113 protein-coding genes and 2 pseudogenes (2 of these 115 only partly in view) are annotated in these 113,312 nt (G+C 67.5%); 35 read left to right on the top strand and 80 right to left on the bottom strand.

Going from position 1 to position 113,312, the window contains the following annotated elements; translation table 11 throughout:
• On the bottom strand, positions 1-42 hold the 5' portion of the coding sequence (locus JOF56_RS30225) for an LVIVD repeat-containing protein (protein ID WP_307855319.1). It extends 1,335 nt beyond the left edge of the window; 42 of the gene's 1,377 nt are visible here — the first part of the coding sequence; the start codon lies at positions 40-42; its stop codon lies beyond the left edge, outside the window.
• Between the two features lie 81 nt (positions 43-123).
• On the opposite strand from JOF56_RS30225, the gene JOF56_RS30220 reads away from it, so the two are divergent.
• From JOF56_RS30220 to JOF56_RS30205, 4 genes are read left to right on the top strand one after another with little or no spacing between them, the layout of a single operon-like run.
• Positions 124-1,470 carry an ABC transporter substrate-binding protein gene (locus tag JOF56_RS30220; RefSeq protein WP_209642871.1) on the top strand — a complete coding sequence of 449 codons (1,347 nt, stop codon included), beginning with the start codon at positions 124-126 and terminating at the stop codon, positions 1,468-1,470.
• A gap of 9 nt (positions 1,471-1,479) precedes the next feature.
• Positions 1,480-2,814, top strand: a complete 1,335-nt coding sequence (locus JOF56_RS30215; protein WP_209642870.1) for a peptide ABC transporter substrate-binding protein — start codon at positions 1,480-1,482, stop codon at positions 2,812-2,814.
• Positions 2,815-2,859: 45 nt separating this feature from the next.
• Positions 2,860-3,450: a TetR/AcrR family transcriptional regulator gene (locus JOF56_RS30210; RefSeq protein ID WP_209642869.1), complete on the top strand. Its 591-nt coding sequence runs from the start codon at positions 2,860-2,862 to the stop codon at positions 3,448-3,450.
• The gene (locus JOF56_RS30205; protein WP_209642868.1) at positions 3,447-4,193 is read left to right on the top strand and encodes a thioesterase II family protein; all 747 of its coding nucleotides are present in this window, start codon (positions 3,447-3,449) and stop codon (positions 4,191-4,193) included. The genes JOF56_RS30210 and JOF56_RS30205 overlap by 4 nt, the downstream gene beginning before the upstream one ends.
• On the opposite strand, the gene JOF56_RS30200 is transcribed toward JOF56_RS30205, so the two are convergent.
• The gene (locus JOF56_RS30200; protein ID WP_245378456.1) at positions 4,178-4,675 is read right to left on the bottom strand and encodes a hypothetical protein; all 498 of its coding nucleotides are present in this window, start codon (positions 4,673-4,675) and stop codon (positions 4,178-4,180) included. The genes JOF56_RS30205 and JOF56_RS30200 overlap by 16 nt on opposite strands.
• A gap of 417 nt (positions 4,676-5,092) precedes the next feature.
• Between JOF56_RS30200 and JOF56_RS30195 the strand changes: the two genes are divergently transcribed.
• Both JOF56_RS30195 and JOF56_RS30190 read left to right on the top strand, forming a co-directional pair.
• Positions 5,093-6,181: a helix-turn-helix domain-containing protein gene (locus JOF56_RS30195; RefSeq protein WP_209642866.1), complete on the top strand. Its 1,089-nt coding sequence runs from the start codon at positions 5,093-5,095 to the stop codon at positions 6,179-6,181.
• Positions 6,178-7,308 carry a hypothetical protein gene (locus JOF56_RS30190; RefSeq protein ID WP_209642865.1) on the top strand — a complete coding sequence of 377 codons (1,131 nt, stop codon included), beginning with the start codon at positions 6,178-6,180 and terminating at the stop codon, positions 7,306-7,308. The genes JOF56_RS30195 and JOF56_RS30190 overlap by 4 nt, the downstream gene beginning before the upstream one ends.
• Here JOF56_RS30190 and JOF56_RS30185 read toward each other — a convergent pair.
• A complete protein-coding gene (locus JOF56_RS30185) occupies positions 7,280-7,792 on the bottom strand; it encodes a GNAT family N-acetyltransferase (protein ID WP_209642864.1) in 513 nt (170 codons plus the stop codon). The two genes, JOF56_RS30190 and JOF56_RS30185, sit on opposite strands and share 29 nt — an antisense overlap.
• 78 nt (positions 7,793-7,870) lie before the next feature.
• Here JOF56_RS30185 and JOF56_RS30180 point away from each other — a divergent pair, with 78 nt between their 5' ends.
• Positions 7,871-8,938, top strand: a complete 1,068-nt coding sequence (locus tag JOF56_RS30180; protein ID WP_209642863.1) for a GDSL-type esterase/lipase family protein — start codon at positions 7,871-7,873, stop codon at positions 8,936-8,938.
• Here the strand turns inward: JOF56_RS30180 and JOF56_RS30175 are convergent.
• From JOF56_RS30175 to JOF56_RS30160, 4 genes are all read right to left on the bottom strand, one after another.
• Entirely contained in the window at positions 8,925-10,265 is a 1,341-nt protein-coding gene (locus JOF56_RS30175) for a nucleobase:cation symporter-2 family protein (protein ID WP_307855318.1), read from the bottom strand. The two genes, JOF56_RS30180 and JOF56_RS30175, sit on opposite strands and share 14 nt — an antisense overlap.
• Positions 10,266-10,336: 71 nt before the next feature.
• Positions 10,337-10,786 carry an Lrp/AsnC family transcriptional regulator gene (locus tag JOF56_RS30170; protein ID WP_209642862.1) on the bottom strand — a complete coding sequence of 150 codons (450 nt, stop codon included), beginning with the start codon at positions 10,784-10,786 and terminating at the stop codon, positions 10,337-10,339.
• The gene (locus JOF56_RS30165) at positions 10,783-11,910 is read right to left on the bottom strand and encodes a M24 family metallopeptidase (RefSeq protein ID WP_209642861.1); all 1,128 of its coding nucleotides are present in this window, start codon (positions 11,908-11,910) and stop codon (positions 10,783-10,785) included. The genes JOF56_RS30170 and JOF56_RS30165 overlap by 4 nt, the downstream gene beginning before the upstream one ends.
• 10 nt (positions 11,911-11,920) lie before the next feature.
• Positions 11,921-13,159, bottom strand: a complete 1,239-nt coding sequence (locus JOF56_RS30160) for an MFS transporter (RefSeq protein WP_209642860.1) — start codon at positions 13,157-13,159, stop codon at positions 11,921-11,923.
• 143 nt (positions 13,160-13,302) lie between these two features.
• Between JOF56_RS30160 and araD the strand changes: the two genes are divergently transcribed.
• The gene (gene araD, locus JOF56_RS30155) at positions 13,303-15,015 is read left to right on the top strand and encodes an L-arabinonate dehydratase (protein WP_209642859.1); all 1,713 of its coding nucleotides are present in this window, start codon (positions 13,303-13,305) and stop codon (positions 15,013-15,015) included.
• A gap of 243 nt (positions 15,016-15,258) precedes the next feature.
• On the opposite strand, the gene JOF56_RS30150 is transcribed toward araD, so the two are convergent.
• Entirely contained in the window at positions 15,259-16,173 is a 915-nt protein-coding gene (locus JOF56_RS30150) for a dihydrodipicolinate synthase family protein (protein WP_209642858.1), read from the bottom strand.
• 155 nt (positions 16,174-16,328) lie between these two features.
• Between JOF56_RS30150 and JOF56_RS30145 the strand changes: the two genes are divergently transcribed.
• Both JOF56_RS30145 and JOF56_RS30140 read left to right on the top strand, forming a co-directional pair.
• Positions 16,329-17,318 carry a LacI family DNA-binding transcriptional regulator gene (locus tag JOF56_RS30145; protein WP_209642857.1) on the top strand — a complete coding sequence of 330 codons (990 nt, stop codon included), beginning with the start codon at positions 16,329-16,331 and terminating at the stop codon, positions 17,316-17,318.
• Between the two features lie 9 nt (positions 17,319-17,327).
• Entirely contained in the window at positions 17,328-18,263 is a 936-nt protein-coding gene (locus JOF56_RS30140) for a 5'-3' exonuclease (protein ID WP_209642856.1), read from the top strand.
• 42 nt (positions 18,264-18,305) lie between these two features.
• On the opposite strand, the gene JOF56_RS30135 is transcribed toward JOF56_RS30140, so the two are convergent.
• A complete protein-coding gene (locus tag JOF56_RS30135) occupies positions 18,306-19,469 on the bottom strand; it encodes an IS630 family transposase (RefSeq protein ID WP_245378153.1) in 1,164 nt (387 codons plus the stop codon).
• A gap of 69 nt (positions 19,470-19,538) precedes the next feature.
• Here JOF56_RS30135 and JOF56_RS30130 point away from each other — a divergent pair, with 69 nt between their 5' ends.
• The gene (locus tag JOF56_RS30130) at positions 19,539-19,862 is read left to right on the top strand and encodes a hypothetical protein (RefSeq protein WP_245378152.1); all 324 of its coding nucleotides are present in this window, start codon (positions 19,539-19,541) and stop codon (positions 19,860-19,862) included.
• Between the two features lie 39 nt (positions 19,863-19,901).
• On the opposite strand, the gene JOF56_RS30125 is transcribed toward JOF56_RS30130, so the two are convergent.
• From JOF56_RS30125 to JOF56_RS30085, 9 genes are all read right to left on the bottom strand, one after another.
• On the bottom strand, positions 19,902-20,708 hold the full coding sequence (locus JOF56_RS30125; RefSeq protein WP_209642855.1) for an SAM-dependent methyltransferase: 807 nt from the start codon (positions 20,706-20,708) through the stop codon (positions 19,902-19,904).
• Between the two features lie 107 nt (positions 20,709-20,815).
• Complete coding sequence (locus JOF56_RS30120; protein WP_209642854.1) at positions 20,816-22,030, bottom strand: GNAT family N-acetyltransferase; 1,215 nt, start codon at positions 22,028-22,030, stop codon at positions 20,816-20,818.
• 55 nt (positions 22,031-22,085) lie between these two features.
• Positions 22,086-22,808: a DUF4333 domain-containing protein gene (locus tag JOF56_RS30115; protein WP_209642853.1), complete on the bottom strand. Its 723-nt coding sequence runs from the start codon at positions 22,806-22,808 to the stop codon at positions 22,086-22,088.
• Between the two features lie 109 nt (positions 22,809-22,917).
• Complete coding sequence (locus JOF56_RS30110; protein WP_209642852.1) at positions 22,918-25,674, bottom strand: DEAD/DEAH box helicase; 2,757 nt, start codon at positions 25,672-25,674, stop codon at positions 22,918-22,920.
• 45 nt (positions 25,675-25,719) lie between these two features.
• Entirely contained in the window at positions 25,720-26,613 is an 894-nt protein-coding gene (locus JOF56_RS30105; protein WP_209642851.1) for a diacylglycerol/lipid kinase family protein, read from the bottom strand.
• Positions 26,613-27,503 (bottom strand): twin-arginine translocase subunit TatC, encoded by an 891-nt coding sequence (gene tatC, locus JOF56_RS30100; RefSeq protein WP_209642850.1) that lies wholly within the window; start codon positions 27,501-27,503, stop codon positions 26,613-26,615. The genes JOF56_RS30105 and tatC overlap by 1 nt, the downstream gene beginning before the upstream one ends.
• A gap of 93 nt (positions 27,504-27,596) precedes the next feature.
• Complete coding sequence (gene tatA, locus JOF56_RS30095) at positions 27,597-27,989, bottom strand: Sec-independent protein translocase subunit TatA (RefSeq protein WP_209642849.1); 393 nt, start codon at positions 27,987-27,989, stop codon at positions 27,597-27,599.
• 48 nt (positions 27,990-28,037) lie between these two features.
• Positions 28,038-28,265, bottom strand: coding sequence for a bacteriophage holin (locus JOF56_RS59630; protein ID WP_209642848.1), 228 nt, complete (start codon positions 28,263-28,265; stop codon positions 28,038-28,040).
• 161 nt (positions 28,266-28,426) lie between these two features.
• Entirely contained in the window at positions 28,427-29,818 is a 1,392-nt protein-coding gene (locus tag JOF56_RS30085) for an IS1380 family transposase (RefSeq protein WP_209642552.1), read from the bottom strand.
• A 302-nt stretch (positions 29,819-30,120) separates the two neighbouring features.
• On the opposite strand from JOF56_RS30085, the gene JOF56_RS30080 reads away from it, so the two are divergent.
• A complete protein-coding gene (locus JOF56_RS30080; protein ID WP_209642847.1) occupies positions 30,121-30,483 on the top strand; it encodes a hypothetical protein in 363 nt (120 codons plus the stop codon).
• On the opposite strand, the gene JOF56_RS30075 is transcribed toward JOF56_RS30080, so the two are convergent.
• The 3 genes from JOF56_RS30075 to JOF56_RS30065 all read right to left on the bottom strand — a co-directional run bounded on the left by JOF56_RS30075 (position 30,470) and on the right by JOF56_RS30065 (position 33,425).
• Positions 30,470-31,291, bottom strand: coding sequence for an AfsR/SARP family transcriptional regulator (locus JOF56_RS30075; protein WP_209642846.1), 822 nt, complete (start codon positions 31,289-31,291; stop codon positions 30,470-30,472). The genes JOF56_RS30080 and JOF56_RS30075 overlap by 14 nt on opposite strands.
• Before the next feature lie 203 nt (positions 31,292-31,494).
• A complete protein-coding gene (locus tag JOF56_RS30070) occupies positions 31,495-32,454 on the bottom strand; it encodes a helix-turn-helix transcriptional regulator (protein WP_209642845.1) in 960 nt (319 codons plus the stop codon).
• Positions 32,451-33,425, bottom strand: a complete 975-nt coding sequence (locus tag JOF56_RS30065; RefSeq protein WP_209642844.1) for a helix-turn-helix transcriptional regulator — start codon at positions 33,423-33,425, stop codon at positions 32,451-32,453. The genes JOF56_RS30070 and JOF56_RS30065 overlap by 4 nt, the downstream gene beginning before the upstream one ends.
• A gap of 158 nt (positions 33,426-33,583) precedes the next feature.
• On the opposite strand from JOF56_RS30065, the gene JOF56_RS30060 reads away from it, so the two are divergent.
• Entirely contained in the window at positions 33,584-33,778 is a 195-nt protein-coding gene (locus JOF56_RS30060) for a hypothetical protein (protein ID WP_209642843.1), read from the top strand.
• A gap of 81 nt (positions 33,779-33,859) precedes the next feature.
• Here JOF56_RS30060 and pafA read toward each other — a convergent pair whose 3' ends face one another.
• Positions 33,860-35,218: a Pup--protein ligase gene (gene pafA / locus JOF56_RS30055; RefSeq protein WP_209642842.1), complete on the bottom strand. Its 1,359-nt coding sequence runs from the start codon at positions 35,216-35,218 to the stop codon at positions 33,860-33,862.
• Positions 35,219-35,328: 110 nt separating this feature from the next.
• Here pafA and JOF56_RS30050 point away from each other — a divergent pair, with 110 nt between their 5' ends.
• The gene (locus JOF56_RS30050; protein ID WP_209642841.1) at positions 35,329-36,795 is read left to right on the top strand and encodes a bifunctional phosphatase PAP2/diacylglycerol kinase family protein; all 1,467 of its coding nucleotides are present in this window, start codon (positions 35,329-35,331) and stop codon (positions 36,793-36,795) included.
• Here JOF56_RS30050 and eccCb read toward each other — a convergent pair.
• The 9 genes from eccCb to arc all read right to left on the bottom strand — a co-directional run bounded on the left by eccCb (position 36,786) and on the right by arc (position 48,893).
• Positions 36,786-41,207, bottom strand: coding sequence for a type VII secretion protein EccCb (gene eccCb, locus JOF56_RS30045; protein WP_209642840.1), 4,422 nt, complete (start codon positions 41,205-41,207; stop codon positions 36,786-36,788). The two genes, JOF56_RS30050 and eccCb, sit on opposite strands and share 10 nt — an antisense overlap.
• On the bottom strand, positions 41,188-41,568 hold the full coding sequence (locus tag JOF56_RS30040) for an effector-associated constant component EACC1 (RefSeq protein WP_372448276.1): 381 nt from the start codon (positions 41,566-41,568) through the stop codon (positions 41,188-41,190). Before JOF56_RS30040 ends, eccCb begins: the two co-directional genes overlap by 20 nt.
• A 100-nt stretch (positions 41,569-41,668) precedes the next feature.
• Positions 41,669-42,439, bottom strand: a complete 771-nt coding sequence (prcA, locus tag JOF56_RS30035) for a proteasome subunit alpha (protein WP_209642838.1) — start codon at positions 42,437-42,439, stop codon at positions 41,669-41,671.
• A gap of 36 nt (positions 42,440-42,475) precedes the next feature.
• On the bottom strand, positions 42,476-43,333 hold the full coding sequence (gene prcB, locus JOF56_RS30030) for a proteasome subunit beta (RefSeq protein WP_209642837.1): 858 nt from the start codon (positions 43,331-43,333) through the stop codon (positions 42,476-42,478).
• Between the two features lie 41 nt (positions 43,334-43,374).
• Positions 43,375-43,569, bottom strand: a complete 195-nt coding sequence (locus JOF56_RS30025) for a ubiquitin-like protein Pup (protein WP_209642836.1) — start codon at positions 43,567-43,569, stop codon at positions 43,375-43,377.
• Positions 43,570-43,663: 94 nt separating this feature from the next.
• Positions 43,664-45,172, bottom strand: coding sequence for a depupylase/deamidase Dop (gene dop, locus JOF56_RS30020; protein WP_209642835.1), 1,509 nt, complete (start codon positions 45,170-45,172; stop codon positions 43,664-43,666).
• A gap of 9 nt (positions 45,173-45,181) precedes the next feature.
• On the bottom strand, positions 45,182-45,859 hold the full coding sequence (locus JOF56_RS30015; RefSeq protein ID WP_209642834.1) for a hypothetical protein: 678 nt from the start codon (positions 45,857-45,859) through the stop codon (positions 45,182-45,184).
• Positions 45,860-46,123: 264 nt separating this feature from the next.
• On the bottom strand, positions 46,124-47,029 hold the full coding sequence (locus JOF56_RS30010; RefSeq protein WP_209642833.1) for an aldo/keto reductase: 906 nt from the start codon (positions 47,027-47,029) through the stop codon (positions 46,124-46,126).
• A gap of 58 nt (positions 47,030-47,087) precedes the next feature.
• Positions 47,088-48,893 (bottom strand): proteasome ATPase, encoded by a 1,806-nt coding sequence (arc, locus tag JOF56_RS30005; RefSeq protein WP_209642832.1) that lies wholly within the window; start codon positions 48,891-48,893, stop codon positions 47,088-47,090.
• 253 nt (positions 48,894-49,146) lie between these two features.
• Here arc and JOF56_RS30000 point away from each other — a divergent pair, with 253 nt between their 5' ends.
• The 5 genes from JOF56_RS30000 to JOF56_RS29980 all read left to right on the top strand — a co-directional run bounded on the left by JOF56_RS30000 (position 49,147) and on the right by JOF56_RS29980 (position 52,485).
• Positions 49,147-49,914 carry a hypothetical protein gene (locus JOF56_RS30000; protein ID WP_209642831.1) on the top strand — a complete coding sequence of 256 codons (768 nt, stop codon included), beginning with the start codon at positions 49,147-49,149 and terminating at the stop codon, positions 49,912-49,914.
• Between the two features lie 198 nt (positions 49,915-50,112).
• Positions 50,113-50,802, top strand: a complete 690-nt coding sequence (locus JOF56_RS29995) for a flagellar basal body-associated FliL family protein (protein ID WP_209642830.1) — start codon at positions 50,113-50,115, stop codon at positions 50,800-50,802.
• Positions 50,803-50,823: 21 nt separating this feature from the next.
• Positions 50,824-51,306 carry a hypothetical protein gene (locus tag JOF56_RS29990; RefSeq protein ID WP_209642829.1) on the top strand — a complete coding sequence of 161 codons (483 nt, stop codon included), beginning with the start codon at positions 50,824-50,826 and terminating at the stop codon, positions 51,304-51,306.
• A gap of 34 nt (positions 51,307-51,340) precedes the next feature.
• Positions 51,341-52,039 (top strand): Rv0361 family membrane protein, encoded by a 699-nt coding sequence (locus JOF56_RS29985; RefSeq protein ID WP_209642828.1) that lies wholly within the window; start codon positions 51,341-51,343, stop codon positions 52,037-52,039.
• On the top strand, positions 52,036-52,485 hold the full coding sequence (locus JOF56_RS29980; protein WP_209642827.1) for an Rv0361 family membrane protein: 450 nt from the start codon (positions 52,036-52,038) through the stop codon (positions 52,483-52,485). Before JOF56_RS29985 ends, JOF56_RS29980 begins: the two co-directional genes overlap by 4 nt.
• Here JOF56_RS29980 and JOF56_RS29975 read toward each other — a convergent pair.
• The 8 genes from JOF56_RS29975 to metH all read right to left on the bottom strand — a co-directional run bounded on the left by JOF56_RS29975 (position 52,482) and on the right by metH (position 61,501).
• Complete coding sequence (locus JOF56_RS29975) at positions 52,482-53,309, bottom strand: tRNA (adenine-N1)-methyltransferase (RefSeq protein ID WP_209648566.1); 828 nt, start codon at positions 53,307-53,309, stop codon at positions 52,482-52,484. The two genes, JOF56_RS29980 and JOF56_RS29975, sit on opposite strands and share 4 nt — an antisense overlap.
• 62 nt (positions 53,310-53,371) lie before the next feature.
• On the bottom strand, positions 53,372-54,499 hold the full coding sequence (locus JOF56_RS29970; RefSeq protein WP_307855317.1) for a site-2 protease family protein: 1,128 nt from the start codon (positions 54,497-54,499) through the stop codon (positions 53,372-53,374).
• A 56-nt stretch (positions 54,500-54,555) separates the two neighbouring features.
• Positions 54,556-55,113: a TIGR03086 family metal-binding protein gene (locus JOF56_RS29965; RefSeq protein ID WP_209642826.1), complete on the bottom strand. Its 558-nt coding sequence runs from the start codon at positions 55,111-55,113 to the stop codon at positions 54,556-54,558.
• Positions 55,114-55,168: 55 nt separating this feature from the next.
• A complete protein-coding gene (locus JOF56_RS29960; RefSeq protein WP_209642825.1) occupies positions 55,169-56,029 on the bottom strand; it encodes a RecB family exonuclease in 861 nt (286 codons plus the stop codon).
• 105 nt (positions 56,030-56,134) lie between these two features.
• Entirely contained in the window at positions 56,135-56,980 is an 846-nt protein-coding gene (hisG, locus tag JOF56_RS29955) for an ATP phosphoribosyltransferase (protein WP_209642824.1), read from the bottom strand.
• Between the two features lie 12 nt (positions 56,981-56,992).
• On the bottom strand, positions 56,993-57,256 hold the full coding sequence (locus JOF56_RS29950) for a phosphoribosyl-ATP diphosphatase (RefSeq protein ID WP_209642823.1): 264 nt from the start codon (positions 57,254-57,256) through the stop codon (positions 56,993-56,995).
• A gap of 45 nt (positions 57,257-57,301) precedes the next feature.
• Positions 57,302-57,928, bottom strand: coding sequence for an HAD family hydrolase (locus JOF56_RS29945; protein WP_209648564.1), 627 nt, complete (start codon positions 57,926-57,928; stop codon positions 57,302-57,304).
• Between the two features lie 45 nt (positions 57,929-57,973).
• Positions 57,974-61,501, bottom strand: coding sequence for a methionine synthase (gene metH, locus JOF56_RS29940; RefSeq protein WP_209642822.1), 3,528 nt, complete (start codon positions 61,499-61,501; stop codon positions 57,974-57,976).
• A gap of 71 nt (positions 61,502-61,572) precedes the next feature.
• On the opposite strand from metH, the gene JOF56_RS29935 reads away from it, so the two are divergent.
• Positions 61,573-62,472, top strand: a complete 900-nt coding sequence (locus JOF56_RS29935; RefSeq protein WP_209642821.1) for a PAC2 family protein — start codon at positions 61,573-61,575, stop codon at positions 62,470-62,472.
• A gap of 277 nt (positions 62,473-62,749) precedes the next feature.
• Here JOF56_RS29935 and mshC read toward each other — a convergent pair whose 3' ends face one another.
• Positions 62,750-63,988: a cysteine--1-D-myo-inosityl 2-amino-2-deoxy-alpha-D-glucopyranoside ligase gene (gene mshC / locus JOF56_RS29930; protein ID WP_209642820.1), complete on the bottom strand. Its 1,239-nt coding sequence runs from the start codon at positions 63,986-63,988 to the stop codon at positions 62,750-62,752.
• A 106-nt stretch (positions 63,989-64,094) separates the two neighbouring features.
• Here mshC and JOF56_RS29925 point away from each other — a divergent pair, with 106 nt between their 5' ends.
• Positions 64,095-64,778 carry a hypothetical protein gene (locus JOF56_RS29925; RefSeq protein ID WP_209642819.1) on the top strand — a complete coding sequence of 228 codons (684 nt, stop codon included), beginning with the start codon at positions 64,095-64,097 and terminating at the stop codon, positions 64,776-64,778.
• Between the two features lie 163 nt (positions 64,779-64,941).
• On the opposite strand, the gene JOF56_RS29920 is transcribed toward JOF56_RS29925, so the two are convergent.
• Positions 64,942-65,535 (bottom strand): response regulator, encoded by a 594-nt coding sequence (locus JOF56_RS29920; RefSeq protein ID WP_209642818.1) that lies wholly within the window; start codon positions 65,533-65,535, stop codon positions 64,942-64,944.
• 12 nt (positions 65,536-65,547) lie between these two features.
• Complete coding sequence (locus tag JOF56_RS29915; RefSeq protein ID WP_209642817.1) at positions 65,548-66,681, bottom strand: sensor histidine kinase; 1,134 nt, start codon at positions 66,679-66,681, stop codon at positions 65,548-65,550.
• A 60-nt stretch (positions 66,682-66,741) separates the two neighbouring features.
• Between JOF56_RS29915 and JOF56_RS29910 the strand changes: the two genes are divergently transcribed.
• Positions 66,742-67,872, top strand: a complete 1,131-nt coding sequence (locus tag JOF56_RS29910; RefSeq protein WP_209642816.1) for a fibronectin type III domain-containing protein — start codon at positions 66,742-66,744, stop codon at positions 67,870-67,872.
• Here the strand turns inward: JOF56_RS29910 and JOF56_RS29905 are convergent.
• From JOF56_RS29905 to JOF56_RS29880, 6 genes are all read right to left on the bottom strand, one after another.
• The gene (locus tag JOF56_RS29905) at positions 67,854-68,675 is read right to left on the bottom strand and encodes an alpha/beta fold hydrolase (protein WP_209642815.1); all 822 of its coding nucleotides are present in this window, start codon (positions 68,673-68,675) and stop codon (positions 67,854-67,856) included. The genes JOF56_RS29910 and JOF56_RS29905 overlap by 19 nt on opposite strands.
• Complete coding sequence (locus JOF56_RS29900) at positions 68,672-68,887, bottom strand: hypothetical protein (RefSeq protein WP_209642814.1); 216 nt, start codon at positions 68,885-68,887, stop codon at positions 68,672-68,674. The genes JOF56_RS29905 and JOF56_RS29900 overlap by 4 nt, the downstream gene beginning before the upstream one ends.
• Positions 68,888-69,087: 200 nt before the next feature.
• Positions 69,088-69,231 carry a hypothetical protein gene (locus tag JOF56_RS29895; RefSeq protein WP_209642813.1) on the bottom strand — a complete coding sequence of 48 codons (144 nt, stop codon included), beginning with the start codon at positions 69,229-69,231 and terminating at the stop codon, positions 69,088-69,090.
• 4 nt (positions 69,232-69,235) lie between these two features.
• Entirely contained in the window at positions 69,236-69,556 is a 321-nt protein-coding gene (locus JOF56_RS29890; RefSeq protein ID WP_209642812.1) for a phosphorylase family protein, read from the bottom strand.
• A gap of 125 nt (positions 69,557-69,681) precedes the next feature.
• On the bottom strand, positions 69,682-70,872 hold the full coding sequence (locus JOF56_RS29885; RefSeq protein ID WP_209642811.1) for a cytochrome P450: 1,191 nt from the start codon (positions 70,870-70,872) through the stop codon (positions 69,682-69,684).
• A gap of 48 nt (positions 70,873-70,920) precedes the next feature.
• Positions 70,921-71,607 (bottom strand): TetR/AcrR family transcriptional regulator, encoded by a 687-nt coding sequence (locus JOF56_RS29880; protein WP_209642810.1) that lies wholly within the window; start codon positions 71,605-71,607, stop codon positions 70,921-70,923.
• A gap of 127 nt (positions 71,608-71,734) precedes the next feature.
• On the opposite strand from JOF56_RS29880, the gene JOF56_RS29875 reads away from it, so the two are divergent.
• The 5 genes and pseudogenes from JOF56_RS29875 to JOF56_RS29855 all read left to right on the top strand — a co-directional run bounded on the left by JOF56_RS29875 (position 71,735) and on the right by JOF56_RS29855 (position 75,354).
• Positions 71,735-72,181, top strand: coding sequence for a nitroreductase family deazaflavin-dependent oxidoreductase (locus JOF56_RS29875; RefSeq protein WP_209642809.1), 447 nt, complete (start codon positions 71,735-71,737; stop codon positions 72,179-72,181).
• Between the two features lie 127 nt (positions 72,182-72,308).
• Positions 72,309-72,827: pseudogene (locus JOF56_RS29870) on the top strand (ATP-binding cassette domain-containing protein); the annotation flags it as partial.
• 224 nt (positions 72,828-73,051) lie between these two features.
• Positions 73,052-74,026, top strand: a complete 975-nt coding sequence (locus JOF56_RS29865; protein WP_209642807.1) for an ABC transporter permease — start codon at positions 73,052-73,054, stop codon at positions 74,024-74,026.
• Positions 74,027-74,071: 45 nt separating this feature from the next.
• Positions 74,072-74,470, top strand: a complete 399-nt coding sequence (locus tag JOF56_RS29860; RefSeq protein ID WP_209648563.1) for a GntR family transcriptional regulator — start codon at positions 74,072-74,074, stop codon at positions 74,468-74,470.
• Positions 74,467-75,354, top strand: coding sequence for an ATP-binding cassette domain-containing protein (locus JOF56_RS29855; RefSeq protein WP_209642806.1), 888 nt, complete (start codon positions 74,467-74,469; stop codon positions 75,352-75,354). Before JOF56_RS29860 ends, JOF56_RS29855 begins: the two co-directional genes overlap by 4 nt.
• 24 nt (positions 75,355-75,378) lie before the next feature.
• Here the strand turns inward: JOF56_RS29855 and JOF56_RS29850 are convergent, their stop codons facing one another.
• The 7 genes from JOF56_RS29850 to JOF56_RS29820 all read right to left on the bottom strand — a co-directional run bounded on the left by JOF56_RS29850 (position 75,379) and on the right by JOF56_RS29820 (position 81,952).
• On the bottom strand, positions 75,379-76,536 hold the full coding sequence (locus JOF56_RS29850) for an alpha/beta hydrolase family protein (RefSeq protein ID WP_209642805.1): 1,158 nt from the start codon (positions 76,534-76,536) through the stop codon (positions 75,379-75,381).
• Between the two features lie 35 nt (positions 76,537-76,571).
• Complete coding sequence (locus JOF56_RS29845) at positions 76,572-77,753, bottom strand: ABC transporter permease (protein ID WP_209642804.1); 1,182 nt, start codon at positions 77,751-77,753, stop codon at positions 76,572-76,574.
• Between the two features lies 1 nt (position 77,754).
• Entirely contained in the window at positions 77,755-78,429 is a 675-nt protein-coding gene (locus tag JOF56_RS29840) for an ABC transporter ATP-binding protein (protein ID WP_209642803.1), read from the bottom strand.
• Complete coding sequence (locus tag JOF56_RS29835) at positions 78,426-79,478, bottom strand: peptidoglycan-binding protein (protein WP_209642802.1); 1,053 nt, start codon at positions 79,476-79,478, stop codon at positions 78,426-78,428. Before JOF56_RS29835 ends, JOF56_RS29840 begins: the two co-directional genes overlap by 4 nt.
• Positions 79,478-79,963: a hypothetical protein gene (locus JOF56_RS29830; RefSeq protein WP_209642801.1), complete on the bottom strand. Its 486-nt coding sequence runs from the start codon at positions 79,961-79,963 to the stop codon at positions 79,478-79,480. Before JOF56_RS29830 ends, JOF56_RS29835 begins: the two co-directional genes overlap by 1 nt.
• Positions 79,964-80,045: 82 nt before the next feature.
• Positions 80,046-81,281 carry a sensor histidine kinase gene (locus tag JOF56_RS29825; RefSeq protein ID WP_209642800.1) on the bottom strand — a complete coding sequence of 412 codons (1,236 nt, stop codon included), beginning with the start codon at positions 81,279-81,281 and terminating at the stop codon, positions 80,046-80,048.
• Positions 81,282-81,298: 17 nt separating this feature from the next.
• Positions 81,299-81,952: a response regulator transcription factor gene (locus JOF56_RS29820; RefSeq protein ID WP_209642799.1), complete on the bottom strand. Its 654-nt coding sequence runs from the start codon at positions 81,950-81,952 to the stop codon at positions 81,299-81,301.
• A gap of 98 nt (positions 81,953-82,050) precedes the next feature.
• Here JOF56_RS29820 and JOF56_RS29815 point away from each other — a divergent pair, with 98 nt between their 5' ends.
• On the top strand, positions 82,051-82,560 hold the full coding sequence (locus tag JOF56_RS29815; RefSeq protein ID WP_209642798.1) for a GNAT family N-acetyltransferase: 510 nt from the start codon (positions 82,051-82,053) through the stop codon (positions 82,558-82,560).
• A 151-nt stretch (positions 82,561-82,711) separates the two neighbouring features.
• Here JOF56_RS29815 and JOF56_RS58330 read toward each other — a convergent pair whose 3' ends face one another.
• The 5 genes from JOF56_RS58330 to JOF56_RS29790 all read right to left on the bottom strand — a co-directional run bounded on the left by JOF56_RS58330 (position 82,712) and on the right by JOF56_RS29790 (position 86,508).
• A complete protein-coding gene (locus JOF56_RS58330; protein WP_209642797.1) occupies positions 82,712-83,005 on the bottom strand; it encodes a DUF6461 domain-containing protein in 294 nt (97 codons plus the stop codon).
• Positions 83,006-83,026: 21 nt separating this feature from the next.
• Complete coding sequence (locus JOF56_RS29805; RefSeq protein ID WP_209642796.1) at positions 83,027-84,829, bottom strand: Xaa-Pro dipeptidyl-peptidase; 1,803 nt, start codon at positions 84,827-84,829, stop codon at positions 83,027-83,029.
• 84 nt (positions 84,830-84,913) lie between these two features.
• A complete protein-coding gene (locus JOF56_RS29800) occupies positions 84,914-85,390 on the bottom strand; it encodes a GNAT family N-acetyltransferase (protein ID WP_209642795.1) in 477 nt (158 codons plus the stop codon).
• A 16-nt stretch (positions 85,391-85,406) separates the two neighbouring features.
• A complete protein-coding gene (locus JOF56_RS29795; RefSeq protein ID WP_209642794.1) occupies positions 85,407-85,640 on the bottom strand; it encodes a DUF397 domain-containing protein in 234 nt (77 codons plus the stop codon).
• A gap of 10 nt (positions 85,641-85,650) precedes the next feature.
• Positions 85,651-86,508, bottom strand: a complete 858-nt coding sequence (locus JOF56_RS29790) for a helix-turn-helix domain-containing protein (RefSeq protein ID WP_209642793.1) — start codon at positions 86,506-86,508, stop codon at positions 85,651-85,653.
• A 130-nt stretch (positions 86,509-86,638) separates the two neighbouring features.
• On the opposite strand from JOF56_RS29790, the gene JOF56_RS29785 reads away from it, so the two are divergent.
• Positions 86,639-87,013, top strand: a complete 375-nt coding sequence (locus JOF56_RS29785) for a hypothetical protein (RefSeq protein ID WP_209642792.1) — start codon at positions 86,639-86,641, stop codon at positions 87,011-87,013.
• Here JOF56_RS29785 and JOF56_RS29780 read toward each other — a convergent pair.
• Both JOF56_RS29780 and JOF56_RS29775 read right to left on the bottom strand, forming a co-directional pair.
• Positions 86,966-88,909 carry a vWA domain-containing protein gene (locus tag JOF56_RS29780; RefSeq protein WP_209642791.1) on the bottom strand — a complete coding sequence of 648 codons (1,944 nt, stop codon included), beginning with the start codon at positions 88,907-88,909 and terminating at the stop codon, positions 86,966-86,968. The two genes, JOF56_RS29785 and JOF56_RS29780, sit on opposite strands and share 48 nt — an antisense overlap.
• Positions 88,906-90,300, bottom strand: a complete 1,395-nt coding sequence (locus JOF56_RS29775) for an ATP-binding protein (RefSeq protein ID WP_209642790.1) — start codon at positions 90,298-90,300, stop codon at positions 88,906-88,908. The genes JOF56_RS29780 and JOF56_RS29775 overlap by 4 nt, the downstream gene beginning before the upstream one ends.
• 139 nt (positions 90,301-90,439) lie before the next feature.
• Between JOF56_RS29775 and JOF56_RS29770 the strand changes: the two genes are divergently transcribed.
• Positions 90,440-91,234 carry an Rv1486c family protein gene (locus JOF56_RS29770; RefSeq protein ID WP_209642789.1) on the top strand — a complete coding sequence of 265 codons (795 nt, stop codon included), beginning with the start codon at positions 90,440-90,442 and terminating at the stop codon, positions 91,232-91,234.
• Here the strand turns inward: JOF56_RS29770 and JOF56_RS29765 are convergent.
• The 6 genes from JOF56_RS29765 to JOF56_RS29740 are packed head-to-tail and all read right to left on the bottom strand — an operon-like array spanning position 91,124 to position 97,987.
• Positions 91,124-92,221 (bottom strand): N-acetylglucosamine kinase, encoded by a 1,098-nt coding sequence (locus JOF56_RS29765; RefSeq protein ID WP_209642788.1) that lies wholly within the window; start codon positions 92,219-92,221, stop codon positions 91,124-91,126. The genes JOF56_RS29770 and JOF56_RS29765 overlap by 111 nt on opposite strands.
• Positions 92,218-93,495 (bottom strand): 6-phospho-beta-glucosidase, encoded by a 1,278-nt coding sequence (locus tag JOF56_RS29760; protein ID WP_209642787.1) that lies wholly within the window; start codon positions 93,493-93,495, stop codon positions 92,218-92,220. The genes JOF56_RS29765 and JOF56_RS29760 overlap by 4 nt, the downstream gene beginning before the upstream one ends.
• A 3-nt stretch (positions 93,496-93,498) precedes the next feature.
• Complete coding sequence (locus tag JOF56_RS29755) at positions 93,499-94,389, bottom strand: carbohydrate ABC transporter permease (RefSeq protein ID WP_209642786.1); 891 nt, start codon at positions 94,387-94,389, stop codon at positions 93,499-93,501.
• Complete coding sequence (locus JOF56_RS29750) at positions 94,386-95,375, bottom strand: carbohydrate ABC transporter permease (RefSeq protein WP_209642785.1); 990 nt, start codon at positions 95,373-95,375, stop codon at positions 94,386-94,388. Before JOF56_RS29750 ends, JOF56_RS29755 begins: the two co-directional genes overlap by 4 nt.
• Positions 95,376-95,384: 9 nt before the next feature.
• Positions 95,385-96,728, bottom strand: a complete 1,344-nt coding sequence (locus JOF56_RS29745) for an ABC transporter substrate-binding protein (RefSeq protein WP_209642784.1) — start codon at positions 96,726-96,728, stop codon at positions 95,385-95,387.
• Positions 96,729-96,754: 26 nt separating this feature from the next.
• Positions 96,755-97,987: an ROK family transcriptional regulator gene (locus tag JOF56_RS29740; protein WP_209648562.1), complete on the bottom strand. Its 1,233-nt coding sequence runs from the start codon at positions 97,985-97,987 to the stop codon at positions 96,755-96,757.
• Between the two features lie 156 nt (positions 97,988-98,143).
• Between JOF56_RS29740 and JOF56_RS29735 the strand changes: the two genes are divergently transcribed.
• Entirely contained in the window at positions 98,144-98,449 is a 306-nt protein-coding gene (locus tag JOF56_RS29735) for a hypothetical protein (RefSeq protein WP_209642783.1), read from the top strand.
• Positions 98,450-98,492: 43 nt separating this feature from the next.
• Here JOF56_RS29735 and JOF56_RS29730 read toward each other — a convergent pair whose 3' ends face one another.
• The gene (locus tag JOF56_RS29730) at positions 98,493-99,533 is read right to left on the bottom strand and encodes a ferrochelatase (RefSeq protein ID WP_209642782.1); all 1,041 of its coding nucleotides are present in this window, start codon (positions 99,531-99,533) and stop codon (positions 98,493-98,495) included.
• A gap of 19 nt (positions 99,534-99,552) precedes the next feature.
• Positions 99,553-101,145, bottom strand: coding sequence for a Na+/H+ antiporter (locus tag JOF56_RS29725; protein WP_209642781.1), 1,593 nt, complete (start codon positions 101,143-101,145; stop codon positions 99,553-99,555).
• A gap of 222 nt (positions 101,146-101,367) precedes the next feature.
• On the opposite strand from JOF56_RS29725, the gene JOF56_RS29720 reads away from it, so the two are divergent.
• Positions 101,368-102,255, top strand: a complete 888-nt coding sequence (locus JOF56_RS29720; RefSeq protein ID WP_209642780.1) for a hypothetical protein — start codon at positions 101,368-101,370, stop codon at positions 102,253-102,255.
• Between the two features lie 45 nt (positions 102,256-102,300).
• On the opposite strand, the gene fabI is transcribed toward JOF56_RS29720, so the two are convergent.
• Together fabI and fabG are read right to left on the bottom strand one after the other, a co-directional pair.
• Positions 102,301-103,068 (bottom strand): enoyl-ACP reductase FabI, encoded by a 768-nt coding sequence (fabI, locus tag JOF56_RS29715; RefSeq protein ID WP_209642779.1) that lies wholly within the window; start codon positions 103,066-103,068, stop codon positions 102,301-102,303.
• A 30-nt stretch (positions 103,069-103,098) separates the two neighbouring features.
• Positions 103,099-103,803 carry a 3-oxoacyl-ACP reductase FabG gene (fabG, locus tag JOF56_RS29710; RefSeq protein WP_209642778.1) on the bottom strand — a complete coding sequence of 235 codons (705 nt, stop codon included), beginning with the start codon at positions 103,801-103,803 and terminating at the stop codon, positions 103,099-103,101.
• A gap of 200 nt (positions 103,804-104,003) precedes the next feature.
• Here fabG and JOF56_RS29705 point away from each other — a divergent pair, with 200 nt between their 5' ends.
• On the top strand, positions 104,004-106,475 hold the full coding sequence (locus JOF56_RS29705) for an FtsX-like permease family protein (protein ID WP_209642777.1): 2,472 nt from the start codon (positions 104,004-104,006) through the stop codon (positions 106,473-106,475).
• Positions 106,476-106,813: 338 nt separating this feature from the next.
• Here the strand turns inward: JOF56_RS29705 and JOF56_RS29700 are convergent, their stop codons facing one another.
• Positions 106,814-107,176, bottom strand: a complete 363-nt coding sequence (locus tag JOF56_RS29700) for a serine integrase family protein (protein ID WP_209642776.1) — start codon at positions 107,174-107,176, stop codon at positions 106,814-106,816.
• Between the two features lie 361 nt (positions 107,177-107,537).
• On the opposite strand from JOF56_RS29700, the pseudogene JOF56_RS58325 reads away from it, so the two are divergent.
• Together JOF56_RS58325 and JOF56_RS29695 are read left to right on the top strand one after the other, a co-directional pair.
• Positions 107,538-107,666, top strand: a pseudogene (locus JOF56_RS58325) (TAXI family TRAP transporter solute-binding subunit); the annotation flags it as partial.
• Positions 107,667-107,753: 87 nt separating this feature from the next.
• Complete coding sequence (locus JOF56_RS29695) at positions 107,754-108,032, top strand: GlsB/YeaQ/YmgE family stress response membrane protein (protein WP_209642775.1); 279 nt, start codon at positions 107,754-107,756, stop codon at positions 108,030-108,032.
• Positions 108,033-108,078: 46 nt separating this feature from the next.
• Here the strand turns inward: JOF56_RS29695 and JOF56_RS29690 are convergent, their stop codons facing one another.
• From JOF56_RS29690 to JOF56_RS29660, 7 genes are all read right to left on the bottom strand, one after another.
• A complete protein-coding gene (locus JOF56_RS29690) occupies positions 108,079-108,675 on the bottom strand; it encodes a DUF5655 domain-containing protein (RefSeq protein ID WP_209642774.1) in 597 nt (198 codons plus the stop codon).
• Between the two features lie 13 nt (positions 108,676-108,688).
• Complete coding sequence (locus JOF56_RS29685) at positions 108,689-109,681, bottom strand: VWA domain-containing protein (protein ID WP_209642773.1); 993 nt, start codon at positions 109,679-109,681, stop codon at positions 108,689-108,691.
• A complete protein-coding gene (locus JOF56_RS29680; protein ID WP_245380208.1) occupies positions 109,681-110,565 on the bottom strand; it encodes a DUF58 domain-containing protein in 885 nt (294 codons plus the stop codon). Before JOF56_RS29680 ends, JOF56_RS29685 begins: the two co-directional genes overlap by 1 nt.
• A 59-nt stretch (positions 110,566-110,624) precedes the next feature.
• Positions 110,625-111,683 carry an AAA family ATPase gene (locus JOF56_RS29675; RefSeq protein ID WP_209642771.1) on the bottom strand — a complete coding sequence of 353 codons (1,059 nt, stop codon included), beginning with the start codon at positions 111,681-111,683 and terminating at the stop codon, positions 110,625-110,627.
• 76 nt (positions 111,684-111,759) lie between these two features.
• Positions 111,760-112,242, bottom strand: coding sequence for a hypothetical protein (locus tag JOF56_RS29670; protein ID WP_209642770.1), 483 nt, complete (start codon positions 112,240-112,242; stop codon positions 111,760-111,762).
• A 28-nt stretch (positions 112,243-112,270) separates the two neighbouring features.
• Complete coding sequence (gene mobA / locus JOF56_RS29665) at positions 112,271-112,828, bottom strand: molybdenum cofactor guanylyltransferase (RefSeq protein WP_307855315.1); 558 nt, start codon at positions 112,826-112,828, stop codon at positions 112,271-112,273.
• 7 nt (positions 112,829-112,835) lie between these two features.
• Positions 112,836-113,312, bottom strand: the final stretch of a protein-coding gene (locus JOF56_RS29660; protein WP_209642768.1) for an NlpC/P60 family protein. It continues 846 nt past the right edge of the window; 477 of the gene's 1,323 nt are visible here — the last part of the coding sequence; its start codon lies beyond the right edge, outside the window — the gene reads right to left on this strand; its stop codon occupies positions 112,836-112,838.

Genomic DNA, 113,312 nt, shown 5'->3' with positions numbered 1-113,312 from the left:
CACCGAGAACGCGACCGTAGAGCCCTTCAACCATCTGCGCACCCGCCCACCCTAGGGCTGATCGCAAACCAGACACAACGTCCATTCGTCGTTGGTCAAATCCCATCTGCTAGGACTTTCCGCATGCGCCTGATCATGCTGCTGCTCGCGGCAGTACTCACTGTCACGGCCTGCAGTACCCCGCCGAAGCCGAAACCGGAGCCCACGCCCGACCCAGGCCCTCGGCCTGACGTGCTCACAGTCGGCATACGCGAGCCCACGGTCCTGCTGAACGACCGGATGATCAATCGCGCGCTGTACACGCCTCTCGTCGAGTACGACCCCGCCACAGGCAAGACGACCCCGGTCGGCGCGGAGTCGGTGACCACCACCGACCAGATCACGTGGACGATCAAACTCCGGCCAAGCCAGTACCACGACGGCACGCCCGTCACCGCCAGCTCCTACGTGGACGCGTGGCTCCGGCCCAATGGTGACGATCTGGTTCCCTACAAAGAGATCGTGCCGGTCGACGACCTGACGATCCGATACGTCACCGCGGCACCGGCCAGCTACTTCCCCGCCTTCCTGGCTTCGCCGCACGCGGCACCGGTGCGGCCCCACTTCCACGCCAGCAACCCGATCGGCAACGGAGCGTTCAAACTCGCAGCGCCGTGGGACGACGAAACCGGCGGTACTTTGATCCGGGTCGCGCCGGCAGGCCGGCAGGTTCGGGAGATCGACATCAGAGTGGTGGACGACCTTGACGCCGCGTTCGACGAGGTCCGCGCCGGGACATTGGACATCGTCACCGACGTTGCGGGCAGTAGGCGCGCCGCGATGCGCCAGGAGTTCGCCGACCGGCATGTGACGTGGCCGAAACCAGAGGCCGCGTATCTCATCTTCGGCCCGGACATGCCCGACCCGGCGGCCCGGTCCGCGATCGCGATGTCCCTGGATCGCAAGGCACTGGCCGAAGGGCTGCTGAATGACGACGCCGATCCCGCTACCGGGCTGTATCCGCCCGCTGTCGGGCCAGGCGCCGCGTCTGACGGCTGCCGTGCCTGTGGCTTCGACCCAGCGACTGCGAAGTCGCTTCGCGACCAGGCCGGGCTCAAGTCGCTGACCATCCGCGAAGGTAACGCGACCGAAATGACCTCACTCACTGCTCAGATCCGCTCGGCACTCGGCGTTCGAACCGACTTTGGCCCTGGTCCGGTCTTGCAGTCGGTAGAGTGGTCCATGGACAGCCCGTATGTGTACGGCTTTCCCGAGGTCCCTTCGGCGCAGCCGTTCCTGGACGCCGCGGCCGCCTCGGGCGATCCGCAGGAACGTGCCCGCAACTATCGGCTCGCCGAGCAGGAAGCCCTCCGCGACTTCACCGTAGTTCCGCTGTGGACAGTCAATGGCCATGCCGTCTGGGCTGAACGGGTCCATGGTGTGACCGCCACCGCTGCCCACGGAATCGACCTCGCCGCGATCACCCTGTAGGACTTTCCCATGCGCATCGTGATGATCCTGCTGGCCGCCGTGCTGGCAGTGACCGGCTGCAGCACGCCGCAGCAGCCTGGGCCGCAGACCGGCGTGCTGACGGTCGGGCTCAAGGAGCAGAAGCAGCCGGTGTTCAACCGGATGATCAACCATGCGCTGTACACGCCGTTGATCGACTACGACGCGGCGACCGGGAAGGTGACGCCAGTCGGGGCCGAGTCGGTCAGCACAACGGACCAGATCACGTGGACGATCAAGCTCCGGCCGAGCCGGTATCACGACGGCGTCCCGGTCACCGCGAGTTCCTATGTGGACGCCTGGTTGCTGCTGGCCGAGGTTTTGGTTCCGTACCAGGAGATCGTGCCGGTCGACGAGTTGACGATCCGGTACGTGGCCAAGAAGCCGGCCAGCTTTCTACCGGCTTTCCTTGCTTCGCCGTATGCGGCGCCGGTGCGTACGAACGGCAGTATCTACAACCCGGTCGGCAACGGGCCTTTCAAACTCGCGGTGCCTTGGGACAACACCAAAGGCGGCCGCCTGACCCGGGTCGACCAGGTCGGCAGCAAGGCACGGGAGATCGACCTGCGGGTGTACGCCGACGCGGGTGTGGCCTTCGACGATGTGCGCGCCGGGAAGCTGGACATGGTCGTCGACATCCCCGGCAACCGGCACGAGGCCATGCACCAGGACTTCGCCGACCGGCACACGACCTGGCCGAAACCCGAGGCCGCGTACCTCGTCTTCGGGCCGGACCTGCCCGACCCGGCCGCGCGGTACGCCATCGCCATGTCCATCGACCGCAAAGCGCTCGCCGAAGGCGTGATGGACAACCAGGTCGACCCGGCGACGGGTCTCTACCCGCCGGCGGTCGCACCCGGTGAACGGTCCGGCATCTGCCGGGCATGCAACACCGACCCGGCCGCCGCGAAGACTCTGCGCGAACAGGCCGACCTCAAGTCGGTCACCATCCGCAGCACCGAGGGCAACAACAAGCAGGCCGCCGCGATCGCCGACCAGCTGCGCGCGGGACTGGGCGTCACCACCGACTCGGGCCCGGGGCCTGAGCTGATCACTTGGGCGTGGGACATCGACAGCCCGCACGACCTGTTCAACGACCGGATGAACGTCCCGTCGGCGAAGGCGTTCCTGGACGCCGCGGCCGCCTCGAACGACCCCGAGGAACGTGCCCAGAACTACCGGCTGATCGAGAACGAGATCCTCCGCGACCTCACGATCGTTCCACTGTGGACAGGCCATGGCCACGCGGTATGGTCCGAGCGCGTCCGTGACGTCACGGCGAACGCGGCACACGGCATAGATCTGACCGCGGTGACCTTGGCTTAGCCAAATGGGCCATCTGGCGCAACGGAAGACGCTAATCTGAGGTTCATGGGTCTTCCGGAGCGGCCACGCTCGCGCAACGGTGCGGGCCTGCCGGCGGTGACGGCGGAGCAGATCGTGGACGCGGCGGTAGGACTGACAGCCGAGTCGGGACTGGGCAACTGGACGTTGCGCCAGCTGGCCGCCAGGATCGAGGCCTCCCCGGCTGTGGTGTATCACCACGTCGGCGACCGTGAGGCCGTGGTCTGCCTGGTGCTCGAGCGCGTGGTGCGTGAGCTGGCGGTCCCGCCCGAGACCTTGCCGTGGCGTAAGTGGTTCGAAAGGTTGCTGGCCGATCATCGGGTCGTGCTGCGTAAATACCCAGGTGTCGCGTACCGGCTGGCCATGCACGGGGCGCCCGTCGTCGATCTGGGCGTGCGGCTGTTGCAGGAAGCCGGGTTCGACTCGGAGAGCGTGCTGGCCTACAACGTGCTGTTGACCACCGCGTGCCACTACATCGCCATGGAGGACACCCCCGGCGGCTATCGTGAAAGCACAGGCTTGGTTGCCGCCTCGGAGAAGCAGGCCGAGTTGTTCCAGTACGCCGTCCAACGTTGCCTCGACGGACTGGAATGCCGTCTCAACGAGAGGAAAGCATGACTGACGACCGGTGGATCCGACGTTTCGTCCCATCACCGGAGGCAGCGACACGACTGGTCTGCCTGCCCCACGCGGGCGGATCGGCCAGCTACTACCTGCCGGTGGCCAAGGCGTTGGCGCCCAAGGTGGACGTCCTCGCCCTGCAGTACCCAGGCAGGCAGGACCGCCGTGACGAACCCGGCCTCACGACAGTCGCGGACCTGGCCGACGGAGTCTTCGACGCCCTACGCCCCTGGACAGACAAGCCGTTGACGATCTTCGGCCACAGCATGGGCGCCTCAGTGGCCTACGAACTAACCCGCCGCCTGCAAGAAGCAGGAACAAAACCGATAGCCCTGTTCGCCTCCGGCCGCCCCGCCCCCAACAGAACCCGCGAGGACAACAAAACCTATCTCCTCAACGACAAAGACCTCACCGCGGAAGTCAAAGCCCTCGGCGGAGCAGGCTCTCACCTGCTGGACGAACCCGACATCCTCAACATGGTCCTGCCGGCCATCCGCACCGACTACCAGGCCGCCGAAACGTACAAGTGGACCCCAGGCCCAAAACTGACCTGCCCGATCCACGCCTTCATCGGCGACGCCGACCCGAAAGTGAACGCCGACGAGGCCCGCTCCTGGTCCGACCACACAACCGGCGAGTTCTCCCTGCAAGTCTTCGAAGGCGACCACTTCTACATCGACAAACACGCCCCCGCCATAATCGCCGCCATCTCAGCCCGCATCGATCAGGCCGCCCGGTGATCATCAACAGGTCTCTGGACCCATCCGCGTAACCGTTGCCGACCGATCTGGACGTGCACGGCCTGTTCGAACGTCGTGCCGTCGATGCCGTCATAGCCATGCCGGACAACAGAACGGTAGATGTCCTGCGAGACAACCAGGATCAACGGCGCCAGCGTCAGCTTGAATCTGCGCTTGAGCTCCGGCGCGTCCAATAGGCGCGCGGTGATGTCGAGATCCTCGCCGTACCAACCGCGGTTGTCGTAGTGCACCTCGCCGGCGTGTACCGCGACACGAAGCCTGAACCGGATTTGCGGACGATCGATCCCATGCTTGGTGAGCAACTCGTTGAGCGTCGGGATGACCATCGTCAGGAGGACCGTCTTGGGCGCGTGGTCGACCGGGTGGATCAGGACGAATACACCGTCCCCCCGGTCGACCAGGTCTCGATGCCGCTCTTCGATACCGCTGAGCAGCAGAGTCCGGTCGATCAAGTCGTACATGACACTACGCAGAAGTGCGCGTCCCGGGTTGGTTCTGTCAGTGGATCCTTCGATGTCCACCGCAATGATGGCCCGGTGACGAGGTAGCACCGGTGTTCGCGGTGTACTCATGACGCCCCCTTCTGGTTCGTCAGCTTGTAGCCCCTCGCCTTTCGGCGTGTCTCCTTGGCCGCCTCCGTCCCTGCCTGCGAAGGTGTGCGTCGTCGATATCAACTTGTGTCTTACTGAATTTCAGAAACTTCAGTGAAGTTGTGTCGACTCTGCTAAGGTTCAGTTTAGGTCTTGAATAGGTGGCGCACAATAACCTCCCAACGTACGGATTCGCCACTCTGCCAACTGGTTCAAGGCCCTGTAGCCATTCGTTGTACACTCCGACTCCTGCAGCTTTAGTGAAGTTCACTGGAAGGCAAAAACACGGTGGCTGGAGATGACGCTCGCAAGACGCTCGCCCGCAGGCTGCGGGCGTTGCGCGAGCAGCACTGGCCCGGCACTTCCATCACCCAGCAGCAACTCGCCCAGGCTCTGGGTGGCCGTAAGCCGCTGAGCATCTCGTTGATCTCTTCATGGGAGAACACCGGCGCGATCCCACCGGAGCGCAGACTTGAGGCGTACGCGATGTTCTTCGCGACGTCCCGGTCGGTCGAGAGCGAGCCATACCGGGTACTGATGCTCGGCCAACTCGACGAGAACGAGCGCGCAGCCCGCGAAGAGCTCTGGCACGAACTCAAAGAACTGCGCAACCAGGCCATCGCTGCCGGGCCGGGAGCGCAGGCCACGCCGCCACTACCGATCAGCAGCGGCTTCTGGCACTTCGGCGACGAGTACATCGTGACCATCGTGTGTGCCCAGCTACCGCTGGAACTACGGGAGAAGTTCGGCGACTACGCCAATCCGAACAGCCCCGACTATGTGACGCTATATACATACGCGGACCCGGACGCACTGATCGAGTTGTACGGTCACATCAGGGCGGCCAACCCCACAACCCAGGTGTACTTCAAAACGGTCCATGAACTTGTCACGGACGACTTCAGCTCGCACCTCGTGTTGCTTGGTGGTGTCGACTGGAACCACGTGACCCGTGAACTGCTGAAGCGGATCGAAATGCCGGTCCAGCAAGTTGCCCGGCACGAAGAATCCGACATCGGCGGTTTCGAGGTGCAACTCGAAGGCGGCGGCAGCCGGCTGTTCGCTCCACAGATGGACAGCGATGGCCGACTGGTCGAGGACGTGGCTCACTTCTATCGTGGACCGAACCCGTTCAACACCCGGCGGACCGTCACCATCTGCAACGGCATGTACGGTCGTGGCACGCTGGGCGTCGTGCGGGCCCTGACCGATATCAGGTTCCGAGAGAAGAACAGCGCTTTCCTGACAGAACATTTCGCCGGCTCCAGCGCGTTCAGCATCCTCAGCCGTGTCTCGGTGCTGATGGGAAAGGTCCTGACTCCTGATTGGACCAAGCAGGAAACCCGATTGCACGAATGGCCGGAGGCACATGAATGATCGAATCGCCCACGGTGGGCCTGTCCTCCTACCACCACGCGTCGCACCGCCATCTGCTGGCTGAGGCCCAGGACATCACTCCGCAACCGGTGGACGCGATCATCGTCCCGACCGCTCGCACAGTGGCGTACCTACGCACCGCTGTAGAACTCGCCCAACATCACGGATGCGTGCTTTTCGCGTTGTGCAGCGGGCGCGCGTCCGCAACTAAGACGATCAGGCTCGCCTACCGTTACGGCGTTGAGGTCGTCGCAGTCGACATGAGGGATTTGCGGAGCGGTCTGGTGCCGGAGTTTGCCACCTCGACCATGCTGGACAGCGCCAACTACGGCCGCCTTTTCGCACGTAATACGGACACCAGCCTGAAGCGCAACATCGGACTGCTGTTCGCACACATCGCCGGTTGGGACCGGGTCGTCTTCCTGGACGACGACATCACTATTCCTCAGCCGGACGACCTCAACAACGCGGTCGGCCTCCTGGACCGCCACGCCGGCGCCGGACTGTCGATCGGGGGCTTTCCGGACAACTCCGTGGTATGTCACGCATATCGCGATGCGGGCGGCGAACAGGACACCTTCATCGGTGGAGGTGCGCTGGCCGTCGGCCGCAGCGCGTTCGACTCGTTCTTTCCAGACATCTACAACGAGGACTGGTTCTTCCTCCTCAACGAAACCGGTCTGCGGCCTTCCGCGATCACTGGGAGGGGAATCCAGGCACCTTACGACCCATACCGGGACACCATGCGAGCCCGAGGGGAAGAACTTGGCGACTGCCTGGCGGAAGGCTTGTTCAGCCTCCTGGACACCGGCATGCGCCTGACCGACGCCGACTCCAGGTTCTGGGCGGATTTCCTGGGCAGGCGAAGGTCCTTCATCCACGAGGTCATCCAGATGGTCAGCGATACGTTGCCTGAAAGCGCCGAGAAGGCCCGAATGACTGCCGCGCTCGAAGCCGCGGTAGTCCGCAACCGACTGATCCTTCCCGAGATGTGCGTGGACTACATGGAGGCCTGGCGGGCCGACCGCAAACTCTGGGAGCGCCACATCCAGGCACAACGGCCAGTAAGACTACACAAACTGCTGGCCAGGCTGGGACTCATGCATTGTTATCGCGAAGGGTTCTGACCAGCATGTCGCAGGTTTCGGGCCAGGTCTTGCGGCTGCCGTCGGGTAGTTTCAGCTCGTACAGGCATTCGACGGTCGGATGCGGCCACTTCGCGTAGCCCAGCCGCTCGTACCAGATCCGTGCGCGGACGTTGTCCGTCCGTACTGCCAACGCGACCTGGTCATATCCGTACTTGGCCAGCCGCTTCTCGGCGGCTGACATGAGTTTGGTGCCGACTCCCTGGTTGCGGTGCTCCGGCACGACCACGATGCGGTGCAGTAACGGCACACCGGGCAGACGCTCCCGGACATCATGCTCGTCCGCGGCTTCGAACCGCAGGTAGACGCTGCCGATCAGGACATCCTCGATCCATGCCGTCAGCAGCTCTCCTCTGCCGTCCTTCTGCCGATTCAACCGATCGGTGAACAAATCCTCGTCGGCGAACGCGTCGACGAGTGCCGCGAGGTCCGCCGGCTGGGCAGGCCGGATCTCCACGTCCCTCATAGGCTCCCCTCCCGGAGTCACGTGTCACACCGATCTTGCCTGAAGCAGGCCGATCGGACTCCACTAGGATTACCAGGGATGCGTAAGTGGCGGTGGCACCTGACGGCTCTTGCCGGTCTGCTTGTGGTTGCTCTGGTTCTGGTCTTCATTGTGGGTGGGGATGAGCAGCAGACTCCGACGCCGGGGCTGAGGCCGCCGGAGAATGTTCCCCGGGTGCTGGTGGCGCTGGGGGACAGCACGATCTCGGGTGAAGGGGCGGGCGACTACGAGCCGGGGACCAATGGCGAGAACGGGGACTGGTGTCATCGGTCGCGTAATGCGTCGATTCATCAGACGGGGATGCCTGATGTGGCGATGACCATCAGTCTGGCCTGTTCTGGGGCGGCGAGTGCGCAGGTTGGGCTGGGGGAGGCGAAGCAGTATACGGAGCCGTCGCAGGCTGGGCGGCTTGCTGTTGTGGCGAGGCAGCAGCGGGTTGTCGCTGTTGTTGTGGCTGTTGGGGCGAATGACGATCCGGCTTTTGCGCATACGTTGAACGACTGCGTGGAGGCTTGGTTTGATCCTGGCAAGTCCGGGTGTGGGGCCGCCATTGGGAAACAGTGGCAGATCCGTATCGACGCCATGGCTCCGAAGGTCGCCAAAGCCGTCAGCGACATCAAGAAAGTGATGACTGGGGCCGGTTACCGCGACACCGACTATGAGCTGGTTCTTCAGTCCTATGCGGCTCCTATCGCGCCGAATGTGCTTGCCAATCTGCAGGATCTCAGTGGTTGTCCGTTCCGTACGGAGGATCTGCGCTGGGTCCGGGAGGTTGCTGTGCCCACTCTGACCAGTGGGATTCGGCGCGCCGCGCAAGAAGGGGGCGCGCGGTTCCTGGATCTGTCGAGGGCGGGCGAGGGCCACGAGGCGTGCTCGAACACCGACCAGAACAAGGAATGGTTCCGTCGTCTGGCTGTGTCCTGGACCGACCTGCGTGCGCAGGAGCGGGCCACGCATGCTCTGCAGGAGTCTTTTCACCCCAATGCGGCCGGTCACGCGCAAGTGGGGCGTTGTCTCGGTGAATTTCTGCTCACCCGGGACAAGGCTGCCATCTGTTTGCCTGGCCAGGACGGCAATCTTCACGCTGCCCCGACTATCGGGTCCTAGTGGTGTGGTTGAACAGTAGGTTCAGCACCACCGCGCACAACGCGCCCGCGCTTATGCCGGATTCCATGATGGTGCGGAACCAGTTGGGGAAGTCCGAGTAGATGTTCGGCACCGCGGTCGGGATCAGGCCGACGCCGAGCGACACCGCCACAACCATGAGGTTGCCGTTGTCGTTGAACGCCACTTTCGCGAGCATACGAATTCCGATGGCGGCCACGGTTCCGAACATGACGATTCCCGCACCGCCCAGCACAGGCGCGGGAATCCGGGCGACGATCTCGCCGAGAATCGGGAACAGGCCGAGGATCACCAGGATCGCACCGCCCACCGCCACCACGAACCGGCTGTAGACCTTCGTCAGCCCGACCAGTCCGGCGTTCTGGCCGAAAGCCGTGTACGGGAACGTGTTGAAGACGCCACCGAGCACTGTGGACAGACCGTCGGCGCGTAGCCCGTCGGCCAGCCGGGCTCCGTCGACCGGGCTGCCGGTCATCTCCCCCACCGCCAGGATGTCACCGGTCGTCTCCCCCACCGCCAGGATGTCACCGGTCGTCTCGGTCATCGTCACCAGCATCACCACGGTCATCGCGATGATCGCCGCCACGTCGAAGGTCGGCAGTCCGAAGTGGAACGGCGTGCTGACGCCGAACACCGGTGCGTCCGAGACCCCGGAGAAGTCCGTGAAACCCAACGGGATCGCCACCAGCGTTCCCGCCACGATCCCGGCCAGCACCGAGATCCGGCTCAGGAACACCGGCGCGAACCGTTGCACCACAAGGACAAGCAGCAACACGCCCAGAGCAAGCGCCAGGTTGCGAGGCGCTCCGAAATCAGGCGCGCCCACCCCGCCTGCCGCCCAGTTCACCGCGACCGGGATCAGCGCCAGGCCGATGATCGTGATCACGGTCCCGGTCACCAGCGGCGGGAAGAACCGCAGCAACCGCCCCCACAACGGCGCCAGCAGGATCATCAGCACCCCGGACACGATCACGGCACCGTAGATCGCCGTCAGCCCGCCGCCCGAGGTCCCGATGAACACCATCGGCGTCACCGCCGCGAACGTGCAGCCCTGCATCAACGGCAGCCGCACGCCGAACCGCCAGAACCCCAGGCACTGGATCAACGTGGACACGCCCGAAACGAGCAGGTCCGCGTTGATCAGATAGCCGATGTCCGCTTTGGACATTCCCAGCGCACCGCCGACGATCAGCGGCACCGCCACCGCGCCCGCGTACATCGCGAGCACGTGCTGCAGGCCCAGCGCCCCCATCTGACCAGCAGGCAGCAACTGGTCGACGGGGTGCGTGGAACGCTTGATCCTGAACACCGGCAGATCCTCCCAGTCACCCTGGTGATCGTCTTGCCAGTGAAGTTAATACCTTGTTGCTTCCTCCCGCACTAAAGCGCGGGTGCCCGTCCCTCGTACGGCGTCGACAGGACCACGGTTGTCCTGGTGGAGACCTTCGCGGCCTCCCTGACCTGCCGCAACAACTCCTCCAGGCCGGCGGGGGACGGCACCCGGACCAGCAGGATGTAGGACTCGTCGCCGGCCACGGAGTAGCAGGACTCGATGGACGAGATGTGGGCCAGCCGCTGCGGGTAGTCGTCGGGCGCGGCCGGGTCGATCGGCGTGAGCGACACGAACGCGGTCAGCGGCAGGCCGATCGCCTCGGTGTCGAGCCGGGCGGTGTAGCCGCGGATCACGCCCCGCTGCTCGAGCCGTCGCACGCGCTGGTGCACGGCGGACACGCTGAGGCCGACCCGCTCCGCGAGGTCCGTGAAGCTGCACCGGCCGTCGCCGGCGAGCTCACGGACGATGGCCTGATCCAGCGGCTCCAAGGCGGTCACAGCACCACCAGCGAATGCGGCTGGTTGTTCAGCGACTCCACGCCGTCCTCGGTGACGACCACGATGTCCTCGATCCGCGCGCCCCACCGGCCCGGCTGGTAGATGCCGGGCTCGATGCTGAATGCCATGCCCGGCTCGAGCACGAGGTCGTTGCCCTCCACGATGTACGGCTCCTCGTGCACGTCCAGGCCGATGCCGTGGCCGGTGCGGTGGATGAAGTACTCCCCGAAGCCCGCGGAGGCGATCACAGCACGCGCCGCACGGTCGATGTCCTGCGCGGTCACTCCTGGCCGGACGGCGTCTACAGCGGCCTGCTGGGCTTCCTGCAGGACGGCGTACGTCGCGACGACGTCCGCGTCGCGTGGCTCGCCGATGGCGTACGTCCGGGTCGAGTCGGAGTTGTAGCCCTCGGCGAGCGGGCCGCCGATGTCGATCACCACGACATCGCCCTGCTCGATCACCCGGTCGGACGCGCCGTGGTGCGGGCTGGCGCCGTTCGGCCCGGAGCCGACGATCACGAACTCGGCGACCGCGTGCCCCTCCTGGAGGATCGCGGCGGCGATGTCGGCGGCGACCTCGTTCTCGGTCCGGCCGGCCCGCAGGAATTCACCCATCCGGGCGTGCACCCGGTCGATCGCCGCACCGACCCGGCGCAGCAGGTCGACCTCCGTGGCGTCCTTACGCATCCGCAGTTCGCGGATCACCGGACCGGCCAGCTGCTGCTCGACGCCCGACAGCACGTCGCGCAGGCCGAAGACGTGCAGCGCCGGGGTGAAGTCGCTGATCGCGACCCGCTTCGGCGACTTGAGCAGGCCCGCCGCCAGCTGCGCCGGATTCTCGCCGTCCACCCAGGTCGCGGCGGCCACGCCGAGCTCGTCGACCAGCACCGGCGAGTAGCCCGGCAGCTCCAGCTTCGGCACCACCAGGGTGGGCTCGCCGGACACCGGGAGCACCAGGCACGTCAGCCGCTCGAACGACCCGCCGGCGGCACCGATCAGGTACCGCAGGTCGGAGCCGGGCGTGACGATCAGGGCGTCGAAGCCCGCGTCGCCGGCCGCCGCGGCGGCGCGCTCCAGACGGCGGCGGAGAATGTCGGGGGCAGGCACGGGTGCGGAAGTCGACATGCCCGAGAGCCTAAACCGCCACCGGCGTGGGTGTCGGTGCCGGGAGCCGCTGATCGTCCATCTGGCGCCACACCCGGAAGGCCACTGGGCACAACGTCGTCACGGCGTACACCGCGGCGAACGCGAGCAGCGTCGCCTCGAGCCCGACGCAGTCCATCAGAACGCCCGCGGCCAGCGCGCCCACCGGCATCATCGCCAGCACACCCGCCTCGGTCGCGCCAAGCACCCGGGCACGCAGATGCGCGGGCACACGGTTCAGCTCGACCGTCACGAGCACCGGGTTCAGGCTGCCCGCGGCGAGGCCGCAGACGAAGAACCCGAAGAGCAGCAGCCCGACGGACGGTTCCATCCACAGCAGCACGAACCGCGGCGCACCGGCCAGCAACGCGCACACGGCGAATGTTGGCCAACGGCCCCAACGCGCCCCGCACCAGCCGTACACCACGCTGCCCGCCGCGGCGCCGAGACCGAACACGCCCATCAGCTCGCCCAGCAGGACGCTGCTGTTCATCACCTGCGCGGCGAATGCGGGCTGCAGCACGGCGTTCATGCCCGCGTCGAGGGCGTTCATGATCGTGACCGTGCTGATGATCGCCAGGATCAGCCGGTCGCGCCGGACGTACCGGAAGCCCGCCGCCAGCCAGCCGAAGTAGCCGCCCGGCTCGACAGCGGCAGGTTTTTCGTGCACTGGCACGCAAACACCGATCAGTAACGCGGTGACCAGGAACGTGACCGCGTCCAGCAGCAGCACCCAGGGCGCGCCGGCGATCACGATCAGGGTGCCCGCCAGTGGTGCGCCGAGTGTCCGGCCGAGCCGGATCATGCCGTCGGCCGCGCCGGAGCCGCGTTCGAGCGATGTTCCGGCCAGAGCCACTGTGCCCGGCAACAACACGCGTTTGGCGGTGTCCCCGGGAGCTCTCGTCATGCCCGCCAGTCCGGCCAGGACTGCCAGCAGTGGCAGGGAAAGCCCCACTGTGGCATCGGCGAGCGGGATGGTGCCGACGGCTATCACCGCGGCGAGATCGGCGAGCACGCTGATCGCGCGCGCACCCACCCGGTCGATGACCGGACCGGTCAAAATGGACGACGCCAGGAGACCGGCTGTCTCCGCGGCCGTCACCACACCTGTCTGAATTCCGCTTCCCGTCGTCTGCAACACGAACCAGGGGATCGCGAGCAGCGTCATGACCGAACCGGCGTGCGAGATTCCGAACGCGCCGAGCAAGGCCACCAGCGGCACCCGTCTCATTCGCCTCCTTCCCGTCGAAACGATCCACTGCACCATGGGAATGCGGCTTCGGCAATGGTCGTTCGTCATGCAACTATGTGTTACAGAAATAGTGAAAAGGTTTACGCCCTCGACCGGAGGTGCGATACCGTGCAGGAGGTGCGATGTCCCGCAAGTCACCCGAAGAGTTGCGCAGCCACCGGTGGTACGGCGGCGAAGGACTGCGTTCGTTCAGCCACCGCACACGCACGCGGCAACTGGGAATCGGTGCGGACGAACACCTTGGCAAGCCGGTCATCGGGATCGTCAACACCTGGAGCGAGATCAATCCGTGCCACCTGCACCTGAGGGAACGCGCCGAGGCGGTCAAGCGCGGCGTCTGGCAGGCCGGCGGTTACCCGATCGAACTGCCCGCGAGTGCGTTGTGTGGTGAGACTTTCCAGAAGCCGACCGCGATGCTGTACCGCAATCTGCTGGCGATGGAGGTGGAGGAGGTACTTCGGTCGTACCCGGTCGACGGCGCGGTCCTGATGGGCGGCTGCGACAAGACCACGCCGGCCTTGATCATGGGTGCGACCAGCGCGGGCGTGCCGTCGATCTTCGTGCCCGCCGGGCCGATGCTGCGCGGGCACTGGCGTGGCAGGACTTTGGGCAGCGGCAGCGATATGTGGCGAACATGGGATGATCGACGGGCCGGCCTCGTCGACGACGGGCAACTGGCCGAACTGGAGGAAGGCCTGGCCCGCTCCCCCGGTCACTGCATGACGATGGGGACCGCGTCGACGATGACTTCGGTTGCCGAGGTACTGGGGCTCACCATGCCGGGTGCCGCGTCGATTCCCGCCGTCGATTCGGCGCACAGCCGGATGGCCGCCGCCAGTGGTGCCCGCGTTGTCGAGATGGTGTGGGAAGACCTGACCCCGTCGAAGATCCTGACCGCGCAGGCGTTTTCCGACGCCGTGGTCACCGTGCTCGGCCTGGGCGGTTCGACCAACGCGGTGATCCACCTGATCGCGATGGCCCGCCGGGCCGGGGTGCGACTGTCGCTTTCGGACTTCGACCGGAGTGTGCCGGTGCTGGCCGACATCCAGCCGGGCGGCCGGTTCCTGATGGAGGACTTCTACTACGCCGGCGGCCTGCGGGCGTTGCTGGCCTTGCTGAAGCCGTGGCTGCACACGTCCCGGCGCGTGGCCAACGGCTGGACGCTCGGCGATTCCCTTGCCGGAGCGGAGGTGTTCGACCCCGAGGTGATCCGCCCGCTGGACAACCCGCTGGCCAAGGAGGGCGGCCTGGCGGTGTTGCACGGCAACCTCGCGCCCGACGGCGCGGTGATCAAACCCATCGCCGCGGACCCGGATCTGTTGCAGCACAGGGGCCCGGCCGTGGTCTTCGACTCCTACGCCGACATGCAGGCCAGGATCGACACCGTGCCGGCGACGGCCGACTCGGTGCTGGTCCTGCGCGGATCGGGGCCGGTCGGCGGGCCGGGCATGCCGGAGCACGGGATGTTGCCGGTTCCCAAACACCTGTTACAGCAAGGCGTCCGGGACATGGTGCGGATCTCCGACGCACGGATGAGCGGCACCAGTTTCGGTACGTGTGTACTGCACGTGGCACCGGAGTCGCATGTCGGTGGTCCACTCGCCTTGGTCAGGGATGGTGATCCGATCATCCTCGACGTGCCCGGCCGCGAACTCCGGCTGGACGTCCCGCAGGACGAGCTCGACCGGCGCCGTGCGGCGTGGGCGGCTCCGGAATCGCCCTACCCGCGCGGCTACGCGGCCTTGCACGCCAAGCACATTCGCCAAGCTCACGAGGGGTGCGACTTCGATTTCCTGGCCGCGCCAGGGAAAATCGCGGAGCCGGAGGCAACGTGATCGCCGGTCAACCCGGCGGAAAGCAACATCAACTTTTGAGTATTTCTACGCTGTGCGGCCGGATACGGCCGCCGATAGCTTGCCGCCAGCGCACTGGGCGCAACTGAGGGAGGTAGGAAAATGCGTGGTGGCAACGTGATGGGCAACAAGGTGGGCGGACGCGGCGGTCTGGTCATGGGCAACAAGCTCGGCGGACGTTGAGAAAACGGCCGCGCGGGGGCGACCCCGCGCGGCCGGAGCCGCTCAGCTGCCGATTCCCCAGTCGCGCAGGATCTTGCCGACTTCGGCGCGCTCGGCCTCGGGCAGCTCGCTGATCGGCGGCCGGACGTCCCGGCGGCAGAAACCCAGCTGCGCCAACGCTTCCTTGACCGCGGAGACGTTGTAGGCGTTGCCGTTGCGGGCACGCAGGTCCTCGAACGGCTTCAACCGCCGCCACAGCCGCATCGCCGAACCGGGGTTTCCCGCGTCCAGCTCGTCGAACAGCCGCAGCGACAACTCCGGCGCCACGCTGCCGAGCCCGGTCGTGAAGCCCTCGGCCCCGGCGACCCAGAAGAACGGCGCCCAGGACTCGGCGAGCCCGCACACCCAGACCAGCCGTTCGGCCCCGCCGAAACCGGTCTCGGTCACCATGGTCGCGAACGCGATCGGGTCCGGCACCGCGTACTTCACGCCCGCGACGTTCGGGCATTCGATCGCCAGCCTGCGCACGGCCGACGCGCTGATGTGCGGGCTGCGCAGGTAGCAGACCACGCCGAGGGACGGCACCGCGTCCGCGATCTCGCGGTGGTAGGCCACCCAGCCGTCGTCGGAGAGATACGGGTGGACGGGCTGGTGGACCATGATCGCCTCAGCGCCCGCCGCCTCGGCCGACCGGGCCATCCGGACCGCGCGTTCGAGCTCGTGCCCGATGCCCGCGATGACGATCGCGCGCCCTTTGACGGTCTCCACCGTGACCGCGAGCGAAGTGTCCAGTTCCTCGGGGGTCAGGGAGTAGAACTCGCTGGTGTTGCCATTCGGCGTCACCGCACCGATCCCGGCGGTGACGGCGTGGTCGAGCACCCGGGCGTAGTCCCCTGTGGCCACCTCGCCCTTCTCACCGAACGGTGTCGCGTTGATCAACACTACCGAGCGAAGCGCGTCCATGCCCTTCCCTTCCATCGCGAAAGGATGTAAACGTTTTCGTTATGTTTCCATCCGAGCAGCCGGGCGGTCAACGCATCGCACGTCGCAACCGCCGCGCCGGATGCCCGGTACCGGTACCGCGTTACATCGGCCGGTAGGATCAACGAAAGCGACGAGTGGAGGTGTACCTGGTGGCGGTTACCATCCGCGACGTCGCACGCGAGGCTCAGGTTTCGGTCGCGACTGTCTCCCGGGCCCTGTCATCACCCGACCTGGTCCGGCCGACGACGCGCGACCGCGTCCTGAGCGCCGCGGCCCAGCTCGGCTACCAGCCCAACCGGGCGGCCCGTGGCCTGATCACCGGCCGGACCGGCAATCTGGGCATAGTCGTGCCCGACCTGAACAACCCGTTCTTCACCGGCGTGCTCAAGGGCGTCCAGGCCCGGGCCCGCCAGGCCGACTACTCGGTCTTCGTCGCCGACAGCGACGAAGACCGCGCCACCGAAGAACAACTCCTGCGCGCGATGGCCAAACAGGTGGACGGCGTCATCGTCTGCTCCCCCGGCATCGACGACACCCAGCTCTACGAAGCCGCCGGCATCACCTCGCTGGTGATGCTCAACCGCCGCCTGCGTGGCGTGCCCGCGGCCCTGATGAACAGCGCCTCAGGCATGCGCCAGATCGTCGAGCACCTGGTCGCGCTCGGGCACCGGAAACTCGTCTACCTCAACGGCCCCAGGACATCCTGGTCGAACAAGGAACGCCGCCGCGGCCTCCGCCTGGCAACGCAGCAACACGGCGTCGAGCTCATCGAACTCGGGCCGTTCCCGCCGCGCTACGAAGGCGGCCTGCAGGCGAGCGACCTCGCGGTGGCGACCGAGCCGACCGCGATCATCGCCTACAACGACATCATGGCTCTCGGCGTACTCGCGCGTCTGCGTGACCGCGGCATCGACGTCCCCAAGGACGTCAGCGTGACCGGCTTCGACGACCTGATGTTCGCCGCGTTGTGCTCACCGCCGTTGACCACGGTCGCCATGCCCCTCGCAGCGGCCGGAACGCTCGCAGTGGATCTATTGCTCGACGGCCTGAACACGGGCGCGAGCGACGCCCGTCAGGTCGATCTGGACACGCAACTGATCGTGCGTGGCACGACGTCACCCCCGCCTCGTACGGCCTAAGCTGCTCCCGTGACCGCACCGCTAGCGCTGCTTGACTCGGCCAGTTTGTACTTTCGCGCGTTCTATGCACTGCCGGACTCGATGACGGCGCCGGATGGCACGTCGGTGAACGCGGTGCGAGGGTTCGCCGACACGGTTGCCCGGATTCTCACCGACCGGCGGCCTGGGCGGCTGGTGGCGTGCCTGGATGCGGACTGGCGGCCGGACTTCCGGGTGAACGCGCTGCCGACGTACAAGGCGCACCGGGTCGCCGAGGAGGGCGACGGCCTTGAGGAGGAGGTGCCGGACAAGCTGACGCCGCAGGTGCCGATCATCCTCGACCTGCTGGACGCGGTCGGTCTGTGCACCGCGGAGGCCGTGGGCTACGAGGCCGACGACGTGATCGGCGCGCTTGTGCACCAGGAGAAGACCGACCCGGTCGAGGTCATCTCGGGTGACCGGGACATGTTCCAGGTCGTGCGGCATGAGCCGACTCCGGCCACGGTCTGGTACGTCGGCCGGGGCTGGAACAAGGTCGAGGTGATCGGCCCGGCCGAGCTGGCCGCCAAGTACGACCTGCCGGTCGAGGACACGGGCCCGCGCTACGCCGACATGGCTGTCCTGCGTGGCGATCCCTCGGACGGCCTGCCGGGTGTGCCGAGCATCGGTGAGAAGACCGCCGCCAAGCTGATCCGCGAGTTCGGGACGCTCCAAGCGCTCATCGCCGGAGCCGAGGCAGGCGACAAGCGGATTCCCAAGCGCGCGCAGACCAACATCCTCGCGTCGGCCGACTACCTCGCGGCCGCGCCGACCGTTGTCGCGGTCGCGGTCGACGCGCCAGTTGTGAAGGACCGTGACGACAAGGTCCCGACGGCCCCGGCGGACCTCGATCGGGTGCTGGCGCTCAAGGAGCGCTGGGACCTGGGTGCCTCGATCGATCGTCTGCTGGCGGCGATCAAGGTTTGACGGCGGCTAAGTGGTCGGTTTCGGAAGTTCCTCGTAGGTTGATCATGCGGCAGCGGGGAGCTCGACGGTGACCGCCTGTTGTTCGTGTTGGCTGATGCGAGCGAGCAGATCGTGGAGGTCATCGCGGGTGAAGGTCCACCGGAACGGTTTCGCGGTCGCGTTGTAGCGTTTCTCGAAGTCGGTCAGTCGTTGCTCGACCTCGGCCAGGTCGGTGAAGTCGTTGGGAGACACCACCTTGCGTTGCACCACCGAAAAATAGATCTCCACCTGGTTTAACCATGAGGCATGCACCGGCGTGTGTACCATGACCGCGTTGGGAAACCGGCGGGCCAACCGATCGATCGCGGCTTTGCCGCGATGGGAGGATCCGTTGTCCACCACCCAGAACACCCGCTTGGCCGAGACATACGGCTCGCTGGTCATGACCTGCTCCACCAACGCCATGAACGGCACGATCCCCGTAGCCGGCGCGCACCGGCCGAACACCCGAGCCTGATGCACGTCGTAGGCAGCCAGATAAGCCAGCGCCCCACCTCGCTCATACTCATGGTTGACCCGCATCATCCGCGCCCGGCCCGGTGGCAGGCTCGGATGGCAGCGGCACCGGGCCTGGATCGAGGTCTTCTCATCACTGGAGATCACATACTCATCCGGCCGGAGTTTCCTGCCCTGCCAACGACGTTCATACAAGTCCAGCACCCGCTCAGCCTTGGTGGCGAAGTCCGGGTCACGGGGAAACAACCAGGATCGGTACTGCCAGGGCTTGATCGCATCCCGCGCCAGCCACCGGCGCACCGTGGCCGCTGAGATCGCGTCGGTGACGCCCTGGGCGACGGCTTCGCGGGCCAGTTCCGGGCACGACCACCGGGCCAACGGCGCGCCGGCCTGGGCGGGCAGTTGGCACGCCAGCGCGGTGACCTGCGCGCGGTGCACCGCGCTGAACCGCGACGGCCGCCCCGAGCGAGGCCGATCCCGCAACCCGGCCAGGCCGTGCTCGGCAAACCGGCCCCGCCAGGTGCGCACGGTGTCCACACTCACCCCGAGCGCGGCCGCGATCTGCGTGTTGGTCTGCCGGTCGGCGGCCCGCAGCACGATCTGCGCGCGGATCTTGTCCCGATACGCAGTCTTCTGGCCCCGGGCCCGCCGGATCAGCTCCCGACGCACGGCACCGGTCACCCGCACCAGACACGCCACCACAACCGGCATCGCCACCCCACATACATGATCAACCGCCATCAACGGCGGTCACCCTGCCAGTGCGGCACGATGACGGTCATGGCCACCCCGCCCGAGTCCACCAAACACTCCCTGCACTACCGGCTCGTCACACACGCCCGGGCGCGGTGGCCGCAGATCACCGACCTGGATGTGCGCTACCGCGGCCAGTTCGCCTACGCGACAGCCCACCTGGACGACGGAACCACCCAACCGCTGATCCGGCTGCGCTACGGCGGATCAGCCCACCACTGGGGCTTCGGGCTCTACCTGGCCAGCAGCGACCGCTACGAGGACCAGATCCTGCCCAGCGGACTTCCCATCGGCAGCCCCGAAGAAGCACTCGACTGCGCCTGCGGTCTCTACCTTGGTGACCCCACCTGACTACCCGACCAACCCCCGAAGGACTTCCGAAACCGACCACTAAGGCTTGATCGCGACGCCCGCGTAGAGGTTCGAGCGGGAGGCGTCCAGCGCCTCCCCTTGCCGCTCCGGCCGCCACAGCGGGGTGTAGACCAGTCCCGGCTCGACGAGGTCGAAGTCGCCGAACATCCGCATCAGCTCGGCGTGCGTACGCGGGAAGATCGGGTCGCGGCTCTTCTTGAAGACCTCGATCGCCGCGCGCATCCCTTCCGGGGCGTTGTCCCAGGTGAACGCCGACAACGCGAGGTAGCTGCCGGAAGCCAGGGCATCGCGGTACTGCTCGGCCATCGCCCACGGGTCGTCGGCGTCCGGGACGAACTGCACCACACCGACCATCAGCAGGCCCAGCGGCTGGGAGAAGTCCAGCAGCCGGCGGACGTGCCGGTGGGAGAAGATCGTCTCCGGCTCACGCATGTCGGCCAGGATCGCGGCGGCGTTCGGGTTGTCGCGCAGCATCAGCTCGCTGTGCGCGACCGCGACGGATTCGTTGTCCACGTAGACCACGCGTGCGTCCGGGTTCACCTTCTGGGCGACCTCGTGCACGTTGCCGACAGTCGGGATGCCCGAGCCCAGGTCGAGGAACTGCGTGACGCCCTCGCTGATCAGGAAGCGCACCACCCGGTCGAGGTACTGCCGGTTGAGCCGGGCCATGTCCCTGGCGGGCAGCACCTTCAGCAGGTTCTCGGCCAGCACCCGGTCGCCGCTGAAGTTGTGCCCGCCGCCGAGCAGGTAGTCGTACACACGCGCGGCGCTGGGCACCTCCTCGTCGACACCAGTCGGAACCCATTCCGTCGCCGCACCGGTCACGTGGAACCTCCCGCTCGAACACGCGTCGCGCAGAGAGTATCGGCGAAAAGCCGCGACCGGCCCGGCGCGAATCGGGATTAACCCGATCGCGCTACGGACACGTAGGATCAGAACCCGGTTCCGCACCAGGCGACGGTGTCCGTGGCGAACAGCCTGTCGGCCCGGGACAGCGCCTGCGGGTCGTTGACCTGCAGCCGGCCTGCCGCGGCAAGGGCCGTCGGCCGCCACGCGCCCAGGTACATCATCGCGAGCACGTCAACGTCCACAGTGAACGCCGCAGGTTCGGAAGTTCGCGAAACACCGTCGTGGGAAACCTGATATGTACCGGAGTTCTCCGGCAGGAACGCGTCATTCACCGACAGCACAACGGGATCAGCGTCGCCGTACGTCCGCGCGGCAAGCGCTGCAGGGACATCGATGAGACGCAGCCACAGTTCGTCGTCGAGCTCGTTCGTGTGGCAGGTCCGCGGATCGGCCAGCAACAGCTCCACGCCCTCGTCCAGCGGCTGGTTGTACGCCTGGATCTCCCTGACCAGGTCGATGCCCAGCATGAACTGCCAGAGCTCGTTGCGGACCTGCTGGGTGGTGCCCCACAACTCCCAGAGTTGGATCACCGCGCCGTGGTCCATGCTGTCCGTGTTGTCGTTCCGTATGGACTCGTAGATCACGTAGCCGTCGTCGCCGTCCGGGCCGCTGTGCACGTAGACCTGGTACGGCTCGTCGCCACGCATGGTCCGGTCGAACTGGGTCGCCCACCAGTCACGGCCGCGGCTCATCGTGCCCGGCCGACCGAACCCGACTCGTTCGTGCAGGACCGGAATCAGCGCCACCGCCTCTTCGGCGCCCAGCATCCGCATCCGCCCCTCGCGCGGCAGCCCCGGCCGGACACGAGCCCTGCGCAGCCTGAGATGACGGGCGGATGTGCTTACGCCATAACCGAAACGACCGTAGATGACGGCCTCACTGGCATGCAGACCGCCGAAGATCTGCCCGCGTGCCTTGGCGTCGGCGAGGTGGAAACGCATCAGCTCGGTCAGGACACCACGCCTGGTGAAGTCAGCGCGGACACCGACACGTGACACCGCTGCCATCGGTACGACGTTGCCGCCCGGCACCACGACTGACGAATCGAAGATGTAGGTCGACGCGACAACGCCCACATCAGTCACCGCACCGAAGTACCGCTCGGGCGCGTACGTGGGTTTGAGTTGCTTCCAACGCTCGTCGGTCAGCGGCGGATTGTGCAACGCCACTGCCAGAACCGTATGGGCGGCGCGGATCTCAGCATCTTCGGTGAGCACACGAACGGCGAAGTCGGTCACGCCATGGATCATGGCAGGCCGGCTTCGCCGTCTCGACTGAATTAAACCGCTCGTGCTACTTCGACTTGGACTGGCTGACCTCGTACTGGGCGTCCGACTCGGTCTTGATGGTGATGGTGACCGTGCGGGCCTCACCGCCGACCTTCAGATCGCACGTGAAGCTCTTGCCGACCTTGACCTCCTGGTCGGCCGGGCACTTCACGTCGGTGGCCTCCTCCTGGTAGCGGTCCTTGAGGATCTTCACCACGCCCGCCTGCACGGCGTTCTGGTCCAGCACCTTCTTGTTGAAGAAGCCAGGCGTCACGAAACCGAGCACGCCGACCGCGGCCACCACGATCACCGCGACGACCACGCCGATCCAGAGCCCCGCGTTCGACTTCTTCTTGGGCGGCGGCTGGCCGTAGGGCTGCTGCTGGTAGCCGCCGTACGGCTGCTGCGGCTGCTGGCCGTAGCCCGGGTACTGCGGCTGCTGGCCATACGGCTGCTGTTGCTGCGGGAAACCGCCGCTGGCCGGGTCCTGGCCGTACTGCGGCTGCTGCGGGAAACCGGCGCTGCCGGGGTCCTGCTGCGGGCTGTACGGCTGTGTCGGCTGCTGCGGCGGCGGTTGCTGGGGGTATCCGCCGTACTGCGGTTGCTGTCCCGGCTGCTGCTGGGGATACCCACCAGGCTGGGCCGGGAAGCCACCGGACGGTGGACCGTAGGGCTGCTGCGGCGGTTGCTGCGGTTGCTGCCCCCACTGCTGCGGATCGTTTCCGCCGGGCCCGTACGGGCTGCTCATGCTTTGCCTCCGGTGTTCTGGTGCAGCCATTCCGCGCGATCAAACCACAGCTGGCCGTGATTTCCCCACTCGGCCCGGCAACCTTGTCCGAGCCGTGGCCGATGATTGTTCATGACGTGCCCGCCGCGACTACGCCGCGCCGGATGTCGGCTACCGCCTGTGCGGCGGTCGCACCGAGCTCCGAGGAGGAGCCCAGTACCTCCTTGATCTGGTCGAGCAGGTCGATGACCTGACGGCACCAGCGTACGAAGTCGCCCGCTGTCAGTTCCGCCCCGGCCGATTCGGCCGCGGTGAGTACGCGCTCCAACGACTCGCCGCGTGCCCAACGATAGACCGGCCAGGCGAATCCCGCGTCGGGTTGCCTCGTTCGGTCCAGCTTGTGCCGTCGTTCGTCGTGCTCGAGCTCCGCCCACAGCCGGGCTGTCTCGGCGAGTGCCTCGGTCACAGCGCCCTGCGGGACCCTCGCCTCCACGGGCGAATCCCGGCGCGCCTCGTAGACCAGGGCGGACACGACCGCCGCCAGCTCGGCCGGGCCGAGGCCCTCCCATACGCCGTGCCGCAGGCATTCCGCGGCCAGCAGATCCGACTCACCGTAGAGCCTGGACAACCGGCGGCCGTGCCGCGTGACCTCGTCGCTGCCGTTGGTCGCGAGGTAATCGCGTTCGGTCAGCAGCTTGCGGATGCGGTCGAAACTGCGGGCCAGCGAGTGGGTGGTCGCGGCGACCTTTTGTTCCAGCTGCTCGGTTTCCGCACGCAGCCGGTGGTACCGCTCAGCCCACCGGGCGTGGCTTTCCCTGTCCTGGCAGCCATGACACGGGTGCTGACGCAGCGCACGGCGAAGCGCCGCGAGGTCCGCGTCGTCGTCCGGCCCGGACCTGCGCTTGCTGCGGGTGGGCACGCTGATTCCGGTGTTCTGCAACGTCGACGCGAGATCACGGCGGGAGCGCGGCGACCGGACGTCGACCTGCTTGGGCAACCGGACCCGGCCGAGCGCCTCGACCGGCTGCGGGAAGTCGGCCACCGACAACCGGCCGGCCCAACGGTCCTCGGTGATCACGAGCGGCCGTGGGTCGCCCATCGGATCGAGGCCCGGGTCGATCACGATCGCGAGCCCGGACCTGCGTCCGCTGGGCACTGCGATGACGTCGCCCTTGCGCAGCCGTTCCAGCGAAGCCGCCGCCTCGGCCCGGCGGGCCGAGGAGTTCTGCCGGGCCAGCGACTTCTCCCGGTCCGACAGCTTGCGCCGCAGCTCGGCGTACTCGGTGAAGTCGCCGAGATGGCAGGTCATCGACTCGGCGTAACCCGCGAGGGCCTCCCGGTTGCGTTCGATCCGGCGGGACACACCCACCACCGACCGGTCCGCCTGGAACTGGGCGAACGACTGTTCCAGCAGACCTCGCGCCGCGTCGGATCCCAGGCGTGCGACGAGGTTGACGGCCATGTTGTAGCCGGGCTTGAACGACGACCGCAGCGGATAGGTCCGCGTCGACGCCAGGCCTGCGACCTGCTTGGGATCAACGCCAGGCTGCCAGATGACGACCGCGTGGCCCTCGATGTCGATGCCACGGCGACCCGCACGGCCCGTGAGCTGCGTGTACTCCCCCGCGGTCAGGTCGACATGGGCCTCGCCGTTGTACTTCACCAGACGTTCGAGCACGACTGTGCGGGCCGGCATGTTGATACCGAGCGCCAGGGTCTCGGTCGCGAACACGACCTTCACCAGGCCACGGACGAACAGCTCCTCGACGGTCTCCTTGAACGCGGGCAGCAGGCCGGCGTGGTGGCTGGCGAAACCGCGCTCCAGCGCCTCCCGCCACTCCCAGTAGCCCAGCACACCGAGATCGCCTTCGGGCAGGTCCCTGGTCCGGGCGTTCACGATCCGCCGGATCTCCACGACCTCCGCGTCGGTGTTCAGCCGGACACCGGAACGCGCGCACTGCACGACCGCCGCGTCACACCCCGCGCGGCTGAACACGAAGACGATCGCGGGCAGCAACGCGGCCGCGTCGAGGCGCTGGATGGTGTCGATCCGCGACGGCGGCTTGAACCTCGAGCGTGCCTGCGGTGGCCTGCGGTTACGGCCGCGCCCCGGCACCGACTGCCAGGCGTGCATCCGGCCGACTTCCTCGATGCGGCGCACCAGATGCGGGTTGATCGCCACATCGCCCTGCGGGTCCTCACCGGCGAACAGATCCATCATCCGCGGGCCGACCATCATGTGCTGCCACAACGGGACCGGCCGGTGCTCGTCGACCACGACCGTGGTGTCGCCGCGGACCTCGACCAGCCACTCACCGAACTCCTCGGCGTTGCTGACCGTCGCGGACAGGCTCACCAGCCGGACCTGCTCGGGCAGGTGCAGGATGACTTCCTCCCACACCGCGCCGCGGAACCGGTCGGCGAGGTAGTGCACCTCGTCCATCACGACGTAGGCGAGGCCTTTGAGGGCGTTCGACCCCGCGTAGAGCATGTTGCGCAGGACCTCGGTCGTCATCACGACGATCGGCGCGTCACCGTTGACCGAGGTGTCGCCGGTCAGCAGGCCCACCTTGCCCGCGCCGTACCGGGCGGTCAGGTCCGCGTACTTCTGGTTCGACAACGCCTTGATCGGGGTCGTGTAGAAGCACTTGCGGCCCTCGGCGAGCGCCAGGTGCACGGCGAACTCGCCGACCACCGTCTTGCCGGCGCCGGTCGGGGCGCAGACGAGCACGGCGTGCCCACCTTCGAGCGCCTCGCACGCCTGGACCTGGAAGGGATCGAGCTCAAAGGAGAGCACGGAAGTGAATTCGGCCAGCTCGGGGCTTTCCGCGCGGCGCCTGGACGCCTGGTAAGCCTCAGCCGGCGTACGCGAAGGGCGTGCGGCCACACGACTACAGTAACGAATACCTACGACAGTCGTCGCATTGATTGCTCAAGAGGCCTGAGCTGCGATGACGTTGATCGCGCCGGGTGCGCAGCGGATCTCCAGCGGCAGCGGGCCGACTCGTTCCCCGTCGGCGTATCCGATCCAGCCGCCGTCCGCGGCGACGCTCACCGATTTGGCCCGCAACGTGCTCACCGCGGGGTGGTCGATGTGGGCGCCGGTACGCAGGCTGGGCAGGATCCGGACCAGGTCACGGCGGCTTGCCTTGCCGACGACGGTGACGTCCAGGGTGCCGTCGGCCGGGTCGGCCTTCGGGCAGACCGGGATTCCGCCGCCGTAGTAGGGCGTGTTGCCGATCGCGACGGAGTTCGCGGCCAGTTCGAGCGTCTCCGACTCGGTCCGGACGATCAGCCGTGCCTGTTTGAGGGCTGCCAGTTCGGCGACGATCGCGATGTCGTAGCGGCGTGGGCCCCAGGGCCAGCTCATCCGGTTGACGCGTTCGTTCACCGCCGAGTCGAATCCGGCGCAGAGCACGGTGGCGAACCAGCCGCCGCCCTCGACTTTGCCCAGGTCGATGCGTTTCCGGCGGTCGCCTGCCAGGCCGGTGGCCACCACCCTGGCGGCTTCGACCGGGTCTTTCGGCAGTCCCAACGCCCTGGCCAGGTCGTTTCCCGTGCCCGCGGGCACGATCGCGAGCACGGTTTCGGTCTCGGCACATGCCTGCACAGCCGCGTGCGCGGCACCGTCGCCACCCAGGACGACAACCGCCTCTGTTCCCGCGTCGACAAGCTTCTTGAGGACCGCGTCGGTTTCCGCCGCGGATTGCGGAACGTACTGATCGAGGCTGTCCAACGACTCGCGCAACGCCGCCGACACCGAGCCGGCGACACGGGCCGCGGCGCCCAGCCCGGAGGCCGGGCAGACAACCAGCGCGGCCCGCATCACGTCACGTCGTCGTAGCTACTGCCCGGCTTGTCCTTCGGTGCGGCGGGTGCCGGGCTGGGCTCCTCCGGCGACGTGTCCAGGTTCAGCGGGGACACGTCGTCGTCGTCGAGATTCGAGTAGTCCTCTTCGCTGCCCAGATCCCGTCTGGCCTTGCGTTTGTCGTGAATCCGGGAGACCTGCACCGCCGCCTCGAACAGCACCACCATCGCGACCGCCAGCGCCACCATCGAGAACGGGTCGGTACCCGGTGTGGCGATGGCCGCGAACACGAACAGGCCGAAGACGAAGCCACGCCGCCAACGCTTGAGTTTCTCGTACGGCAGCACCCCGGTCTGGTTCAGCATGATGATCACCAGCGGCAACTCGAAGCTGATACCGAAGATCAGCAGCATCACCAGCACGAACGAGAAGTAGTCGTCCGCCTTGAAGAACGTGGTGAACACGTCGCCACCGAAGCCGACCAGCACGGCCAGGCCCTGGGGAACGACGTAGTAAGCCAGGAAGGCACCCGCGACGAACAGGACCGAGGCGAACAGCACGAAGCGGCGGGCGAACTTGCGTTCCTTGCTGTACAGGCCGGGCGCGATGAACGCCCAGATCTGATACAGCCACAGCGGGCTGGTCAGCACCGCGCCCGCGCCCAGACCGACCTTCAGGCGAACCAGGAAACCCTCGAACGGCGTGGTCTGCAGCAACGTGCACTCACCCGGCGGGCGGGCGGACGCGGGCAGGCTGCAGTACGGCTCGAGCATGATCTTGCTGAGCGAGCCGTGCGACCAGATCTCCCACGACCACCAGATGTAACCGAAGATGGCTCCGACGGCGAGGAAGGCAATGGCCAGGGTCAGCCGGTGCCTGAGGTCGTACAGGTGATCTCTCAGGCTCATCGTGCCGTCGGGATTGTGCCTGCGGCTTCGAGCTCGCCGAGACTCCCGGCGGTGCGGATCACGCGCCACCGTGCGAACCGTCTCTCTTTATTGTCAGGCGTTCTTGGGTGCCTGGGTGGGAGCGGCCTGGTTGTTGCTGGTGCTCTTGAGCTGCGCCTGCAGGTCGTCGATCTGCTTCTGCATCTTCTCGACGTCCGACTGCGCCGCCGCAGGCTGTGCCGCGGGAGCGGGCACCGGGTCGACCGGCCTGGCCTCCGGCAGCTGCGCCGGGGCTGCGGGAGCCGGGGTCGCAGTCGTGGTGGTGGCTGTGGCGGTGACCGGCGGGACGCCTTCCTCACCGTCCTGCTTCATGCCCTTGGTCTCGGCCTTGATGATGCGCATCGACCGGCCCAGGGACCGGGCCATGTCCGGCATCTTCTTGGCTCCGAAGAGCAGGATGATCACCACCGCGATGATGATCAGCTCGGTAGGTCCGAGGTTACCCACAGGACTCCTCCTGACGCGTCGCCCAACTCATCTGCATGTTACCTGTCATCACGCTTCCGTGGACTTCTCGATCGTCCTGGGTCGCCGCCGGTCACGCACAGCGATCCGCAACGCGGCCATCCGGGCTTTCAGAAAGCCGGTCGACCTGCCCACCTCAGCATTTACGTGTCCGCGTGTGACCACGAGCCGCCGCGCGGCACCTGCCACCTTGAGGAGCACAAGAGCCAGGACCACCAAGCCGACGGCCAGCAGCACTACGGCTGGTATGTATGACACGGCCGGAAGCTTAGCCTGAATCCACCGATTGGTTTTGTTGTGGATCTTGGATGGCTTGTTGATCTTGGCGTTTGGTTCGGGGCGTGTGGGTTCGGCTGGCTTGTCCAGCGTGTCCACGTGGTGTTCTCCGGTCGGGCCTGGTGAGGCGATATTGGTGGTGGTCAGGCGGCGTGTGGTGGGCCGGTTGCCGCTGCGTGCAGGCCGGTGAAGGCATCGGCCCAGGGCCAGTGTTGCGGCAGGTGCAGGATGTCGCGGCCTTGGGGCCGGGCCAGACGGGCGGGGACGCAGACGAGGTGGCGGCGCAGGGTCGCACCCCGGGCCGTGGCGTGAAAGACGCTGGCGAGCGATCCGGTGGCGCGCAGCAGGTTGTGGCTGATCGCGGCGCAGACGGCCCAGGCGGCGTTGGCGTCGAAATGCCCGGAGGGCAGGTGTGCCAGGGGGCCGTCGATGAGGTCGGCGAAGGTGGTTTCGATGATCGCGTGGCGTCGGTGGGTGAGATCAGCGTCCACGGTGGACTGTGTGGTGTCGGTGAGAAACGCGTGGTAGCGCCAGACCGGGAACAAGATGTCGGTGTGGTTCTGGTCTTTCACCCGGCGCACCACCAGTCGCGCGGTGATCTCGTGGCGGGTCCCGGCGAACGCGGTGTACCCGGTGTCGGCGACCTCGGCATCGGAGATCAGCTCCCCGGTGTCGGGATCCTCGACCGCGCCGGGGTAGCGCACCGGGATCCACGCATCGGCGGGGATGGTCGCGATCGCGGCCTGGATCGCACGGTTGTGGGTCACGGTGATGGAGAATCGGGCGCCCGCGCGGCGAGCGGCGGACACCACGGCGCCGGCGTAGTAGGCCGAATCGGCACGCACCAGGATCCTTGCCCGTGCTCCGGCCGCTTTCGCAGTGTTCAAGGCCTCGGCGAGCAGACCGGCCGCGCCCCGCGCGGAGCCGGCGTTGCCACCACGCAGCCGCATCGCGGCGATCAGCGGCGCCGCGAGCGGGCTGGAGATCGTCGCCACCAGCGGCGACAACCCGCGTAACAGCAGCGAGTAGCCACCGACCTTCGCAGGCCCGAACCGCGCGCCCCGCTTCTTCTTGCCATACACACGGCGCAGCAGCGAATCAATGTCCACATAGGTCATCTGCTCTACCCCTGCGAGCACCGGCGTTGTGGTGGCGAGCGTGGCCAGCATCGCACGCAGCACCGCGGTCAACTGCAGGACGTGGCCGTGGGTGAACGACCGCAGGAACGATCCCAGCGTCGAGGGCGCGTACACCCCGCTGAACAGCCGTTTCATTCCGCCGTGGCGGATCACATCCAGATCATCGATACAGTCCGCGCCTGCGACCATCCCGGCTACGATCGCGGCGACCTTCCCCGCCGGGTTCGCTCCGGTCGACGGGATCGGCGCGTTCGTGATCTCCACTTTCTCCGTGACCAGCTGCGACATCCTGGCCCGTTCGGCCAGTGCCATCACCGGCACCAACCCCGCGCACGACACGAGATTCTCTTCATCGAACCGGACGGACGCCCTCGACCACCTATGCGACAATCTCACTGAAAGTGCCTTCCACCACACGCGACTTGAGAACCTCAGAGACTCTCATTATCGCAGGTCAGAAGGCACTTTCACTTATTACACGCCGCCCCGCACGACAATTCATCGGTGGATCCAGGCTTAGTGCGCGTAAGTAGCCGTCAGGTTGCGGGCCGGGGTGACCCGGATGGCCTAATCCTCTGCAGTTGGTCAACCAGCGCGCCGGACCGCGCCAGTGCGGGTACAGCCGCGGTCAAGAGCGCCTCAGTAGCGTCGGCGGTGATTCCGGCATTCGTCCGAAAACACCTGTGGGGGCCGAACCAATGCGAAAAACGATCAACGCCGTCCTCGTTTCCCTGTTCTCCTTCGCGGCTGTCACGCTCGCCGCGGCAGAGAGCACGGCGGCACCGAACGAATCCCTGGCCACGCCGATCGGATTCCTCTGTGAGGTCCCCGGCACGAATTTCGTCTTCGACACCCCGTGGAGCCTGGTCGATCGCTGCTACTCCGGTCAGGGCACCACCGCTGTCACGCCGTCCGGCCCGTACACCCGCTGGTGCAGCGGCCAGTACTTCGGCTCGTTGCGGATCCGTAGCGGCTCGGTCATCCGGCAGATTCCGTTCACGCCCGGCGCGTGCGGCCCGCTCAGCACGTCCGACCAGGTCGTGGCGCTCACCCTGCGGTAAGAGGACCGCTCACGGCCGGGTCCTCGTGACGCAGGACCCGGCCGTGCGCCGCGCGCAACTCAGCGCCTGGCTCGACCCCGAACTCCTCGGTCAGCCTGATCCGCAACCGGCGGTAGCGCTCCAGCGCGGCGACCTGCCTGCCCGATCCGGACAGCGCGAGGATCAGCCGGGCGCAGACCGCCTCGTCCAGCGGATCGCTGTCCGAAACCGCCTGCAGCAATTCGACGACCGCGTCGAACCTGCGGGCTTTCATCGCGATGTCGGCATATCCGATCGCCAGCGACCGCCGCTTCTGCGAGATCGCGATCGCAGCCGGATGAGTCTGCAGCGCGCAAGCGGTGTCCGCGGCCACCGGGCCACGCCAGCAATCCAAAGCCAGCCGGTACGCCTCACCGCTGTCGTCGGCCGAATTGGCCGCGCGCTTGGCCAGTTCGGTGAATTTGAGCAAGTCGAGCTGATCACTGCCCACTTCCAGGCGGTAACCGTCGCGGCTGGAGACAATGACCGACGGAATACGCCGTTTGTCCCGGGTGCCGATCGCCATCAGCCGCCGCAACCGGGCGACATATGTCTGCACCAGATTCCGGTGTGACATCGGCGGGTCGCCGCCCCACAGCACCTCGACGATCTCCGCACTGCTGACGACCTGATTCGGCTGCAACGCCAGCAGTGCCAGAAGACAACTCTGCTTCCAGGCCCGGATCGGCACATTCCGTCCACCGACCCGGACGGTGAGCGAGCCGAGAATTCCGATTTCCACGCGGTTGCGGCCGACGCCGGCGCACACCCCAGGACCCTGCCCCATCATGACGTGCCTTCCCCCAGAACGTCCCCCAATGCAGGTGGCATGACTATCAGCAGCGTCATACGACCAGCAATACCCCGATCAGACGAAACTGTGGTGTGCGATCTCCGGCTCCAGGATGAGTCCAGTTCCGCTCCAGCGCATGGCGAACACATTTCCGGCGCCCGGCTGTGGACAAATCCTCTCGCGTCGATCCGGCGCGGTTTCTAGCCGACCGGCAGGTGGCCCGCCATCCGCAACGCCTCCGCCGCCCGCTCCCGCAACGCCTGGGCCAGGTCGGGCGGGGACTCGACGTGCACCTCGCCACCCTGGCCGAGCAGCAGCCGGATCATCCACGAGCGGTCGGCGTACCGCATCCGGACCCGGACCCGGCCGCCTTCCAGCTCCTCGACGTGCTCAACCGGGTAGTACTCGGCGATCCAGCGCACGTCCGGTTCCAGCACGATCGTGGCCACCAGCTGGTCGGGCTGCGGGGTGAACAGGCCCGCTGAGACGTCCGTCGGCTCGGCGTACGGCGGCGGGGCGGCGTGCTCGTCGAGCTGGGTGACCTCGTCGATCCGGTCGAGCCGGAACAGACGGACCGCGTCGGCGCGACGGCACCAGGCTTCGAGGTAGGACCGGCCTTCGACGATCAGCAGCCGCATCGGGTCGACCGTGCGCTCGGTGATCGCGTCCTTGGAAGCCGTGTAGTACTTCAGCCGCAAGGCTTTCTGCGCTGTCAGCGCACCCTGCACGATCCGGCGGGCCTCGGCGGTGTCCGCGCCTTCCCGGACACCGAGGCCCACCACGACACCTGCGGGCTGGGCCTGACCGGCGGCCGCTTCGATCTTGGCGACCGCGCGGCGGACCGCTTCACCATCGACTCCCGGCGTCTCCCCCAACGCCCGCAACGCGACGAGCAACGCCGTCGCTTCGGCGCCTGTCAGCCGCAACGGCCTGCTCATCCCGGCGTCGAACGCGACTGTGATCGTGTCGCCCTCGAAGGACAGGTCGATCAGGTCGCCGGGGCCGTACCCCGGCAGACCGCACATCCAGAGCAGCTCGAGATCCTTGCGCAGCTGCTTCTCCGACACGTCGAAGTCCGCCGCCGCCTCGACCACACGGATCCCCGGGCGGGCAAGCAGGTACGGCACCAGGGCGAGCAGCCTGGGCAACCGGTCGCTCATCGGGCGGCCTCCAGCAGGCGCTCGAACACGGACTTGCGCAGCACTTCCGGCTCGAGAACCAGGACATCCGGGCCGAACCCGGCCAGCCAGGACGCCGCCGACTCGGGGAAGCGCAGCTCGATCTCCACCTCGTCGCCGTTCACGCTGCCGACCCGCCGGCTGCCGATGACCTTGGCACGGCGGCGGACGCCGGCGGCCCTGCCCTCGGCGACCCAGACCCTGGCCGTGGATGCCGGGGACGGTTCGCTCCCGGTGTTGGCGACGAAGTCCAGCAGGTTGATGCCCTCCGGGCGCTCCACGTCACCCGCGTCGCCGACGGTCTTGACGTCACCCACTATCCGGGACAGGCGGAAGCAGCGTGGCGCGTTCCGGTCGCGGTCATGGCCGACGACGTACCAACGTCCGCGCCACGACACAACGCCCCACGGCTCGATCGTGCGCGTGCGCAACTCGGCCGGCATCGGGCGGCGGTAGGAGAACTCGACCGCCTTGCCCTCCTGGACCGCGGCCAGCAACGGGCTGAACGCCTGCTCAGTGGTGCGTACCTTCGGCTCGACGATCGCCGGCGACGCCTGATCGACATCCACGCCGGCCGCTCTCAGCTTGAGCAACGCCCCATGCGCCGCACCCGTCAGCTCCGGCGAGTCCCACAATCTCGCGGCAAGAGCGACCGCCGCGGCCTCGTCCGGCTCAAGGTCGATGTCGCCGAGTTCGTAGTCGCGGCGGGCGATGCGGTAGCCCTCGACCGAGGCGATCCCGTCAAAGCCGACGTTGCGGCCGACCTCGAGCGGAATACCCAGCTCGCGCAGTTCGGTCTTGTCCCGCTCGAACATGCGGGAGAACGCCTCGCCGGAGGACGCGCCGGCATAACCGGGCACGATCGCGCGGATCCGGTCGGCGGACAGGTACTGCCTGGTGGACAGCAAGCAGAGCACCAGGTTCACCAGGCGTTCTGCGCGGGCAACGGACACTCTTGAGACCTTAACCCCACCCGCCGGGTGCCGATCACCCAACGCACCCCCGAGTGCGTGCGAACGGCCCATCGGCACGCACTGGTGACACGTTCGGGTGGCATCAGACGCAAAACGCTCCTGCTTGCCCCAGGCTTCTGCGCGTGTGGATCTGTCTCGTGATCTTGCTTGGCCTCACCGCGCTCGCCGCCAGGGCAACCCGCCGTCCCACCCGCTCCTACTGCTCAAGCGACGCGATCCGGCCCCAACCGGGCGGCCCGGCCTGCGTGGTCATCAGATCCCACTACATCCCCGGCGGCACCCGGCGGCCCACCGGCCGCCGCCGCCGCGCCCAATCCCCCGCCGGCCGCTGAGCCTGTTTTTGTGCCCCCAATGCCACATTGGGGGCATCAGATGCCACCAATGTGGCATTGGGGGCAAAGCTGAAGCGTGGGTCAGAGAGAGGCGATGAGGCGTTCCACGCGTTCGTCGACCGCCCGGAACGGGTCCTTGCACAGCACAGTGCGCTGTGCCTGGTCGTTCAGTTTCAGGTGTACCCAGTCGACGGTGAAGTCGCGGCCGGCTTCCTGGGCGGCGGCGATGAAGTCGCCACGCAGCTTGGCGCGGGTGGTCTGCGGCGGGGTGTCCTTGGCCGCCTCGATCTCGCCGTCGTCGGTCACGCGGGCGACCAGGTCCTTGCGCTGCAGCAGGTCGAAGATGCCACGGCCACGGCGGATGTCGTGGTAGGCCAGATCCAGCTGGGCCACGCGGGCGCTGGACAGTTCCAGGTTGTGTTTGGCCTGGTAGCGCTCGACCAGGCGGTGCTTGATCGCCCAGTCGATCTCGCGGTCGATGCGGCTGAGGTCCTCCTGCTCGACCGCGTCCAGAGTGCGGCCCCAGAGTTCGATCACGCGGTTGGCGATCGGGTCGGCGCCGCGGCGCTCGACGTGCTCGACTGCCTTGGCGTAGTACTCGCGCTGGATGTCCAGGGCTGAGGCCTCGCGGCCGCCGGCCAGGCGCACGAGGCGGCGGCCGGTCAGGTCGTGGCTGATCTCACGGATCGCCCGGATCGGGTTGTCCAGGCTGAAGTCGCGGAACTGCACGCCCTCCTCGATCATCTCCAGCACCAGGTTGGCGCTGCCGACCTTGAGCAGGGTCGTGGACTCCGACATGTTCGAGTCGCCGACGATCACGTGCAGGCGCCGGTAGCGCTCGGCGTCGGCATGCGGCTCGTCGCGCGTGTTGATGATCGGCCGGGACCGCGTCGTCGCGCTGGAGACGCCTTCCCAGATGTGCTCGGCGCGTTGCGACAGGCAGTAGACAGCGCCACGAGGCGTCTGCAGGACCTTGCCCGCACCGCAGATGAGCTGGCGTGTCACCAGAAACGGCAGCAGCACGTCTGCGATCCGGGAGAACTCGCCCGCCCGCGTGACGCAGTAGTTCTCGTGGCAGCCGTAGGAGTTGCCGGCCGAGTCGGTGTTGTTCTTGAACAGGAAGATGTCGCCGCCGATGCCCTCGTCGGCCAGCCGCCGCTCGGCGTCGACAAGCAGGTCCTCCAGGATCCGCTCACCCGCCTTGTCGTGCGTGACCAGCTGCACGAGGTCGTCACACTCCGCCGTGGCGTACTCCGGATGCGACCCGACGTCCAGGTAGAGGCGCGAGCCGTTGCGCAGGAAGACATTCGAGGAACGCCCCCACGACACGACCCGCCGGAACAGGTACCTGGCCACCTCGTCCGGCGACAGCCTGCGCTGCCCGTGGAAGGTGCAGGTCACACCGAACTCGGTTTCGATGCCGAAGATCCGCCGCTGCATCTCTTCAGCCTAGGCGGTCCGGGCGCCGACTACCGTGCGCCGTTCGGGGGCCAGATCGAAATGAGACATCCAATCAGCACCTGGACGGCTCTGTCGCTAACGTTCAACTCGTGTTCCGACGAGTGCGAAGATCGCTGCGCGATGCCAGTCAGGTGGACAAACGCCTTGTCCGCCGCAGTGCCGAGCTGCCTGAGACGACTGTGGACCGGGCACTGAAAAGCCTCACCCGGTCGGCCAACAAAGGTGTGCTCTGGTTCACCGTCGCGAGCGTTCTCGCCCTGCGCAAAGGCAGGACACGCCGGGCCGCGCTACGCGGAGTGGTCGCCATCGGCTTCGCCAGCGCGAGCGCCAACCTCGTCGGGAAGCAGTTGTTCCCAAGGCGACGCCCGGCAGCGGAGCTGCTGCCCACCTATCGGCGTCTGACGAAGCGACCGACCTCGTCCTCGTTCCCGTCAGGGCACTCCGCGTCGGCCGTGGCGTTCACCACAGCTCTTGCGATGGAAAGTCCGGCTCTCGGGCTCGTCATCGCTCCTGTCGCGGCTGCTGTGGCCTACTCGCGCGTGCACACCGGCGTGCACTGGCCGACTGACGTCGCTGCCGGCGCCGCGATCGGTGTAGCGGCCGGACTGGTCACCCGGCGCTGGTGGCCGACAGGGGCCGACGTGCCCGCCAGTGCCCATCCGCACTCCTCGTTACCGGCCATCGAGGAAGGTGAAGGCCTGCTCGTGATGGCCAACCCTGGTTCGGGTGCGGACGGGGTCGACCCTACTGAGGAGATCGCCAAGTACTGGCCCAAGGCCACTGTGCTGCACCCCGAAGACGATCTGATCGAGCAGTTGCACAAGGCCATCGACGACGCCGTACCCCGCCCTGCCGCGCTCGGAGTCGCGGGCGGAGACGGGACTGTGGCCGCCGTCGCGGCGGTGGCGGCCGAACGGCACCTGCCACTGGTGCTGGTGCCTGCCGGGACACTGAACCACTTCGCGCGGGATGTCGGCGTCGACGGCATCGAGAGCGTCTCGGCCGCGCTCAAGGCCGGTGACGGTGCCCGGGTCGACCTCAGCCATGTGGATATCGACGGTGGTGCTTCACGGTGGTTCGTCAACACCGCCAGCCTGGGTGGCTATCCGGACATGGTGCGGCTGCGGGAGAAGCTCACCAAGCGTTGGGGAAAGTGGCCCGCAGGTGCGATGGCACTGGTCCGGGTGCTGTCCAAGTCGATGCCGCTGCAGATGGTCATCAACAACGAATCGCACCTGGTGTGGATGCTTTTTGTCGGCAACGGCACCTACCAGCCCAAGGGGTTCGCCCCGACCGCCCGCCCAGAGCTGGACTCCGGGCTGATGGACGTCCGCTACATCCGGGCCGACGTGCGGTTCTCCCGGCTGAGATTCGTGCTCGGCGCGATCATGGGAGCGCTGCACCGCAGCCGGACCTACCAGCATCTGGAGGTCCGGGCCCTGGACGTGACGATCCAGGGCCGGCCCATCCGGATCGCCACCGACGGCGAGGTCGGCCCGCTGGGCAACCGCTTCCGGTTCCGCGCCACCCCCGCCGCGCTGGGCGTCTACCGCTGACCGCGGGTCTCTTGTGCCGTCGCGCCGTGAAGGAGCTGGTCCCGGCGTGCCCGGTAGTCGGCCGCGGAGATCTTCCCCTCGGCCAGCGCGGTGTCCAGCTCCTGCAGCTGTGCCTGCCAGGTCTTGGTGGTCGTCACGAACTCGGGGTCGGTCCACGCCACATGGATCACCTGCTGACCGGACTTCCTGGTCACCAGGGCGCCCCGGCCGGGCGGCAACGGGGTGGGCCGGTAGTTGCCGAGCAGGACGCCCTCGTCCCTGTTCCCGCTCATCACCAGCCCGGGGCTGGCCAGTTCCTTGAGCCTGCCGACGATCGGGTCGAACAACGCCCGGGACGCGCCTCCCGACCGGCGGGTGACGATCATGTGCAGGCCGACGTCCTTGGCCTGGGGAAGGAACTCCTGCAGCGGCAGCAGCGGGTTCCCGCTGGATGTGGCCACCAGGTCGTAGTCGTCCACGATCACGAACAGCTCCGGGCCCGACCACCAGGACCGGTGTTTGAGCTGTTCCTGGGTGATGTCCCGGCCGGGCAGCCGTTTGGTCAGCGACTCGATGACGTCCTTGAGCATCTCGTTGAGCTGGTTGGGCGCGACGGCGTAGCCGAGCAGGTGGCCGGTGGTCATGAAGTTCAGCATGGTCCGGCGGTAGTCGACGATCAGGACGACGACCTCGTCCTCGGAATACCGTTCCATGATCCCGCGCACGATGGTGCGCAGCAGGTTCGTCTTGCCGGACTCGCCGTCGGCGAAGGCGAGGAAGTGCGGCTCGGCGTCGAAGTCGAGATACACCGGCGCCAACTGGTCCTCGTTGACGCCGATCGGGATCTTGCGGGTGCCGCGATGGCGGTCCTGCTTGAGCAAGTCGTCGTACGACATCAGATCGGGCAGCAGACGCACAGGTGAAGCCGTCGGCCCGCTCCAACACTGCTGGACCCTACGCGTCGCGTGCTGAACGCCCTCACCGACATCGACGAGGGCGGACGAACCGTCGATCCGCGGCAGGGCGACGAGGAAATGCAGCTTGTCGTGGGTGAGCCCACGTCCTGGGCGACCGGCCGGGACGTTCACGGCCGCGCGGCGGTCGATGTCGGATTCCGAGGGGTCACCGAGCCGCAGCTCGAACCGGGAACCCAGCAGGTCCTTGACCGCGGGCCTGATCTCCGCCCACCGGTTGGCGGCCACGACCACGTGCACGCCGTAGGACAACCCCACCGCGACGAGGTTCACCACCTGTGTCTCGAGCGCTTCGAACTCCTGGCGGAAACCGAGCCAGCCGTCGACGATCAGGAACACGTCGCCGAACGGGTCCTCGGTGAACTCCCCGGCCCGCTTGCGGTCGCGGAACTCCGCCATTGAGTCGATGCCCCACTCGGCGAACAACCGTTCCCGCGCGGTGATCAGCAAGGTGATCTCGGCGATCATCCGGCGGGCGACGTCGTGATCCATCCGGCCGGCCACCGTACCCACATGCGGCAGACCGGCAAGCGACTTGAGCGAGCCGCCACCCAGATCCAGGCAGTAGAACTGGACTTCTCGCGGGGTGTGCGTCAACGCCATGGCCATCACCAGCGTCCGCACCAGCGTCGACTTGCCCGACTGGGGACCGCCCACGATCGCGGCGTTTCCTCTGGCACCGGAGAAGTCCGCCCACAACAGGTCGCGCCGCTGCTCGAACGGCCTGTCGACGAAACCCACCGGCGCCCGCAACCGGCCGTTGGCGGGGAACTGCGGCGAGCAGAGCCCACGGTCCTCGGTCGCCTGCAACGGGGGCAGCAGTGTGTCCAGTGGGTCCGGCAGGTCCAACGGGGGCAGCCACACCTCATGCGCGGGCGGGCCATGGCCGGCCAGTTTTCGCACGACCTCGGTGAGCAACGGCTGCCCGCCACCCGGCGAAGACGTGTCGGCGTCCGTCTGCGGCCCGGAGACGTACGCCGCGGTGAAGCGGGTCATCGCCTCCGTGCCGAACTTCAGATACCCGGTACCGGGGATGGAAGGCAGCTCGTACGCGTCCGGAACACCAATGGCCGCACGGGATTCCGACGCCGAGAACGTCCGCAGGCCGATCCGGTACGACAGGTGCGAGTCCAGGCCGCGCAGCTTGCCTTCCTCCAGCCGCTGGGTCGCCAGCAGCATGTGCATCTGCAGCGACCGGCCCAGCCGGCCGATCGCGATGAACAGATCGATGAAGTCCGGCTTGGCCGACAGCAGCTCGGAGAACTCGTCCACCACGATGAACAACGCGGGCAACGGCACGTGATCGACGTTGGTCTCCCGGGCTCGTTCGTACTCCCATACGTTCTTGAAGTTGCCAGCCGCCCGCAACAGCTCCTGGCGCCGGTTCATCTCGCCGAGCAGCGCGTCCTTCATCCGGTCGACCAGCGTCAGGTCGCCCTGCAGGTTGGTGATCGTCGCGGAGACGTGCGGCAGGGCGTCCAGACCGTGGAAGGTGGCGCCGCCCTTGAAATCCACCAGCACGAAGTTGAGGTTCGCCGGCGAATGGGTCGCCGCGAGCCCCAGCACCAGTGTGCGCATGAACTCCGACTTGCCCGACCCCGTGGCGCCGATGCACAGGCCGTGCGGCCCCATCCCGTCCATCGCCGATTCTTTGAGGTCCAGCTCGACCGGCCGGCCTTCCTGGTCGACGCCGAACGGGATCCGGAACCGCTCACGCGCCGGCCTGGGCCGCCAGCCCTGCCGCACGTCGTACTCCGCCAGGGACGTGATGCCCAGCAGGCGCAGGAAATCGGGTTTGACCGGCTGCGGCAGGCTCCACGGCAGCGCGTCGTCGTCGGCCGACGGGAGTGTCCCGTCGCGCAGACCGGCCAGCACGAGCTCCAGATCGTCGGCGTCGGCGGTCAGCTGGGGCAGCGCGACGTGGAACCGCCGGTCGGCGTGCAGCGCCCAGCCCGGGTCGTCGGGCAGGGTGGCGGCCAGCGCCGCGTCGATCTTCGACTCCGCCGGGTCGTCGAGGGCCAGTTCGATCCGGCCGCGGACCAGGCTGAGCACCTTGGCCGGGATCTCGGCCCACTGGCGGGCCGACAGGATCACGTGGACACCGAACGAGCCACCGCGCCCGGCGATGTACTTCACCTCGTCGGCCAGCATGGGCAGGTCCTCGGCCAGCGCTTCCCAGCCATCGACCACCAGGAAGATGTCGGCGTGCTCGCCCGGCGGCAGGATGCCGGCGCGTTTGCGGGCCAGCCGGAACGTGGTCTCGTCGGGGATACGCATCTGCTGGAACAGCTTGCGCCGCTGATCCACGATGGACCGGACATGCTGGAGCAGCCGGCGGGGCTGCTCCGGGTCGAAGGTGCCGTGCAACGCACGCACATGGGGCAGCGCACCCAGCGAGTTCAGCCGCCCGTCGCCGTCAAGGCAGTAGAACTGGACTTCCCGCTCGTCCCGGATCGCGGTCAGCCCGACGACCAGAGTCCGGATCAGCGTGCTCTTGCCCGAGGAGATCCGGCCGACGATGGCCAGATGCCGCACGTGCCCGCCGAGGTCCATGTGGACTTCCGTGCCCAGGTGCCGGTCGACCAGGTGGGTCACTCCCAGTGGCGCCGGCAGTGCGGCCCGCGTGTCGGCTGTGGCCAGCAGGTCACCGACGATCGGCGCGGACTGCTGGTCGCCCACGGTGATCCGGCCGCTGCGGGCCTTCGCGATCCGGATGTGGCCCTCGAGCTTGCCGCTCTGGGTCGGCGTCTGCACCCGTTCGGCCCGCAGGTCGTCGTAGACGTACTTGTAGAGCTCGCTGACGGAGATCTCGCCGTCGCCGTCCAGGTCCGCGGCGCCCGTCTGCAGGGCTCTGATCACCGCCGCGGTGAAGACCGAGTTCCGCTGGGGCTTGTCGAAGATCAGCTGTTCGCGTTCGTAGGCGTATTCGAGCTCGTTGGTCGCCGTGATCACGTACACCCCGCGGCCGAGGTGCTCGTCGAGGTCCACCGCGTTGCCCGACATCTGGACCTGGCCCGCGGTGAAGGCTCCCGAGAAACAGCAGTCCAGCAGGACGACCTTGGCCCTCGCCTGGCACTCGGTCACCAGGTGCTGCAGCACCACAGCGGGAACGGCCGTGGAGTACGGCCTGGTCAGATCGGTGTTGGCGGTCGCGAAGAACAGCTGGTTGTAGTCGTTCTTGACCCCGTGCCCGGTCAGGTAGAGCAAAACCATGTCCTCCGGCGCACGCTCCCGGAAAAGGCGCTCCAATTCGCGCTCGACACCCGATTTGGATTCGTTCGCGACAATGACGACCTCGTCGAAGCCGCCCACATTCGGGTCGAGCAGCAGTTCCCGCAGCAGCCTCGCGTCCTCGGTCGGCGCGCGCAGCCGGCGCAGGCTCTGATCGATGTACTCGGCCGTGGCCACGAGCAGCGCGACCCGGCGGCCCGGGCGGCTCTCAGCCGGTTGCGCCACCATTGTCCCTGGCCTCGTTCTCGGCGAACGCCTCGGCCAGAGCCTTCTGGTCGTCCGCGGAGAGACCGGTGAGCACGATCTTCTTGTCACCTTGCTGCCAGGTGACCGACCGGGCGCTGGTGCGCTTGATGTACGCGGTGATGACACGCGTGACAGCAGTTATCGTGCCGGCCGAGAACACACCGGTGAGGACCAATTCCGTCAGCTGGCCGGCCGATTTCGCGTCCTCGGGCGCCGGACTGGTGTCCCGCCGCACCGAAAACAGCCCAAGGGAACGCAAATCCGTCCCGAGCAACGTCGTCAGACGATCGGTTTCCCGATCATCCGCACCCGGAATGTCAAGTACCAGCCTGGCCGATTGCATACTCCCCCTCAAGAGCGTTCAGACCCGGTCTCCGCACATCGAGCATAGGATAAAACCCGGCCCCGGCACGGATTCGCGCCGGGGCCGGGTCCGATATGGCTTATCCCTCGCCTGCCGGGGGAGTTTCCTCCTCGGCCGGCGGAGTCTCGGCGGTCGGGAGCAACGCGGTCAGCGCCTCACCGGAAATCCGGCGGAAAGCGCGGCGGGGGCGGGTCCGGTCCAGCACCGCGACCTCAAGGTTTTCCTGCCCAAGCAGGGCGCCTGCCCCGCCGCCATTGTTGGCGGCGGCTGCGTTGGAGGCGGACTTGCTCAGCGCGCGGACTGCGACGCCGATCGCGTCCTGGAGCTCCAGGCCGTCGTTGTAGGTGTCCTTCAGTGCCGTGGTGATCGGGTCCGTGTTGCCGCCCATGACCATGTAGCGGGGTTCGTCGACGATCGAGCCGTCGTAGGTGAGGCGGAACATCTGGTCCTGTTCGGCGGTCGCGCCCACCTCGGCGACGCAGAGCTCGACCTCGAAAGGCTTGAGCTGCTCGGTGAAGATGCCGCTCAGCGTCTGGGCGTACACGTTCGCGAGCTGACGGCCGGAGACGTCACGGCGGTCGAAGGAGTAGCCCCAGACTTCGGCGTGCCGGATCCCGCCGCGGCGCAGGCCCTCGAACTCGCTGTAGCGGCCCGCGGCGGCGAAGCCGATGCGGTCGTACAGCTCCGAGACCTTGCGAAGTGTGCTCTTGGCCGGGATCTCGGCGACGAACAGCACGCCGCCGGCGTACTTGAGCACGACGACGCTGCGGCCCCTCGCGATGCCCTTCCTGGCGATCTCGGACTTCTCGCGCATCAACTGCTCGGGCGAGGCGAACAGCGGCATACTCACTGCGGCGGCTCCTGGATCTTGTGCGGACTGGACACTTTAGCCACGCGGCCGTTGCGCGCGGTCGGCGACAACGGCTTCCGCCACCTCGCCGGTTACCGAATCCGGCAGACGGACCGCACCGTCGGCCGCGTTGATCGTGATGATGACCGGGTAGATCCGGCGCGTGACGTCCGGTCCGCCGGTCGCCGTGTCGTCCTCGGCCGCGTCGTAGAGCGCCTCGACCGCCGCGCGCACCGCCGCTTGCTGGTCGCCCTCGGGGTCGTAGAGCTTCTTCAACGCCGACTTGGCGAACAGCGAGCCCGAGCCGACCGCGTGGAAGCCGGCCCGTTCCTCGTACCGGCCGCCGACCACGTCGTAGGAGACGATCCTGCCGCCGGGGTTCGCCGCGTCCACGTCGTAACCGACGAACAGCGGGACGACCGCGAGGCCTGCCATCGCCATGTCGAGGTTGCCGCGCACCATCGACGCGAGCTTGTTGGCCTTACCGTCCAACGACAGCGGCACACCTTCGATCTTCTCGTAGTGCGCCAGCTCGACGGTGTACAGCCGGACGAGGTCGACCGCGAGACCCGCGGTCCCGGCTATGCCCACCGCCGAGTAGTCGTCGGTGACGAACACCTTCTCCATGTCCCGCTGGGCGATCAGGTTGCCCGCGGTCGCCCTGCGGTCCCCGGCGAGCAGCACCCCGCCGGCGAACGTGATCGCCACGATCGTCGTGCCGTGCGGGATCTCCGACACGACCTGGGGGGACGGGTTCGCTCCCACGCCGCCTGCGCCCGGGAGCAGTTCGGGCGCCTGCGAGCGCAGGAAATCGGTGAAGGACGATGACGCGGCCGAGAGATAGGCAGCCGGTAGCCCGGCGCCCGCCCCAAGGCGGGAGAAGGTGTGGTCCATGCCCTGCTTTCGTCTGTGGTTCCAGTCGAGCAACCGGAGACTTACTCGCCGCCCTTTTGCACGTAGGCGCGCACGAAGTCCTCGGCGTTCTCCTCAAGCACGTCGTCGATCTCGTCGAGGATCGTGTCCACGTCCTCGCCGAGCTTCTCCCTGCGTTCCTGACCGGCCGGCGCGCCGCCGTCGACTTCCTCGTCGCCGTCGCCGCCACCCTGGCGCTGGACCTTTTCCTGGGACATCGGGCCTCCCGGTTATTCGCTGGCCTACATGAACATTACCCAGCGGGACCGACATGTGTCCCACAGGTTCACTGGTGTTTCGCAGCCAGTGAACTCAGCCGCGGGGTGCGCCGGTGAGCGCGTCGACCAGTTCCTCGGCGGTGTTCGCGGCCTCCAACAGGGCCCCGACGTGCGCTTTTGTCCCTCGAAGAGGCTCGAGGGTGGGGATGCGCACCAGCGATTCACGGCCCAGATCGAAGATCACCGAATCCCACGAGGCGGCCGCGATCGAGTTCGGGTAGCGCTCCAGGCAGCGGCCCCGGAAATAGGCCCTGGTGTCGCTGGGAGGCTCGGTGATGGCCGCCTGGACCTCGTCCTCGGTCACCAGCCGTTTCATCGACCCACGGGCCACCAGGCGGTTGTAAAGGCCCTTGTCCAGCCGGACGTCGGAGTACTGCAGGTCGATCAGCGACAGCCGCGGCGAGGACCACTGCAGGTTGTCGCGGGCCCGGAAGCCCTCCATCAGCCGCAGCTTGGCCGGCCAGTCCAGCCGGTCGGCGCACTCGGCCGGGTCGCGGCGCAGCGCGTCCAGCACCTCGGCCCAGGTCTGCAGCACGTGCCGGGACACCGAGTCCTGGTCGGTCTTCTCGACGTGCGCTGCGGCCATCTCCATGTAGGCGTTCTGGATGTCCAGGCCGGTGAACTTGCGCCCGTTGGACAGCTCCACGGTGGTCTTGAGCGTCGGGTCGTGGCTGATGTTGTGCACCGCGCGGACCGGGTCGGCCAGCTTGAGGTGGTCGAACCGGACCCCGGACTCGATCATGTCGATGACCAGGGCGGCGGTGCCGAGCTTGAGGTACGTCGAGTACTCGGCGAGGTTCGCGTCGCCGATGATGACGTGCAGCCGGCGGTATTTGTCGGCGTCGGCGTGCGGCTCGTCGCGGGTGTTGATGATGCCGCGCTTGAGCGTGGTCTCCAGGCCGACCTCGACCTCGATGTAGTCCGAGCGCTGGGAGAGCTGGAACCCGGCCTCCTCGCCGGCCACACCGATGCCGACCCGGCCGGAACCGCAGATCACCTGGCGCGACACGAAGAACGGGGTGAGGCCGGAGATCACCGAGGTGAACGGCGTGCTGCGGCTCATCAGGTAGTTCTCGTGCGTGCCGTAGCTCGCGCCCTTGCCATCGACGTTGTTCTTGTACAGCTGCAGCCGTGGCTGGCCGGGGACGGTCGCGGCCTTGAGAGCCGCCTCCTCCATCACCCGCTCCCCGGCCTTGTCCCAGATCACCGCGTCACGCGCGTTGGTGACTTCCGGCGCCGAGTATTCGGGATGCGCATGGTCGACATACAGCCGCGCGCCGTTGGTGAGGATGACGTTGGCCGCGCCAAGGTCCTCCACGTCAGGGTCGGACGGCGCCATGCTCGGCGCGCCGAGGTCGAACCCGCGCGCGTCACGCAGCGGCGACTCGACCTCGTAGTCCCAGCGCGCCCGACGGGCCCGGGGGATGTCCGCGGCCGCCGCGTAGGCCAGCACGACCTGGGTCGAAGTCAGTACGGGGTTGGCAGTTGCATCGCCGGGCACGGCGATGCCGTACTCCACTTCAGTTCCCATGATCCGCCGCATGGGACAAGCCTAGGAGTTGCGTGTGAGGGCCGTTGCAGCGAGTGGTGCGATTCGTGTCACCGCGGGTTTCGCCTTGTTCTCGGTGGCGGCCGTGACAACCAGAACGCTGAGCACCGGACCGGCCGAGCCGATCACCGTGCAGCTGGACTGGCGACTGCTCGTCGCACACCAGCTGACCTGGCCGTTTCCATCCGCGACAGGCGTGGAGAGCTTCACTTCGACATTGTCGGCCCGGTACTTGCCACAGGTCAGCCGATCCCGGATATCGGCCACGACCTGGCTGGCATCACCGTCGTACTCCGCCACGTAATGCCGGACCGTCGAACCGGTCGGATACGCCCACGAACTCTGCAACGCGGACTTCGCGGCGCCGAGCGGCACCTCACAGTCGGACAGTTTCTTCAACACGGTCCGAGCCGTGCCCGTCGGTTGGACACCTTCCTCCGAGAGATCGGCGGACGTCAGCGCGAACCGATCCAGCTCCAGCTTCTTGCGCTGAGTGGTCGTGGCCGGAGCGGCCACCGGACTCGGCGGCTCCTGTTGCTGTCGCACAGGCGCGGCCGAGGAGGAAGGCGTCGCCGCCGAATCCTGGTAGTACCGGTTGTCCACAAGGTCGTTCGGCCGGCCCGAGCAGCCCGCAAGCAGCAGCGCGGTACCCACGCCGGCAAGCACGTGCACACGACGCAAAGCGGGTATTCCCCTTGTCAGATCAGGATTCGCCCTCAGATGGTGATCAACCTAGCGCACCCCGCGACCGATCCCCGGACGGGTGCCATATTGGCCTCGTGAAACGCATGAACCTGCGAGACGTGCCCGACGAGGTCTATCTCGCCCTGGCCGAAGGCGCCGAGGCAATCGGCAGTCGTTGAACGCGTTCGTGGTGGAGCGGCTCGCCGAGGTCGTGCGGATGACCGGTATCGCCGGCTACGGCGAGTCCTGTCAACCGCCATCTCATGTCCAGGCGAGGGCTGAGCGGCGGGTCCAGTAGTCCTGGGGTGGCTCGGCCAGGTCGGTGAGCAACTGCTCGTCGGTGGGGTCCAGTTCGACCGGCATCAGGTTGGCGTAGAGCTGGGCGACGCCGGCTGCTCCACTGAGGACGAGGTCGGCCCAGGGCTGGGCGAGGGCGGCGGCGATGGCGACCGCGTCGGGGCCGACGCCGTGACGCAGGGCGACGTCGGCGACGACGCCGGGTGGGGTCATCGCGAGCCGGCCGTTGGCCATGACCTCCTTGAGCATCACCCGGGCACCGGCCGCGTGGGCCTCGGCCAGGGCGGGACCGGCCGACTGTTCGAGGAGGTTCCAAGTGGACTGCACGGAGCCGAACAAGCGGCTTCCGTTGACCTCCAGATCGAACGCGCGGCGGATTGTGTCGGCCTGGGCGGGCCCTGAAGTGGAAAAACCGAGTGGCACACCGATTTCAGCCATTCGGCCCAGCAAAGCCTTGTCGTTGAACAACGGACTGTCACCGGTCAGGGAATGCACTTGGTACAAGCCGACTTCGAGCAACGATTTGGTCTCGGCCCACTGTTGGTCGAATCTGGCGAGCGAATGTTGCTTGATTTCGTGCACTTCGGCGTCCGGCCGCCAGTCCGCTGTGTACTCGTAACCCCACTTGCTGGACACCGTCACGCCGGTGTGGCCGCGATCGGCGAGCCAGGCCGCCACGAATTCCTCGGCACGGCCATATGACCTCGCTGCATCGACCCAGCGGATTCCGGCCGCGTACGCGGCGTCCAGGACCTCGAAACTGGCCGCCCGCATCGCCTCGGGCGTCCGGTCGGCCGGCAAAGCCGTGTCCCGGCCCAGATTGATGTACGCGGGCCTGCCGAGGGCTGCCATGCCGAGAGCGATACGCATGTGGACAAAGTAATCGGCGCCCCGGGCACAAGCTGCCCGAGGCGCCGATTCGTGCGTTCTACAGGTACTGACCGGTGTTGCTGGCAGTGTCGATCGCCCGGCCGGATTCCTGGTTCTTGCCGGTGACGAGCGTGCGGATGTAGACGATCCGCTCGCCCTTCTTGCCGGAGATCCGGGCCCAGTCGTCGGGGTTGGTGGTGTTGGGCAGGTCCTCGTTCTCCGCGAACTCGTCCACGATCGCGTCCAGCAGGTGCTGCACGCGCAGACCCGGCTGTTTGGTCTCCAGGACCGACTTGATCGCGGCCTTCTTGGCCCGGTCGACGATGTTCTGGATCATCGCGCCGGAGTTGAAGTCGCGGAAGTACAGGACTTCCTTGTCACCGTTGGCGTACGTGACCTCGAGGAACCTGTTGTCCTCGCTCTCCTCGTACATCCGCTCGACGGTGTGCTGGATCATCGCGTCGATGCACGCCTTGGTGTCCCCGTTGAACTCGGCGAGGTCGTCGGCGTGGATCGGCAGCGTGCGGGTCAGGTACTTGGAGAAGATGTCCTGCGCCGCCTCGGCGTCCGGCCGTTCGATCTTGATCTTCACGTCCAACCGGCCCGGCCGGAGGATCGCGGGGTCGATCATGTCCTCACGGTTGGACGCGCCGATCACGATCACGTTCTCGAGGCCTTCGACGCCGTCGATCTCGCTCAGCAGCTGCGGAACGATCGTCGTCTCCACATCCGAGGACACACCGCTGCCGCGGGTGCGGAAGATCGAGTCCATCTCGTCGAAGAACACGATCACCGGGGTGCCCTCGGAGGCCTTCTCCCTGGCCCGCTGGAAGATCAGCCGGATGTGCCGCTCGGTCTCGCCCACGAACTTGTTGAGCAGCTCGGGACCCTTGATGTTGAGGAAGTACGACTTCGCCTGGCCGTCGCCGTCACCGCGCGCGGCGGCGACCTTCTTGGCCAGCGAGTTGGCCACGGCCTTGGCGATCAGCGTCTTGCCGCAGCCCGGAGGGCCGTAGAGCAGGACGCCCTTGGGCGGCCGCAACTCGTATTCCCGGTACAGGTCGGAGTGCAGGAACGGCAGTTCCACCGCGTCGCGGATCTGCTCGATCTGCCGGAACAGGCCGCCGATGTCGGCGTAGTCGACGTCGGGCACCTCCTCCAGCACGAGATCCTCGACCTCCGCCTTCGGCACGCGTTCGTACGCGTACCCGGACTTGGTGTCGACCAGGAGCGAGTCCCCTGGTTTGAGTGGCGAATCAGCCAGCGGATCGGCCAGCCACACCACCCTTTCCTCGTCGGCATGTCCGACCACAAGTGCTCGCAGTGAAGCACCATCGGAACCGGCGGCAAGCAGTTCACGCAACGTGCAGACCTCACCGGTCTGCTCGAACGTGCCGCCCTCCACAACGGTCAGCGCCTCGTTGAGACGCACCGATTGGCCGCGCTTGAGCGTGTCCACCTCGACGGCGGGCGATACCGCCACCCGCATCCGACGGCCCGCGGTGAACACGTCCACCGTGCCGTCCTCATGACCGGCGAGATACACGCCATAGCCGCTGGGCGGCTGCGCTAGCCGATCCACCTCCTCCCGCAACGCCAGCAACTGGCTTCGGGCCTCGCGCAGCGTGTCCACCAGTTTGGTGTTCCGCTCGGTGAGCTGACCCACTCGTTCAGAAGCTTCGGCAAGCCTCTGCTCGAGCAGGCGCACATGGCGAGGCGATTCCGTCAACTTGCGGCGCAGCAGTGCGATTTCCTCTTCGAGGAATCGGATCTGCGCGGACTGACTAGTCTCACGGCCCGCGCCTTCATCGGCGCTGTGGTCGTCGGCCTCCTCAGGCCGACTGCCGGGACGGTCGTGCTGCATGGTCGGCACCTCCTCCCGAACTACGTACCCATACGGTACCGGTGATCTCTGACATTCGGAGCTCATCCAGATGTCGAGATCGGCGCGTCGATGTCAAGAAACCCCCGCTCGGAGGGATTCAATGCTCCATCCCGGTGTAGTACGCAACCACACACCGGCTACGGTGCGTCGGAGTACTGACCCAACGGCGTTCTGGGCCAGTTACCCCGAGGAACCCGACATGTAACACGATCGCCACACCTAGGAGAACGTAATGTCTCAACCGCCGCAACAGCCGGGCGGATACGGCGACCAGCCCGGTTATGGCCAGCAGCCGGGATATGGCCAGCAGCCTGGCGGCGGCTACCCGCAGCAGCCAGGTGGATACCCCCAGCAAGGTGGCTATCCGCAGCAGCAGCCCGGCGGCAACTACCCGCCCTCGGGCCCGGTTCCGGGCTTCGACCCGCAGCAGCAGCAGCAGCCTGGCGGCAACTACCCGCCGTCCGGCCCGGTCCCCGGCTTCGACCAGCAGGGACACCCCGGCCAGCCCGGCCCCTACGGCCAGCAGCCGCCCGGCGGCTTCCCGCCGCCCGGGCCCAGGAAGAAGAGCCCGCTGCCGTGGATCCTGGTCGGCGGCGGCGTGGTGGTCATCGCGGTCGTCGTGGTCCTGATCTTCACTCTGGGTGGCGGCGGCACCGGCACGGGCAGCGCCCAGGGCGCCGTGAACACTGCGGTCGAGGCGTTCAACGCCAAGCCGATCGACGTGGAGAAGCTCAAGACGGTCGCCTGTGACCAGCCGTCCGCCGACGACATCGCGGGCTTCGACAAGGAGATGCCGCCCAACATCACCTTCAAGGCCGAGGCCTCGAACGTGAAGGAGAACGGCGACAAGGCCACCGGGACGATCACTCTCGCGGTGTCCGGGGCGGGTATCCCCGGTGGTGCCGAGGTGAAGCTGCCGCTGAACCTCGAACTGCAGAAGAAGGACGGCAAGTGGTGCATTTCCGGCGGCAAGCCGGGTACGCCGTCCACCGGCGGCTGATCGCCCACGATGTGAGACAAGGCCCGGACCGCCTCGGCGGCCCGGGCTTTGCCGTGACCGGACGGTCACTATCGGGTGAAGTAACCGGTCCGTGACCGGATTCCCAGGTCGTTTTCTCCGAAAGTCCCGGTACCGGGCGCCGGGGTCACCTAGCGTGGCCCGCGATCACGAGAATCGCGCCGACGAACTGGGATGGTCATGACTTACCCGCCGCAGCAGCCCGGCCCGTACGGCCCTCAGCCAGGCCCGTACGGCCAGCAACCGCAGCAACCCGGCTGGACGGGCGGTCTCCCCCAGCAGCAGCCTTATGGCCAGCAGCCCTACGGTCAGCAGCCGCCCTACGGCTACGGAGGCTACCCAGGCGGAATGCCGCCGCAGAAGAACAACAAGGGCCTGATCATCGGCCTGGCTGTGGCCGGTGTCCTGCTGGTCGGCGGTGGCGTGACCACGGTTCTGCTGCTCACCGGCGACGACAAGCCTGCCGACAACGGCGCGCCGACAGAGGTGGCCGCCTCCGACAACGCCGGTACAGCCGACGCGGTTGTACAGAAAGTCATCAAGGCGATCGACGACAAGGACGCCGCGGCGGCGACCGCGACCCTGTGCGATCCGGCTACGAAAACTCCTGCTTTCCAGTTGGACGAAGCGCCCCCCACTTTGACACTCAAGGCCAGTCTCTCGGGTTCGGTCAGCGAGTCCGGCAGCACCGCAAGGGCCCGGCTGAGCATCAAGGCCACCGAGGCGGGCAAGACTCGCTCGAACACCATCCCGATGACGCTGAACCTGAAGAAGGACGGCTCGAAGTGGTGCGTGACGAGCGCGTCGATGAGTTCCGGCGGCAGCAGCCCGTCGACTTCGCGCTCCACGTCCACCAGGCCTTCGTTCTGACCAGCCTTGTACGGTTGGCGGGTGCGGACGCCTGCCAGACGCCGGACCACCGTCGCGGTCATCGCGGGTCTGGCGCTGGGCGGGGCGGGCGCGGCGGCCTTTGTCGTCCTGGACCGTCCAGACCCTCCGCCGCCGGCGCCCCGCGAGGCGCCGTCCGGGGACACGGGCACGCCGCAGGCACTCGCCCAGGCCGTCGTGGCCCGGCTGAACGCCAAAGATCTCAATGGTGTGATCGAGCTCACATGCGCCCAAGGTAAGTCCACCGGACGACGAGAGCTGACGAAGGCGATTCCCCAGTTGGACCCCGCCGTGCCCGCCGAGACCCGCAACGCCCCGATCGAGTTCGAACTGCGTGATGTCAGGGAGTTCCCCGACGGCTTCGTCGCGTCGATCACGGTGCGGTTCGAGGGCACCGTGCAGGAGGGCTCGATGCGGATTCAGCGTTCCGGTGAGCAGTGGAGCCTGTGCGGGCTGAACTCACCGCGGATCGGCGGGGTCGGGTGACGCTCGTTTCACAGCGTCTGGATACGGTGTGCGCATGGCCGAGCCCGAAAAGCCAGAGGCTGCTGAACCAGCACCGGAGGCCCCCAAAACCGAGGTGAGCCCCCCGGTCACCCGGCGGGGCAACATCCGGATGATCATCGCCATCGGGCTCGCGATGCTCGTGCTGGCCGGCGGTGGCGTCGCGATCGCCATCGTGGCGTCGCAGCCCCGTCCCGAGGACATCGCGCTGCAGCAGGAGAAGACCAAGGCCCGTGAGGTGGCGCAGAAGTTCGCGCTGCTGCTCGAGCAGGCCCGCAACGACGGGGCGTTCGCGCTGTCCAAAACGGAAGTCCAGGGCGTGCTGTGCGCGCCCGAGCAGGACGCGCTGGAACAGGAGTGGCAGGACCGCGAGAACAAGGAGCTCATGCGGTCGTACACGCCGAGCCCGGCCGCACGGCTCGCGATCACCGTCAAGGACGTGAAGATCGACGGCGACCACGGCGTGGTCACGATGACCGGCGCCCAGGCCGACAGTCGCCGGGACCAGGATTATGCTCTGGTCAAAGAGGAATCGAACTGGAAGGTCTGTGGCGTGACGTTCCGTCCGCCGACCCGTTCGTCCACCACGTCCCCGACGAGCACGACTGAGAGCGTCCCGTCGCAAGGCGTCGACCCGTCCGACATCTTCGGCCCGAGCACGCCGGCCAATCCCGGAAACACAGTCAGCACAACGCAATCCGAGCCACACCTGTGAGCACAAAGGACACCCGGCGGCGTAACGGCCTGATTCTGGTGACCGTCGCCGTGGTGCTCGTGCTCGTCGTCGCCGGGGTCGGCGTGTTCCTGTTGAGCGGCAACGGTTCGACCGACGATCCCGCCGAAGCGGCGCAGGAGTTCACATCGCTCTACCAGCGCGGCCTGAACTCCTCCGGCCGGGACGTGGACGTGGCCGACTTCGAGCCGGTGGTGTGCGCGGCGGTCATGCCTTCGATGCGGGAAGCGTTCTCCGCCAAGGAGAACCCGGTCGAAGGCGCACCACAGTTCAAACTGTCGGTCAAGGACGTCCGGACCGAAGGTGACAAAGGAAGTTTCACCGTCATCAGCGAGATCACGGTGCCGGCAAGCGAGAAGCAGACCACCGACGAGCCGTTCACCCTCGTGCTGGAGAACGGCGGCTGGCGGGTCTGCGGGATCAGCTAACCCTTGCCGGACCGGCGCTGAACCCTGGGCGCCACAACGCCATCGGCCAGCCGGCGGGCAGTGAGCAGGAAAGCCGTGTGTGCGACCATCCGGTGATCCGGGCGCACCGCCAGACCGACCACGTGCCACGGCCGCTGCATGGTCTCCCATGACTGCGGCTCAGTCCAGCATTGCTGTTCCCGCAACGCTTCCGTGACGCGGGACAGCTGCGTGACCGTCGCGACGTACACCACCAGGACGCCACCCGGGATCAGGTTGTTCTTCACCACGTCGAGTTGTTCCCACGGCGCCAGCATGTCCAGCACGACCCGGTCCACCTCGCCGGTGTGCGTGGCCAGGTCGGCGACCGTCAACGACCAGTTCGCGGGCTGCTCACCGAAGAACTGGACCACGTTGCGCACAGCGTGCTCCGCGTGGTCGTCACGGACCTCGTAGGACGTGACGCTGCCCGACTCCCCGACCGCACGCAGCAAAGAACACGTCAGCGCACCCGAGCCCGCACCGGCTTCCAGGACGCGCGCCCCTGGGAAGATGTCGCCCCACATGACGATCTGCGCGGCGTCCTTGGGGTAGATCACCTGCGCGCCACGCGGCATCGACAGCACGTAGTCCGGCAGCAAGGGCCGCAACGCAAGGAAAGACGTCCCGCCCGCGGACGTGACGACAGAACCCTCCGGTGAGCCGATCAGGTCGTCGTGCGCGAGCGCGCCACGATGCGTGTGGTACTGCCCGCCCTCTTCGAGGACCAGGGTGTAATGCCGGCCTTTCGGGTCGGTCAGTTGTACCCGGTCACCTTTACGGAACGGGCCGCTCGCCCTGCTCACCGACACCTGCGCTCTTCTCCCCTACTGGCCCGTTGGCCCCATATCGTGGCATCCGGGCTTGATCAGGCGTTACGCAGGGCCGCTTTGAGGTCTTCGCGCCGCAGGACACCGGACGGGCGGCCTTCCTCGTCGACGACCAGGAACTGCCACGCGGCGGTCTCGTACACCCGCTCGATGATCTCCTCACCCGGCTCGGACTCCAGCAGGACGCTCTCCGGCCGGATCGGCTCGGCAGCCAGTTCAGCGGGCGAAAGCGGGGACTGGCTGGCCAATCTCTCCGCGGTCGCGCGGTCCAGCAGGCCGGCGGCGACGCCGTCGGCCCGCACGAGCACGACGCCTCGCCCGGCGGAGGCGTCCAGTGCGCTCGCGACCGGGCTCTCGGCGGGAAGCTGCAGGATCGGCTGGACCAGGTCGGCCAGGCGCAGGCCGTCGGGCCAGGTCCGGCGCTGCTCGGCGGAGATCTCCCCCATCGCCCCGGTGATCACGAACCACGCGGTGAGCACACAGACCCCGAGCCGGAACCATTGGTCGGTACTGCCCTCCACGACCCCGAACATCGCCCAGACCAGCAACGCCGCCGCGACCACGCCGCCGCCCACCGCGGCCGCCGTGGTGCCTTTCGACCGGCGCCCGGTCAGCGCCCAGACTCCCGCCCGCAGCATCCGGCCGCCGTCCAGGGGCAGGCCGGGAAGCAGGTTGAACACGGCCACGGCGAGATTCGCCGCCGTGCACTCGATCAGCAGCACCCAGATCGCGCCATCGTCCGGCCCGATCAGCAGCGCCATCCCGAAGAGCGCCGCCAGCACTATGGACACACCCGGTCCGGCAGCGGCCACCAGGCCCTCGTGGGCCGGTTTGCGGGGCGTTCTGGCCACTTCGGAGATGCCGCCGAGCAGGAAGAGCCGGACTCTGCGCACCGGCAGACCGAACCTCAGCGCCACCACACAGTGACCCAGCTCGTGCGCCAGAACCGACGCGCCCAGCAGGACGGCGAAGGCCGACGCCAGAAGAAACGCCGTTCCGCCACTCACTCCGGGCATCAACCGATCCACAAGCGGCGTGTACAGCAGAACCACCGCGAGCGAGCCCAACCACCAGGACGGAGCCAGCAGCACAGGCACACCACTGATCCGGAACAGCAGCAACCCACCGTCGCCTCTGACGACTCGGCCGGTCCGGATCGTGGTCACAGGGTTGAGCGTAAGTGCCTTCGTGTTGAACTGCCGTGTGCCCCGCTGGTGTTCGGTCAAGGAACCCGGCCCAGAAAAGCGACCAGCCGATCCCCGGCCGAACCGTCACTCCCGACCGGCTGGGCGAATCTTTCCGGCCGGTCCTCCGCGCTCACGAAAAGCTCGGCCAGCTGCAGCAACTCCTCGGCAAGACGATCAGGAACAGCCCGATCGACCCCACAGGCCCGCGCGACGTCCCACCCGTGCACCGCGATCTCCACAGCCCCCGCACAGCTGACGATCACATTGGTCAGTTCCCGGTCGGCGATCCGTACCCGGCGCGAGGCCGGAACCGACCAGGCACCCAGCAGACCGCAGGCGCGATCCTTCAACTGGGCGACCAGATCGGCGGCGGGCTCACCGGTGTTCGCCGTCAGCCCGACGTGTCCACTGTCGACAGCCTCGTGCAGGGCGGCCAGGGAGTCGTTCATGTGGACGAGCAGGGCCCGCAGGTCCCAGGCGCGGCACGGGGTGGGGCTACGCAGGGACTGGGGACTGACCAGATGCAGGCTGCCCAGGGTGTAGGCGATGGCCCGCTCCAGCAGTTCCGGTCCGCCGATCAGTGGTGGAGTCACACATGGTGAGACCCGTTGCGGCGCGGAAAATCATCGGTCGGCCGGCTCAACCGGCTCAGTCGGCGCGGTCGAGGGCGGTCTCCACTCCGGGGTCCGGTTCGGGCCATCCCGGGTACTCCGGCGGGGTGCCGCCGAACGCCGGGCAGAAGGCCTTGTGGTCGCAGTAGTCGCAGAGCCTGCTCTTGTTCGGGCGGAAGTCGCCGGTCTTGGCCGCCCGCATCACGGCCTGCCAGATGGCCTCCAGGGTGCGTTCGAACCGCTGGAGTTCGGCCTCGTCGGGGGTGTAGGCCAGCGACTGGCGGTCCGACAGGTACATCAGCCGGAGCTGACGCGGGACGACCCCGCGCAGGCGCCAGAGCACCAGTGCGTAGAACTTCATCTGGAACAGGGCCTTGGCCTCGCCGATCTCGCGCGGGGCCGCGCCCGTCTTGTAGTCGACCACGCGGATCTCGCCCGTCGGGGCCACGTCCAGCCGGTCGATGTAGCCGCGCAGGAGCACGCCGGAGGGCAGCTCGGACTCGACGAGCAGCTCGCAGGCCTCCGGTTCGAGCCGCCGCGGATCCTCCAGGGTGAAGTAGCCGTCGATCAGCTCGCCCGCCGAGGCCAGCCACTGCTCCAGGTCATCGCTCTCCGGGAACAGCTCGGCCAGCTCGGGGGCCTGTTCACTGAGCTTCGCCCAGGTGGGCCCAAGCAGCTTGTGGGCTGCCTCGGGCACACGCTCGGCCGCGGGCAGGCCGTACAGCTGCTCCAGGACCGCGTGCACGACCGTGCCGCGGATCTGGGCGCGCGTCGGGGTCTCGGGCAGGCGGTCCACTGCACGGAATCTGTAGAGCAGCGGGCACTGCTTGAAGTCACTCGCACGGGAAGGGGACAGAGCGGGTCGCCGTCGTACAGGAACTTCCTCAGTCACCGTCACACCCGAACCCTAGGCCAGCCCTACGACAGTTTCGGGCAGGGCTGTGCCCCCAATGCCACATTGGGGACATCTGACGCCACCAATGTGGCATTGGGGGCAAAACTTTCAGAGGCGGCAGGAGCGGATGTCGGAGGCGAGGATCGCCTTCGCGCCGATCGCCGCCAGCTCGTCCATGATCGGGTTGGCCCGCTTGCGCGGGACCATCGCGCGCACGGCGACCCACTCGGGGTTGGCCAACGGCGCCACGGTGGGTGACTCGAGCCCGGGGGTGACCTCGAGTGCGTTGTCCAGCAAGGTCTTGGGGCAGTCGTAGTCCAGCATCATGTACTGCTGGGCGAAGACCACACCCTGCAGCCGGGCCGTCAGCTGCTCGGAGTCGGCCGACAGCGTCACGCCCGCGCGCTTGACCAGCACGGCTTCCGACACGCAGATCGGCTCGCCGAACGCCACGAGGTTGTGCTGGCGCAGGGTCCGGCCGGAGCCGACGACGTCCGCGATCGCGTCCGCCAGGCCCAGCTGGACCGAGATCTCCACGGCGCCGTCCAGCCGGATCACGTCGGCCTTGATGCCGTGCTTGGCCAGGTCGTCGCGGACCAGCCGCGGGTAGGCCGTCGCCAGCCGCTTGCCGTCGAGGTCCGCTAGCGACCATTCACGACCGGCGGGCGCGGCGTACCGGAAGGTCGATCCACCGAAGCCGAGGCTGAGCCGCTCCTGCACCGGCGCGCCGGACTCGTAGGCGAGGTCCCGCCCGGTGATGCCGAGATCCAGGTCACCGGAACCGACATACGCGGCGATGTCCTTGGGACGCAAGAAGAAGAACTCGACCTCGTTGGCCGAGTCGAGCACGGTGAGGTCACGCTGCTCACCTCGCTGCCGGTAACCGGCCTCGGACAGCATCTCGGAGGCGGACGCGGCCAGCGCCCCTTTGTTGGGCACGGCGACACGCAACATGAGCGGTAACTCCTAGAGGTAGCGGTAGACGTCGTCGAGGGTCAGGCCGCGTCCGATCATCAGCACCTGAACGCGGTAGAGCAGCTGGGACACCTCCTCGGCCAGATGCTCGTCGTCCTCATGCTCGGCGGCGATCCACACCTCGCCGGCTTCCTCCAGCACCTTCTTGCCCTGCGCGTGCACACCCGCATCCAGCGCCGCCACGGTGCCCGACCCCGCAGGCCGGGTCCGCGCGCGCTCACTGAGCTCGGCGAACAGTTCGTCGAACGTCTTCACACGGGAATCCTTTCATCCCGCCCTGCTATCTCCCATACGGACGGGTCACAAAGCCCCGAGCGTGTACGCGTCGACACCAACGAGGGATTCCCGGACAGTCCAGCCCTCGCCCGGCGGGATCGGAACCTCCGCCGGGACCACCAGCACAGTGCATCCCGCGGCCACGGCCGACTGCATTCCCAGCAGTGAGTCCTCGACCGCGACACATCGTGTGGCGGGGACTCCGAGCAGGTCGGCGGCCATCAGGTATGGCGCTGGGTGGGGCTTGTTGCGACCGTCCACTTCGTCACCGCAGATGGTCGCCGAAAAGAACGCGCGGCCGATCGATTCGAGGGCGAGTTCGGTCAGGGCGCGCTCGGTGGACGTGACCAAAGCCATAGGGACATCGTGCGCCTGTAACGACTCCAGGGCCTCGCGGGCGCCCGGCCGCCAGGGCAGTCCGTTCCGGAACAGTGATGCCGTGCGCTCGGTCAGCCAGGTCGCCGCTTTCTCCATGGCGGCGGGCTCCGGGTCCAGGCCGAGCGAGGTGAAGATCTCCAGCATGGTGTTGTCCATGTTGGAGCCGACGACCGCGTCCCTGGTGCGTGCGTCGAGTTCACCGCCCAGCTGTTCGGCGAGCTCACGCAGCCCGATGTCCCAGAGCTTCTCGGAATCGACCAGCGTCCCGTCCATGTCCCACAGCACGGCCTCGGGCACCCGTGACACGCGGTTTCCCCCTCATGTGTTGAAGTATTTGGCCTCCGGATGGTGCAGCACGATCGCGTCGGTGGACTGCTCCGGATGCAGCTGGAACTCCTCGGAGAGCTTGACGCCGACGCGTTCGGGCTCGAGCAGTTCCACGATCTTGGCGCGGTCCTCCAGGTTCGGGCAGGCGCCGTAGCCGAGGGAGAACCTCGCTCCACGGTATCCGAGTTCGAAGAACTCCTCGATGTGATCCGGGTCCTCATCGGCCACCGGCCGCCCGGTCGCCCACAGCAGTTCGCCGCGCACGCGCCGATGCCAGTACTCGGCGAGTGCCTCGGTGAGCTGGACGCCGAGGCCGTGAAGTTCGAGGTAGTCGCGGTAGGCGTCGGCGGCGAACAGTTCCGCGGCCGCGTCGGCGATCGGCTGACCCATGGTGACCAGCTGGAACGCCACCACATCGACCTCGCCCGCGTCCCGCGGGCGGAAGAAGTCGGCCAGGCAGAGCCTGCGTTGCGTGCGCTGCCGCGGGAAGGTGAACCGGGTCCGTTCTGGCGCGTCGATGGTCGGCTCGGACAGGATGACCAGGTCGTCGCCCTCGGCGACGCAAGGGAAATACCCATAGACGACTGCAGCGTGGGCGAGGACTCCTTGTGTGGCAAGGCGTTCCATCCAGGCCCGCAGCCTCGGTCGTCCTTCGGATTCGACAAGCTCCTCATAGGACGGTCCCGTCCCGGTGCGTGTGCCGCGCAGTCCCCACTGGCCAAGGAAAGTCGCGCGTTCGTCGAGCATCGCGGCGTAGTCGGCGACCGGGATACCCCGCACCACACGGCTTCCCCAGAACGGCGGCGCCGGGATCGGGACACCAGTGGCCACAGTGGACCGCTCGGCCACCGGTTCGGCCGCCTCGTCGGCTTTGCGTGCCTCCGCGATGCGCAACGCTCGTTCCCGGCGAGCCTTACGTTCAGCCGCTGCGGCTTCGGCTTCCGGGTCCACCAGCGGGGATTCGCCGCGTTTGGCGGCCATGATCGCGTCCATCAACCGCAGGCCCTCGAACGCATCCCGGGCGTAGCGGACATCACCGAAGTACATCTCGGTCAGGTCGTTCTCGACATAGGCCCGGGTCAGGGCGGCGCCGCCGAGCAGGACCGGCCAGCGCGCGGCCACACCCCGGGAGTTCATCTCCTCGAGGTTCTCCTTCATGATCACGGTGGACTTGACCAGCAGCCCGGACATGCCGATCACGTCGGCGCGGTGCTCGGCCGCGGCGTCCAGAATGGTGGTGATCGGCTGCTTGATGCCGATGTTGACCACCTCGTAGCCGTTGTTGGACAGGATGATGTCCACCAGGTTCTTGCCGATGTCGTGCACATCGCCCTTGACCGTGGCCAGCACGATCCGGCCCTTGCCCGCGTCGTCGCTCTTGTCCATATGCGGTTCCAGATACGCCACCGCGGCCTTCATCACCTCCGCGGACTGCAGCACGAACGGCAACTGCATCTGCCCCGACCCGAACAACTCCCCCACCGTCTTCATCCCGGACAGCAGCGTGTTGTTGATGATCTCCAACGCCGGCCGCTGGGTCAGCGCCTCCTCCAGATCGCCGTCCAGGCCGTTGCGCTCGCCGTCGACGATCCGACGCTCCAGCCGTTCGAACAACGGCAGCCCCGCCAACTCCTCGGCACGCGACGCCTTGTTCGACGAGGCCGTGACGCCCTCGAACAGCTCCATGAACCGGGTCAGCGGGTCGTAGCCCTCGGATCGCCTGTCGTAGACCAGATCCAGCGCGACCGTGCGCTGCTCGTCGGGGATCCGGGCCATCGGCAGGATCTTGGACGCGTGCACGATCGCGGTATCCAGGCCCGCTTGGACGCATTCGTGCAGGAAGACCGAGTTGAGTACCTGGCGGGCGGCCGGGTTGAGCCCGAAGGAGACATTCGAAAGGCCGAGCGTCGTCTGCACGTCGGGATAACGCTGCTTGAGCTGCCGGATCGACTCGATCGTCTCCGCGGCGTCCCGCCGTGACTCCTCCTGACCGGTGGCGATGGTGAAGGTCAACGTGTCGATGATGATGTCGCAGGCCCGCATCCCCCACCGGCGGGTGAGGTCCTCGATCAGGCGCGTGGCCACCGCGAGTTTGGTGTCCGCGGTACGGGCCTGGCCGGTCTCGTCGATGCACAACGCGACCACCGCGGCGCCGTACTCGGTGACCAGCTCCATCGTGCGGTGATACCGGGACTCGGGCCCGTCGCCGTCCTCGAAGTTCACCGAGTTGATCGCGCACCGGCCGCCGAGCTGCCGCAGCCCGGCTTCCAGGACGTTCACCTCGGTCGAGTCGAGCATGATCGGCAGCGTGGACGCGGTCGCCAGCCGGCCGGCGATCTCGGTCATGTCGGCCACGCCGTCGCGGCCGACGTAGTCCACACAGAGATCCAGCAGGTGAGCACCATCGCGGGTCTGGTCACGCGCGATCTCCACACAGTCCTCGAACCGGCCAGCCAGCATCGCCTCACGAAACACCTTGGAGCCGTTGGCGTTGGTCCGCTCGCCGATCATCAACACCGAGGTGTCCTGCCGGAACGGCACGGCCTGGTAGAGCGACGACACGCCCGGCTCCGGCCGCGGCCGCCGGTCTCGGGGAGTGAGATTCCGGACCGCGTCGGAGACTGCCCTGATGTGCGCGCTGGTGGTGCCGCAGCAGCCGCCGACCAGGCGCGCGCCGAACTCCGTCACGAACGTCGCCAACGCCCCGGCCAGCTCCTCGGGCCCCAGCGGGTAGACCGCGCCGTCCGGCCCGAGCTGCGGCAGGCCGGCGTTCGGCATCACCGACAACCCGATCCGGGCGTGCTTGGCCAGGTGCCGCAGGTGCTCGCTCATCTCGGCCGGACCGGTCGCGCAGTTCAACCCGATCAGATCAATCCCCAGCGGTTCCAACGCCGCCAGCGCGGCACCGATCTCCGAGCCGAGCAGCATCGTGCCGGTCGTCTCCACGGTCACCTGCGCGATCACCGGGACCGCACGGCCCTCACGGTGCATCGCGTGCCGGGCGCCGATGATCGCGGCCTTGGTCTGCAACAGGTCCTGCGAGGTCTCCACGACCACCGCGTCGATACCACCTTCGAGCAGACCCCGCACCGAGTCGGTGTAGGCGTCACGCAAATCGGTGAACTTCGCGTGCCCCAGAGTCGGCAGCTTGGTACCCGGCCCCACCGACCCCAGCACGAACCGCGGCCGCACCGGGGTACTGAACTCGTCGGCCACGTCCCGCGCGAGCCGGGCGCCTGCCAGCGACAACTCCCGAATCCGGTCCGGGATGTCGTACTCGGCCAGATTGGCCAGGTTCGCGCCGAACGTATTGGTCTCCACCGCGTCCGCACCGGCCTCGAAATAACCCCGGTGCACCCCGCGCACCACATCCGGCCGGGTCACGTTCAAGATCTCGTTACAGCCCTCAAGACCAGCGAAATCGTCCAACGACAGGTCATGCGCCTGCAACGCGGTACCCATCGCACCGTCCGCGACGACGACTCTGTCGTTGACGGCATCAAGCAGGGGCGATGGCATGGGCCAAGCCTACGGACACGCACCAGCACCTGAGCTCTCCAGTTGGTGTCCCGGGGTCGTAGGCTTGGCCGGTGACCGATCACGACCCGCAGAGCAGCGCCAGCCCACCCCCGCTGGTGGAGCCTATTCTGATCGCCGCGTTCGAAGGCTGGAACGACGCGGGCGACGCGGCGAGTACGGCGGTCGAACACCTGCAACTGACCTGGGATGCCACCCCATTGGTGGACATCGACCCGGACGACTACTACGACTTCCAGGTGACGCGGCCCACAGTACGGCTGGTCGACGGAGTCACCCGGCGGGTGGAATGGCCGACGACCCGGCTGTCCACCTGCCGTCCCCCGGGCTCGTCGAGGGACATCGTCCTGGTGCACGGCATCGAGCCGAACATGCGCTGGCGGAAGTTCTGCGCCGAACTGCTGGAGCACATCGAGCGCCTCGGTGTCACGACCGTGGTCACGCTCGGCTCGATGCTCGCCGACACGCCGCACACCCGTCCTGTCCCAGTGACCGGAACGGCCTACGACGCCGCGTCCGCCTCCCGGTTCGGCCTGGAGCGTTCCCGCTACCAGGGCCCAACCGGGATAGTCGGCGTGCTGCAGGACGCGTGCGTGCAGGCCGGCATTCCGGCGATCTCGCTGTGGGCAGCCGTTCCGCACTACGTGTCCCAGCCACCCTCACCCAAGGCGACCTTGGCCTTGCTGCACCGTGTCGAGGAAGTGCTGGACGTCGAGGTGCCGCTCGGCGCCCTGCCCGAACAGGCCGACGAGTGGCAACGGACCGTCAGCGAAATGGCCGAGGAGGACGAGGACGTCAGCAACTACGTCCGCGCCCTCGAGGAACGCGGCGACGCGGCGATCACACTCAACGAAACCAGCGGCGACGCCATCGCCGCCGAATTCGAGCGCTACCTCCGGCGCCGCCGCCCAGGCCCAGGCGGCCCCGGACGCGGCCTCGGCGGCCCTCAATAAGCCCAGGTCGCCGGGTGAACCCGTGCGAATGGACCGTTCGCACGGGTTCACCCCGCTTGGGCGGAACCACCGCCGGGGTCTGGATCGTTCCGTAGTTGAAGTCGTGCACGGGGAGGCCGCGGCTCAGGCGGATCTCGGCACACCCAAGGACAGACCCGACGCTGTCACCGGGCTGTGTCGATCCTGTTCGCGCCAGCGACCCGGCCTGGCCTGACCCAGCCGGGCCTGGCCAGGCCGGAGCCGCGACTGGCCCGGAACGCTGGCTGGCCCCGTGGCGCTAGAGGGCCACGCCGAGCAAGGCGTCCACGGCGTCGCGGAACTGTGCGGGTGAGGACTCGTCCTGGCCTCGGCCGGTGAGGGCCTCGGTGACCCATGCGTCCGCGGCCAGCAGGGCGTTCGGGGTGTCCAGGTCGTTGGATAGGTGGTCGCGCAGGCGTGCGATGACGTCGGCGGCGTCTGGGCCTGCCTCCAGGGATGCGGCCTCGCGCCAGCGGGCGAGCCTGGCCTGGCCTTCGGCGAGCAGCGCGTCTGTCCATGCGCGGTCTTCGCGGTAGTGGCCGGCGAAGAGGGCCAGGCGCACGGCCATCGGGTCGATCTTGTCGGCCCGCAGGCGCGAGACGAACACCAGGTTGCCGCGCGACTTGGACATCTTCTCCCCGTCCAGGCCGATCATCCCGGAGTGGACGTAGTGCCGGGCGAACGGGTGCTCGCCGGTGAGCGCCTCCGCGTGCGCGGCGCTGTTCTCGTGGTGCGGGAAGATCAGGTCTGATCCGCCGCCCTGCACGTCGAATGCCGTCCCGAGGCGGTTGAGGGCGATCACCGAGCACTCCACGTGCCAGCCTGGGCGGCCACGGCCGACCTCGCTGTCCCATGCGGGCTCGCCGGGCCGCTCGACGCGCCACAGCAGGGCGTCGAGCGGGTGCCGTTTGCCGGGACGGTCGGGGTCGCCGCCGCGCTCGGCGAACAACTCGAGCATGGTCTGCTCTGGGTAGCGGGACTCGTAGCCGAACTGGCCGGTCGCCGCGTGGTCGAAGTAGATGTCCGGGTACTCGGCGTCGTCGACGCGGTAGGCGTGGCCGCCCGCGAGCAGTTTGCCGATCGCCTCGACGATCTCCGGGATCGACTCGACCGCGCCGACGTACGAGCGCGGCGGCAGCACCCGCAGCGCGACCATGTCCTCGCGGAACAGGGCTGTCTCGCGCATGCCCAGCACGACCCAGTCGTCCTGGTCGCGTTCGGCGCGCTCCAGCAGCGGGTCGTCGATGTCGGTGACGTTCTGGACGTAGTTCACGTCGTGCCCGTTGTCCAGCCACAGGCGGTGGACCAGGTCGAACGTCAGATAGGTGGCCGCGTGCCCGAGGTGGGTGGCGTCGTAGGGCGTGATTCCGCAGACGTACAGGCCCGCGGTCGATCCCGGCGCGGTCGGCCGTATCTCGCCGGCGGCGGTGTCGTAGAGCCGCAGTGGACGCGGGGTGCCCGCGACGCGTGGAACCGGTGTCGAAGCCCAAGTCTGCATGTCAAATACGTTAATCGACCCGCATGATTCCGAAAGGGCGTTCACTGGTTGGGAGCGTCACAACACTACGGCCGCGACCGAAACGTTGCGGGCCTAGCTTGCGACCATGGACATCACCGGACCCGCTGTGCAGGAGATTCTCACTGATCCACGGTTCGTGCCGCCGCCCGCGCCGCCCGCCGGACCGGTCGGGACCATGGCGTGGCTACGTGCCTCGGTCGCGCGGTTCACCTCCGGCAGCGAGCACGCGCGGCTGCGTGCGATCGTTGAGGCTGAGCTTGCGCGGCTGAACCCTGAGGAGCTCCGGGCACAGGCAGCGGAGTCCGATGTGGACCCGCGATACGTTCCCGTCGCGGTGCTGGCCGCCGCGCTCGGAATCGCTGACGTGGAGGCCGCCGTGACCGCGGTCCGGGCGGTCGCGGCGGCGTACCAGGGTGTCTACGAGGTCGCGCCGGACTCAGCCGTGGCGCACCTGGTATCGGCCCTGCCCGACGCCGATCCGGACGTGACCGCGAACCGGATCGGAATCCTCGTCCAGGCATGTGACGCCACCGCAGCCTTGATCGCAGCTGCCGACGGTTTGACCCCCATCGCCGAACTGGTCATGCGCCGGCCACCCGTCCGGGTCACCCGCAGGAAAGCCCTGGAGGACGTCCGGATCGGCTCGGTCCTCATTCCGGCGGGCACCCTGGTGACGCTGGATATCAGTGCATCGCCGTTCGGCGGGAAAACCCGGCTATGCCCAGGCCGACGGCACGCCCTCGCCCTGGCAGCGGGTAGTATCCGGTGATCCACCCGATCCGGCGGACTGCCCGAAGCCAAGGTATTCCTGAATCGTCCCGTCGGCCTTTTCCACAGCGTTTCCCCCCTCTGGCAAACAACCTGCGGGGGATATTTTCACGCATTCAGCCGATCGGGAAAACGCCCGGTAAAACCCATCCGGCTGGGTATCTTCACCCAGAGTGCCGTTCGCGGGCGATCCGCATCAGTTCCGACCGCCGCCGGGTACCGAGCTTGTCGCGGATGGACTCCAGGTGCCGGTTGACCGTCCGCACGGAGATCGCCAGGTCGTCGGCGATCTCCCGGTTGTCGAACCCGCGGGCCAGCGCCCGCAGCACGTCCTGTTCCCGCGCGGTCAGGCTGGAGTCCTGACGGAACTCGGCGACCAGCCGGGCGGCCAACTCAGGCGGCACCACCGGACCGTCGATCACCGCCTGGACGGCCGCCCGAAGGTCCGCTGTGGACGCACTCTTGCCGACATAGCCGTGCGCGCCCGCACGGATCGCCTGAACGACGTCGGCGAGCGGCGCCTGCGACAGCACCAGAATCCGGACCCCGGGATGCCGCTCGGCAAGCGCCTGAATGAGATCCACGCCGTTCTCGTCGCCGAGCTGCAGGTCCACAAGCACAACCTGCGGCGAGTCCGCCGCCACCGACTTCGACGCGGACTCGATACTGTCCGCCTCGAAGGCGGTGAACTCAGGCGCGAGACCGGCCACGACCCCGCCTCTGGTCACCGGATGGTCGTCGACGACTAGGACACGCATATGTCCAGAATGTCACGGCAGTCGCAGCTCGATCTCGGCGCCACGGCCGGGCCTGCCCCGGATGACGACCTCGCCGCCCAGCCGTTCGATCCGGCCCCGGACGCTGACCAGCAGCCCGAGCCGCCCGGCTGCGCGTAGTCGCTCCTCGTCGAACGAGAACCCGACACCGTTGTCCCGCAGGAAGACCGTGATCCGATCCGCCTCTTCGAGAGCGGAAACCCATACCTGTGTGGCTTTCGCGTGCTTGACCACATTGTTCAGCACCTGCCTGGCGGCCGCGACCACTTCGGTCACGACGTGTTCCGGTAGGACGATCGGGCCACTCGCCAAGACCTCCGACGAGAACGCAGCCACCTCATACGAACCGGCCAAGGCGTTCAAGGCCTCCGCCAGCGAGGCGGAACCTTGTGGCGGCTTGTGTTCAGGGGGCAGAACCATGCCCCGCAACGCCTTCTCCTGCTGCCCCACCGCCGCCATCAACGCGCGCAACTCACCTGGCCGGGGCTCACCCCGGTCGGCGAGGTCCAACCCCTTGCGCCGTACCACCGCCAAGTGCTGCAACACATCGTCGTGGATACGAGCAGCGAGCTCCTCACGTTCCGCCAGCCGGGCAGCCTGCTCGGTACTGCGCGCTGCCACCCGCGTCAGCCTGTTGAACTGACGCGAAGCCGTCCCCACCGCCAGTCCGACCAGCACGTACGACAGCGCGGACGCGACCAGTTGGAGCGTCTGGGAGAAAGACAATCCGGTCAGCGGCGCACCATTTAGCAGATACCCGAAAGGCAGCGTGAGGGCGACGGTCGCGCCCGCGATCAGTCCACCACGGATCTGCCGCATCACCGCCCACGCCGCGACGGCCGCCATCGGGTACGCACCTGTGACCGACGGATGGTTCGTCAGCACATGTTGCGTCGGATGGAAATACCCGCCGGCCAGCACGAGTCCAATCGCGAGTGTCAAGTCGGCCACGAGCACCGGAAAGGGTTTGCGAACCGCGGCCAGCGTCAGCCAGACGGTCCAGCCCAATGTGACCAGTAGCGTGAGGACGGCCACTGTGGCCGCCTGTTCCCGTACCTGGCCGCCGATCGCCGCGACGATCGCCATCCAGGTGAACGCACACCAGCGGAACACCAGGACAAGAAGCATCGGCGCGGGGTGATCCGGTACCCGTGTCGGTTTGATCAGCTCCTCCTTACACTCGGTGACATGCTCAGCCTCGCGGCGGTCGCCGGTAACCAGATCGCCTGGTGGCAACTGGGCTTCCGGAAACGCCGGGCGGTGGTCCGGCACGCCCGGCAAGGCATACCGCATCCCGATCCGGACGTCTGGCACGACGCGCGGCAGTGGGCGCGGCAGATGCTTGACGCACCATGGTGGTGGCGGTTGGCGAGAGCGATCGTGATCAGTGGTTTCGGTGTGCTCGGCGTGTCGGCGACAACGGGTGTGGCGATCGAGCTGCAGGCCGAGTTCGCGATCGGCACGGGCGTGCTGGCCGTGGTCCCGCTCGCGATCGCGTGGGCGTGGCGCCAGACCCAGAACGCGCGCCTGATCGACCGGGTCGAGCCGGCACCGCGCAACGCCAGAGCCAACGCACGATGGGTCCCTTTTGTACTCCTGATCACGGCCGCGGTGGCGATGACGGCTTCGATCGTCATCATCGTGCAGACCGTCCACACGAACCACGAAGAGGTCTACGGTTGCCCGTTCCAGCCTGAGGACCAGGAAATCCGCGCGTGGTGGGTACGCCACAAAGGCAAGTCGGGACAGGCCGGTTGCCCGGTCGGGCAGACCAGCCGCACAGCGGGCGGCGAGCGCTACGTGCGGATGGCCAAGGGCGTCATCACGACGTCCGAGTTCGGCCCGTTCATGCTGCCGAACGAGACTTTCGACCTCTGGCAGGCGAACTGGGCGAGGCTCGGCGAGCCGACCGGCGCCGGGCTCGGCGACGGCTCCATGGACTTCGTGAACTTCCGCGGCGGCCACATCACACAAATGGCCGACGGGCATGTGACCGTCGAGTTCGGCACGCCCTACCAACCACCCCAGACAGTCGGAGGGCCGTGTGTGGCCCACGACCGTCCCTGCGTGGTCCGCGCTGACCGAGCCGGGACGACCGTCCATGTGGCGTGGCACTGGGGCATCGCCGACGCCTTCAACGTCAGCTGGCGCGCCCTCGACGGTCAGGACGTCGTCAGCGTCGAGGTCGCCGGCAACGAGTACACAATTACCGGCCTGTCCCCGGACGCCTCCTACGTCCTGCATGTGCAGGCGTGCGACAAGCAGTTCCTGAGCAGTTCGAAATGCACGCCGTCCTCGGCTTACGTGGTCGCGCCCTGAAGGAAAGCGTTGACCACCTTGCCCATTTCCTCCGGCCGCTCAAGGTGGATGGAGTGCCCGCAGTCGATTTCCCGCACAGTGAGGTTGTCCCCGAGCACAGCCCGATAGGCCTCGACCATCGACGGCGACACGAAATCCGCCTGCAGCGCGGGAAGGAGCAGAGTCGGCACAGTCCTGGGCGGAATCAGCAACGGCCGCGACATCTCACTCCACGCGGTCACCGCCATCGCCGCGACATAGTTTCGCCGCCACCGGCCGTCCTCGCCCTGCACGAAGTTGGTGTCCAGCTCATCCTGAAGCTGCTCGTCGGACGCGAACGGCCACCGGTCGAGCTGTGAGGCCCGCGCGGCGGCCAGATCGTCGAAGAACTTGTCCTGGCGGGCCTCCTCCGCGTCCTGCAAACCCTCGACAGGATCAAGCCCCAACGCCGGATCGACAAGAACAAGCCGTTCCACCCGCTCCGGTGCGGCTGCCGCGAGGTGGACGGAAATAGCGCCGCCGTACGAATGCCCCATCACCGGCACCCGCTCAAGCCCTAACCCGTCCATCACCCCCAGCACGTCGGCGACGAACTGCTCCAGATTCCACGGCGGATACGCCACCGAAGCACCATGCCCCCGCAGATCCGGCGCGATCACCCGGAACCCGTCCAGCTGACTCGCCGCGAACCGCCGCCACCGTCCCCCATGGCCACTCAGACCATGCAACGCCAGCAACGGCCGGCCCTCACCGAACTCCTGCACATGCAATGGGATGCTCACATCCGCATCCTCGCAGATCAACGCGTGAACCGCCGTGATCACGGTCTCGGATCGTCCTCATAGCCGGTCCATTCCTGCGATCGCCGTTGCCGGCGTTCCTGGTCGCGGACGATCCAGTCGCGTCCTTCGGCGGCGACCGCCTCCAGGACGTGGATGGCGCCCGCGATACCCGACGCCTGCAGCGCCATCCGCAACAACTCCGGTTCCTCCTCGATCGCGTAGTCGGTGAGGCCGCTGAAGTTCTCCACCTTCACCTTGATCTCCTCGGAGTTGACCAGGCTGAGCCGGAACTCGCGGCTGCGCAGCCGGACGTTCTCCAGCGGCCGGCTGCTGTCGGACAGGTAGCCTTCCTCGTTGGCGGCCCGTTCCCCGACCTCGGCGACCCTGGCGGAGGCAAGGGAGTTGTAGGAGAACGCGGTACGGCGTTCGTCATGCAGCTTGCCGTCAAGGAAGTTCAGGTCGACTTCGATTTCCGGACGCCGCTTTTGGTCAGCAGGAACACAAGCACGACATAGGCGGAGTAACGGACCGGCGCCTTGTTCACCCGCGCCCGCATGGCGTTGCGTGCGCCCTGTGACATCAGGACGGCGCGTCCCATCGTCCTAGCTCCGGCCGCCTTGATAGGCGTAAACCTTTGTGGCCACAACGACATCGCCGGGATCCAGCCACGGCTTGAGGCCACCGGCGATACCGGCGAACACCACGGCCGCGGGGCGGAACTCCGCGATCGCGCGTTCGGTCAGGGCCGCCGCGGTCAGGTTTCCCATGCCGGTGGCGGCGATCGCGATCCGGTTGCGGGGACTGGCTTTGATCCGGCCCACTTCGAACCTGGTGCCGGCGCGGTGACGCTGCTCCCGCACATCGGTCAGATGCGCGCGGACCGCCAGGTACTCCAGTTCGAGCGCGGTCAACATAACGATCATGATCTTCCTCCATTGCCGGGACTGTTCTCAGCTCACTGGAAAGTTGATCAATAACGCCGAATTCACCGTGCCCGACCCTACGCCGGGTCTACGACATCATCTGGGGCCACACGCCGGATCCACGCTTATGCGTTGTGGTTCCAGGTCACTGGCAGGTTGTGCACGCCGTAGATCGACATGTTGTCGCGGAACCGGACTTCGCCGGCCAGCGCCAGCGAAGGCAGCCTGCGCAGCAAGGCCGCGAACCCGATCCGCATCTCGATACGGGCCAGCTGCTGGCCTAGGCACTGATGGATGCCGTGGCCGAACGCGACGTGGCCCTGCGCGTGCCGGGTGACGTCGAGTGAGTCCGGGGCGTCGAACTTCGACGGGTCACGGTTCGCGCCGGGCACCGACATCGCGACGCACTCCCCCGCTTTGATCAGGTGCCCGTCGATCTCGACATCCTCGAGGGCGGTCCGCACCGGTCCGAAATGGATGATCGACAGATACCTCAGCAGCTCCTCCACCGCGGTGGCCGGATCCTTGATGACGGCGGCCATCTGGGACGGGTGCTGCAGCAGGGTGTACGTCCCGAGCGCGAGCATGTTCGCGGTCGTCTCGTGCCCGGCGATCAGCAGGATCATCGCGATGATGCTCAGTTCTCCCTGGCTGAGCTCGTTTTGCGCGATCAGGCCGCTGAGCAGGTCGTCTCCCCCGTCCGCGCGTTTGCGGTCGATGAGCTCGCCGAACAGTTGCTGCAGCGACATCCACGCCTGCATCGCCGGCTCGGCTTCGGACTCAAGGTTCAGCAGCACAGCCGCGTCCTGCTGGAACCTCCCCCGATAGGAGTACGGCACACCAAGCAGTTCACAGATCACCAGCGACGGGATCGGCAGGGTGTACGTGGGCACCAGGTCGACCGGCGGGCCCATCTTCTCGATCGCGTCCAGGTGTTCCTCGGCGATCTGGGCGATCCGCGGCTCGAGCTGGGTCATCCGGCGGACAGTGAACTGGCCGGTCAGCATCCGGCGGATGCGGGCGTGGTCCTCGCCGTCCATCCGGTTGAACATGCCGGGCAGGGTCCCGAACGCGGCCGGGTCGATGTCACGCTTCATCGGGATGACCGCGTGCATCTTCTCGACCCGGTTGCTGAACGCGGGACTGGCCAGCACGGCGCGCACGACGTGGTGGCCGGTGGCGAGCCAGCCGAAGTGCCCGTCCGGGAACGTCATGCGTACCAACGGGTCGGCCGAGCGCAGCGCGGCGATTTCCGGCGGTGGGTCAAGGGGGTTCGGGCGCTGGGTCGGCAGGCCCGAGACAGTCGGAGTCGTCATAATTCAAGACGTACACTAGTTTCACAAACTTGTGAAGTTAAGGAACCGTCAAGATGTCACCGGAAGGCCGACGAAGTCGCAAAACTGCCCAACAGTGTGGTCGAAGAACTCGTCGGCCGGGTCGACACTGCCGACCAGCTGACCGAACAACTCGAAGCTGATCATCCCGAACAGCTGCGTCCACACCACAAGTAGGCGATTGAGCGTCTCCGGCGACAACTCGGGCGCGATCTGCACGCCGAGAACCCGCAACTGCCCCGCCAGCCCGCCGGTCAGGGGCGGGCCGTCGAACACAGGCTTGAGCTCGACCTCCCGCAGGATGCCGACCATCGCGAGCGGAACCCGCGCCGCTGACACAACCGTGTCCTGCGGCGCGACATAACCGGGAATCGGCGAACCGTAGATCAGGGCGTACTCATGCGGATTCGCCCGCGCCCAGTCCCGCACCGCATGACACGCACGGCGCCACCTCTCCCGCGGCGAACCACTCGCCACAGCCGTTTCAGCCGCTTCACCCAGGGCGTTGTACGCATCGATGATCAACGCGGTGAGCAGCTCATCCCTGCTGGGGAAATACCGGTAGAGCGCCGACGACACCATCCCCAGTTCCCGGGCCACCGAGCGGAGCGAAAGCTTCTGCGCGCCGTCGACCGCGAGCTGCCGGCGTGCCTCGTTCTTGATCTCCTGCGTCAACTCGGCCCTGGCCCGGTCCCTGGCCGTTCTCCCAGCGTTCATGACGGCCAGTCTGCCATCAACGAGAGCACTGCACAATTCAGAGAGCACCGCTCTTGACACTCCTGCACTCCTGGTGTTCACTGCTCTTAACAGAGAGCACCGCTCTCGCGAGCTACCGGGAGACACCATGACCGAGACCCGCAACATCAAGGGCACCAAGGCCGACAAGATCGTCAACGGCATCGCCAAGTGGCTCACCAAGATCGGCATCAGCCTCGCCGGCAGCCGAATCCTGGCCGTGCGCGGCCGCAAGAGCGGCGAATGGCGCACCACCCCGGTGAACCCGATGACCTACGAAGGCCAGCGCTACCTCGTCGCCCCTCGCGGCCACACCCAGTGGGTCCGCAACATGCGCGCCGCCGGCGGTGGCGAACTCCGCCTCGGCCGCAAGGCCGAACCCTTCACCGCGGTCGAGGTCGAGGACGCCGACAAGCCGGAGATCCTGCGTCTGTACCTGAAGAAGTGGGCCTGGGAAGTCGGCCGCTTCTTCGAGGACGTCAACGCCGAGTCGAGCACGCAGCGGCTGCTGGAGATCGCCCCCGGCTTCCCGGTGTTCCGCATCCAGGGCCAGTGACACTCCAGTCGTTTCGACGCGCGTCCGGCCGTCAGGTTGCCCCTGCGAGGCGGGAATCACCCGGTCCACTATTTAACTAGTGAAAGGTGTTACCTTGGCCGCAGCCGACGACGGACGGGAGACGGCCATGAACCTACGAAGGCAGCCTGACCAGGCACTTCCAGTCATCGCCCAAGGTTTGGGCAAGAAGTACCGCAGGGGGTGGGCACTGCGGGAGACATCCCTGGTGATCCCGAACAACCGGATCGTGGCCCTCGTCGGCCCGAACGGCGCGGGCAAGAGCACACTGATGGGGCTGATCACCGGGTTGCTGCGGCCGTCGACCGGCGGGATCACCGTCTTCGGCGACCATCCGACGGGCAAGGGGCTGCACCCCGCGGTGTCCTATCTGGCCCAGCAGAAGCCGCTGTACCCGCAGTTCACCGTGACCGAGACGCTGACGTTCGGGGCGCGGACCAACTCGACCTGGGACCAGGGCTACGCGGAGTACCTGATCGGGCAGGCGGCGGTGCCGATGGACGCGAAGGTGGGCACGCTGTCCGGCGGTCAGCGCACTCGCGTCGCCCTGGCGCTGGCCCTGGGCAAGCGTCCGCGCCTGCTGCTGCTCGACGAGCCGTTGGCCGATCTGGACCCGCTGGCCCGCGAGACCGTGCTGCGCACCCTGATCGCCGAGGCTAGGACTCAGGGCATCACCGTGTTGCTGTCCTCGCACGTGCTGGCAGAGTTGGAAGGCGTGTGCGATCACCTGGTCCTGCTCCACAAAGGACTGATCCTGCTGGCCGGGGACGTCGATCAGCTCAGTGCCAACGGCACCCCACTCGGTGAACTGGCACTGAACCGGATGCGCCAGGCAGTACAGGAGGAAGCGGCATGATCTGGGTCTCCTGGCGGCGGCAACGCGCGCAACTGATCACCCTGCTCGGCATGCTGGTCGTCGGCGCGGGCGTCATCACCCTGCTGCGCTCGAACATGATCGACGCCATCAACTCCTCGCAACTCGCCCGCTGTGTGACGCTGCCCCTCCAGGAATGCGCGGCACCCGAGGCGGCGAAAGCCTTCCAGGAGCAATGGTCGAACCCGCTGGACATCGCGCGGGCCATGATCATCGGTGTCCCCGCTCTGATCGGCGTCTTCATCGGCGCCCCGCTCTTCGCCCGGGAACTGGAACAGGGCACCCACGTCCTGGCCTTCACCCAATCGGTGAGCCGCACCCGGTGGATGCTCAGCAAACTGGCCATCGCGCTGGCACCCGCGCTGATCCTGCTGATCACACTCCAGTACCTGGTGTCGTCGTGGCTGACCGCGGCCGGCACCCTGGGCCCACTGAAGAACAGCGCGTTCACCGCCCTCAACTTCGGCATCCAGCACGCCTCGCCCGTCGGCTACACGCTGTTCGCCTTCGCGCTCGGCACTTTCATCGGCGTGGTGTCCCGCCGAACTCTGGTGGCGATGACCGCGGGGCTAGGCGCTTTCGTCGTCATGCGCTTCGCCCTGTCCGGTCTGGTGGACAACTTGGTACCCGCCCAGCGCGTGGAGCTCGCGCCCGACAAGCAGCTGACCGTGTACCAGGACGGCAGCCTGGTGCTCGAAAAGGGATGGCTCGACGCCGCCGGGCAACCGGTCCCCGGCGAGCGCGTCGCCGGCCTGCTCCAGAACTGCAAGTCGACCGGGACGCAGGAGGCCTTCCTGGCGTGCTTGCCGAAGTCCGGTCTCGCCAGGCAGTACGCGTCCTTCATCCCGGAAAGCCAGGCCTGGCAGGTGCACCTGGTCGACGCGGCGATCTTCGGTGGGCTCGCGATCCTGCTGCTGGTGGGTACCGCCTGGGTGCTGCGGCGGCAGAGCTGAGTGTGGTGCAAGCTCTGAGCTGGGGGAGCACCTATGCTGACCGATGTGATCGAGTTCCGGATCGACCGGCGCTCCGGGGTCTCCACATACATGCAGATCGTGCAGCAGGTCGACCAAGCCATGCGACTGGGACTGCTGACCCCCGGCGACCGGCTGCCCTCAGCGCGGGAGGTGGTGGAGGCGACCGCCGTCAACCCCAACACCGTGCTCAAGGCGTACCGCGAACTGGAACGGCAAGGACTGGTGGAGGCCCGTCGCGGCCTGGGCACCTTCGTGACCAAGTCACTGTTCTCCGAGGCCACTGCCGGCGACGACGCGCCGCTCCGGCAGGAATTGGCAGACTGGATGGGCCGTGCCCAGCAGGGTGGCCTCATCGTCGAGGACGTCGACGCCCTGTACTCCGCGGTCCGCGATGAGTACTACCCCGCCGAGGAACGACCATGAAACCCTTGACCGCCACTGCCGTGGGCAGGCGATACCGCACCCACTGGGCGGTCCGCGACTGCAGTTTCGCCATCCCCGAAGGGAAGGTCGTCGCCCTGGTCGGTCCGAACGGCGCGGGCAAGAGCACCCTGCTGCGCATGGCGGCGGGCCTCGTCCGCCCGACAACCGGTGAGCTGAGGGCCTTCGGCACTCCCATGCGGGGCCGCATCCATCCGGACGTCTCGTTCCTGGCACAGAACCGTTCGCTCTACCGCGACCTCACAGTGCGCGAACTGGCGCGCGCCTGCGCGGCCATGAACGACCGCTGGTCGGCAGACCGGGTCCACGAAGTGCTCGGGCTGCTGGCGGGCGTGGACTACGACGCGAAGGTCGGCACTCTGTCGGCGGGAGCCCTGACCCAGGTGGCCATCGCGATGGCGCTGGGCCGGCTCCCCCGGCTGCTGCTGTTGGACGAACCACTGTCCGACCTGGATCCGTTGGCCCGCGACGAGACACTGCGGATCATCATGACCGAGGTCGCCGACCGCGCGACCACGGTCGTGATGTCCTCGCACCTGCTCAGCGACCTCCGCGACGTGTGCGACCACATCCTGCTGATCGACGAGGGCCGCGTTCACCTCGACGGCGACATCGAGGAAGTCCTGGCGCAGCACAGGATCCTGGTCGGCCCGGCGGCGGACGAGTCCGCTGTGGAGGGAACGCTGATCAGTGCGACCCGCACCGAGCGTCAGTCCACCCTGCTGCTGCGGGATTCCAGGCCGGCCCCGCAAGGCTGGGCAGGCACCGAACCCGACCTGGAATCCCTGGTCATGGGCTATCTGCGGGCGTCGCGCGAACGGCGGCACGGAAGTTCCAGCGCGACACCACGCCCCGGCAAGCAATAGTCCACAATGGACGCAAAGCGGGAACTACGTCGCCTCGATGGCGACCTCGGGGAAGCAGGGTGACGCGGAGTCCAGCAGTGGCTGCGGGATGTGCCGGAGGTGCTGGTCGAACATGGCCAGGGTGTACCGGCGGGTGATGTCGATGGAGCGCAGGCCCGTGGTGGTGGCGCCCTGGTCCACACCGATCTGATCGATGAACACACCGTAGTCGGCGAACGAACTGTGTACGGTGCCGGCCACCGTGAACCAGCGCCGCCAGCCGGTCAGCCGGCTGAAGTCCTGGTCCCACGCGGGGTCCTTGCCCGGTGAGTGCTTGGCCTGCGTACCGAGCAACAGGACCGGCCGGGACAGGCCACTGCCGGGAACCTGGAACCAGGTCGTGCCATCCAGGTCGACACCGGCGTCGATGCGGGAATCGGCGAGCATGGCCGGGAGCGCCGCCGCGCCACCGGCCGAGTGCCCGGCCATGCCGATCCGGGACGTGTCGATCAGGCGGCTGCCCGGCCAGGCCGGGCGCGCGCCGGTCAACTGGTTCAGCACGAACGACACGTCGGCCGCGTGCACCTGGAGCAGTTTCGGGAAGAAGGTGTCCTGGTCGTTGTCGATCGCGCAGGTGGCGCAGGTGGCGATCCGGCCGTCGGAGAACTGGATCGCGTACGTCTCGTAGGTGTGGTCGATCGCCGCCACGACGTACCCATGGCTGGCCAGATCCTCGGCCAGGCTGGTCAGGGAACTGCGATGCGCGGTGTAGCCGGGTGAGAGCACGATGAGCGGAAGGCTGCGCGGCCGCCCGGCCGGTGGCGCGTCGAGGTACGCGTGGGTGGGTACTTCGCTGAGACTGTCGGGTGAGAGGTATTCCTCGATGTGCTTGCCCGCGACATACCCTTGCGACTCCGCCCGCGTCTGGTACTGAATCGTCCTGCCGCGGTTCACGTCGGTCGGGTACCACATGGTGACCATGAGTTCCCTGGCCGGATCGGCCGGTACCCACGGATCGGCACGAGATGTGTCCTTCAGGTCGAGCATGGTCGCACCCACTCGGTGCGGGCCGGTCGGCGCCGGCAATGACAGGGCGACTGCGGTTGTCGCAGTTGCCGCGTTTGCCTGCTGCGGCAACACTGTCAGCCCGGTGACGATGGCGAGCGCAGCGCCCAGAAGGCGCCGTCGAGAGACGGAATGCATGGATACCCTTTCCGTTGGATGTGAACGACTTGACGTCAGGTCGTCGCCAAGGCCTCGTTGGGTGCGAGGCGAGCGGCGCGGATCGCCGGGTACAGGCCCGCTATCGCGCCGATGAGCACGGTCGCGCCGACGCCGCCCGCGAGGACCCACAGCGGCACCACGGTGGGCCACTGCTGCGTCTTGGCGTACGCCCCGGTCACCACATAGCCGAGCAACGCGCCGAACGCGCCACCGATCAGCGACAGCAGCAGCGACTCCGCGACGAACTGGGTCCGGACCTGTCCTTTGGTGGCGCCGAGTGATCTGCGCAGGCCGATCTCGGGGCGTCGTTCCAGTATCGAGATCACCATCGTGTTGGCGACACCGATCCCGCCCACGAGCAGCGCGACCGCGCCCAGTCCGAGCAGCAGGGCGGTGAACGTCGCGTTGGTGGCGCGGCGCGCCGTCAACGCGTCGGACGGCTTCGAGACCTGCACCTCACCCGGCGCCTGTGGGTTGGCCGTGGGTGCGAGAACCGCGCGCACCGCCTCGACCTGCGACTCCACCGACCTCGTGTAGACCTTCGTCGGATGCCCGTCGAAGCCCAGATAGGTAGTGGCCGCCGGCCACCCCATGAGCACCGCCGAGTCGAGATCGCGCGCGAGGGGCAACGGCCGCAGCACTCCGACCACGACCCACCACCGGCCTCCGATGTAGACGGCCGGCACGTTCCCGAGCCGCTCGGCCGCCGTGGCACCGAGTACCACCGCCGGGTAGCGGTCGGTCGCCGCGTTGAGCCAGGCGCCGTGGTCGAGCACACCGCCGACCGCGTCGAGCAGGTCGAGCCGGGCCGCCAGCACGGACAGGCCGCCCGACTGCGCCGTCGGGATCCGGTCGTTGCGATAGACGTAGGTCTCGCTGAGCACGCCGGTCGCGGTGGCCGACTGGACCGGTCCGATTCGTTTGATCATGGCGACCGACTCGTCCGGCAGCGTGGCCCGTTTGCCGAACATCGTGGTGCCGGGCGACACGGTCAGCAGGTTGGTGCCGAGCTTGGCCAGTTCCTGGTCGAGGCCGGCGCGGCTGGATGCGGAGATGCCGACCACCGCGGTCATCGCCGCGATACCGATCGCGATACCCAGCGCCGACAGCACAGCACGCAGAGGGCGCGAGCGCAGGCCGTATCCGCCGAGCCGGGCCAGGTCCGACGGGCGTAGCCGGGCGGGTTTGAGGGACATCTCAGACCACCCGTCCGTCGCGCATGGACACCTGGCGCGGCAGGCTGTCGGCGATGTCCCGGTCATGCGTGATGACCAGGACCGTCGTGCCTGCCTTGTGCAGCTCGTGCAACAGCCCCATCACCCCGGCGCCAGATGCGGAGTCGAGGTTTCCGGTCGGCTCGTCCGCGAGCAGCAGCAGCGGGTCGCCGGCGACCGCGCGGGCGACGGCGACCCGTTGGCGTTCGCCGCCGGAGAGCTGGTGAGGACGGTGGGTGAGCCGGTCGCCCAGACCGGCCCGCACCAGCGCGGCCTCGGCGCGCCGCTTGCGTTCCCGTTTGCCGGCTCCGGTGTAGAGCAGGCCGTCGGCGACGTTGCCGAGCGCGTCGCTGCCCGGTGCGAGGTGGAACTGCTGGAAGACGAAGCCGATGTGCCGGGCACGCAGCGCGGAGAGCTGCCGGTCGGACAGGGCCGCCACGTCGTGCCCGTCGATCCGGACGGTGCCCTGCGACGGCCGGTCCAGCGTGCCGATCAGGTTCAGCATCGTGGACTTGCCCGATCCGGACGGCCCGACGATCGCCAGTAGTTCGCCGTGGCCGACAACGAGGTCGACCGATCGGAGCGCGGTGACTCCGCCGGGATAGGCCTTGGTGACGCCGGCGAGCTCGATCACCGGGTGGCCGGCGAGGGGGTTCATGACGGCACCGCCACCCTCATGCCGGCCTGCACCCCGTTCCCGGTGACCTCCACCTTGCCGTCGGCGAAGAGTCCGGTCTCGACGGCCACGATCCGCGTCGCGTCTCCCTCGACGACCTGCACCCCGTACCCGCCCTCGGCGAGCGCGAGCAGCGCGGCCACCGGAACGGCGAGCACATCGGGCCGCTCGCCGGCGGTGAACGCCACGGTGACGGCGGCCGGGCCCGGACTCTGGACGGCCGAGGTGAAACCGATCGTCACGTGGATCTTGGTTGTGTACCCGTCGCCGTTCTCGCCAGGACTCACGACTGTGACGACCTTGATGATCTGGCCCGGTACGGGCTTGCCGTCGGCCGGCGTGATCTGCACCGGGGCACCCTGCTTGGCCAGGCGCGCCGAGGCCATCTCCAGCTCGGCCGTGACCAGCGGCGCGGTGCCGGTGACCTTCTCCACCGCGGCGCCGGGCCCGACCACGGCCCCTACCTGCAGGCTGAGCGAGTCCACGCGCACTTCGCCGGTGGCGTACACGATCTGGCTGGGATCGACCGATCCGGTCTGGATCAGACCGAGGTCCTTCTGCCATTTGCTGACCGCGGAAGCGGTCGAGGCGTTGTAGGTCTCATCGGCGGTGAATCCCCGGTAGCCCAGTGCCCAGAGGTTCTGCTCGAACTGCGTGACATCGGTGCCCTTGACGCCCGCCGAAAGCGTGCGATAGGCGGGAAGCGAGCCGTACAGCAGGGTGACCGGCTTGTTGTCGAGGCGGAAGAGCGCCGCGCCGCGGATGACGGTCGCACCCTCCGCGGGCAGCCCGGTCACGGTGCCGTCGCCACGCGAGGAGATGGTCGTGGTGTCGCCGTGGCCGAGCGTGCCGCCGTGGTTCTCCCGGTCGGTGAGCGTCTGCTTGGTGATCTCGGTGGTGGTCACCGGCGTGGTCTTGGCCGGGTCGGGGCTGCTGCGGGCGTCCGGCAGATTCACGACCGTGATCGCGGCGGCCACGGCCCCGGCCGAGACCACACCGGCGACCACACGCGTAGTGCGTCGCGCACCCATCAAGAGTTGCCCTTGCTGCCCTTGGGCGCCGGCATGAACTTCTGGCACTCCTGCATCGCCTTGCGGAAGGCCGGGTCGTTGGGCTCGACCCCGAGAACCTGGGCGTCGATCGTGATGGAGCCGTTCGCGTCGGGGTCCGGATACTTCGCGAATCCGTGATCCCGTACGCACTGGGCCATCTGCTGGATCTTTTTGAGATCCTCAGCGGGAACCGGGCCCTGCTGGCCCTGGCCGGGCTGGTACTTCTTGCACGCCTGCTCTGCCTTGTCCAGTTTGCCCTGGTCGACGCCGTCGGGGTTGTGCACCACCAGACCGCCGTCGGGCTGCGGGTCGGGATACCACGCGAAGCCCTGATCGCGCACACACTGCGAGAACTTCAACAGCGACGCCTCGCTGTCGCCCGCAGGACCGGCGCTGCTTGTCCTGCCGGGGTTCGCGGTCGCGACCGCCGGGTCCTCATCCGTGGCACAACCCGCCGTTGCCATGGCAAGCAGCAGAAAGGATACAGAAACAGCCCACAGTGGACGTTTGTTGTTCGGCATGCGCAATGTTCTACGCTCCGACCGGTCACAGCACGGGCACAGAACCGCTTTCCTCGACCGGCTTTTGCGCAACAGGAAACAGCACTCTGATCCCGAGACCACCGGCCGGCCGGGCGCGCAGGGTCAGGTCCGCCGAGTGGGCAACGGCAATCGCCTCCACAATGGACAGTCCAAGGCCGTGGTGACCGTCGTCGGTGGCCGTACGGTCGAGCCGTTCGAACGGGCTGAGCAACTGCGCCACCATCTCCGGCGGGACAAGCGGCCCGGTGTTGACCACCGACAGGAAGGCACGCCCATTCTCCGTGCCCGTCGCCACCTCTACCTGCCCGCCCGCGATGTTGTAACTCATCGCGTTGTCGACCAGGTTGGCCACCATGCGCGAGACGAGCGCGGGGTCGCCGACGACACGCGCGGGCCGGACCTCCGCGGCAGCAGCCAGATTGTGTTGCCGTGCCTTCGGTTCGGCGGCCTGCAGCACGTCACCGGCCACTTCGGACAGATCGACGCTCTCCCAGCGGTCCAGGCCGCGCTCGCTGGTCGCCAGGACAAGCAGCGACCCCAAGAGCTGGGCCTGCTGGTCGCTGACGACCATCAGTTCCTTGAACCGGGCGCGGAACCCTTCAACCGTCGTGTCGGTGTCGAGGACGGTCTCTTCCAGCAGGGCGTGTTCCAGCGTCAGCGGCGTCCGCAGTTCGTGCGCGGCGTTGGCGACGAACCGCTTGTGCGAGTCGAGCGCGGACTCCAGCCGGCCAAGCAGCCCGTCGACGGTGTCCGCGAGGCTCTTCAACTCGTCGCGCGGACCGGTGACAGCCAGCCGCTCGTGCACGTTCCGTGCCGAGATGAGCTGAATGGTGGCGGTCATGGTGCGCAACGGCCGCAGCACCCGCCCGGCCATCAGCCAGCCGAGCACGACCGCGACCACCGACATGACAGCGAGCGCCACACCCGACTGCACGAGCAGCTGATGCATGGTCTCCGCGTGTTGCTGGACGGACTGTTGCTGGACCGTCTCGGCGATGCGCCGCTCCGCCTCGGTCAGCCGGGCGTCCGCCGGCAGACTCTCGCCCAGGATGATGCTGACACTCTGCTCGCCGGAGGACGTCGCGCTGTGTGTGGACAGCGCGACGTTCGACCCACTGCCTGCGACCAGCAGGTAGGTGATGGTCAGCAGCACGGCGCCGGAGAGCAGGAAAAGCACGCCGTACAGGAGGGTGAGCCGTAGCCGGACCCGCATGCCGGAGATGTGGGAGAGCAGACCCACGAGGACTCCTCTTCAGCTCAGATCCGGTAGCCGGCCCGGGGAACGGTCTCGATGACGGGCGGCTCGCCGATCTTGGACCGCAAGCGGTTCATGGTCGCCTTCACCGTTGTCGTGAACGGGTCAGCGGCCTCGTCCCATACCCGTTCCAGGAGTTCCTCGGCGGAGACCACCCGGCCCTGAGCGGCCAGCAGGCATTCGAGGACACCCAGCTCCTTGGGATTGAGCGCCAGCCGCTTGCCGTCCCGGGTGGCGATCCGCTGGGCCGGGTCCAGCGCCAGGTCACCACGTACCAGGACCGGCGGCACAGCAGGCTGGGCCCGCCGGCCGAGCGCCCGGATGCGCGCCACCAACTCCGGATACGCGAACGGCTTCGGCAGGTAGTCGTCCGCGCCGAGGGACAGACCCTCCACCCGGTCGGCGACAGTGCCGGCGGCCGTCAGCATGAGCACCCGTGTGCGCAGCGGCTCCCGCATCAGCCGACGGCACACCTCGTCGCCGGGCACACCCGGCAGATCCCGGTCAAGGACCACCACGTCATAGTCCACCTCGACGGTACGTTCGAGCGCCACCGCCCCGTCGAACACCACGTCGACCGCCATGCCCTCGCGCCGCAGTACCCGTGCCACGGACTGAGCGAGCCGCACATGATCCTCGACCACCAGGACCCTCATCCATCGCCCTCCCAGGCCCGACTCCGAACCGAAACGCCAGCGTACGGGTGCAGCGGTCACACAGATGTCACAGTGTGATTGGTGTGTACGGTGCTCCGGTGCCCAAGATCGAACGCCTCCGTCTTGACCACGCCGCTGCCGTGCTCGCGTTCGAGCAGGAGAACCGCGCCTACTTCGCGGCATCAGTACCCGACCGAGGAGACGACTATTTCGCCGAATTCCAGCAACGGTTTCGCGCCCTGCTCGCGGAGCAGGATGCCGGTATATGCCATTTTCATGTGGTAGCCGGCGACAACGGCGAGGTGCTGGGCCGCGTGAACCTGGTCGACGTCGCCGATGGCTCCGCCGATCTGGGGTTCCGGATCGCGAAGAAGGCCACGGGCCAAGGACTGGCCACGGCTGCTGTACGCCAACTGTGCGCGATGGCAACGCGGGACTACGGACTGCGGAGCCTGAAGGCGTCCGCGGCAGACGAGAACACCGGCTCCCGCGCAGTGCTCAGCCGCGTCGGGTTCGTCCCGACAGGCGAGGAGGTCATCCTGTCCGGCCTCCCCGGGCACCGTTACCTGCTGTCGCTGGCCGGTTTCATGCCACCGAAGGAACGCTGACCCACACCAGACTCACGGCTGCCCGAGCGGCTCGCTCGACGCTCGCGCGTTCATGTCAGCGACGGGGTGAAACATCACCATAGTTGGCGCAACGGCCGGGCCCGGCCACCGGTTCCGGCCCATTCCCCTCAACCCGCGTTCTGCCGCTGGGTCAGGAGAGCGGGCGTGGGGTGCGAGAGAGCATGACCCACTGCCATGGTTCACCGCTGAGACTGTCCAGCAATTCCGCGGTCAGCCGGACACCGGTGGCGTGTTCCACAAGCGCCATCGCGGCTGCCTGTCGGATGTTCGCCGACGCGGGCCCCTCTTTCGATTTCCAGATCTGCCGGACCGCGTAGAGATCAGCCGTGTGCTCGTCGAGTGCGGACGGATCCTGCCCGGATCGCCGCTCGGGGTCGCCCCGGACATCTGATGTAGGAGAACAGGCGGCTGCAACCGGGGTCACAGCCGCCTGTCGATCAATGAGTCAGAGCCTGCCGCCGACGATGGGGATGTCGAGGCTGCTGGTGTCGAGCGCCACGGTCAGGGCGCCTGCGGCCTGGTCGAGGGTGATGTAGCTGCGGTCGTTGGCCATCAGGACGAGGCCGATGCGGTGGCCTGCTGGGATGACGTAGTCCTTGCCGTGCAGTTCCCAGGTTGCCTTGTAGGACTGGCCGGGTGTCAGTGGTGTGCCTGAGGTGGCTGAGGAGTGGTTCTTCAGGTCGATCGCGCCACGGGTGATCACCTGGGCGGTGACGGCGAGGGCGCGCTCGGATTGGGGCTCGGCGCAGTTGATGCGCAGTTCGACGTCGATGAGGTCGCACTTCTGGTTCATCAACTCCTCAGGTGAGAAGTCGAGTGGTGTGATCGCGGTTCCTGGCCCGTAGTCGACGAGCAGGGCGGTCAGCGGGGCACTGGCTGTGCTCGACTGCACGGTCACGTTGACCTTGGGTGTGCCGGACATCCGGGTGTCCCTGGAGACCGGCGGGGTGACGTAGACGAGCCTGTTCGGGGCGGCGACGGTGTAGTCCGCCATCGCGGTGGTCTCGGACTGGGTGCGGCTGTCGGTGAACGTCTGCGCGCTTGCGGTCGGGCTGCCTGCTTGGAGGGTGCCTGCGACACCGCTGGCTGCCGGGCCGAAGTTCAGGCGCATCGGGCGGGCCGCCGCGTCGGGCCAGCTGCGGTGGGTCTCCCAGGAACCGTTGGGGCGCTGGATGTCGGCCATCGGCTCGCTCATGATCCCGTTCTCCATGCCGAACAGCCAGTGGTCCATCCAGCGGTGCATCTGGCGCTTCCACTCGTCCGGCCGCGCGCTCACCGGGTCGATGTGGGCACTGCGGTGCAGCCAGATCTTGCGCGGCACACCTTGCTTGGCCAGTTCGTCCCACCACTTGATGCCGTGCCGGAGCTTGACGTTCCAGTCCTCCATGCCGTGCACGAGAAGCACCGACGCCTTCACCTTGGCGGCGTCCGGCCGGTAGTCGCGCTCGGCCCAGAACGGCGTGTAGTCGTAGGTGTCGTCACCTGCGTTGTCGCCCAGGGACTTGATGAAGTCGGCACACTTCGTCTTGGCGGCGGCGCTGACGACATAGTTCGCGAGGTATTCCGGATACCTGGTGCCCCACCCGCCCTGGTAGCCGATGCCGGCGTCGCGGGTGTAGTCGTACCAGCTGGAGATCGCGGCGATCGGCACGATCGTCTTCAGGCCTTCGACGCCGGTCGCGGCGACCGCGTTCGGGAGTGTTCCGTTGTACGAGACACCGACCATGCCCACGGCGCCGGTGCTCCACGACGCGACCGACTCGGAACCGTTGGCGTAGTAGGCTTTCGCGCGGCCGTTGAGCCAGTCGACGACCGACTTGATCGACTGCGTGTCCTCGGCGTCACCCGTGGTCGGGCAGCCCTGGGACCGGCTGGTGCCCTGCATCTCCGCTTCGATCACGGTGTACCCGCGGGGCACGAAGAACTCGTCGTACCAGCCACGGAAGCCCACGGGCGCCACGGCGGTGGTAGCACGGTAGTAGGGGCTCGGCTCCATCACGATGGGAGTCTTGAGCCCGGTCGCGGTCTCCTTGGGCCGGATGATCTGGATGGCGATCCGGTCGAGTTTGCCGTCCTTGTCGCTGTCCATCGGGGATTCGACGAACACATCCTCACGGATGGCGTCCGCGTACGAGTAGATCGGCGTGGTCTCTTCCACGGCCTGGGGTGCTGCGGACACAGGGCTGGCTGCCATCGAGGCCACCGCCACGCCCAAGGCAGCAGTGACCGCGATTCGTAGTCGTCGCATGGTTTGGAGAAAACCAACGCACCGACTGCCCGCGGCACGGCCGAAAGGACCAAACTGTTCACAGTTATTTCACGGTGTGGCCGGCTAATCCCGGACCATGGTGTCCGCGTCTTTGTCAGAGGAGAGACTGCGGAATCCCTCCCGGAGATAGAGATCACGGGCAGGGTTGGCACGCTCGACACTCAGCGAAACCCGCCCGGCAGTCGCCACAACCGCCCGGATCAGCGCCGTGCCGACGCCCTTGCCCCGCCACCCGGCGACCACACCGATGGAAAGCTCAGGCACATCCTCGGAAACAAAGCCGTAACCCGGATTCTCCGCGGTGTAGAACCGAAGCCACGCCGCCCCGATGGATTCCCCGCCAGGGCCGACCGCGATCACACCCGAGTCACCCTCCCGCGGCCAGTCGATGACGTACTTGTTCAGCTGCGGGTCGCTGAGAACCTTCTCCCGGCTGAGCGAGGCCCGGTCCGGATTCCAGTTGAACGCCTCGACCGCCATGTCCTCGATGAAGCGGCGGTCAGCCGCAGTAGCCGCCCTGAGATCGATATGCGCTTCCATGGCTCCCGTGACTGGGTCAGCGCTGGGCCAGGAAGGCGGCGAGACTGGCAGCCGGGAAGGTGAGCATGGGACCATCGGGGTTCTTGCTGTCACGGACAGCACCAACCTCGGCGCTCAACGCGAGTTCAACACAGTTTCCACCGCCGTTGCTCCGGCTGCTCTTGCGCCAAGCAATCTCGACACAGGCCCCAGTCCCGTTGCTACGACTACTTTTGCGCCAGGTGGCTCCTAAGAAGTCGGTGGCATGCATCGCGTTCTCCTCAGTATCCAGCCTCGACTCGCGCCATCACCTGCTTCACCATCGCCACCGACTCAGCGGGGTCAAGCGCGAGGGCCCGCAAATGGTCCAGCACTAGCATATAGCGCTCGATGTCATACGGGCCATCCAAGTACAGACCACCCGTGAGGTTGTCGATGTATACGACACTGGGGTACTCGGCGAACTTCAGAAGATGGAACGCCGTTCCCATCGCCATATGCGGCCCCTTGACGAAAGGGAGGACCTGAAGAGTGACATTGGGAAGCTCGGCGAGCTTGAGCAGATGCCGCAACTGCTCCACGCGGGCTTCGTAGCTGCCAACCGCCCGTGCCAGGGTCGCTTCATCAAGAATCGCCCACACTTGAACCTCGCCGGACTCCACACGGCGCTGGCGGGTCTGCCGGACCTCCGCACGGTCGTTGATGACCTCATCAGAGGCATCAGGAGCACAAGCACGCATGATCCAACGCGCGTACTCGGGCGTCTGCAACAACCCCGGGATCAGATCGATCTCGTAGATATTGATCGCGACAGCTTCGGACTCCAGCACCACGAAGTCGGTGAACCAGTCGACCAACGAGTCACCATAGACATGCCACCAGCCTCGCTGCTTGGCGATTCTGGCCATCAACTCCAGCCGGTCGGCCTCGGCGTCATCGACCCCATACAACCTCGCCAGAGCACGGGTATCTACTATGGACACACTGCTTGTCGCGTTCTCGATGCGGCTGATCTTCGACTTGGAGAAGTCCAGTCGACGGACCACGTCCTCGAATTTCAGCCCGGCCGCTTCGCGATGGCGCACCAGCGACTTGGCCAGAAGGTGCCGACGGATGCCAGGACCGGCATGTTGGGTCATGAGCAGACAGTAGCCGAAAAACTACCCACCGATAGAGTGAACTTGTGGCATATCTCGGTCTGAAATGTTGCACCAGATTGAGGGTGGTGCCACTGTCCAAGGGCGACCGATTCAAACCTTGGAGGGCCTCATGAGCACCGCGACATCCGCTCTCGAACGTGCGCATTTCCTTCTACGACAAGATATGTACGGCTACCTGGACGCCGTCGAGATGCTCACCGACGAGACCACTGTGGAGGATGAGGACATCCTCGTCGTCGCTCGTGAACACCTGCCGCGTCTCATTCCGGCTGTCCGCGGCACGCTGAGCAGGCACAGGCCCGACGCTTTCGGCCACCGCCTTGGCTGTCCGCCCGGGTGGGCCAATGGCCAGTACACCCGGGCGGTTGGCCGTGCTCAGTGGTGGAGCAGGTCCACGGTTTCATGGTCAAGCCCGAAACCGTCTACCAGAGCCTGGTCACCGCCGACGATTTCGCAGATAGTCGCTGACGACGGCGGCGCCTAGGCCATCGAGGTCTGGGGAGACCACGCGGCCGCCGCTGCGGCGGGCGACTATGTCGACGAAGGCTTTGAGGCGTTCGTCTTCGCCGAGCATGAATACCGAGACCGAGGCGCCGAGGCGGGCGAGCTTGTCCACTTCGGCCAGGGTCAGTCTGAGTGTTCTGGGCAGTGGTGGGTAGTTGAACTCCGCTTCGCCCTCGGGCTCCAGGTGGGCGGTCGGTTCGCCGTCGGTCACGACGATGACCACTGGCTGGGCGTCCGGATGCCGGCGGACGTGCCGGCCGGCCAGCAGCAGGGCGTGGTGCAGGTTGGTGCCCTGTTCCCAGACTCCTTCCAGTGCCGTGAGTTCTGCTATGTCCACTTTGGTGGCGTGACGGCCGAAGGTGATCAGTTCGAGGGCGTCACTGCGGAACCTGGTTCGTACCAAGTGATGCAGTGCCAGTGCCGTGCGCTTCATCGGCAGCCAACGGCCATCTTGGACCATTGACCAGGATGTGTCCACGCACAACGCCACCGCGGCGCGGGCGCGTTGCTCGGTCTCGACCACTTCCACGTCGGCGACGTCCAATGTCACCGCGCCACCTGTGGAAGCTGTTCGCAGCACGGCATTGCGCACGGTCCTGGACACTTCCCACGGTTCTGTGTCGCCGAATTCCCAGGGGCGGGAGCCGCCTGTGGGTTCGCCGGCGGCGCCTGCGCGGGCAGTGTCGCGCTCGCCCTTGCGGGAGGACAGCGATTGGATGACGTCTTTCAACGCTGTCTCGCCGAGGCGCCGCATTGCCTTGGGCGACAACTGCAACGTGCCGTCCTGGGCACGTTCCAGCAGGCCCTGGTTGCGCAGCTCGCGTTCCAGCTCGGCCAGGCGCCGGGCATCCACACTCGCTTCCTGGCCGAGTTGCCGTTCCAACGCCTCCAGGTCGATGTCCTCCAGGCGTGCACCCGGATATGCCTGGCCCAGTTGCTCGGCCAGTGCGTCCATCTCGGCCAGGTCCTCCATCGCCTGGGCGCCTTCGCCCAGGCCCAGCGGGTTCTGGCCGCGGAACCGGCCACGGGAGGTCCAGTCCTCCCCTGGCCGCAACGATTGCAGGTGCTGGTCCAGTTTGCTGATCTCGCTGGCCAGCCGGGGATCGCCGAACGCCTGCTGGATCAACTGTCCCAGCTCGGCGCGCTGCTCGGCCGACATCGAGTTCATCATTCGCTGTGCCGCGGCCGCCCTGGCCGCGAGCGCGTCGATCAGCTCTTCGACGTTGCGCGGGTTCTCCGGGAAGAACTCGCCGTGTTTGCGCATGAACTCTTCGAACCGGGCCTGCACGTCCTGATCGCCCCGGGCGTGCGCGGCGAGCAGGTCGTTGAGGTCCGACATCATCTCCCGGACCCGCTCGACATCTTGCGGCGTCGCGTTCTGCAGCGCCTGTTTCATGCCGCGGAACCTGGACTCCATCAGCTCCTGGCCGAGCAGGTCCTGGATCTTCTGGTACGACTCGCGGGCCTGCGGCGACTGCCAGTCGTAGTTCTGCAGTTCCTGCACAGCGGCGGCCGTGCCCGTAGGCAGGTTGTCCAGCTGCGCCTCACGGAACCTGGCATCGTCGGACGGGTCCGGGAACAGGTGCCTGCGTTCGGCCTCCAGAGCCTCGTCAAGCAAGCGCTTGACCTCCTGGAGCGTGCCGTCGAGACGATGACGGCGCTGCAGGCGAGCGCGTTGCTGCCACAACCGGCGGGTCATGTCGTCCAGGCCACGGGTGCCGCGGACGCCTTGCCGGAGCAGCTCTTCCAGTGCGGCTCGGGGCGAGGAGCCATCCATCACGTCCCGGCCGATCTGGTCCAACGCGGCCCGCAGATCCACCGGCGGCGCCAGCGGATCAGGCCCGTCGTGCCAGGGGCGGTACGCGAAACTCGTCACGGCCCGTACACCGCCGTACCGTCCTCGGCGTCCTTGGCCAGCCTGCGCGACAAGTACAGGACCTCCAGCGCGAGCTCGACCGCGGAGGCGATCCGGCCTGGCGGATCCGTCGGCGTGACGCCGACACGCTCGGCGACCTCGTGTAGTACCGGCAGTTCCGGCAACGCGCCGAGCACCTCCGACGCGGGCACACGCTCACCCGTGGTGACGATCCGGCCTTCGCCGATCGCGTCCTCCAGCGGGCTGAGGTCCAGCCCGGCAAACGCCGACCTGGCGGTCTCGGCGATGGCCAGGCGCAGCAGATGCACCAGGTGCTCGATCTCGCGGCCTTCCTCACCGGCCTCGAACTCGAGTTTGCCCTGCAGCACGGCCGGGATCGAGTCCAGGTCGATCGGCCGGGCCACGGCCACATCCTCGCCCGTGATCGCCGAACGCCGCAGCGCCGCAGCAGCCAGCGTCTCGGCCGCCGCGACCGCGAACCGTGCCGAAACACCGGACCGCTGGTCGATCGCGCCGGAACCACGCAGGTTACGGACGAACCTGGCGACGACCTCGATCAGCGCGTCCGGCACCTCGGCCACCAGCTCGGCCTCCTGGCGGACCAGGTTGATCTCGTCGTCGACGTCCAGCGGGTAGTGCGTGCGGACCTCGGCGCCGAACCGGTCCTTGAGCGGCGTGATGATCCGGCCGCGGTTGGTGTAGTCCTCCGGGTTGGCCGTGGCCACCAGCAGCACGTCCAGCGGCAGCCGCATGGTGTAGCCGCGGATCTGGATGTCCCGCTCCTCCATCACGTTGAGCAGGCCGACCTGGATGCGCTCGGCCAGGTCCGGCAGCTCGTTGACCGCGATGATGCCGCGGTGCGCCCGCGGCACGAGTCCGAAGTGGATGGTCTCCGGGTCGCCGAGGCTACGCCCCTGCGCGACCTTCACCGGATCCACGTCACCGATCAGGTCGCCGACCGAAGTGTCCGGTGTGGCCAGCTTCTCGGCGTAACGCTCCGAGCGGTGCCGCCACGCCACCGGCAGATCGTCGCCCAGTTCGGCGGCCCGGCGGCGGGACTCGGCCGTGATCGGTTCGAACGGGTGCTCCCCCAGCTCCGAGCCCTCGATCACCGGCGACCACTCGTCCAGCAGCCCGATCAGTGTCCTGAGCAGCCTGGTCTTGCCCTGGCCGCGTTCTCCCAGCAGGACGATGTCGTGCCCGGCCAGCAGCGCCCGTTCCAGCTGCGGCAGGACAGTACGGTCAAAACCGACAATTCCATGCCAGGGATTGCCGCCGCCACGCAGGGCGGCCAGCAGGTTCTCCCTGATCTCGACTTTCACGCCACGCGCCCGATGACCGGCGGCCTTCAGCTCCCCGGCCGTGCGTGGCAGGTTCTGCCCACGATTCACCCTTCGACGCTACGTCGGATCTTGGTGTGAGTCGACGTGGAGTAACTCCGGGCATGTTCACCCGCAGCGAAGCGCCGGTTTATTCCCGCACTTCATGGCCTCGGCGTTGCCGGTATCCGGGGGCAGTATCCTTGCGGCCGTGCCGTTTCCAAGTGCCACGTTCGCTGTGTGGGGCTCTGCCTGGTTGCACGGAGTCGCCGCGCCCGATGACGCTCTCGATGCGCTCGCCGTCTGGTCGGAGATGCATGAGGTCGTCGCGGATGATGACGGAACTGCGACGGCATTGGAGTTGCCGGCCAGAGACGAACGAGCGGGACAGATCGCCGGCCTGCTCGCGGCGCTGCGAAAAGCAGGCGCGACCACGGCGAGACTCGTGATCCCGGTGCCTGGCGACGTGCGCGGGCTGGGCGGTTCGACGCGGCTGGCCAGCGAGGCCGTGCGCGTCGGCCAGGCGGTTGTGCTGGCGGACGCCGGAATCGGCATTGTGCCGGAGACGGTTGCCGACGGCGTGATTCGCTGGACCGTGTTCGACCTGCCGGCTACTCCCCCGGCTGAGCACACGCCGTTGGGCGAGGCGGACCACAACCTGTCGACTGCGATGCGTGAGGCCGCGGGCACGTTGGCGTCGCTGGATCTCACCAGCAACCGTCCGGGGGTGCGGCACGAGATCAAAGAGCGGGCCGCGGTGAGTGCGCGGGCACGCTGGCCGATCGGGATGCCGCAGAAGGCTCTGCGCGTGCTGCAGCGGGCTAGTGAGGTCTCCGCGATTCTCGAGGTGGCGGCGGAGGACGACCCCGGCGGTGCGTTGTCGTCCTCCGCGGCGTCACGACGCTCCGAAGCGCTCCGGCCGCTTGCCGACGCCGTCCGGCTCGCTCGGTGCGCCGCCATTGACGAGGCCGTCCGCGCTCTGTCCGATCACGCCGGCCGGCACTGAGCTCAGCAGGCCCGCCGAGGCGCGCAGACGCGTCTTGGCGGCTGCCGGGGCGCCGATCGCGTCCAGGCCGAGCAGGGCCGCGCCCACCACGGGAGCGATGTCGACCACCCGGACGTCAGCCCGGGGTGCCACGTCGACGCAGCGCTGCGCGATCTGGGCGATCACCGAGGAGTCCACACCGGTCAGCACGCCGCCACCGAGCACGACCACCGGCGCCTCGCCGGTCATCCCCAGCTCGCGCACAGTGACCGACACCATGGTCGCGACCTCGTCGACCAACTGCTGGACGACCCGGTTGGCGATGGTGTCCCCGGCCGACGCGATCCGGAACAGCAGCGGCGACAACTCGTGGATCCGCTGCCGTGGCAACGACTTGAAGTGCAGTCGTTCGACCACCTCGAAGATGTCCCTGGCGCCGAAGTGTTCCACGACCGCAGGCAGCAACTCCGTGCGCGGGCCACGGCCGTCCGCGTCGCGAACCGCCCACCACAATGCCTCGGATCCCAGTTGGAATCCGCCGCCCCAGTCGCCGGAGATCCGGCCCAGCGCCGGAAAACGATGAACACGGCCGTCCGCCGAGACACCAACACAGTTGATACCCGCGCCGCACACGACCGCGACACCGACACCGTCTGTGGTTCCTGCGCGTAACAACGCAAAAGTGTCGTTGCCGACCACAACGGACTCCGACCAGCCACGCTCGGTCAACGCCTGGAACAGCTCTTCCTCTTCTGCGGGCAGGTCCGCGCCCGCGAGGTAGGCGGAGGTGTGCGTGCCAAAAGGCGGTGTCGCGGGGAGTCCTGCCTGGACCGCGGCTTCGGCCACCAGGCTCTCGAACACGTCCAGGCCCGGCTTCATCCCCACGACCTGGGGCGAGGCCCCGGCCCCGCGGGACCGTCCGAGCACCGCGCCCGAGGCATCGACCAGGAGGACGTCTGTTTTGCTGCCGCCGCCGTCGATGGCGATGATCACAGCATCCTCGTTCATATGCGGGCCCACGGCAGGTCGGCGCGGTTGGCGGCGATCAGGTCGTCCGCCAGCCGGTCCGCGAAGGCGTACTGGCCGACCAGCGGGTGCGCCAGCAGCGCGTCGGCCACGCGGTCGCGGCCGCCGTACAGAGCTGCTTCCAGCGCCAGGAACTCGTACGCGGTCACGTGCGAGATGAGTCCGGAGAACCTCGGCTCGACCGGGCTGATCGGCAGCGGCACCGCGCCCTGACCGTCCACAATGGCCGGTACTTCGATCACCGCGTCGTCCGGCAGGAACGGCATCGCGCCGTTGTTGCGCACGTTCACCACATGCTCTTCCGGCGGACCGCCGCCGGTCAACGCGTGCACCAGCTGGACCGCGGCCTCCGAGTAGTAGGCCCCGCCGCGTTTGGCCAGGCTCGCCGGCTTGGTGACCACACTCGGATCGGCGTACTGGCTCAGCAACTCGTTCTCCACCTCGATCACCACGTCGGCCCGCGGCGGGTTCTCCAACTGGTCGGCCAGCACGTCGTCGTGCGCGTAGTAGTACTTCAGGTAATACGAAGGGATCGCGTTCATCCGGCGCATCCACTCCACCGGGACCTTGACCTCGGCAGCGACCTGCTCGCCGAACTCACCGAGCAGATCATCGATCCGCTCAACTGAACCGTCGGGTGTGGACACAGTCACGCCACGCTCCCACGTGAGGTGGTTGAGCCCCACGTGATCGAGACGGACCGCGTTGGTGTCCACATTGAACAGTGCGGCGAACTTGCGCTGCAGGCCGATCGCCACGTTGCACAGCCCGACAGCACGGTGGCCAGCCTCCAGCAGAGCCCGTGTGACGATGCCGACCGGGTTGGTGAAGTTCACGATCCACGTGTCCTCACCGGCGATCCGGCGCACCCGCTCGGCTATGTCCAGCACCACCGGAACCGTGCGCAGGGCCTTGGCGAGCCCGCCCGCGCCGGTGGTCTCCTGACCGATACAGCCACAGGCATGCGGAAAGGTCTCGTCGGAGCGACGAGCCTTCTGCCCGCCGACCCGCAGCTGCAGCAGGACCGCCGAAGCGCCTTCGACGCCCTGCTCCAGGCTGGTGGTGGTCAGGACCTTCGCGGGATGACCGGCATGTTGAAGCAGCCGTTGACAGAAGTCACCGACGATCCGCAACCGATGGGTGTCCGGGTCTACCAGCACGATCTCGTCGACGTCCAGGCTGGCGCGCCGGCCGGCTATCCCGTCGACCAGCTCTGGCGTGTAAGTGGATCCGCCACCCACCACGGTCAGTCTCATCGGTTAACCCTTCACTCCCGTGAACGTGACACCCTTGACGAACGACTTCTGTGCGAAGACGAACAAGACGATCGCCGGCAACATCGTCACGACCGTCGCGGCCATCGTCAGATTCCACTCCACGTGGTGCATCCCCCGGAAGGACGCGATCGCCAGCGACAACGTCCAGTTGTCGCGTGCCTGCGCGGTGTACAGCAACGGCCCGAAGTAGTCGTTCCAGGTGTAGAGGAAACAGAACATCGCCGCGGCCGCGATACCCGGCTTGGCCATCGGCACCACCACCCGGTAGAGCACCTGCAGTTCCGAGCAGCCGTCGATGCGGGCCGCGTCGAGATAGTCCTTGGGAATCGTGAGGAAGAACTGCCGCAGCAGGAAGATGCTGAACGCGTCGAACAGGAAGTACGGCGCTATCAACGGAACCAGCGTGCCGGTCAGTCCCATCCGGACCCACATGTCGAACAGCGGGACGATGACCACCTGTGGCGGCAGCATCATCGCGGCCACCACGGCCATGAACGCCCAGGTCTGGCCACGCCAGCGCAGTTTCGCCAGCGCGTACGCCGCGGGGATCGCCGAGACGAGGATGCCCAGCGTGGCCAGCAGCGAGTACGTCATGCTGTTGAGCAGGTAGGTCAGCATCGGGGCCTTCTCGAACACCTCGACGAAGTTCTCGAAGTGCCATTCCCGTGGCCACCAGCTCGCGGTCATCGCCTGGTCGCTCTTCATGAACGAGGTCAGCAGCACCAGCAGGACCGGCAGGGTGAACGCGATGCCCATCGCGATGCCGATACTGTGGGTCGCGACCCAGTACAGCCGCTTGTTCCAGGAAACCTTGCGACGAACCAGAACCGGCGGCCCACCGGCCCGCTGGGAAGTCGACACAACGGCTGTCATGCGGCCTCCTCGACGTGGGATGCCCGGCGGAGCTGCCGGACCAGGATCGCGGTGAACGCGAAGGAGACGATGAACAGCAGCACGGCCATCGCCGCCGCGTACCCCATGTTGGAATACCGGAAGCCCTGGACGTACAGCCACACCGGGTAGGTCAGCGTGGAGTTCTGCGGCGCACCGATGAACTTGGTATTGCCTGCCACGTCAGCGGTTCCGGCCGCGGCCGCGCCCGCGACCACCGCCTGGGTGAAGAACTGCAGCGCGAAGATCATCGAGTTGACGATGCCGAACAGCAGCACCGGCGAGATCGACGGCAGCGTGATGTGCCAGAACCGGCGCACCGGGCCCGCACCGTCCAAAGAGGCCGATTCGTACTGCTCCTGCGGCACGTCCAGCAGCGCCGCCAGGATGATGATCATCAGCTCGCCGGAGCCCCACAGCACCAGCAGGGTCAGCGACGGCTTGGACATGGCCGGGTCGTTGAACCACAGCCCGCCGTCGATGCCCAGCCAGCGCAGGAACCGGTTGACCGGGCCGAACTCCGGGTTGAACACGAAGACGAACACCAGCGTCGCCGCGGCGGGTGGCGCGAGCGCAGGCAGGTAGCACAAGGTGCGCACCAGCCCGAGTCCGCGGCGCAGCCGGGAGATGATCGACGCCGTGCCGAGCGCGAAGACCACCCGGCAGACCGTCAGCACGATCACCAGCCACAGCGTGTTGTACGCGGCGGTGCCCACCAGTGGTTCGGTGGTGAACATCCGGACGTAGTTGTCGAACCCGACCCACTGCGGCGGATTGATCAGGTCGTACCGGGTCATGGAGAAATACACCGTGGCAACCAGCGGGTACCCGAAGAAGATCAGGAACCCGAGGATCGCCGGGGCCATGAAACCCAGTACGACCCACCGGCGGCGGGAGCGGACCCGCCCCAGCCCCTTGGCGGGGGCCGGTGACGAGTCCGTGTCCGGGCGATGCAAGGTAGCGGTCATCGTGGTGTGCTACTTGCCTTGCTTCTGCGCCAGCGCGTCGTTGATCTGGTCGTCCACCTTCTTCAGTCCTGCCTGCAGGTCCGGCACCTTGCCCGCGACCCACTGCTCGGCGAAGTCGTTGACCGCCTTCAGGTGCGCGTCGCCGATCGCGGTGGACGGCTTGGTGACCAGCTTGCCGCTGCCGTAGATGTCCAGGAACGTCTGGAACTGCGGCTGGTGCTTCAGCTCAGGCGACTTCAGCGAGTCGATAGTGCTGGGCAGGTTGTTGATGCCGTTGGAGAACTGCACCAGCGCGCCGGTGTCCAGGGTCAGGTACTTGATCAGTTCCCAGGAAGCGCCCGGGTTCTTCACGCCCTTGGGCAGCGCGATGATCGTGCCGGTGACCAGTCCGCCGCCGTACATCGAGGAGTTGGCCGACGACATGGGCGACGGCGCGGTGCCGTAGTTGAGGGTCGGCGCGGTGTCGGCGATGAACGCGGTACGGAACTCACCGTCCAGCGCCATGGCCAGCTTGCCCTTGTGGAAGGCGTTGTCCGGGGAGTACTCGTCGCCCAGGCCCGCCTTGAACTTCTCCAGCTTGTCCACGCCGTAGAAGTCGACGAGCTTCTTCTGGAACTCGAACATCTCCTTCCACTGTGGACTTCCAGCCAGTCCGGACTTGCCTTCGGCGTTGAGGTACTTCGCGCCGAACATCGGCGACCACACCTCGGCCAGGTTGCCGTAGAACGGCATGGAGGCGGAGAACCCGGCGACCTCGATCGAGCCGTCCGGCCCGAACTTGGTCAGCTTCTTGGCGTACTCGAACAGCTCGTCGGTGGTCTTGGGCGGGCCGCTCAGCCCGGCCTGCGCGAACAGGTCCTTGTTGTAGTACAGGCCGAACGCGTCGGCCAGCAGCGGCATCGCGCAGCGCTTGCCGTCGAACGTGGTGTAGTCGCGAACCGCCTGCGGGATCTGGTTGACGTCGATCTTGTCGCGCTCGATGTACGGCTTGAGGTCCTGGAAGGCACCGCTCTGGCACCAGTTGCCCAGGTTGTCGGTGTAGAACGAGATCGCCACGTCCGGCGGGCTGCCCGCCTGGATGGACTGGGTGAGCTTGTCGTCGTCCTGGTTGCCGGTGTGCTTGACCGTGATGTTCGGGTACTTGCTCTTGAAGCCGTCGAGGACCTTGTTGAGCTCCCGTTCCTCCCGGTCGGTGAACTTGCTGTAGACCTCGAGGGTCAGCGTGGCGTCCTTGGCCGGAGCGGCGCCCGGGTCGCCGCTCGTGCCTCCGCCGCCACCGCCTGCCGCACCGGAACAGGACGCGACGAGTAACGCCACCGAACACAGCAGCACACGCATGGGGGCCTTGCGCATTTGCCCTCCTGGGGGAATTGGGAAAACTAGTCGGACGCCACCCGACTGGCGTGCTCCAGTCGGTGTGAGGGTTCGGTGATATCGCCGGTGAGCCCGAAGACCTGCTCCCGGACCACCGCAAGGGCGGAATGCAGCGCGCCCGCCCGCACGGCGTTGCCGGCGAGCGCGCTGAACTCCACTGGAGTGCGGGGTACCACCATGCTCCGCAGCTCCGCACTGATCAGCCGGCACAGCGTCGATCCGCCCGCCAAGCCGGTTTTCCCGCACAGCAGCACCAGTTCCGGGTCCACCACGCTGACCACGCCGGCAACGCCGGTGGCGACCCGGCGAGCCAGGTCGGTGAGGAACTGTTCCCCTTGCTGTTGTTCGGAAGTCTCCGCACTTTCAGTGATCTGACTGACCGCCTTGGCCACCGCGGTCCAGCCGTTGCGCGCGGCGATGCCGTACGCCTTGGCCAGCTTCACCACGTTCGGCGAGCTGACCAGATCGCCGAACCGGGTGCCCGTCGCGGGAATCCCGGTGTCGGCCGCGGCCCGGTCGGGCACGTGCATCCAGTCGATCTCACCGGCGCCGCCGGTCGCGCCGCGCAACAGCTTGCGGTCCACCACGATCGCGCCACCGATGCCGTGATCCAGCCAGATCATCACGAAGCTGCGGGCCGCGGTGGCCTGCCCGGCGATCATCTCCTCGAGCGCGACCAGGTTCACGTCGTTCTCGATGGTGACCGGGACACCGAGTTCGGTGCCGATCCGGCCGGGCATGTCAAAGCCTTCCCAGCCAGGCAGATGCGGTGCGAACCACAGGTGCCCGGTACGCGGGTTGATCGCGCCGGGGGTGCCGACCACGATGTGCCGCAGGTCGTCGAGGGTCAGCCCGGCCCGTTCGCACGCTTTGGCCGTGGCGTCCCGGAAACCGCGCAGCACCTCGTCGGCTGTGCCTCTGGGCGGGACACCTTGCCGGTGCTCGGTGAGCACCGCGCCGGAGATGTCGGCGATCGCGATGTCCACGCCGCGCGGCGTCAGGTCGATCGCCGCGACGTGCGCGACCGCCCCCTTGACCGCCCAGAGCTGTGCGCGCGGGCCCCGCCCGCCGCCACGCAACCCTTCGCGGACAACAACTCCCTCTTCCTCCAGCCGCGCAAGCAGCTGGGCGGTCGCCGGCTTGGACAGGCCGATCGCGTACTCCAGCTCGGATCGCGTCAGCGGGCCATCGCGCAGCAGCGCGTCGATGGCCGCGCGATCGTTGATCTCGCGCAGCAGTCGCGGACTTCCCGCTCTCAACTCGGCTCCCGGGATAGGGTCTAATTAATCTGGTAACTTCCCAGACGATTTACGGTGACGCTAGTCACCAGGGCGGCAATGGTCAAGACCAGTAACCGGAGCGAGATGTCGGACCCCGGGTTTACGGTGACCCCCATGCAGGCCCTACCCGAGGACTACATCCCGACGCGCGTGGTGCTCTACACGTGGGGTCGCGAGAACGGCACTCCTCCACGCCCCCTTGTGGAGTATCAGTGGAGTGAGGCGGAAGGCGTCACGCACACCGTGCTTGACCATGCCTATGCCGCCAAGGCCAAGCGCTTCCTGCAGGAGGGCGCCAGCTTCGAGCAGGAAAGGCGCATGGCGAAGCCCGACGAGGGCCCGGTCTTCATGCGTGCGCTGTTAGGCCATGGCAACTCGTCGAGCTACTACTGGTTCGTGGACATGACTCCACGGAGCTAGAGAGTGTCCATTTTGTCCGGATGAACGCGGTTCGCGTTCGCCATCACGAACGAGCGGGCCGCTTCGCCGGTTCGCAGCAGCCGACCGCGCACGGCGCGCCGTTCACGGTGCAACCGGCCTGGGTGAAGTCCGACAGCTTGCGGGCCTCGGCACCTTCGGTGTGTTCCCGGACCAGCTCGACCACGAGCTGGGCGAAGCGCGGGTCGCCGTTCGGCGTGGCGCCCCTGGCGAAGGCCATGCCCAGCTCGGCGGCCTTCTCGGCGGCCTCGTTGTCCAGGTCCCAGATCACCTCGAGGTGGTCGCTGACGAACCCGATCGGGCACACCGCGACCGCCTGGAGGCCTTTGGCGTGCAGATCCTCGATGTGGTCGACGATGTCCGGGTCCAGCCACGGCACCTGGGGCGGGCCGGACCGGGACTGCCAGACCACGTCGTACTCGGTCACGCCGACAGCCTCGGCAACGAGCCTCGACGCTTCCTGGACCTGCTTGGAGTAGCGTCCGCCGCCCTCCTCAGGCGGCCCGGCCGCGCGGTCGGCGGAGATCGGCACCGAGTGGGCCGTGAACACCAGCCGCGCGCCCTCAGGCAGGGACGCAAGGGCCGTACGGGTGGCGTCGGCGAAGGCCTCGATGAACAGCGGGTGGTCGAAGAACTGCCGCAACTTCACCAGTTCAGGTGACTGCGGCCCAACGGCCGCACGGGCGCGCAGGATGTCCTCGTCGTACTGACGGCAGGCGGAGTAGCCGCCGTACGCGCTGGTCGGGAACACCAGGGCACGCTGGACGCCGTCGGCGGCCATCTTGCCGACGGTGTCCTCCACCATCGGGTGCCAGTTGCGGTTGCCGAAGTACACCGGCAGCTTGATGCCCTGCGCCGCCAGCTCAGCCTCGACCGCGGCGATGGCCTCCCGGTTGAGCCGGTTGATCGGCGAGACCCCGCCGAAGTGCTGGTAGTGCTGTTCGACCTCGTCCAGCCGTTCCGGCGGCACGCCCCGGCCGCGAGTCACGTTCTCCAGGAAAGGCCGGACGTCGGCCGGGCCCTCAGGCCCGCCGAAGGACAGCCACAGCAGCGCGTCGAAGCTCACTGCTCCATCCTGCCGAACGTCATTCGACCACTTCACGCCGGGACAGCCGGACTTCCTCGATGTCCAGTTTCGCCTGGATATGGCGTAGCACGGTGTCGTCGATCAGCTGCTCGTCGCGCAACCGCACGATCGTCGACCGCTTGTGCGAGAGCATCGCCAGCCGCAACGCCTGGTAATCCGCCTCGAGGCGCCGATACGGGTGCTCGTCGACGTCCTCGTCGCCATCGCTTTCCCGCAGGAGCTGCATGTGCTTCTCGTACTCGCGCCGGGTCCGTTCGATGATCAGCGGATCGGTCCCGAGCTCGGCCGCGATCTTCGGCATCGCCTCGAACGCCGCTTCGGAAGCGGTCCGGACCGCCATCGCGCGTTCCTCGTCGAGCTGGGTGTCGGGTGGCAGCTGGGCCCACCGCAGCACCGGTGGCAACGCCAGGCTCTGCACCACCAAGGTCACCGCGATCACCCCGGCCGTGACGAAGATGATCAGATCACGCCCGGGGAACGGTGTGCCGTCCCCGGCGAGCTCAGGCACCGCGAGAGCCGCCGCCATCGACACCGCGCCACGGAACCCGGACACCCCGCTGACGATCCGGGCCCGCGGGCCGGCCCGCAGCTCCCGTTGCCGTGGCCGCCGGTCGATGGCCCGGATGATGTACGGGGTGGTGAACAGCCACAGGAACCGGACCCCGATCACCGCCACCGAGATCAGCCCGACCAGTCCGAGTCCACTCAGGACACCAGTCGAGCTGAGCCCCCGCACCGCGGTGTTGGCCTGCAGACCGACCAGCACGAACAGCGCACCGTTGAGCAGGAACGTCGACAGGCCCCAGAACGCCTCGCTCATCCGCCGGGTGTCGGCGTGCACGAGCCGCGGCCCGATCTGGCTGAGGATCAGTCCACAGACGACAACCGCGAGCACCCCGGACGCGTGCACGACCTCCGCCAGGAGGAACGCCACGAACGGGGTGAGGATGCTGACTGTGCTCTCGTACAACGGATTGTCGAGCCGTTTACGGACCTGCACCGCGAGCCAGGCGGCGATGATCCCGGCGATCGCTCCCCCGCCGTACGCGAGCACGAACAGCCAGGACACGTTGCCAAGACTGAAAGTCTCGGACCCGGCGGTGACCGACACCGCGATCCCGAAGATCACCAGCGCGGTGCCGTCGTTGATCAGGCTCTCGGCTCGCAGGGTCGTCATCGTGCGGCGAGGCAGCCCACGCGCCAGCACTCCGACCACAGTGGCGTCAGTCGGCGCCAAGGCCGCGCCGAGAATCCACGCCGGTCCCCATGCCATACCGAGCGCGTGCGCCACCGCGGCAACTCCAGCCGCGGTGGCGACCACAAGAACAGTGCTCGACAGGATGATCACCCGCATGAAGCGGCGGATCTCCCGCAGCGAAGTCGTCAGACTTTCCCAGTAGAGCAGCGCGGGCAGGAAGACCAGCAGCATCACTTCGGACGGCAGCGAGACTTCCCGCAGCAACGGGATGAACCCGATCAATGTCCCCACCACGAGCAACATGACCGGCGCGGCGACCTTCAACCGCCGCGCGGCCACACTGCACGTGAGAACAGTGACACCCAGGATCACGATCAGTTCAAGACCCAGCATCGAACCTCCTGGGCAGCAGACCGGGGTGAACGCGTGGAATCCTGCATCACCACAGGCCGGCAAGCCAGTCCGCCACGGCAACGGCCGAAGAATCCGGCCCAGCGACAGCGACGAGAGGAATGTCCGGACAGAGTGTCCGGACATTCCGTCTTGACAGAGCATCCAGCATGGTCGCATGCTGCGAGTGGGCGAGCTGTCGGGACGACGTTCGGAAGTGACGCGATGACTGTGGTTCTGTGGGTACCGTTGGGGGTTTCCGTTGCCATTGTCGGAGTTTCGGCCGGGGTGCACAGTTGGCTGGTTCTGCTTGCGCGCAAGGGGACGTCCGGGACTGAGTACATGCAGATCGCGCTGGCGCCCCTGTCTGTCGCCGCGTACGTGTCGACCTATGTCGGCGGGATCTCCGGGCTGCTACTGGCCTCGGCGACCGGCTCGCCGATCCTTCGGTTCCTGGCCGGGGGCCTGGGCGGTGGCCTGCTGACGCTCAACGCGCTGTCGCATGTCGCGCGGTTGAGGGAACGGCGGCGCAACCGGAAACTCGATCGGGTGATCAGCCAGGACGAGATGCTCGAACTGATCAGATCCCAGACCATCAAGGGCTTCTGTAAGCAGAAGGACGGAGTCGTCCGGTTCACATACGTCGACTACTGGCAGAACGGAGAGTACATACGGCGCCCGTCCAACGCGGACGGCGCTGGATACCCGGCCTATGTCGCCGCGGCCGACGACGTCAGACGGCAACACGGCCACACTGTCTCGTATCGCAACGAAAGCGACCCCCACGATCCGCTGACCCCCGGTGGTCGTTGGATCACCGTCGAAGAGGCAACCGCTCTGTTGCAGGCGAACGAGATCAAGACCTTCGCATACACCGGCTCCGGGGGCTTTGCCCACACGACGTTCAAAGGCACGCCCACCGGTATCAGGCTGCTCGACCACGGCTGGGTGCGGCATATCCATGTCAATCCGGCCATGGAGGCGACGATGATCCCGATCGCCCGCGACGCCCAGCGCCGCCACGGCAGGCCGCAATTCTGGATGAACGGCCGCTACGAACAGACTCCCCCGGACGCCGGACATTCTCCCGGGGAAGCGCGGCACTCGACCTGACGGCCGGGCACGCCCCGCCGCGAAGCGGGGCGCCCCATCCGGCAGTCACATGCCGACGGCGTGGAACCCCCCGTCGACCATCACCATGGAGCCAGTGGTCGCGGGCAGCCAGTCCGACAGCAGCGCGCACACGGACTTGCCGACCGGCTCGGGGTCCTCGACCTTCCAGCCCAACGGCGCGCGCACGGCCCACTGGTCCTCGAGCATCTGGAAGCCCGGGATCGACTTGGCGGCCATCGTGCGGACCGGGCCCGCGGCGACGAGATTGACCCGGACGTGCTGCGGCCCCAGTTCCCTGGCCAGGTAGCGGGTCACCGACTCGAGGCTGGCCTTGGCCACGCCCATCCAGTTGTACGCCGGCCATGCCTGACGCGCGTCGAAGTCCATGCCGACGACCGACGAGCCCTGGCTCAGCAGCGGCAACACGGCCTTGGTCAGCGACATGAACGAGTACGCCGACACGTGGACGGCGGTGGACACGTCCTCCCATGGCGCTTCCAGGAACGGGTTGCCCAGGGTGGAGGCCGGGCCGAAGGCGATGGAGTGCACGATCCCGTCGAGCCCGTCGACGTGCTCGGTCACCTTGCCCGCCAAGGTGCCGAGGTGTTCCTGGTTGGTCACGTCCAGCTCGATCACCGGCGCGGGCTTGGGCAGCCGCTGCGCGATCCGCTGGACCAGACTGAGCCTGCCGTACCCGGTGAGCACCACCTCGGCACCCTGCTCCTGCGCGATACGCGCCACGTGGAACGCGATCGAGGCGTCCGTGATCACGCCTGTGATCAGCAGGCGCTTGCCTTCGAGCAGTCCGGTCACAATCTCTCCCTTTACCCTAGGAATCGGACTTCAGTGGCCCATGCCGAGGCCGCCATCGACCGGCAGCACGGCGCCGGTGATGTAGGCGGCGGCGTCGGAGCCCAGGAACGTGGCGGCGGCGGCGATCTCCGCGGTGTCGGCGTAACGGCCGACGGGGACCTGCGCCAGGATCTGTTGCTTGCGCTCCTCGGGCAGGACCGCGGTCATCTCGGTGGCCACGAAGCCCGGCGTGATCACGTTCGAGGTGATGTTGCGGCCGCCCAGCTCACGCGCGAGCGAACGGGCGAACCCGATCAGACCGGCTTTGCTGGCCGCGTAGTTCGCCTGGCCCGCGCCGCCGGAGAGGCCAACGACCGAAGAGATGAACACCAGACGGCCCCAGCGCTTCTTCAGCATGCCGCGCGATGCCCGCTTGGCGACCCGGAAGGCGCCGGTGAGGTTCGCGTCGAGCACGCGGGTGAACTGCTCCTCGCTCATCCGCAGCAGCAGGGTGTCGTCGGTGATCCCGGCGTTGGACACCAGGATCTCCACCGGGCCGTGCGTCTCCTCGATCTCGGTGAACGCCGCGTCCACCTGCTGCGCGTCGGTCACGTCGCACTTGACCCCGAGAAGGCCGTCGGGGGTATCGGATCCGCGGTGCGTCACCGCCACTTTGTCGCCCTGGTCGGCGAATGCGCGCGCAATCGCCAGACCGATGCCCCGGTTACCACCAGTGACCAATACCGACCGTGCCACGATCAACTCCTCAGCCCCGCCACATCGTGCTCGCGCCACAGGCTAGCGGCCCCGCACCTGGTCCGACGCATCCGGGCCGCGTGTTGTGGTAGGGCTAACCCCCCGCTGAACCCGGCGTTCAGCACCATGGGCCGAGCACCGTCCGCAGCAATAGCGTCGAGCCACAAACAATTGGCTGAAGAATTGGGGACGGTCTCGCCATGGTACGCCTGACGTTACGAACGCTGCGCTATCGCAAGGGTGGTTTCGTCGCCACTTTCATCGCGTTGTTCTTCGGCGCGGCGATCGTGATGGCGTGTGGCGGGTTGATGGAGACCGGCATCCGGACGGCGATCCCGCCGCAGCGCCTGGCCGGCGCGGACGCCGTGGTCGTCGCCGAGCGGTCCTTCGACCAAGCCAAGGAGAACCCGGCGGACGAGGACGAGGACTCCGAGCGGTCCGTCCTGCCTGAGCAGGTCCCGATGGACGCGGGCACGACAGCCAAGATCCAGGCCGTGCCCGGCGTGGCGAAGGTCGTGCCGGACATCTCGTTCGAGGCGACTCTGTTGGGCGCGCCGACGTCATCCGGCCACGGCTTCGAGTCGGCGGTCCTGGGCGCGCACACGATCACTGGCAAGGCGCCGCAGCCGGGTCAGGTCGTACTGGCCACGAGCTCAGGCAAGCAGATCGGCGACCAGGTCGACATCTCTGTGCGCGGAAAGGTCGGCAAGTACACCGTGTCCGGGCTCGGGACGTTCGCCCAGCCGGTGATGTACTTCTCCGCCCAGGACGCGCAGCGGCTGGGTGAGCTGACCGCGATCGGCGTGGTCGCCGCGCCTGGTACCAACATCGAAACGCTGCAAGAGCAGCTGACCAGCGCGCTGGGTGCCAGGTTCGACGTGCTGACCGGCGACGAACGCGGCGCCGCGGAGTTCCCGGAGGTCGCCAGGACCAGCGAGATGCTGATCACGCTGGCCGGTGTGTTCGGCGGGTTTGCGGTGATGGTGTCCATGATGGTGGTCGCCAGCACCCTCGGGTTGTCGATCCGGCAACGCAGGCGGGAGATCGCGCTGCTGCGGGCGGTCGGCACGACGCCGGGACAGATCAAGCGGATGGTCTTCGGCGAGGCGTTGATCGTGTCCGTGCTGGCCACGGGTGCGGCCTGGGTGCCGGGTTCCTGGCTGGGCAAGGCGTTGTTCACGCAGCTGGCCGAGAACGGTGTGGCCGGCCCGGAGATCCAGTTCCACCAGGGCTGGATCCCGTCGGTCGTCGGCGCGGGAGCGGCACTGCTCGCCGCCCAGGTCGCCGCGATCGCGGCGGCTCGGCGCGCGGCTTCCACCCGTCCGACCGAGGCCCTGGCTGAGGCCGCCGTACAGCGCAAGTGGCTGACCTGGTTCCGGCTGGTTTTCGCCGTGCTGGCGTGTGGCGGCGGCACGGCGTTGGCAATCGTGACGGTCACCGTGATGGAAGGCCCGATCGCCGCGTCCACTGCTGGTCCTGCGGTCTTGTTGTGGGCGATCGCGTTCAGCCTGCTTTCGCCGGGTGCGACCAAGGTGATGATGGCCGTGATCCGCTGGCCGATCCGGGCGCTGACCTCTGTGCCAGGCTCGCTCGCGATGAGCAACACGCGGGTGCGGGTCGTCCAGCTGGCATCGGCGGTCGCGCCCGTGATGCTGGCGTCCGGGTTCGCGTTCGCGCAGATCTACACGCAGACCACCTCAGTGGAATCCGCGCAGCGCGCGTACACCGAGAACCTGCGGGCCGACGCCGTGCTGATCTCGACCACCGGCGGCTTCTCCCCCGATGTCCTCAGCGCGGTCCGCAAGGTCCCCGGTGTCACGGCCGCCTCAGAGTGGGTGACCAGCACGGGATTCGTGGAAGCGCCGTACGACCGCAAGCAGGGTGATGACGGCCTCGCGCTGCAGGGCGTCACCGCGTCCGGCGCGTCGGAACTGACCTCGGTGTCCATCGCGGCCGGCACGCTGACAGGCCTCACCGGCAACACAATCGCCCTGCCCGCAGCGCACGCCGATGCAATGGGCGTCGCCTTGGGCGACAAGGTCTCCATGCGGTTCGGCGACGGCCAGATCGTGCCGACAACCGTTGTTGCCTTGATCAACAGCAAGCAGGGCTTCGAAACCGCGCTGGTGCCCGCGACACTCCTGGCCTCCCACACCACCGCGGGCGTCGCCAAGCAGATCATGGTCCGCACAAGCGACCCAGCCGCGCTCGCCACCATCCCCGGCGTCCGGGTCGCCGACCGATCCGTGCTGACCGAGGCGTACGCCGCCGAACAGCAAACCCAGGCGTGGATCAACTACCTGCTCGCAGGCATGATCATCCTCTACACGGCGATCTCGGTGATCAACACCCTGGTGGTGGAGACCGCGGACCGCCGCCGCGAGTTCGGTCTCCTGCGCCTCTCCGGCGCCCGCCGTGGCCAGGTACTGCGAATGGCAGGCGTCGAAGGCCTCGCGATCGCCATCGCCGGAATCGGCCTGGGCACGCTGATCTCCGCGGGCACACTCGTCCCGTTCAGCCTCGCCGCAATGGATTCCGTCCTGCCCTACGGTCCAATTTGGATCTACCTGGCGGTGGCAGGCGCCGCCGGCATCCTGACCATGGCAGCCACCCTCATCCCCACCTGGTTCGCCCTCCGCCCCCGCCCAGTCGACACAGTCACAGCACCATAGACAGAGGGCCATAGGCGCGGATCCCCCTCATCCCTTGGCGTGATTGTGGTCGGGTCCGCGCATGGCGAACCGTAGGCGTGATTGCCAGTCGCGTGCCCCGCGACGCTCAGCCCGTGCTACATGGAGGGTGACACCTGCCCTAGGTGGCTGGTGTCGAATGGGGTTCTGGGCGGTTGATCCGGGCGTTGAATGGCGAGCGGGTCGGCCTGTTTGCTATTGGTGGTCAAGCAAAGGGCCGTAGTAGATGGGGCGCCCTACGTCAGGGCCGTCCTGGTGTCGCAGGATCTTTCCGTTGTGCGTAGCTATACCGCGAAGAGCAGGGTTGGACAGAATGGCTGTCACAGCAGGCTGCCCCATCGCGGCGCGTCCTTTCCGGCCGCCGCCCTCTTGGCCGCACTCTCTTTGACAAGCGACCGTGCGAGGGGCGATGCGATACCCGCCTCGTTGAGCCATGCGGCGATACCGGCCCGCGACTGCCGCCCGATCTTGGGGTTGTCACCGAGAAACCGGCTCACAATTTCGGCGACCACCCGTGCCGCATCAGAGTCCGGTTCGAGCGCGTACCCCTCGCCGTCCGGGTGTGGGCACAACAGGTATCCGTATGGCACGCGGCCCGCTCCCCAACGCCCCACTCGGCGCATGTGCTTGCGGGCACCGAGAACGCGGTCCGTGATCTTCTTGCCTTCGATTTCGGCGCGCAACCGAGTCCGTCCACTATGGACCAAATGATCGTGGCGGTGCCGATCTCAGCCAGGCGCTGGATGTGTTGCTGGACAACACGATCAAGTACGCGGGTCGCGGCGCGCAAGTCGAGCTGGGCGGTCGATGGTCCGATCACAGTGGCCGACAACGGCCCTGGGATGCCGCCGGAAGATCGAACGCGGGCCACACGCCGGTTCTGGCGGTCCAGCCGGGACGAGCACCCCGGGCACCGGGACTCGACCGGCGCAGCCTTGTTCGGCGACCGGCTCATCGCGGCCGCCGTCGTGCGGGTCCGCGTCGAACACCTCACACTCGGCCAAGCCGTCGCCGGCCTGACCGAACGCGGTCTGTACTGGTCGGAGGGCCGCGGAGCTCGTCCCCCAGCAAGCCCGGGGCACCCAGTTCCTCGACGCCCGGACCCTGATCGGCACCGGCGGGGTACCGCTGCATCCGGGGGCCGCTGCCAGGTACCGCGACCTGCACGGATAACAGTTTGTGTTTCCGTCGTGCCGATGTTGGGGACCCTTGGGACCGTAAGCGTAGAAGGTTCACGGCACTACCCCAGGAGAGTGTGCGATGACCATCGAATCGATCATCGGCGCGATCGTGATCGGGCTCGTCATCGGCGTGCTGGCACGGATGATCCTGCCCGGCAAGCAGAACATCCCCATCTGGCTGACCATCGTGACCGGCATCGTGGCCGCGTTCCTCGGCAGCCTGGTCGCCGGCTGGGTCGGCGTCCGGGACACACCGGGCATCGACTGGATCGAGTTGCTGTTCCAGCTGGGCGCCGCCGTTGTCCTGGTCGGCATCGTGGCGGGCGCGTACGGCGGCCGCCGAGGCGTAAACCACTGACCCACAGACCTGATGGGCCCCTCGTGTCGCGGCACGAGGGGCCCTCTCATGTGTTCTGTTCGTACGCGACGGCCAGCCAGTAGCTGACCTCGTCGTCGACGTCCTCGAGTCTGGACAGCGGGATGCGGTGGGTCATGGTGTCGTCACGCAGCAGTTTCGCCGACTGCAGCCGCTCGGCGAACCGCAGGTGGCCGCTGGAGAGCTCCACGATCCGCAGGCCCAGGTCGACGCGGGTCTTGGTGGTCGGCTTGACCATCGCGAACTTGCGCCGCCTGGTCCGCAGCGTCACGAACGTCTTGCGGGCCTGCACCTCCACCAGGCCCTCCTGCGCGATGCCGACACCGGCCTCGATCACCTCGTTGAACACCGGCCGCAGGTGCTCCCGGCCGGCGAACTGGTCGTCCACCAGCTCCTCGGCGGTCTTGAGCAGGAAGTCCGGGTAGCCGAACCGCTCCATGATCAGCAACTGCTGGGCGTAGCCGTTGATGTTGCGGGCCTTGAGCCAGTGCATCAGCTCGTCACGCGAGCCGATACCGGTCTCCTTGATCCGGACGTTCCAGTCGTCGACACCTTGGCCGGTCTGACGCTTGAGCAGCTGTGCCGACCACTCGTGCATCTCCCGCCAGTCCTTGGCGTCGACCATCTGCGCCTCCCGATCAGGGCAGGCGCTGCCCTATGAACAGCGCGCTGGCCGCGGCGGTGATCGCCGCGAGCGTGCCCAGTATCAACCATGGACGGCTGGCATCGGCGTCTTTGACCTCATAACCGATTTGTTCACCCAAAGTGTCGTAAACCTTGCGCAGTTCATCAGCGGTCGCGGCCTTGTAGAACTCGCCGCCGGACAGTTTCGCGACCTCTTCGAGCGACTCGTCGTCGACCGGCACCGGGGTGCGCCGCCCGTCGATGTTGACCGTGCCCTCACCAGTGCCGAAGGAGATCGTCGAGACCGGGATCTTGGCCTCGGCGGCGGCCCGGGCGGCGGTGAACATGCCGCGCGGATCGTCCTGGTTGTCGGTCGGAATGGTCTGCTTGCCGTCACTCATCAACACGATACGAGCCGGAGGCGGGCCCTCCTGACCACCCACGACCTCGGAGAAGCTCTCGATGGACTGCAGCCCGGAGAAGATCGCCTCACCGGTGGCGGTCGACTGGGCCAGCCGTAGCGTCTCGATGGCCTTGACCACGCCCTGCCGTGACGTCGTCGGCGAGACCAGCACGGTCGCGGTGCCGGCGAACGAGATCAGGCCGAGGTTGATGCCCGGCGTGAGGCCCGCGGCGAACGACTTGGCCGCGGCCTGCGCGGCCTCCAGCCGGTTCGGCTTGACGTCGGTGGCCTCCATCGACAGCGACACGTCGATCACCAGCATCACGGTCGCGCGGTTACGCGGCACACGCGCCTCCGCGGTTGGACCCGCCAGCGCGATCGTGAACAGCGTCAGCGCCACGAGCAGCAGCGTGATCGGCACATGCCTGGCCTTACGCGTCCGCTTGGGCGCGATCTTCTCCAGCAGCGCGAGGTTGGTGAACCGCATGGTGTTCCTGCGGCGCTTGCGTTGCAGCAGGATGTACCCGCCCACCAGCGCGGCTACCGCGATCAACAGCAGGAACCACCAGGCGTCCGCGAACCTGCTGAGGCTGAACCCGAACATCAGGCCGCACCTCCTCCAGACCAGCCACGTTTGCGGGCGACCACGAACCGCACGGTGTCGGCCACCCAGTCGGAATCCGTACGCAGTACCAAGTGCCCGGCACCAGCCCGGCGGATCGCGGCCGCGACGTTCGTGCGGTGCTGCTGGGCAGCGGCCGCGAACTCACGGCGGAGCAGCGGCGAGGCGTGCACCTCACGCTGCCGCCCGGTCTCCGGGTCGGACAGCACGACCGTGCCCACGTCGGGCAGGTCCACGTCACGCGGGTCAACGACCTCGATGGCGATCAGGTCGTGCCGGGCCGACAGGCCTCGCAACGCCCGCTGCCAGGTGACGTCACCCAGGAAGTCGGAGATCACCACGACCAGCCCGCGCCTGCGCGGCGGGCGACGCAACTGCTCGATCAGGGTGGCCAGGTCACCGGCCGTGCCTTCAGGCGGGCTCGGCGTCTCAGCGACCTTACGGATCAGGCCACGTGCGTACGCCAGTCCTCCACGCGCGGGGATACGAGCCATGTGATCCCCCGTCGACACGACGGCACCTATGCGGTTACCGCCGCCGCGCGTCAGGTGCGCGACCGCAGCCGTCGCCGCGATGACGAGGTCACGCTTCTCACAAGCGGCCGTACCGAAGTCCAGGCTCGCGGACAGGTCGATCGCGAGCCACGTCTCCAGCTCGCGGTCCGCGACCGTCTCACGGATGTGCGGCGTTGTCGTTCGCGCCGTCACGGCCCAGTCCATCCGGCGGACGTCGTCGCCGGGCTGGTATGGCCGGGCCTCACCGGGCTCGGTGCCCGGACCTGGCACCAGGCCCAGGTGGTTGCCCTGCAGCAGCCCGTCCAGCCTGCGCCGGACGTCCAGCTCAAGCAGCCGGAGCCCGGCTTCCATCCGGTCCCCGCGCAGAATGGGCGGTGTCCAGGATGGACGCTCCTGCTCTTCTTTCTGGCTCACGGCCGGCTAGCCACGCCTGCGGGTGCGTGCATTCCCTGCGGCGGCTGTGGCTGCTGCGGCCGCGCGGAGACCTGTGGCAACGGCACGGTCTGGAGCACGCGCGTGATGATGTGGTCCAACGGGACAGCGTCGGCCAACGCGTCGTACGACAGCACAAGGCGGTGGCGCAACACGTCCGGCACAACGTCCACAACGTCCTGCGGCAGCACATAGTCACGTCCGCGCACCAACGCGAGTGCACGCGATGCAGCCACAATGCCGAGGCTCGCACGCGGCGACGCGCCATACGCGACCCAACCGGCCACATCGGTCAGACCGTGCTCAGCAGGAGTACGCGTCGCGAGCACAAGCCGCACGACGTAGTCGACGAGCGCGTGGTGCACGAACACCTTGGACGCGACGCCCTGCAACCTCGTCAGCTCGTCGGGCGAGAGAACCTGCTGCGGCACAGGCGCCTCGACGCCCATCCGGTAGACGATCTCGCGCTCTTCCTCGGCCGTCGGGTACTCGACGATGATCTTGAAGAGGAACCGGTCGCGCTGCGCCTCGGGCAGCGGGTACACGCCCTCGTTCTCGATCGGGTTCTGGGTGGCCAGCACCAGGAACGGATCAGGCATCGGGAAGGTCTTGCCGCCGATGGACACGTGCCGCTCGGCCATCACCTCGAGCATCGCCGACTGCACCTTGGCCGGTGCGCGGTTGATCTCGTCGGCGAGCACGAAGTTGGCCACCACCGGGCCGAGTTCGACGTCGAACGACTCGCTGCCCTGCCGGTAGATGCGCGTGCCGAGGATGTCGGCGGGCACCAGGTCGGGGGTGAACTGCACGCGGGAGAACGAGCCGCCGACCACCCGGGCGAACGTCTCCACCGCGAGGGTCTTGGCGACACCGGGCACGCCTTCCAGCAGCAGGTGACCCTTGGACAGCAGGCCCACCAGCATCCGCTCGACCAGCCGGTCCTGCCCGACGATCACCCGTTTGACCTCGAACACGGTGCGTTCGAGCAACTGCGCGTCATGGGCCGGGGTAGTCGTCCCGGCCTCGGGTTCCGTCACGGGCCAAACCTCCTAGAAGACACGGCGATCCGCCAGGACCAATGCAATCCGATGAACGGTGTGACCCCTGTAAAGCTCAGGACTCGAGCTCTTTGTTCTCGCCGCGCCTGCGCATGTACTCGAACCCGGGGATGCCCAGGATGGCCTGGCGGACGTCCTTGGCGACGTCGAGCAGTTCGTGGATGTCCGGGCCGACCCGGCCCATGGTGGCCAGGATCGGCATAATGTCGCGGGTCATGTGCTCGGCGAGCTTCGGCAGCTCGTCCACCAGTTTGATGGCGGCCTCGACCTCGTGCGCGGAGAGCTCCGCGACGAACCTGAGCATCGGCTTCGTGGCCTCCACGACCTCCTCGGCCGCCCGCGTGACCTTCTGGGCGTGCACGACCGCGGCCTCGGCGGAGGTGACCACCGCGTCGGTCCGGTCGACCAGTTCGTTCGCCCTGGCGACGGCCCGTTCCGCGGCTGTGAGCAGGTTGAACACCCGCCCGGGAATCGAGATGACCGTGGTGGCGGTCTCGACGGCCCAGCTGACAACGGCACGGGGACCAGGAAGGCTCATAGGTTCGATTGTCCCGGAAATCCGGCGTTCATGCTGGCAGGTCGCCGGGAGCGTCCACGTCGTCGGCCTCGCCCCGCTGCGCCGGGATGAGCGTCAGCGGCAACCCGCCGAGCACCGATTTCAGTGACCTCCCAACGGAATCCGGCGGCACGGCGGCACGCAGCGCGGCCAGCCGCCAGACCGCGTGCATCCACTGCGTGAAGCCCTCCGCGTCGACCAGGAGCGCGCCCAGGACGGCCGGATTCTCGTCCAAAGCGGACCTGAGCTTCGCGACCGTCCGCGGCCCGATCCCCAGCAGATCCCCAGCCAGCACAGCGACATGCGTGTCATCCGGCAGATCCGCCAACGCCTCGACACCGGCCGCCAGCGCGGCCAGCGGCCCCGAACCAGGCGGCTCCTCCCGCACCCACCGCACCGCCGCGCCGATCTCCCGCGCGGGCCCCACCACCACAATCCGCTCGGCACCCCGCACAGCGTCGACAGACCGGGACAACAGGGTGCGACCGGCCACCTCGATCATCACCTTGTCCACGCCACCGAGCCGGGTCGCCTTGCCACCCGCGAAAATCACCGCCGCCAAGCCCACCGGCGAATTAGAACACCCGGGCGGCATAAGGCACGATCCCGCCGTAGCGCACGGGCGCGATCCGGACCCGGGAGCCTGAGTACGGGGCCTCGACCATCTGGCCGTTGCCGATGTAGAGGGCGACGTGGTGGATCCGGCCGCCGGTCGCCCAGAAGAGCATGTCGCCCGGTGCCATCTGGGACAGCGGGACCCGCCTGCCCGCGTCGGCCTGGTAGCCGCTGTAGTGCGGAAGGCCGACTCCGACGCCGGCGAAGGCGTAGATCATCAGGCCGGAGCAGTCGAAGCCGACCTTGGCGTAGTCTCCGAAGGAGTCCGCGATGCCACCGTCCCGGATGCCGCGGGTGGGGCCGTGGGCGTTGCCGCCGCCCCAGGCATACGGCATGCCCAGCTGTGAGAGCGCGCGGGCGATCACGACGGCAGGGCCGCCACCGACGACTGCTGGACGGCCCGGAGCCGGTCGGCTGGGGCGTGCGCCGCCTCCGGG

The organism is Kibdelosporangium banguiense, assembly GCF_017876405.1.
In the GTDB taxonomy this organism is placed as follows: domain Bacteria; phylum Actinomycetota; class Actinomycetes; order Mycobacteriales; family Pseudonocardiaceae; genus Kibdelosporangium; species Kibdelosporangium banguiense.
The sequence above is the reverse complement of the archived record's forward strand: the minus strand, read 5'-3'. Positions and strand labels throughout refer to the sequence as shown.

Coding starts and splice junctions, on each gene's coding strand:
- JOF56_RS29890 (WP_209642812.1), bottom strand. CDS start 69,556: ATGATCGTTATGTTGACCGCGCTCGAACTGGAGTACCTGGCGGTCCGC.
- JOF56_RS29720 (WP_209642780.1), top strand. CDS start 101,368: ATGACTGTGGTTCTGTGGGTACCGTTGGGGGTTTCCGTTGCCATTGTC.
- JOF56_RS29690 (WP_209642774.1), bottom strand. CDS start 108,675: ATGGTCGACGCCAAGGACTGGCGGGAGATGCACGAGTGGTCGGCACAG.
- JOF56_RS30160 (WP_209642860.1), bottom strand. CDS start 13,159: ATGAGACGGGTGCCGCTGGTGGCCTTGCTCGGCGCGTTCGGAATCTCG.
- JOF56_RS29830 (WP_209642801.1), bottom strand. CDS start 79,963: ATGGCAACGGCGGGTTGTGCCACGGATGAGGACCCGGCGGTCGCGACC.
- JOF56_RS29785 (WP_209642792.1), top strand. CDS start 86,639: ATGAGCACCGCGACATCCGCTCTCGAACGTGCGCATTTCCTTCTACGA.
- JOF56_RS29725 (WP_209642781.1), bottom strand. CDS start 101,145: ATGCTGGGTCTTGAACTGATCGTGATCCTGGGTGTCACTGTTCTCACG.
- JOF56_RS29805 (WP_209642796.1), bottom strand. CDS start 84,829: ATGCGACGACTACGAATCGCGGTCACTGCTGCCTTGGGCGTGGCGGTG.
- JOF56_RS29790 (WP_209642793.1), bottom strand. CDS start 86,508: ATGACCCAACATGCCGGTCCTGGCATCCGTCGGCACCTTCTGGCCAAG.
- JOF56_RS30200 (WP_245378456.1), bottom strand. CDS start 4,675: ATGTACGACTTGATCGACCGGACTCTGCTGCTCAGCGGTATCGAAGAG.
- JOF56_RS29915 (WP_209642817.1), bottom strand. CDS start 66,681: ATGCTTCTTGTCCTGGTGTTCCGCTGGTGTGCGTTCACCTGGATGGCG.
- JOF56_RS30135 (WP_245378153.1), bottom strand. CDS start 19,469: ATGCCGGTTGTGGTGGCGTGTCTGGTGCGGGTGACCGGTGCCGTGCGT.
- JOF56_RS30115 (WP_209642853.1), bottom strand. CDS start 22,808: ATGAGCAGCCCGTACGGGCCCGGCGGAAACGATCCGCAGCAGTGGGGG.
- JOF56_RS30010 (WP_209642833.1), bottom strand. CDS start 47,029: ATGCGTATCGCTCTCGGCATGGCAGCCCTCGGCAGGCCCGCGTACATC.
- JOF56_RS29840 (WP_209642803.1), bottom strand. CDS start 78,429: ATGAACCCCCTCGCCGGCCACCCGGTGATCGAGCTCGCCGGCGTCACC.
- JOF56_RS29795 (WP_209642794.1), bottom strand. CDS start 85,640: ATGCATGCCACCGACTTCTTAGGAGCCACCTGGCGCAAAAGTAGTCGT.
- JOF56_RS30080 (WP_209642847.1), top strand. CDS start 30,121: ATGCGAAAAACGATCAACGCCGTCCTCGTTTCCCTGTTCTCCTTCGCG.
- JOF56_RS29985 (WP_209642828.1), top strand. CDS start 51,341: ATGGCCGAGCCCGAAAAGCCAGAGGCTGCTGAACCAGCACCGGAGGCC.
- JOF56_RS29800 (WP_209642795.1), bottom strand. CDS start 85,390: ATGGAAGCGCATATCGATCTCAGGGCGGCTACTGCGGCTGACCGCCGC.
- JOF56_RS29910 (WP_209642816.1), top strand. CDS start 66,742: ATGCTCAGCCTCGCGGCGGTCGCCGGTAACCAGATCGCCTGGTGGCAA.
- JOF56_RS29760 (WP_209642787.1), bottom strand. CDS start 93,495: ATGAGACTGACCGTGGTGGGTGGCGGATCCACTTACACGCCAGAGCTG.
- JOF56_RS29875 (WP_209642809.1), top strand. CDS start 71,735: ATGACCGAGACCCGCAACATCAAGGGCACCAAGGCCGACAAGATCGTC.
- JOF56_RS29850 (WP_209642805.1), bottom strand. CDS start 76,536: ATGCATTCCGTCTCTCGACGGCGCCTTCTGGGCGCTGCGCTCGCCATC.
- JOF56_RS30205 (WP_209642868.1), top strand. CDS start 3,447: ATGACTGACGACCGGTGGATCCGACGTTTCGTCCCATCACCGGAGGCA.
- JOF56_RS29820 (WP_209642799.1), bottom strand. CDS start 81,952: ATGAGGGTCCTGGTGGTCGAGGATCATGTGCGGCTCGCTCAGTCCGTG.
- JOF56_RS29750 (WP_209642785.1), bottom strand. CDS start 95,375: ATGACCGCTACCTTGCATCGCCCGGACACGGACTCGTCACCGGCCCCC.
- eccCb (WP_209642840.1), bottom strand. CDS start 41,207: ATGGTGGCGCAACCGGCTGAGAGCCGCCCGGGCCGCCGGGTCGCGCTG.
- JOF56_RS29705 (WP_209642777.1), top strand. CDS start 104,004: ATGGTACGCCTGACGTTACGAACGCTGCGCTATCGCAAGGGTGGTTTC.
- JOF56_RS30040 (WP_372448276.1), bottom strand. CDS start 41,568: ATGCAATCGGCCAGGCTGGTACTTGACATTCCGGGTGCGGATGATCGG.
- JOF56_RS30000 (WP_209642831.1), top strand. CDS start 49,147: ATGTCTCAACCGCCGCAACAGCCGGGCGGATACGGCGACCAGCCCGGT.
- JOF56_RS29695 (WP_209642775.1), top strand. CDS start 107,754: ATGACCATCGAATCGATCATCGGCGCGATCGTGATCGGGCTCGTCATC.
- JOF56_RS29735 (WP_209642783.1), top strand. CDS start 98,144: ATGCAGGCCCTACCCGAGGACTACATCCCGACGCGCGTGGTGCTCTAC.
- JOF56_RS30105 (WP_209642851.1), bottom strand. CDS start 26,613: ATGCGGGCCGCGCTGGTTGTCTGCCCGGCCTCCGGGCTGGGCGCCGCG.
- tatC (WP_209642850.1), bottom strand. CDS start 27,503: ATGAGCCTGAGAGATCACCTGTACGACCTCAGGCACCGGCTGACCCTG.
- metH (WP_209642822.1), bottom strand. CDS start 61,501: ATGCCATCGCCCCTGCTTGATGCCGTCAACGACAGAGTCGTCGTCGCG.
- JOF56_RS30190 (WP_209642865.1), top strand. CDS start 6,178: ATGATCGAATCGCCCACGGTGGGCCTGTCCTCCTACCACCACGCGTCG.
- JOF56_RS29680 (WP_245380208.1), bottom strand. CDS start 110,565: ATGGAAGCCGGGCTCCGGCTGCTTGAGCTGGACGTCCGGCGCAGGCTG.
- pafA (WP_209642842.1), bottom strand. CDS start 35,218: ATGCAGCGGCGGATCTTCGGCATCGAAACCGAGTTCGGTGTGACCTGC.
- JOF56_RS29995 (WP_209642830.1), top strand. CDS start 50,113: ATGACTTACCCGCCGCAGCAGCCCGGCCCGTACGGCCCTCAGCCAGGC.
- JOF56_RS30210 (WP_209642869.1), top strand. CDS start 2,860: ATGGGTCTTCCGGAGCGGCCACGCTCGCGCAACGGTGCGGGCCTGCCG.
- JOF56_RS29880 (WP_209642810.1), bottom strand. CDS start 71,607: ATGAACGCTGGGAGAACGGCCAGGGACCGGGCCAGGGCCGAGTTGACG.
- JOF56_RS30130 (WP_245378152.1), top strand. CDS start 19,539: ATGGCCACCCCGCCCGAGTCCACCAAACACTCCCTGCACTACCGGCTC.
- JOF56_RS29755 (WP_209642786.1), bottom strand. CDS start 94,389: ATGACAGCCGTTGTGTCGACTTCCCAGCGGGCCGGTGGGCCGCCGGTT.
- JOF56_RS30185 (WP_209642864.1), bottom strand. CDS start 7,792: ATGAGGGACGTGGAGATCCGGCCTGCCCAGCCGGCGGACCTCGCGGCA.
- JOF56_RS30150 (WP_209642858.1), bottom strand. CDS start 16,173: ATGGAAGGGAAGGGCATGGACGCGCTTCGCTCGGTAGTGTTGATCAAC.
- JOF56_RS29865 (WP_209642807.1), top strand. CDS start 73,052: ATGATCTGGGTCTCCTGGCGGCGGCAACGCGCGCAACTGATCACCCTG.
- JOF56_RS29765 (WP_209642788.1), bottom strand. CDS start 92,221: ATGAACGAGGATGCTGTGATCATCGCCATCGACGGCGGCGGCAGCAAA.
- JOF56_RS29920 (WP_209642818.1), bottom strand. CDS start 65,535: ATGCGTGTCCTAGTCGTCGACGACCATCCGGTGACCAGAGGCGGGGTC.
- JOF56_RS30025 (WP_209642836.1), bottom strand. CDS start 43,569: ATGTCCCAGGAAAAGGTCCAGCGCCAGGGTGGCGGCGACGGCGACGAG.
- JOF56_RS29835 (WP_209642802.1), bottom strand. CDS start 79,478: ATGGGTGCGCGACGCACTACGCGTGTGGTCGCCGGTGTGGTCTCGGCC.
- prcB (WP_209642837.1), bottom strand. CDS start 43,333: ATGGACCACACCTTCTCCCGCCTTGGGGCGGGCGCCGGGCTACCGGCT.
- JOF56_RS29855 (WP_209642806.1), top strand. CDS start 74,467: ATGAAACCCTTGACCGCCACTGCCGTGGGCAGGCGATACCGCACCCAC.
- arc (WP_209642832.1), bottom strand. CDS start 48,893: ATGCAGCACGACCGTCCCGGCAGTCGGCCTGAGGAGGCCGACGACCAC.
- JOF56_RS30165 (WP_209642861.1), bottom strand. CDS start 11,910: ATGTCGACTTCCGCACCCGTGCCTGCCCCCGACATTCTCCGCCGCCGT.
- JOF56_RS29845 (WP_209642804.1), bottom strand. CDS start 77,753: ATGTCCCTCAAACCCGCCCGGCTACGCCCGTCGGACCTGGCCCGGCTC.
- JOF56_RS29925 (WP_209642819.1), top strand. CDS start 64,095: ATGGACATCACCGGACCCGCTGTGCAGGAGATTCTCACTGATCCACGG.
- mshC (WP_209642820.1), bottom strand. CDS start 63,988: ATGCAGACTTGGGCTTCGACACCGGTTCCACGCGTCGCGGGCACCCCG.
- JOF56_RS29895 (WP_209642813.1), bottom strand. CDS start 69,231: ATGGGACGCGCCGTCCTGATGTCACAGGGCGCACGCAACGCCATGCGG.
- JOF56_RS30220 (WP_209642871.1), top strand. CDS start 124: ATGCGCCTGATCATGCTGCTGCTCGCGGCAGTACTCACTGTCACGGCC.
- JOF56_RS29745 (WP_209642784.1), bottom strand. CDS start 96,728: ATGCGCAAGGCCCCCATGCGTGTGCTGCTGTGTTCGGTGGCGTTACTC.
- hisG (WP_209642824.1), bottom strand. CDS start 56,980: ATGTTGCGTGTCGCCGTGCCCAACAAAGGGGCGCTGGCCGCGTCCGCC.
- dop (WP_209642835.1), bottom strand. CDS start 45,172: ATGCGGCGGATCATGGGAACTGAAGTGGAGTACGGCATCGCCGTGCCC.
- JOF56_RS30215 (WP_209642870.1), top strand. CDS start 1,480: ATGCGCATCGTGATGATCCTGCTGGCCGCCGTGCTGGCAGTGACCGGC.
- JOF56_RS30075 (WP_209642846.1), bottom strand. CDS start 31,291: ATGATGGGGCAGGGTCCTGGGGTGTGCGCCGGCGTCGGCCGCAACCGC.
- JOF56_RS29945 (WP_209648564.1), bottom strand. CDS start 57,928: ATGGACGGGACGCTGGTCGATTCCGAGAAGCTCTGGGACATCGGGCTG.
- araD (WP_209642859.1), top strand. CDS start 13,303: ATGTCCCGCAAGTCACCCGAAGAGTTGCGCAGCCACCGGTGGTACGGC.
- JOF56_RS29685 (WP_209642773.1), bottom strand. CDS start 109,681: ATGTTCGGGTTCAGCCTCAGCAGGTTCGCGGACGCCTGGTGGTTCCTG.
- JOF56_RS29670 (WP_209642770.1), bottom strand. CDS start 112,242: ATGAGCCTTCCTGGTCCCCGTGCCGTTGTCAGCTGGGCCGTCGAGACC.
- JOF56_RS29885 (WP_209642811.1), bottom strand. CDS start 70,872: ATGACGACTCCGACTGTCTCGGGCCTGCCGACCCAGCGCCCGAACCCC.
- JOF56_RS30180 (WP_209642863.1), top strand. CDS start 7,871: ATGCGTAAGTGGCGGTGGCACCTGACGGCTCTTGCCGGTCTGCTTGTG.
- JOF56_RS30070 (WP_209642845.1), bottom strand. CDS start 32,454: ATGAGCGACCGGTTGCCCAGGCTGCTCGCCCTGGTGCCGTACCTGCTT.